Source organism: Rahnella inusitata, from assembly GCF_003263515.1.
Classification (GTDB): Bacteria; Pseudomonadota; Gammaproteobacteria; order Enterobacterales; family Enterobacteriaceae; genus Rahnella; species Rahnella inusitata.
In genome coordinates this window covers 172,619-260,788 of sequence record NZ_JYDE01000015.1, presented here as the reverse complement: position 1 = coordinate 260,788, position 88,170 = coordinate 172,619, and the positions used below count along the sequence as shown (strand labels likewise).

The window sequence follows — 88,170 nt, the reverse complement described above, 5'->3', positions numbered from 1 at the left end:
AGATAGAGCAGTACATAGTATTTAGATGGGCCGTTAGCTCAGTTGGTAGAGCAGTTGACTTTTAATCAATTGGTCGCTGGTTCGAATCCAGCACGGCCCACCACTTTCAAGTGGAATACATCTAAATCTAAGAATTCAGGAAAAAGCGCCTTTTGGCGCTTTTTTCGCATCTGAACCTCGAAACTTCATTTATCCCACCCGCGATTTACCTCGGTGCGGAATTAAAATCCATCACTTTTAAGTCCAGTAAACATTTTGAGCTTAACGGCTAAAATACCGACGACTTTTCTCCTTTTTTGCGTTATTTTGTTTAGCATACAAAACCACTCTGTTTCTGATTGAATCCAGGGGTGGCTTCCAGCCTTCAGGCATGACGCCTGACTGAATGAGATGATGAGTATGAGCGAAACATTGGATCTGAATGCGACGGTATACCCTTTCCCGCCTAAGCCCGCTGTTCTGAATGCAGATGAAAAGATTTTCTACAAAGAGAAGATTAAGAAACTGCTGAAGGAGCGTAATGCCGTGATGGTCGCGCATTACTATACCGATCCTGAAATTCAGGCGCTGGCAGAAGAAACTGGCGGTATCGTGGCAGACTCATTGGAGATGGCTCGTTTCGGCAGTCAGCATCCTGCGTCGACTTTGCTGGTGGCCGGTGTGCGCTTTATGGGAGAGACCTCTAAGATCCTCAGCCCGGAGAAAACCGTGCTGATGCCGACACTCCATGCGGAGTGCTCTCTGGATCTCGGTTGTCCTGAACAGGCATTTTCGGATTTCTGCGACAGTCACCCCGATCGTACCGTGGTGGTCTACGCTAATACCTCGGCAGCGGTTAAAGCGCGGGCAGACTGGGTAGTGACTTCCAGCATCGCCGTCGAATTGATCGAGCATCTGGATAGTCTGGGCGAAAAAATCATTTGGGCACCGGACCGTCATTTGGGCAATTACGTGCGTAAACAGACCGGTGCAGATGTGCTGTGCTGGCAGGGCGCCTGTATCGTCCATGACGAGTTTAAAACTCAGGCCCTGACCCGAATGAAAGGTTTGTACCCAAACGCCGCTGTGCTGGTGCATCCGGAGTCCCCACAGGCGATCGTCGACATGGCGGATGCGGTAGGGTCGACCAGCCAGCTGATTCAGGCGGCAAAAACATTGCCCAATAAACAGCTGATCGTGGCGACTGACCGGGGCATTTTCTACAAAATGCAGCAGGTGTGTCCGGATAAAGAATTATTCGAAGCGCCGACGGCGGGTGAAGGTGCCAGCTGTCGTACCTGCGCACATTGTCCGTGGATGGCGATGAACGGCCTGAAAGCCATTGCGGAAGGGCTTGAGCATGGCGGCGCGAAACATGCTATTGAAGTGGATGAAGCGCTGCGCGTGAAATCGTTGATCCCGCTTAACCGTATGCTGGCGTTCGCAGCTGAGCTCAAACTGCGTACTCAGTCTAAAACACTGTAAGCCTGTGCTTTGTAACTGACGAAAGGAAAGGATGAGATGATGGATTTTTTCAGTACCAGCAATATCCTGGTGCATATTCCGCTGGGGAAAGGCGGCTATGACCTGTCGTGGATCGAAGCCATAGGAACCATTTTTGGCCTGTTGTGTATCTGGTTCGCCAGCAAAGAAAAGCTGATCAACTATCCGTTTGGCCTGATCAACGTTACGCTGTTTGCGATCATTTTCTTTCAGATTCAACTTTATGCCAGCTTGCTGCTGCAAGTATTCTTCTTTGGTGCCAATATTTACGGCTGGTACGCATGGAGCCGCCAGACGGCAGATCAACAGGCTGAGCTGCAAATTCGCTGGTTACCGCGCGGAAAAGCGCTGCTTTGGGGCGCGATTTGTGTCGCTGGCATTCTGATGATGTCCTTCAATATAGACCGCGTGTTTGCCGCGCTCACGCTGCTGGCCGTTAATTTAATGCAGGCGCTTGGGCTGAATGTACAGATGCCGGAGCTGCAGCCTGATGCGTTCCCGTTCTGGGATTCATCAATGATGGTGCTGTCGATAGTGGCGATGCTGCTGATGACACGCAAATACGTCGAGAACTGGTTGCTGTGGGTGGTGATTGACGTCATCAGCGTGGCAATTTTTGCGTATCAGGGCGTCTACGCGATGGCGCTGGAATATCTATTGCTGACGCTTATCGCGCTGAACGGCTCCTGGCTGTGGATCAAAAGCGCGAAGCAAAACGGTTCGCTACCGCTGCACGCCGCCTGATGACCTGCCAACGCAAAACGCCTCCAACCGGAGGCGTTTTGCATTATGAAACATGTTAATCAATCAGTGATGATGCGCATGGCTATGGCCGTGATGATCGTGACCGCCGCTGGCGACAGGCACTTCATTAATCTCACAATCCGGCGTTTCACAATGACCGTATTCCATCTGGATCGTCGCATGACCGATGCGGAATTTCTCGAGCAAATGATGCTGAATGCGCCCGAGGAGCGCGTCGTGGTCATGCGGGGGTACCACCTGAACATGCAACGTCATCAGTCGCTGTTCACCTATCTGCCAGACGTGAACATGGTGCACGTTCCGCACTTCGGGAATACTGCGCGACAGATCCTTACGCAGCTCATCGATATCGATCTCCTCCGGCGTGCCCTCGAGTAATTCGTGGAAGCTCTCACGCAGCAACCGCCACGCATTATTCAGAACTAAACACGATACCAGCACCGACAAAATGGGGTCGATTGGCGTCCAGCCGGTATACATAATGATCAGCGCTGCGGCGACCGCACCAATCGAACCAAGCAAATCCCCGAGGACGTGAAGCGCTGCGGCCCGCACGTTGATATTGGCTTTCTCTTCTCCCTGATGCAGCAGCCAGAACGCCAGAATATTGGCGAACAGGCCGGCGATGGCGATCACCAGCATCGTGGTGCCCATGACCGGTTGCGGGTTGAAGAAGCGGGCGATAGCCTCCCACACAATCAGCACGACGATCACCAGCAATGCCGCCGCGTTCACGAAGGCCGCCATGGTGGTCAGGCGCAGATAGCCAAAGGTATGGCGTGAGTTGGGCTTACGTTTTGCGAAACGCACCGCCATCAGTGCGACAAGCAGCGCAGCGGCATCGGTAAGCATATGCCCGGCATCGGCCAGCAGAGCCAGCGAGCCGGAAATCAGACCACCGATCACTTCGGCGACCATAAAAGTGACGGTAATCAGGAACGCGAGCAGCAGTCGGCGACTGTTTTTGTCCTGAGGTAAAAATGATGATGCAGACATAATTGTATTCACAAAAATGATGAATAGAGGCAATTACAATAACGTAATCATGAAGTGTTGCAAGAAGGGGGCAGGGCGAAAAAAAGAGGAACCGAAGTTCCTCATGATTCTTTGCTGTGAAGGCGGGGTTTAATTGCCCGTCGCTTTAGACTGGTTAGTGCCTGGTACCTGATCCGGGCAGCGACCGTCCTTACACATTGCCTTTTTATGATCGACAGTTTTCTTACTCATATCGTGATGAGCTTTATCCGTCGTTTTGTGAGTCTTTTTATGGACTTCATTAACGGGTTTGTCGGTTTCATTGATTTTGTTGTTATCGACGCCGTTAGGCGCGATTTTCTGAATAGAGCCAGGGCTGTCGGACTGATTAGCTGCGCCGTTGTTAGAACCAGCATCGGTGCCTGCTGCAAGCGCGGCACCTGAAGTCAGGGCCAGAGCTGCGGTAAAGAATGCGATTGCGAACTTATTCATATTGTCATCTCCATTGTTACAGAAGGATCCGTCGTCGTTTTCGTATGGACAGTTAAAGGTTAGCTAATGAATTCATGTCCTGAATCAAAATGAGACTATTCGTAAGTGTAAAAGTAGATTTACACCGGCACCCAATACGGCTAGATTGAACGCGGTCAGCGTTTCGCTTTGTCTCTTATGAATACCCGAATGGAACAGTTATGAATTATCAAAACGACGATTTACGTATCAAAGAAATTAAGGAACTTTTGCCACCTGTCGCACTGCTGGAAAAATTTCCTGCGACCGACAAAGCGGCGAAAACAGTCTCTCAGGCACGCAATGCCATTCATAAGATTCTGAAAGGAAACGATGATCGTCTTCTGGTAGTGATCGGCCCTTGCTCTATCAATGATCCGAAAGCCGCAAAAGAGTACGCGGCGCGCCTGATGAAAATGCGTGAAGAACTGCAGGGCGAGCTGGAAGTGGTGATGCGCGTTTACTTTGAAAAACCGCGTACCACGGTGGGCTGGAAGGGGTTAATTAACGACCCGCATATGAATAACAGTTACCAGATTAACGACGGTTTACGCATCGCGCGCAAATTGTTACTGGATATTAATGATATTGGTCTGCCTGCGGCGGGCGAATTCCTGGACATGATCACGCCACAATATCTGGCGGATTTAATGAGCTGGGGCGCGATTGGCGCACGTACGACAGAATCTCAGGTTCACCGTGAGCTTTCCTCCGGTTTATCCTGCCCGGTCGGATTTAAGAATGGTACCGACGGCACCATCAAAGTGGCGATCGATGCGATCAACGCAGCCGGAGCGCCACACTGCTTCCTGTCGGTCACCAAATGGGGGCATTCCGCTATTGTGAATACCAGCGGTAACAACGATTGCCACATCATCCTGCGCGGCGGGAAAAAGCCAAACTACAGCGCGCAAGATGTGCAGGAAGTGAAAGAGGGCCTGAAAAAAGGCGGCCTGCCTGCACGTATCATGATCGACTTCAGCCATGCCAACAGCAGCAAACAATTCAAGAAACAGATGGAAGTTTGTGAAGACGTTTGCGCTCAGGTAGCGGGCGGTGAACAGGCGGTGATGGGCGTGATGGTAGAAAGTCATCTGGTGGAAGGTAACCAGAGCCTCGACAGCGGTGAGCCGCTGGTTTACGGCCAGAGCGTGACCGATGCCTGCATCGGCTGGGAAGATACTGAAGTGCTGCTGCGCAGCCTGGCGAACGCAGTAAAAGCGCGCCGCGGATAATCTCATCCCTCTATTTATCTGATATAAAGCCCCGTTAATTCGGGGCTTTTTCATTTTCGAATCAACATTATAATTCGCAGCGCATATCCATACAGCGCAGGTCAGCTTTTGCCATCCCGGAGCGATGCAGACTTTCCCTGACCAGACTGAACCCATTCTTTTGATAAAACGTAAAGGCGTTAGGCGTGGAGGATAAGGTCAGTGCAACCAGTCCTCGCTGTTTCGCTTCAGCTTTGATGGCGTCAAGGATCCGGCGGGCATAGCCTTTCCCGGTGAAATCAGGCAGCGTGAAAATGGCTTCCACGCTGTGATTTTGCAGATCAAGATAACCGGTCGCCACCGGGATTTTCCCCTCAGGCGAATCGACAACGAAAAAAGGATTACTGGCCACCGTTGTGCGGTATCCTGGCGGCATCAGGTCAGGCGTCCAGGCAAGGATAACCTGTTCATCATAGGTATTTTTGCATCCATGGCGGATGGCCTTATTCCTGATCTCCCAGAGTTTTTCTGCTTCATCCGGTGAGGCGAGTCTGACGGGCATGGGGTTCTCCTTTTTCGGGCTGCATTAAGCCATGCTCCGATATTAGGATTGCCATGTCTATGTTTTATCTCGAACGCCTGACGTCAAAGTTATCCCTGAGATTAAAACTGGGTCCAGCCGCCCTGATCGGTCACTAATGGTGGACTTTTGGCACGCATATCCGGCCTTTTAAGCATCGGGATGTCGGCGCGTTTCTCAGAGCCCCCAATTTTAAAGATGGAGACGATCTCAGTCAGGTGTCTGGCCTGCTCTTCCAGAGAGGCCGCTGCCGCTGCCGACTCCTGCACCAAAGCGGCATTTTGCTGAGTGACGCTGTCCATCTGTACCACTGCTGTACCAATCTGGCTGATCCCTTTACTTTGCTCTGTAGAAGCCGCAGCAATTTCGCTCATGATTTCACTGACGTGGCTGACAGAGCTGACTATTTTCTCCATCGCTTCACCCGCGCGCGTCACCTGATCTGACCCGGATTTAATATTTTCAACCGAGTCATTGATAAGGACGCCAATTTCTTTAGCGGCCTGCGCGCTGCGTTGAGCCAGATTACGCACTTCACTGGCGACGACGGCAAAGCCACGCCCTTGCTCTCCCGCACGGGCAGCTTCCACCGCCGCGTTCAGGGCAAGAATATTGGTCTGGAAGGCAATACTGTTGATGACGCTGATGATGTCGACAATCTTATGTGAGCTGCCGGTAATTTTGGTCATGGTGCTGATGACACCGCTGACAATATCGCCGCCGGTGTGTGCTTCCTGAGTCGCATGGCTCGCCAGTGTGCTTGCCTCTCCGGCGTTATCCGCATTTTGTCTGACGGTTGACCCCAACTGCTCCATGCTGGCGGCTGTCTCTTCCAGTGCGGAAGCCTGTTCTTCAGTCCGTGAAGACAGGTCGGTATTGCCGATGGAGATTTCGCTGGAACCTTTATAAATGGAATCTGCGCTGTTACGAATATCGCGTACGGTCTGCGCCCAGTTGCCCTGCATTTTATCGATGTAAGGGACTAACTGACCGATACAGTTTCTTCCCTGTTCGACAATTTTTTTGTCCAGTACACCAGTGGCCAGAGATTCCAGATGGGCTTTTATGATATTCAGGGGTTTAACGAGAAAATTAACTAAATAACGATCGCTCGCCATCATGATGAGTACGCTTATCATCAGTGCGCTAATGAGAATATACTGGCACCACGTTACCCAACGCGTAATCCTTGCATTTGCCTCAGCGTTTAAAGAGATTATTTTATTGTTGTATTTATCAATTGCCGCACTGAAGTTACGCCTAAGAGGAAGATACTTATCAGTTTTAATTTTCTCGAAGTCGCCGATTCTTTTATCTTTAGCAGATCCAAACAGGGGCAACACAGCGTCATTGTAAAGATTAAATGAACTGTTATAAATATCATCTATTGTTGGTGCATCAAGATTGCCATGATTAATCGCTTTAAATTGCATCAACCCTTTTTGCAGACTCTCTAATTCTATCGCCGTCGCCTTCATTTCGAGATCAAAAATGGCGTTATCGTTTTTGTCTATGCCTCCCATAGCACGTTCAAGCGAAGTGACAGCGCGATAGTACTGCGCGTTCGCGCCATTGATGATATCGCCATTATTTTGCTGAATAGTAGTCACACCCAGTTCGAGTTTTAACTCTTTAAGGGAATATAACGCAAATCCGGATGCTCCTGCCCAGAGCAATGAGAAAATGATGAGAATGAGTACGAGTGCCGTTCTTATTTTAATGTTTTTTAGAAAGCTCATGATATTTAACCCCGGTGGCACATGCTTCAAGGTCGTCTGATAACGGATTTTAATAAGGGTAAGTAATCAGTTAAAGGGCGATTCATACTATCAGGGATGTAATTTCCCCTTTCAGTATTATCGGGTGGATTTCTTTTATCTTTAGGTGTTTTGTCGGATTATCTTAATTTTAGAAAAAAACAAATTTTGAAAAGTTAAATGATTATTCAGATGAGGGGATAACCATAAATATATTTAATGCTATTTATTCTTAATTACAATGAATGGTAATGTTCATAACCGGTATTTCTGTGTTTTTTGGAATGGATATTTCTCGTCGCGATATCCACCCCAAATCGACGGTTCCGGGCCTGTCAGCCCTGCATCACCTCGTTGGCGATGCACGACGGATTGTATAAATGAACATACGGATCCAGCGCCTGGTCATTCATAAGCTGCCCCCTTAATAATTAACTGTCCGGTTTCATCAATCACTTTCTCACCGTCTTCCTTGGTGAAAGCGCCTTTCTGCGCATCCGGCAAAATATCCAGTACGATTTCGGAAGGGCGACAAAGCCGGGTTCCTTTCGGTGTCACGACGATCGGCCGGTTGATTAAAATCGGGTATGCCAACATGGCATCCAGCAGCGCGTCGTCAGAAAATTTATCGTCGCTCAGTCCGAGCTTTTCATAAGGCTCAACGTTTTTACGCACAAGTGCGCGTACGCAGATGCCCATACCGGCAATCATTGTGATCAGTTCATCACGTGATGGCGGGTTTTCCAGATACAAAATGATAGCGGGTTCAACGCCGCTGTTGCGGATAAGCGCCAGCGTGTTGCGCGACGTGCCGCAGGACGGATTGTGATAAATCGTGATATCGGTCATTGCGAGTTCTCTGTCAGGCGTGTGGTTCAGGCCACATGAAATGATAAGCGGACAGCCAGGGCTGCCAGCGTAACGAACAGTACCGGCAGGGTCATGACGATCCCGACGTAAAAGTAATAACCCCAGGTGATGGTGATATTTTTTTGTGCCAGAACGTGAAGCCACAACAACGTCGCCAGGCTGCCAATCGGCGTAATTTTCGGTCCGAGATCGCTGCCGATAATATTGGCGTAAATCATGGCCTCTTTGATGACGCCGGTTGCAGTGCTGCCCTCAATGGAAAGCGCGCCAATCAGCACCGTTGGCATATTGTTCATCAGTGAGGAGAGCAGGGCGCTCAGGAACCCGGTGCCCAGCGTGGCGACCCACAATCCGTGGACGGCGAAAGTATTCAGCACGCCGGACAACCACTCCGTCAGGCCAGCGTTGCGCAGGCCATACACCACCAGATACATCCCCAGTGAGAATATGACGATTTGCCACGGCGCTTCTTTCAGCACTTTACCGGTATCGATAATGTGACCGCGACGGGCGACCAGCCAGAGAATAAACGCTGCGACAGCAGCCACCGCACTGACGGGTATGCCCAGCGGCTCAAGGGCAAAGAAACCCACCAGCAACAGAATCAGGACCAGCCAGCCGGTTTTAAATGTGCGCATATCGCTAATCGCATCACGCGGGCGCCTGAGCCTGGCGACATCGTAGGTTTTCGGAATATCCTTGCGAAAGAACAGGTGCAGCGTGATGAGCGTCGCCACGATAGCGGCGATATCGACGGGCACCATGACCGAGGCGTAATCATTGAAGCCAAGCTTGAAAAAGTCGGCAGAGACAATATTGACCAGATTGGAGACGATCAGCGGCAGGCTGGCAGTATCAGCAATAAACCCGGCGGCCATGACAAAGGCCAGCGTCGCGCCCCGGCTGAAACCAAGCGCCAGAAGCATGGCGATGACAATGGGGGTCAGGATTAACGCCGCGCCGTCATTAGCGAACAGCGCAGCGACGCTTGCTCCGAGTAAAATAATGTAGGTGAACAACCAGCGGCCTTTGCCGTTTCCCCAGCGCGCGACGTGCAGCGCGGCCCACTCGAAGAATCCCGATTTATCCAGCAACAGGCTGATGATAATCACGGCGATGAATGTCGCCGTGGCGTTCCAGACAATTTCCCATACCACCGGAATATCACCGGGATGCACAACGCCGGTCGCCAGGGCCAGCACCGCGCCCAGGCTCGCGCTCCAGCCAATACCTAATCCACCGGGCTGCCAGATAATCAGTACCAGGGTAAAGATAAAAATCAGACCTGCGGGCCACATAGTGTTCTCCGATTTATATATGTTATTTCATATATGATTGAGTAAATTTTTAACGCATTATTGGCAAGCGACGCTGCCTTGTTGCAGCCGTTTGGTGAGCTGAGTGATTTGTACAAACTGGCATTGGGCGGTCTGCCTGATGATTTCGGCTGTCCACGCAGGAATGTGCGGTGAAAGGCGATAGTGGATCCATTTCCCTTCGCGTCGGTCTAATAACAGGCCGGTTTCGCGCAGCATCGCCAGATGACGCGAGGTCTTAGGTTGCGACTCTTCGATGGCGACGGTGATATCGCATACGCACAGTTCACCCATTTCATGCAGCAGCAGCGTGATCCCCAAACGGGTTTCATCCGAAAGGCATTTAAAGAGCTGAAGCGGGGTAAGCTCGGGCATAGACACTCCTGATGTGGTCGGGGAATATTACCCGCCAGAACGGGAGAGTCAATAACATATTCGAAAACATGAATATGTACTGGCGCGAAAAAACGTAAGTCATCCTGCCTTAAAAACAAAAAAGGCACGCTTGCGCATGCCTTTCATCCTTTACTGAACAGGTCAGTAAATATTAATTACTTCGCTTTACCCTGGTTTGCCACGGCCGCGGCTTTCGCTGCGATTTCGTCGGCATTGCCCAGATAGTAATGTTTTACAGGTTTGAAGTTTTCGTCGAATTCGTAAACCAGTGGAACACCGGTAGGGATGTTCAGTTCCAGAATTTCGTCTTCGCCCAGATTATCCAGGTATTTGACCAGCGCACGCAGGGAGTTGCCGTGTGCAGCGATGATCACGCGCTCGCCGCTTTCGATGCGAGGTTTGATAACTTCAGTCCAGTAAGGGATAACGCGTTCGATGGTCAGCGCCAGGCTTTCCGTCGTTGGCAGTTCTTCCTGAGACAGTTTTGCGTAACGCGGATCGTGGCCAGGGAAACGCTCGTCTGAACGGTCCAGCTCTGGCGGAGTCACGGCAAAGCCACGACGCCATTGTTTCACTTGCTCGTCACCGTATTTTTTTGCGGTTTCAGCTTTATCCAGACCCTGCAACGCGCCGTAATGACGTTCGTTCAGTTTCCAGGATTTTTCTACCGGCAGCCAAGGCTGATCCAGTTCGTCCAGAACGCTCCACAGAGTATGGATGGCACGTTTCAGCACGGAGGTGTAGGCGAAGTCAAAGTGGAAGCCTTCGTCTTTCAGCAGCTGACCGGCTGCTTTTGCTTCGGTACGGCCCTTTTCGGACAGTTCAACATCATGCCAGCCGGTAAAACGGTTTTCTTTGTTCCACTCACTTTCACCGTGTCGTACCAGCACCAGTTTGGTTACAGCCATAGCTAAACTCCTCAGTTAACTGAATTTTCAATGATAACAATTATCATTATAGGGTCTTGGCATCCTCATCGGCAATCGGTATGTACCCTGATCGCCGTTGTGTCACACCGTTTGAGGTTAAACATAACGAATTTGCTGCGGGGATGTAAAACAAAACGCGCAGACGGTCGCCCGAACCACGCGTTTTGTATAAAAGTGCAGCGTAATTAGCTGGCTTTTTTCAGGCAGGTGCTCATGAAAGTTTTACGTGCATCGCCTTTCAGCTCTTTCTTCGCCGCATCGGCATTACAGGTTTTCATTTTCTCCTGTTGCGGGCTCAGTTTTTCAGTGGCGTTACTTTCCGCTTTCAGGCAATTACTCATGAATTTTTTGCGGTCCTCGCCTTTGAGGGATTGCGTGGTGGCCTGCGAATTACAATCGGTCATTTTCTGTCGTTGCGCAGTCTGTGCCGCAGAAGGTGCTTTGACCGTATCAGCGGCCAGCGCAGAACCCGCCGCACACAAGGTGGCCAGCAGGGTTAATACAACGGGTAAACGCATAACGAACTCCTTATTAAACGTCCTTTTCGCAGGACACTCACTAAGCGTAGATGTGGCTGAACTCTTTAGCTGAAAATGTGCTGACGCAGATGCGGGGTAAGTCACAAAACAGGACAGGATCTGGCGATCCTGTCCATCAGGATCACAGCGCGAAGAACTGGTAGGTCGTGGCAGATTTATAGGTCTGGCCCGGTTTTATCCAGCAGCTGGGCTGCGGCCAGGTGGCGTGATTCGGGCTGTCGGGAAGGAATTCACTTTCCAGCGCCACGCCGCTGTAGCTGGCATATTCGCCGCCGGTGCGGTTCGGCGTACCACCGAGGAAATTGCCGCTGTAAAGCTGCAACGCTGGCGCAGAGGTGAAAACAGTCATCTGCACTTTACCGTCGGCAGACCACAAATGCGCCGCCGGGAATTCCCCGGAATTGCAGGTGCGGTTGAGCAGATAGGCATGGTCATAGCCCTTCACACGCTGCTGATCGCGATCGCTGAGGAAATCCTTCGCCAGCGTTTTCGGCGCGTTGAAGTTCATGCCGGTGTTTTCTACCGTGGTCGGATCGGCGCACGGAATACCGTCGCTGTCGACCGGCAGGAAGCGGTCGGCGAACAGTTGCAGCTTGTGCTGACGCGCATCGGTGCCTTCGCCATCAAGGTTGAAATAAGCGTGATTGGTCAGATTGACCGGGCACAGCTTATCGACCGTCGCGTCGTAACGGATTTCCAGACGATTATCGTCGGTCAGCTGGTAATGCACCGTGGCGGTCATATTGCCAGGAAAACCCTGATCGCCGTCGGCGGAGAACAGCTGGAAACTGACTTTCTGCGTACTTTGAGACAGGATCTTCCAGCGGCGCGCATGGAAACCTTCCGGCCCGCCGTGCAACTGGTGTACGCCCTGATTGGCGACCACCAGATGCGGTTTACCCTCGATCTCAAACTGCGCACGGGCAATGCGGTTGGCATAGCGCCCGACGGTCGCACCGAGATAGGCGCTCTGATTCATATAATCGTGCGGTGACTGGCAGCCAAGCAGCAGTTCGCGCGTGGTGCCATCGGCCAGCGGCAACGTGAAGGACAGCCAGGTCGCGCCCCAGTCCATGAACGTGGCGGTAGCGCCCGCCGCATTCTGTAGCGTCACCTGTTCAAACGGCTGGCCATCGGGCGCCAGCTGCGTATTTTCAGGTTTTAACATACGCCAGCTCCCTGTGATGCGGTGCAAACGTAGAAGGTTTCTTTCAGGCCGCTGTGCGCCTGATATTGTTCTTCCACTGCGTGACGCACTTTTTCCACCATGTCTTGCGGAACCAGTGCCACGATGCAGCCGCCGAAACCACCGCCGGTCATGCGCACGCCGCCTTTGTCGCCAATCACTTCTTTGACGATTTCAACCAGCTTGTCGATTTGCGGTACGGTGATTTCAAAATCATCGCGCATGGAGGCGTGAGATTCTGCCATCAGCTCGCCCATGCGTTTCAGGTCGCCGCTGGCCAGGGCGTCAGCCGCAGCCAGTGTACGGTCGTTTTCGGTGATGACGTGACGAGCACGGCGTGATACCACCGGATCCAGTTCATCCTCAATAGAGAAGAACAGGGCAGGATCTACGTCGCGCAATGCTTTCACGCCGAAGAAGCGGGCAGCCACTTCACACTGTTCGCGACGCGCGTTGTATTCACTGTCCACCAGACCGCGTTTGACGTTGGAGTTGATGATAACTACCGCGGCGTTTTTCGGCATGGAGACCGCGCGGGTTTCCAGTGAGCGGCAGTCGATCAGCAGGGAATGGTTTTCTTTGCCGAGTGCAGAAATCAGCTGATCCATAATGCCGCAGTTACAGCCGACAAACTGGTTCTCCGCTTCCTGACCGTTCAGCGCCAGGGCAACGCCGTCCAGCGGTAAATCATACAGAGATTTCAGCGCCTGACCGACGGCCACTTCCAGCGACGCCGAGGAGCTCAGACCCGCGCCCTGCGGCACATTGCCGCTTATCACCATGTCCGCGCCGGAGAAATCTTTGTTACGCAACATCAGATGTTTCACCACGCCGCGTACGTAGTTGGCCCACGGATGTGCGTCGCTGTGCAGGATGGGTTCGTCAAGTGAGAAGCTGTCTTCTTCGTTGTCGTAATCTGCGGCGATGACGCGGATCTGGCGATCGTTACGCTGGGCGCAGGCGATCACTGTTTCATAGTCGATGGCGCACGGCAGCACGAAACCGTCGTTGTAGTCGGTATGTTCACCGATCAGGTTCACACGGCCCGGCGCTTTGATGGTGATGGTCGCGGGGTAGCCGAATTTATCAGCAAAGATTTCAAGGACTTTAGTTTTCAGATTCATTATTTTTCTCCGGCCTCACGATAATGGACATCACTCACCGCGCGCAGACGCTCAGCGGCTTGTTCAGCCGTCAGGTCGCGTTGGGTTTCGGCCAGCAATTCATAGCCGACCATGAATTTACGCACCGTGGCTGAACGCAGCAACGGCGGATAGAAATGGGCATGCAGCTGCCAGTGTTCGTGGTCGCCCTCGGTAAATGGCGCGCCGTGCCAGCCCATCGAATATGGGAAAGAGCACTGGAACAGATTGTCGTAGCGGCTGGTCAGCTGTTTAAGCGCCAGCGCTAAATCACTGCGCTGTGCTTCGGACAAATCGGTGATGCGTTTGACGTGCGCTTTCGGTAGCAGCAACGTTTCGAACGGCCATGCCGCCCAGTAAGGCACCACCGCCAGCCAGTGTTCGGTTTCCACCACGGTACGGCTGCCGTCGGCCAGCTCGCGTTGCACGTAGTCCACCAGCATCGGCGAACCCTGCTGTTCAAGATATGTGCGTTGCAGACGGTCTTCGCGTTCCGCTTCATTCGGCAGGAAGCTGTTGGCCCAAATCTGGCCGTGCGGATGCGGATTGGAGCACCCCATCGCCGCGCCTTTGTTCTCGAAAACCTGCACCCACGGGTAGGTTTTACCTAAATCCGCAGTCTGTTCCTGCCAGGTTTTGACGATTTCGGTCAGTGCTTCTACCGACAGTTGCGGCAACGTTTTGCTGTGATCGGGCGAGAAACAAATGACACGGCTGGTGCCGCGCGCGCTTTCCAGACGCATCAGCGGATCGGTACTTTTCTGGGCAAACGGTGTATCAGGCATCAGCGCGGCAAAGTCATTGGTGAAGACGTGCGTGCCGCTATATTGCGGATTCACATCGCCGGTAACGCGGGTATTTCCCGGACACAGGAAGCAGTCCGGATCGTGCGCGGGCAGCACTTCATCGGAAACGGCTTCCTGCTGTCCCTGCCACGGGCGCTTGGCGCGGTGCGGGCTGACTAAAATCCACTGATCGGTCAGCGGATTGTAGCGGCGATGCGGATGTTCAATCGGGTCAAACGTGGTCATAAAGATTCCTTATCCGCCTTAGTTTGGGTAACCCTGCGGGTTTTTCGACTGCCAGAGCCAGGTGTCATTGGCCATATCTTCCAGCGTGCGGGTCACTTTCCAGTTCAGCTCTTTTTCCGCTTTGGTCGGATCCGCCCAGTAAGCCGGCAGGTCACCGTCACGGCGTGGCGCAAAGGTGTATTTCACCGGCTTGCCACAGGCTTTGCTGAAGGCATTGATGACTTCCAGTACGCTCTGGCCAAAGCCTGCGCCGAGGTTGTAAATGTGGACGCCTGGTTTGTTGTGCAGGGTTTTCATGGCGGCCAGATGGCCGTCGGCCAGATCGACAACGTGGATATAATCGCGCACGCCGGTGCCGTCTTTGGTTGGATAATCATTGCCAAACACCGCGACAGATTCACGACGGCCAACGGCAACCTGTGCGATGAACGGCATCAGGTTGTTAGGTACGCCCTGCGGATCTTCGCCCATCAGACCCGACGGATGTGCGCCGACCGGGTTGAAGTAGCGCAACAGCGTAATGCTCCAGTCTGGTTCCGCACGCTGTACATCCTCCAGGATCTGCTCGACCATCAGTTTGCTGCGGCCATACGGGCTGGAAGGGTTGCCGGTCGGGAAGTCTTCGACATAAGGCGTTTTAGGCTGATCGCCATACACGGTAGCCGATGAGCTGAAAATCAGGTTTTTGACGCCTGCTTCGCGCATCGCTTCTACCAGTACCAGCGTGCCGGTGACGTTGTTGTCGTAATACGCCAGCGGTTTCGCGACGGATTCACCCACGGCTTTCCAGCCTGCAAAGTGGATCACTGAGTGAATTTTGTGTTCGCTGAAAATTTTATCGAGGATCGCACGGTCACGAATATCGCCTTCGTAGAACAGCGGCGTTTTGCTGGTCAGCGTGTTAATACGCTCCAGCACGCTGACTTTACTGTTGTGAAGGTTATCCAGAATAATTGGCGTATAACCCGCATCAATCAATTGCACGCAAGTATGACTGCCGATGTAACCGCTACCACCTGTGACTAAGACGTACATAATCGCTCCCCGATGATTATCAATGCTGCAACGATATCACGCTGCAGGGCTGAAAAAGGTGATCCATCCCCAATAAAATGGAATCGCTTACACAAACAGTTTAGCACCTTTCTACCATGCTAAACAGCTGATACCAGCGGTAAGGAAAGCCAGAAGAATAACGCTACAGACCAGAAATGGCGCTTGGTGTAATCGCTTACACTTAAAGTTTCGCATTATCTGAAAACGGTTTTTCGGTGGTAAAGCGTCTGGCAGGGGAGGAAAGTGCGGGGAAAATGAGGAAAACAGGCCTTCCGCACCGGGAAGGCCGCTGTGTTTTTAACGTTGCTCGATCTGATACCGGTAGATATCGCCGTCCGGAATAAAGCTCAGACGATGCGTTATGCACTCCGGCGCGTCTTCTGCATGGTGAGATACGAACAACAGCTGGGTTTCCCCTTCGCCGATCAGGATATCGACAAAGCGGCGCACCAGCTGGCGGTTAATCGGATCCAGCCCCTGCAAAGGTTCGTCGAGAATCAGCAGCGCAGGGTGTTTGACCAGCGCGCGGGCGATCAGCGCCAGACGCTGTTGCCCCCATGACAGGCTGTGGAACGGCATCTCACCGGCTGCGCCACCGAGGCCGAGCAGGGCCAGCCACTGGCTGGTGAGTAAACGTTGCCGGTCAGAAACCGCCTGATAAATGCCGATGGAATCGAAGAAGCCGGAGGTAATCACGTTACGCACGCTGGTACTGACGCGGTAATCGAGATGCAGGCTGCTGCTGACGTAACCGATGTGGCGCTTGATATCCCAGATAGTTTCGCCGCTGCCGCGACGGCGGCCAAACAGTGTCAGATCGTTGCTGTAACCCTGCGCGTGATCGCCGGTGATCAAACTCAGCAGGGTCGATTTCCCTGCACCGTTTTGCCCGGTGATCTGCCAGTGTTGTCCGTGATCGACCTGCCAGCTCAGATTGTGCAGGATCGGTTTATCGTCGTACTGCACCACGCCGTTGCGCAGCACAATCAGCGGGCTGTCTGCCGGCGGACTGACGCGGGCAGTCGGATCCTCCGCTTCGGGCACCGCCATGCCGCTCAGGCTTTCGCTGTGGGCCAGCTGCGCCACCAGCGCATCGGCCATCACCTGTTCGCGCGGGCCGACGGAGGCCAGCGTGCAATCCGCCAGCACGCCGACGTTCTGCACAAATTCAGGAATATCATCAAAGCGGTTTAGTACCAGCACCATGGTCTGGCCCTGTCCGGCCAGCGTGGCCAGCAACGCTGCCAGCTGGGCGCGCGCATTGACGTCGAGGCCGTCGAAAGGCTCGTCAAGCACCAGCAAGTCAGGCTGTTGCATCAGCACCTGGCACAGCAGCGTTTTGCGCGTTTCACCGGTGGAAAGATATTTGAAACGGCGGTCGAGCAATTTCTCAATGCCAAACTGGGCGGCGAGGGCGGCACAGCGCGCCGGATCCTGCACCTCTTCCTGAATGATTTCGGCGGTTGTGCGGCCGGTGTCATCTTCACCTTCACTCAGCAAATCGGTGTTGTTACGCTGCCATTCATCGGCCACCAGTCTTTGCAGTTGCTCGAAGGAAAGCCGGACGATGTGGCCAAAGCCGTTTTCGCGGGTGCCTTTGAGCAATGTGAGGTCGCCTGCCAGGGCGCGGGCCAGTGCGGATTTTCCGCTGCCGTTGGAGCCAACGAACGCCCAGGTATCGGCCTGCTGAACAGTGAGATCGGGAAGTGCGAGGGTTCGGGTATCGCTCAGGCGGAAAATGCCTTGCGAAATATGTAACGACATTGTTATCCCTTAATTCGAAATAATGATGAATTAAGGGATAAGCGCTCAGGTTCTCTGAGTCAATTGACAATTCTGCAAAGTGTCAGCGCTGATTCTGCAAGATACTGATTATCAGTGTTTTTTCAGCACAGCGTGGCGATAATCACTTTGTCGTCATCAAACTGAGCAAATGCCCTCTGACCGGTTTCGAGCTTCAGCGTATCCATTTCCTCGTTCGGCACCGTGGCGCACAGCGTCTCGCCGCCGGGAAGTTTCAGCAGCACTTCGCTGTTCATGTCGCCGCGCTGAATATGGGTGATGTCGCCCGGCAACGCGTTGTGTGGATTTTCGGCATTGAAACCCAGAGTAATCCACGGCGCTTTGATGAGCACCAGCACTTCCTTGCCGGGCGTCAGCGCCAGGCGATCGGCGCTTTGCTCGGTAATGGCGGCGCGTATTTGTGTTTTCCCGTCGGCCAGCATCACATTGATATGCTGCTGGACGCTCTCATGGCTGCGTTCCACTACGTTGCCGAAGAACTGATTGCGCGCACTGGTCTGTAACGAGAAACGGGAAATGGCGGCCAGCAAACTGTCGAGGGGAAGGGAATCTTCTTTGAGTACATCAAACGCTTTTTGCTGGATCTGCGCCAGCAGCTCGTACAGCTGAATCAGACGTTCGCCGTAAGGCGTGAGGATTGCGCCGCCGCCGCCTTTGCCGCCGGTGCTGCGCTCTACCAGCGTTTCATCCGCCAGCTGATTCATCTCGTTGATGGCGTCCCACGCGCTTTTATAGCTGATCCCTGCCAGCTTTGCGCCCTGGCTGATCGAGCCGGTATAGCGCACCTGTCGCAGTAATTCGATACGGCGCGGGTCGGCGAATAGCCGCTCTTGTAGCCTGAGGGTTAACAGAATTTCAGCTTGCATGTCAGCTTCCTTAATAGACGAAGATGTATTGTCGCCGTTTAACCCGTCCGCAGGCAAGTTGGCGAAATGCTAAAGTAATTCCAGCCCCGTACTGCTATTATCTGTGACAGTCTGTCATACAGTTTATGAACATCGCCGTCGTTGTGCGATCCAGCCAGTCAAGTGAGGCTATCATGTTAGAATTAATCGAAAGTTTGGTATTTGCTGCCATCATGGTGCCGGTCTTCATCGCGGTGATCCTGGGTCTGATCTGGGGACTGGGTACCGTCTTCAACGTTATTTCCGTTATCGGCCACTCTAAAGAGTCCCGCAGTAAGCCTCATTACTAAGTTGTCGTGATGCAGTCTGAATCCGAAGAACCCGGCCATTGTGCCGGGTTTTCTTTTTTCTGCGAGCAGCACAAAGCTCCTGAAAAAAATATTCACCGCAGCCAGATCAACAAACTTCAAGTTCTGCCAGTTTCCGCCGATAAATCAGATGACAACCCATTTTCCTGCGCTATATTGTTGCCTACATAACGCATCACCTGATGTATGAATAACGGATAACAGGCGAGGAAAACGATGAAAGCTTCCTGGACAACATTATTTACGGCGACTGTGCTGGTGGCAGGGCTGAACGTGCAGGCGCAGGCCGCAGACAAAATTACGGTCTTTGCCGCGGCGTCGCTGACCAACGCGTTGCAGGACATCGCGACGCAGTATCAGAAAGAGAAAGGCGTGCAGGTGGTATCTTCCTTCGCCTCGTCTTCTACGCTGGCGCGCCAGATTGAGCAAGGCGCACCGGCGGATCTGTTTATTTCTGCCGATCAGCAGTGGATGGATTACGCCATCGGCAAACAGCAAATTGTCGATAACACCCGTTATACTCTGCTCGGCAATGAGCTGGTGCTGGTTTCTGCAAAAACCAGCAAAATCGACAAAGTCGATATCTCTGAAAAAACGCAGTGGCTTAAACTGATTGGTGACAGCCGCTTAGCCGTCGGAGATCCGGACCACGTCCCGGCGGGCATTTATGCCAAAGAAGCGCTGCAAAAACTGGGCGCCTGGACCACGCTGGAACCTAAACTGGCGCGTGCCAGCGACGTTCGTGGCGCTCTGGCGCTGGTCGAGCGTGAAGAAGCTCCGCTGGGTATCGTCTACGGTTCTGATGCCATTGCCAGCAAAAAAGTGAAGGTTGTCGGCATCTTCCCGGCTGCAAGCCATAAGCCGGTGGAATACCCGATGGCTATTGTTAAAGGCCACGAAAATCCGACGGTCAGCGCGTTTTATGATTATCTGAAAACACCCGCTGCCGCAGAGATCTTCAAACATTATGGATTTACGCCACGCTAATGATGTTGAGTGAATATGAGTGGCAGGCGGTATTTCTCAGTCTGAAAGTATCGAGCCTGTCCGTAGTTTGCAGTCTGCCACTTGGTATTCTGATGGCGTGGATCCTGGTCCGCTGCCGCTTTCTCGGCAAATCCCTGCTCGACAGTATTATCCATTTGCCGCTGGTGTTACCGCCAGTGGTGATTGGCTATTTGCTTCTGGTGGTGATGGGGCGGCGGGGCGTGGTGGGCCAGTGGTTATATGACTGGTTTGGGTTTAGCTTCAGTTTCAGCTGGCACGGCGCGGTGCTGGCTTCTGCCGTCGTGGCGTTTCCGCTGATGGTGCGCGCTATCCGCCAGTCCCTGGAAGCCGTGGATCCGAAACTGGAGCTCGCCGCCCGCACGCTCGGAGCGTCGCCGTGGCGGGTGTTTTTCACCATCACCTTGCCGCTTTCAGTTCCCGGTGTGATAGTCGGCGTGGTGCTGGCGTTCGCGCGTTCGCTGGGCGAATTTGGCGCGACCATTACCTTCGTCTCGAACATTCCCGGCGAAACCCGCACCATTCCGCTGGCCATGTACACCCTCATTGAAACTCCCGGCGCAGAAAGCGCAGCCGCACGTCTGTGCGTGCTGGCGATCCTGTTGTCTCTGGCGGCCTTACTGATTTCTGACTGGCTGGCGAAACGCAGCCGAACGCGGCTGGGAGGCTGATATGCTGGAACTGGATTTCAGTCAGCAACTGGGTGAGCTGAATTTGCAGGTCACACAAACCTTACCGGCACAGGGCATCACCGCGATTTTCGGTTTGTCCGGCGCGGGGAAAACGTCACTGATCAACGCCATCGGTGGTCTGACGAAACCCGACAGCGGACATATTTCGCTCAATGGCCGGGTGTTATCTGATGCCGATAACAAAATTTTCCTGCCGCCTGAAAAGCGCCGTGTGGGATATGTATTTCAGGACGCCCGTCTGTTCCCGCATTATCGCGTGAAAGGCAACTTGCAATATGGCATGGCGGCGTCGATGCGCGGCCAGTTCGACAGCATAGTACGGCTGCTCGGCATTGAATCTTTGCTCGATCGCTTTCCGTTGACGCTCTCCGGCGGTGAAAAACAGCGCGTGGCGATCGGACGTGCGCTACTGACGGCACCGGAAATTCTGCTGATGGATGAGCCGCTGGCAGCGCTGGATCTCCCGCGTAAACGCGAGCTGATGCCTTATCTCGAGCGGCTGGCGCAGGAAGTCAATATTCCGATTCTGTACGTCACGCACAGTCTGGATGAAATTTTGCGCCTGGCGGAAAAAGTGCTGGTGCTTGACGGTGGAAAAGTGCTGGCGATGGGCAATCTGGAGGACGTCTGGGCGAGCAACGTGATGCGCCCGTGGCTGCCAAAAGAAGAACAGAGCAGTGTGCTGAACGTCAGCGTACTGGAACATCATCCGCGCTACGAAATGACCGCGCTGGCCATTGGCGATCAGCGGCTGTGGATCAGTAAAGTTGACGAAGAACCGGGGACGCCTATGCGGGTGCGGGTTAATGCCACCGACGTTTCACTGGTGTTGCAGCCGACGGCCAATAACAGCAGCATCCGAAACGTCCTGCCTGCGCAGGTGCTGGAATGTCTTGACGTGGGCCACCAGATTGAAGTGAAACTCGCGATGGCCGGCCATATTATCTGGGCACGCATTACACCCTGGGCGCGCGATGAGCTGATGATCCGCGCAGGCCAGTGGCTGTATGCGCAGATCAAAAGCGTGTCATTAAACCGTTAAGCTTTTGGCGCGTTAAAGGTTTCATACAACGCCAACACCTGTTCGGCAAAGTCGTCGTCCAGAATATAGAAATAGCATTCCGGTACGTTCAGCACGCGGGCAAAATGACACATCGTGTCGAAGTTCGGGCTGTACGTGCCGCTCTCATATTGCGAAACCCTTGAGCGCGCCGTGCTCTCATCAATGCCACCCAACACACCGAGTTTTTCCTGCGTGAGGTCGGCTTTTTTTCGTGCTGATTTCAGTCTGTGCGGGATCATCTTCAATAACCATATAAACTGTATTGACGTCATGTTAAGCATCACTTAACATATTGTTGTTTAGAGTTACTGAACGATGTTACTGGAAAGAGTAGACCTCATTTCAAAGGCAGTACCGACAACAAAAGGAAGAACGATGAAAATGGAAAATGACTGGCATCCGGCGGACATCATTGCCGGGTTGCGCAAAAGGAAAACCACGCTGGCTGCAGTCTCACGTGAAGCCGGTTTAGGATCGTCAACGCTATCCAACGCACTGGCCCGCCCGTGGGCAAAGGGTGAGAAGATTATCGCCCAGGCGTTGGGTATGCCGCCTTCAGCGATCTGGCCAAGCCGTTATTTCGACGAAAATCACCGTTCAATTCCGCGATGCGTCAGGGCGGAAAAGAAAAAGGCGGAATGACGATACCTCTGGATTGTCCTACAAAACGCCTTCCTCAATGACAGAAGAGGGCGTTTTCTTTTATGACCTCATCAGCTCAGCACTTTACTGCGGATAACGTCCGCGATGCCCGGCGTTTCATGATCGCCAATCACCAGCGCGGCGCGCTCTTTAATGGCATCTACCGCATTGCCCATTGCCACGCCTAACCCGACGTTTTCCAGCATGCTCAGATCGTTGAAATTATCCCCAAAGGCGATCACGTCCTGCATACTCATACCCTGAGATTCGACCCACTCCTGTAAACGACGGCCTTTGCTGTTGCCACCCTTGGCGACGTCAACCTGATCGTGCCATGACCATTCGCAGGCCAGACCCAGTTCGTTTTCCACCTGCGCGGCAAAAGTATGCAGCGCATTGAGATCCTGATGCGACGTGGCAAATTTCCACACGGAGTGCGCATCGTCGGCCGCGTCACGCAGGCTGTTGACCTGCACGATGTTCGGGCGCTGGCCTTCCGGCAACGTTTCGCCCCAGGCGATTGAACGGCTGACATGGCCGCTCGGTTGCTGATAAAGCATCGCGTCATCGACATACAGCAGGCCATGAATGCCGTGATACTCGAGCAAATCGACCACTTTTTTGGCCTTCACTTTATCCATGGGATCGGACGTCAGTACCTTACGTGCCTGATAATCATAAAGATACGTTCCGTTACAACAGATAGCCGGTGTATCGAGCTGTAAGGCCTGATAAAACGGATGGATCGCCACGTGATGACGCCCGGTGACGATGACCACTTTGATACCCTGAGCACGGGCATCGGCCAGCGCGGACAGGGATTCAGGCAGGATACGTTTTTGACGGTCGAGCAGCGTACCGTCGAGATCGAGTGCGATAATGCGATAAGTCATGGTCAGTCCATCATAAAGTGAGAGGATCGAAGAAATTATCACCATGTTACCGTGTTAAGCCTGCTAATTAAACCTTCAAACCCGCCAGACGTGGTGCAGTGAATGCCTTGTCGGCTCCCCGGTTTATTTAGGGCGTGGAGGGTTTGGGGTTGTTGGGTTATCCTGAACTACGCTTTCAAATCTAATGAGATTTAATAAGGAGTTGTGATGAAGCAAGTTGTCTACGTTGCCAGCCCTGATAGCCAGCAAATCCACGCATTTCGTCTGGCGGACAATGGTGAACTGAGCCTGCTGCAAACCGTGGAAGTGCCGGGACAAGTTCAGCCGATGGTTATCCATCCTGACGGCCACCGTCTGTATGTGGGTGTGCGTCCTGCGTTCGGCGTTCTCACTTACCGTATCGATAACGAAGGTAAACTCGAAGAAGCGTCGATGGCTCCGCTGCCGGGCAGTCCGACGCATCTGGGGATCGATCTTCAGGGGCGCTTTGTTTTCTCGGCTTCCTACAGCTTCAATAACGTCAGCATTCATCCGCTGGACGAGCAGGGCCACGCACTTGCTCATACCCAGGTTCTGGAAAATATACAGGCACCGCACTCTGCCAATATCGATCCGACCAACCAGTTGCTGATGATCCCCGCGCTGAAAGAAGACCGTATTCGTCAGTTCGATTTCAGCGTCAACGGTGAAGCCACGCCGCATGATTCTGCCGAACTGCGCACTGTCGAAGGTGCCGGTCCGCGCCACATGGCCTTCCACCCAAATCATCATTTCGCTTACTGCGTAAATGAGCTGAACAGCAGCGTGGATGTGTATCAGAAAGACGTCACCAGCGGCGAATACCGTCAGGTGCAAACGCTGGGCATTATGCCTGCCGATTTTACTGGCACCTGTTGGGCAGCCGATCTGCACATCACGCCTGACGGCAAATTCCTGTATGCGTCTGATCGTACCGCCAGCCTGATCTCCGTGCTGACCGTGTCCGAAGATGGCAGTGTGCTTGAACTGGTGGGACATCACGCCACGCAAACGCAGCCGCGCGGGTTCAATATCGATCACACCGGCAAGTTTGTTATTACCGCCGGTCAGAAGTCTGACGCTATTGAAGTCGCGAAAATTAATCCTGAAAACGGTCAACTGACGACGCTTAACACCTACAACGTAGGTAAAGGTCCGATGTGGGTGAGCATTCTGGAAATTCGTGGATAACAGAATCATTAATTAACGAACTTAATGATTGGTTTGATATTAATGAATAATCCCACCCCGTAATAATGATCAAGCCCCTGTATTAGGGGCTTTTTTGTTTCCTGAGCATCCCGTGCCATTGTTAAGACTTATTTTCATTCCCCTCTAAATATTGTGCCTATCCGGTCGATAACTCTCCCGTTATTCACTCATTCTTAAGTGGCTTCGCCACTATCAGAGTCAGTCCATTTTGGAAATCAGGGAGAAGAAAATGAACGTACTTTCAGGGATCGCTGGCCAGGTTCGCCACGCCACTATCGCTAATAAACTCGGTGCCGGTTTTGCGCTGGTTCTGCTGCTGGGTTCACTCGTTGCCGTATCCGGCATTTACCATCTGACCAACATCAATGAGCGGGCAGAAAAAGTGACGCTGCTTAAAACCGTTAACGATCTGCTGAGCAGCGCGAAATTTTCCCGCCTGTCCTATATGGCGACCAAAGACCCTAAATTTGTGGAAGAGAACGCACAGGCGCTGGATAAGCTGGAAGCGAGGCTGACGGATGTCGCCGCCTATTCGTGGGATGCCCGTGATCTTCCACTGGAAGAAGCGATGCCGGAAAACATCCGCCGTTATCGCGAGAGCTGGCAGCAAACCTTGAATCCTCCGGTCGGAAGCGACCAGAAAGAGATTGCTGCCCAACTCGCCGCTGCCGGGCTGGCGCTGACCTCCGCCTCCAACACCATGCTTGATCACGAAATCGCCAACACTCATCGTGAAGTCAGTCAGACCATCAGGGAAATGGTAGGCATCGTTATCGCGACCATTATTGCCGGTGCTTTGATTTCATGGCGCATGACTCGTCAGCTGACCCTGCCGCTGCGCCGGACGTTAGCGACGGCAGAACGCATTGCCGCTGGTGATTTATCGATGCACGTCACCAGCCACAGTTTTGATGAGGTTGGCCAGTTAAGCCGCGCCATTGAAGGCATGAATAAAAATCTGCACGGCATCATTGGTAATATTCGCGAAGGGGTGACGCAGGTGACGCGTGCCTCCAGCGAGATTGCAGCGGGGAATATTGATCTCTCTGCGCGTACCGAAGAACAAGCGGCTGCGCTAGGCCAGACCGCTGCCAGCATGGAACAGCTGACTTCTACGGTTAAACAAAATGCGGACAATGCCACGCAGGCCAGCCAGCTGGCATCCGATGCCGCAAACACCGCCGCACGCGGAGGCAAACTGGTCAGCGACGTGGTGGGTGTGATGAAAGAAATTGCGGTGAGTTCGAAGCAGATTTCTGAAATCACAACCGTGATCAACGGTATCGCGTTTCAGACCAACATTCTGGCGCTGAATGCGGCCGTCGAAGCCGCCAGAGCGGGTGAGCAGGGGCGCGGATTTGCCGTTGTTGCCAGCGAAGTGCGCAGCCTGGCACAGCGCAGCGGGCAGGCGGCGAAAGAGATTGAAGGGCTGATCCAGAAATCAGTGGTCAATGTGAACAACGGCTCACAGCTGGTGGCCAAAGCCGGAGACACCATGGAAGACATCGTTGGTTCCGTGCGCCATGTCACCCAGATCATTCATGAAATCGCATCGGCATCGGACGAACAAAGCCGCGGGATTAGCCAGATTGCGCAGGCCGTAGCGGAAATGGATACCGTCACCCAGCAAAACTCGGCACTGGTGCAGCAATCGGCCAGTGCAGCGGCATCGCTTGACGAACAAGCGGTGAATCTGGAACGCACGGTATCGGTGTTCAGATTGGGGAACGAGGCAAGGTAATTAACCCGATATGTGACACGTATCAGGGTCTATATTATGCGTTGCAGTGTCGCTATAAATATCAGGGTTTCTGTTTGTTGAAAGAAACCCTTTATTAAGGAGGATAAAATTACAGTGTTTTAAATGACGCGAACATTTGATTGAAGCGCGTCACCGAATTGCCGGTAAATTGCCCGGGGAAATATAAGACACCAAAACCGTACAGTCTCCCTTTTGAATAGGTTAACCATATATGAGATGTATAAGCTCTGTTGCCTTTTGTTTTTCGTGTCACCACCGTTTTAATCGCATTATGTCCCGCGATAGAACCTTTTCGTACGGTATGAATAACAAAGTCAGTGTTTTTATCCGCCTGTAAAAATCCCTTCAAAAATTTATGAAATTCATTTTTCCAGGCCGGGCTCGTTATGTATGCAATGACTTCTTCATCCTTGTAATGAGACAGTTGCGGTTGTGGATCAGTACCCATAATTCTGACACGCATGAATTTCCCACAGTCCTGGCACTCGAACTCATCCATTTTAGAAGATCCACTATTAGCCGATAACAGAGACAGCCCCGTATTATTGACAGAATAAACCCCAGGTTTGGTATAAGCCAACGATTCATAAGATAAGCAAATGGAAAACAGCAATAACATATTTAATAGTAATTTCATGTTTAACAATCCTTGGTCAAAAACCTTCCTTTAATTATTCATTCAACAATAACATGATCAATGCTATTCCTGATATTCAAAATAGAAATAATGAGTTGATTTAGCGATTGCGCTCTTATGACTTCAGATAAGGGTTTATATTCACACAAATAAAAAACCGCCGTTTAACGGCGGTTTAACATTATTATTTATCTTTTCGTCATTACTTCGCTGGCTGAGTCAGCACGTTGTTGTACTGCCACAGGCGGTTGAAGTTAGGATCGTTCAGGTCGCGCTGCTGTTTTTCATCTTTCGGTACGTTGCCGGCGAACGGACGGCCTGAGAACGCCGCTGCGCCCCACGGGTTCATCTGGTCGTAGCTGTTATCGAAGTTGCTGTCGCGGATCACCAGTTGGCTGCTGGCACCCTCAATATCCCATGCGCGGCCCATTTTGGCTTTCGCGGCTTGCTCGAAACCACGGTCGCCGGTCAGATTGCTGTCGGTGACCAGGAAACCGTATGCTGCGTTCGCCGGAGTGTTCGGCGCAAAGATGGACGCTTCTTTCACGCCACGGCTGCTGACAGTGTGGAATTCAACATGGTCGAAGACCGCCACGGCACGGCCAAACACGTAATCCACATCGCCGACGATCAGGCTGTTGTGCACATAAGCGCGGCTATAGCGTTTGTTATCGGTTTCGTTATGGATGTTGGCCGTGTTGACCATAAAGGTATTCTGACGGCCAATCAGACGCACGTTGTCGATAACCACGTTATCGCCATCAGTACGCAGTGCCACGGCGGAGTGATCGCCCGCGTCAACGGTATCGAGCAGGGCGTTACCGATGGTCAGGTTTTGCAGTTGCAGGCCGTTGCTCTGTGACCAGACGGTAGCAGAACAACCGGTACCGATGGTTTCAGTGGTCTGCGTCGCACAGTTCCGGAACATATAGTTCGCGCGGTCGCCTGGCAGGAACTGGCCATTAGGGCTGACGGTAGAACGGTAGGTGGCTGGTGTGCTGGCCGCTTCCAGACCCTGAGACAGCGTCACGTCAGCGGAGCTGTTGCCCGCGCCAAATAAGGTCACTGGCGGAGAACCTGCAGGAATGTAAACCGCACCGGTGTAAGTCCCTGGCAGGATTTTGATGAAGATGCGTTCACCGTGGTTACGCACGGCCAGCGCCGCGTTGACCGCCAGTTGCACGCTGGAATAGGCTGCGCCGTCGGTGCCTAACTGCGGGCCGACCACGAAGTCAGTTTTCACACCGTCAGTGCTGACCAGTTTCGGGAACCAGCTCTGTTGCTGAACCTGCAAAGAAGGGCCGCCAAAGGCCAGATATTTTTTCGCTGTAAAGTTGGCCGCTTCGTCCGCAGTTAACACGGGCAAGGACGCGGTGCCGGGAGCAACCTGGCTCGATTTGCCTTCATGGCTGCTGCTACATGCCGCCAGAAACAGGCCGGCAGACAACACGGCGCACGCGCGCGACAGGGTGGAAATTTTCACTGTGACTGACTCCTAGATGAAGAACATTTATTCTTTTTTTCAATGTCGCGACGAAGGCCGCAATAAAAAAACGGTGGTCAGCAAAACTGACCACCTTTTCTGGTTCTTTTATACCACAGGAATCAGCTATATATCACTGTCAGTGATGCTTTGCCGAGCGTATGGAAATGCACATTGAAGCCGAGATAGGCACCGCTGGCTTCTTCATTGACTTCAAGCTGCTCAACATCAAGGGCATATACGGTGAAATGATAGTGGTGATGTTCGCCCTGCGGAGGTGCGGCACCGCCATATCCGGCTTTGCCAAAGTCAGTGCGGGTCTGCACTGCACCGGCAGGTAAACCGCCTTTACCCGAGCCCGCACCCTGCGGCAGTTCGGTCACATCAGCAGGAATATTGGCGACACCCCAGTGCCACCAGCCGGAGCCGGTAGGCGCATCCGGGTCATAGACGGTTATCACAAAACTTTTGGTGCCTTCCGGTGCGCCGGACCAGGCCAGATGTGGCGACAGATTCTCGCCGGTGTAGCCCATTCCGTTAAAGACCTGCGTTTCCGGCATTTTCTCGCCGTCGCGCAGATCGTTGCTGGTCAGTGTAAATGCCATAAAACCCTCATCTGATGGTGTGTTGTGATCAGCCAGATTACTTGGCGACTTCGCCTCCGCCCAGCATTTTCAGCAACGCTTTCGCGACGGCGGTGGAAGAGGCCGGATTCTGACCGGTGATAAGTTTGCCGTCGGTCACCGCATACGGATGCCAGTCGGCCGCTTTACTGTAATCGCCGCCATGTTTTTTCAGCTCATCTTCAACCAGGAACGGCACGATGTCGGTCAGACCTACGCCGTCTTCCTCGCTGTTGCTAAACCCGGTGACGCGTTTATCTTTCACCAGCGGCGTACCGTCTTCCAGCAGCACATTGCGCAAAACGCCCGGCGCATGGCAGACCGTTGATACCGGTTTGCCCGCTTTCCAGAAAGCCTGAATTAATGCGATAGAATGTGCATCTTCTGCCAGATCCCACAATGGACCGTGACCGCCCGGATAAAACACCGCATCGAAATCATCGGCTTTCACCTCTGCCAGTTTCAAGGTGTTTGCCAGCGCGTGCTGCGCGTCCTTATCTTTACGGAAACGGTCGGTGGTTTCGGTCTGTGCATCCGGTTCATCGCTTTTCGGATCCAGCGGCGGCTGACCGCCTTTCGGCGAAGCCAGCGTCAGGGTCGCGCCCGCATCCAGAAATTCGTAATAGGGTGCAGTGAATTCTTCCAGCCAGAAGCCGGTTTTCTTACCGGTTTCGCCGAGTTTATCGTGCGATGTCAATACAATCAGTAATTTCATGTTACCTCCTGTGGACGTGAACAAAGCGTCGTTATCAGCTGTCAATCCTGCCCGACACGGACAACCAGTTTGCCGAAGTTTTTCCCCTCAAGCAGTCCGAAGAATGCCTGCGGCGCGTTTTCCAGACCTTCAACCACATGTTCGCGGAACTTCACTTTTCCGTCTTCAAACCATTCACTCATCTGTTTGGCGAATTCGGGATAACGGTGACCATAATCATCAAAAATGATGAAGCCCTGCATACGCATTCGTTTCTTAAGGATAGTCCCGGTCAGCAGAGAAAGGCGATCCGGGCCGTCGTTCAGGCCGGTAGCGTTGTACTGCGAGACCAAACCGCACACCGGAATACGCGCTTTGGTATTGAGCAACGGCAGCACGGCGTCGAAGACCGCACCGCCGACGTTTTCAAAATACACGTCGATACCGTCCGGGCAGGCGTCTTTCAGGCGCTTATCCAGATCGGGGGCGCGGTGATCCAGACATTCGTCAAAACCAAAATGTTCGACTGCGTAACGGCATTTTTCTTCGCCCCCGGCAATACCCACAACGCGACAGCCTTTGATCTTACCTATCTGTCCGACCAGTGAACCGACCGGGCCGGTTGCGGCGGCCACGACCAGCGTTTCACCGGGTTTAGGTTCACCAATATCCAGCAGCCCCATAAAGGCGGTGAAGCCCGGCATTCCAAGCACGCCCAGCGCCAGTGAAGGTTGTTTGAGCGCTGCGCCTTCCAGCTTTTTCACGGTATTGGCATCGGCCACCGAGTATTCCTGCCAGCCGGTACTGCCGACCACCATATCGCCGGTTTTAAAGTCCGGGCTGTGAGATTCCACCACGCGGGACACCGCGCCGCCGGTCATCACATCATCAATTTGAACCGGCGCGGCGTAAGAGGGCGCATCGCTCATGCGACCGCGCATGTACGGGTCGAGTGAAAGCCATACGGTGCGCAGTAAAAGCTGGCCGTGTTTGGCCTGCGGTAAAGGGGCTTTTTCGAGACGGAAGTTATCGTCAACGGGCTTACCGTGAGGGCGTGACGCCAGTACGATGCGGCGGTTTTCGGATTGTAATTGAGGCATACCTGTTCCTTTCCGTTTGTATATAAGAGAGTTAAAACTCGAAACAATAGGGAATAAGTATAGGCCGCATAATCTTGTTTGAATGAAGCGTCTGATGCTCTGCGGCAATAAGTCAGACGATTCTCCCCTAAAGTGTGATCATCATCTTTTCCTATGACACCCGCCGAGAAAACCCTTTCACTCTGAAATATACGCAGGTATGTTCGGTAAGATTTTTGACCAGTTGCTCCACTTTATCTTCAAGATTAATAAGCATAAAAAAGGGATCATGATGCGTAAAACCACACTGGCACTGAGTGCCATTTGCCTGCTGCTCAGCCTCAATCACTCCGCTATGGCCAAAGAGTCCGCCCCTGCGCCGCTCTATCCTGGCGTCAACGTGGCGCAACTCGCGCAGCAGTCACCGGTTCACTGGGTGTCCGTCGCGCAGATCGAAAACAGCCTTAACGGGCGCGCGCCTGTTGCGGTAGGTTTTGATATCGATGACACCGTGCTGTTCTCCTCGCCGGGTTTCTACCGCGGCCAGCTGGAATTTTCGCCGGGCAAACAGGATTACCTGAAAAATCCGCAGTTCTGGGAAAAGATGAACAATGGCTGGGATGAGTTCAGCATGCCAAAAGAAGTGGCCAAAAGTCTGATTGCGATGCATCTCAAACGTGGTGACAGCATCTACTTCGTGACCGGACGCAGCGAAACGAAAACCGAAACGGTCACGAAAACCTTGCAGGAGGATTTCCAGATCCCACAAGACAAAGTGAATCCGGTGATTTTCGCGGGTGACAAAGCCGGGCAGAACACTAAAACGCAGTGGCTGAAAGACAAGCAAATCAAGATTTTCTACGGTGACTCCGACAATGACATCACCGCCGCGCAGGCTGCCGGCGCCAGAGGTATCCGCGTGCTGCGCGCCTCTAACTCCAGCTATAAACCTCTGCCGCAGGCAGGCGCCTATGGCGAAGAAGTCGTGGTAAATTCAGAGTATTGATAGTTTCTGATTCTGTAATTTTGCCCTTTAAAATCCTGTGAGGGTATGCAGTTCGGGTCACCCAGGGAGAAGGGACCGGCCAGCGAGGGAAGGCGTTTCCTCGCTGGCCGGAATGGCTTATCGTTTCTGAATGTAGGTCAGCGTCAGCGCCACCGCCAGCACCAATCCCTTAATGATATCCATCGCATAATACGGCACAGATAACATCACCAGCCCGTTAGACAGAACGCCCAAAATCACCGCGCCCAGCAACGTCCCCAGCGCATTAGGCTTGCCGGATCCTGCCAGCGAGAACCCGATATACGCGGCAGCCACCGCATCCATCAGATAACCGCCACCGGCGTTCACCTGGGATGAGCCAATGCGTGATGCCAGCAAAATGCCGCCAGCGCCCGCGAGGACCGAGGAAATCACGTAAGCGATGACGCGATAACGCGCCGTGCGGATCCCTGCCAGACGTGCCGCCAGCGGATTTCCGCCGATGGCGTACATGCGGCGCCCATGCTTGGTCAGCGACATAAACAGCTGGACGGCGACCGTCACGACGGCCATGACAATCACGATCACCGGTACCTGACCGAGCAGGCTGAACACCGCCGGCACTGCGCCTTCGGCCATGTCGCCACTTGGCAGCACCATGTTTTCGGTAATCGAACCGCCGTAGCTGTAGGTCATCGCCGCGCCCTGAATCACGAACAGGCTGGCGAGCGTGGCCAGCATGTCGGGAATTTTCAGAATAACGATCAGAAAAGCGTTGAACAGACCGACCAGCGTGCAGAGCGCCAGCGTGATCAGAATGGCTTCGGTGGTGCCAAAGCCGTGCCAGACGAACATCGAAATCACCAGCGCATTAGCCAGCGAGGCGGTCGAACCGACCGATAAATCAAACCCGCCGACCGAAAGCGAAATCGAGACGCCGATGGCAATCACCGTCACGATGGCGATAGAGCGCAGAATATTGATGATATTCGACGGTTCGAGGAAGTTGTCCGATGCCACGCCAAAACCGGCGATCAGCAATACCACGGTCAGCAACATGCCCCATTTATACAAAAACTCGAACAGCTGATGACGCCAGGGCTGACTGGCTTCGGGTACGCTTTCTTTACTCACCACGGCTTTGTTCACGCGGGTGTTCCTCCGGTTGAATAGACTAATAAGGTTTCTTCGTCGACGTCTGCGGCATCCAGTTCGGCCACGATACGGCCATCCCATAAGACCAGAATGCGGTCGCATAAACCGACCAGTTCGGCGAACTCACCGGAAGCATAAATAATGCCTTTTCCCTGTTGCGCCAGGCCGTCAATCAGCCTGAACACGTCCGTTTTGGCTTTGATGTCCACGCCTTTGGTCGGTTCGTCGAAGATCAACACCTGACTCTCACTGCGCAGCCATTTTCCGATGGCCACTTTTTGCTGATTACCGCCGGAAAGCCGCGCCAGCTTCTGCATCGGCCCGGAAGCGCGAATGCCTAAGCGGCTGATAATATCCTTCGCCCACGACAGCGACTGGCGGCGGTTAAAAATACTCCAGCGCGAGAAGGTGTCGTCGGCGGTGACGCTCAGGTTCATCGGGATATCCTCATCGATAAAAATCCCTTCCTTGCGTCGTTCTTCCGGCACTAACGCCAGACCCTGTTCCACCGAAAGGTGCGGTTCTTTCGGCTTCCACGGTTTGCCATTCAGTTCACCGCTTTCCACCTGACTCGGCGTCGCGCCAAACAGCGCTTTGCACAGTTCGGTTTTCCCCGCTCCGGCAAGCCCGGCGATCCCAAGGATTTCGCCCCGATGCAGCCGCAGGGATATATCGCGCAGTTTGTCTCTGTCGTGCATGCCTTGGATTTGCAGCAGCGTCTCACCGCTGTGCGCAGGGCGGCGCGGTGGATAAATATCATCGAGCTGATGGCCGATCATTTTCTCAATGATGTGTTCGTTGCTCAGGCCGTCCATGCTGTCATCGCTGACCAGACGCCCGTCGCGCAGCACGGTCATGCGGTCACAGATATCACGCAGTTCGTGGATTCGGTGGGAGATAAATACGACAGCCATACCTGCGGCTTTCAGCTTGCGCACCAGCGCGAACAGCCTCGCGCTTTCCGCCTGATCGAGCGGGGCGGTCGGTTCATCGAGGATCAGAAACCGGCACTTATGCGATAACGCCCGTGCCAGCAAAATCAGCTGTTTCTCCGCCAGCGTGCAGCTTTCAATCCGCGCGCGGAGATCGATATTCAGCCCGAGTTCTGCGGTCAGTCGCTGTGCCTGAAGATAAAGCTGCGACCAGTTATGCCAATGACCCGGCTCAGAAAGCCTGTCGAGCATAATGTTTTCAGCGACGTTCAGCGTCGGCACCAGTGCAACGTCCACTTCCTGCTGCACCAGGTGAATTCCGTGGTCACGGGCCTGATGCGGCAGCCTGATATTCACCGGGTGGCCGTCAATGGTGACCTGCCCGGTGTAATGGTCGTGGGTGCCAGACAGCACCGCCATTAACGTGGATTTACCCGCACCGTTCGCGCCGACTAACGCGTGGACAGAGCCGCCTTCCAGCGTGAAATCAACCTGGCGCAGGGCGGGAAAACCCGCAAATGAAATCGAGATATTGCGCATCTCAAGAAGGGAGGAACTCACGCTTGGATTAACCTTTTATATAGACGGATGGGGGGTTAGACGTTTAGCCGTCTGTAATCTGTTAATTGCAAATTTTTAACATATTCGCGGGATTAAGCAAGGGATTAAATGGGATAAGTAAGTTCAAAAAGATCTAAACTCAAAATCAAGGGTCAGGACCTCGTGCAGTTCCTTCTTTCCAAAGGGTGAGGAGCAAAATGCGCGGTCAGTTTTCAGGTGGATATTGCCGTAAATCCTCTTCCCGCTATCAAAATTTGCGATTAAAGATTAAAATACCCCTATTAAAGGATTTTAATCATGATTTAAATGGCTTTTTTAAAAGCATAATAGGAGCTTTTATTATGGAAACGTTACCAAATTGTCCAACTTGTAAGTCCGAATTCACATGGCAGGATGGCGATATGCTCAATTGTCCTGAATGTGGGCATGTCTGGCCTTTGGCGGGTGACGCAGCCGCAGAAGACGACGTGCTGAAAGTTATCGATGCTAACGGGAATCTCCTGGCTGATGGCGATTCCGTTACGGTCATCAAAGATCTCAAAGTGAAAGGCAGTTCTTCAATGCTGAAGATCGGCACCAAAGTTAAAGGCATTCGCCTTTGCGAAGGCGATCACAACATCGACTGCAAAATTGATGGTTTTGGCCAGATGAAACTCAAATCCGAGTTCGTTAAAAAGAACTGATCGGTTGCCACTGAAGCCTGATGGTTAAACGCGGTTTTGCCGTATCGACAGAACCGCCGCTTAAACATACACTCAATGCATAATCTCGTTAACTTTCAGCAGAGAAGATTGCATGAAACAGGCTCAGGACTACCTTAACGCCCTCAACCACGATTACCTTAAAGTTCATCAGGACAAAGAAAATTTGTTCTGGCAAAACTATATGGGCATCGGTGATGACAACGTCAGTGAAGCATTCTCCGCCGCCGAAACCGCCTACAAACGCTTTATCGCCGAACCTTCCCGCCCGGCGGAATTACGCACAGTCATCGCACAACTCGAAAGCCAACCGTCCGACAAAGAGGTTGAGGCGCTGCTTCATGGCCTGCGCGGCTGGCTGAGTTTCTTCGACTGCAATGTGATTGAAGACCCCAAAGCGCAGGCGTTGCTGGATGAAATTATTCAGGCCGAATCCGCGTTGTTTGCTAAGCGTAAGCAGTACCGCATGACGCATATCAACAGCAAAGGCGAGCGTGTTAGCGCTTCGCTTGGTGAGCTGCTGACCAATCAGGCGAACAACGAAAACGAAACTTACCGTCGCAGTTCGCAAAATGCGTTGCGTGAGCTGGAAGAGTGGCTGCTGCACAATGGCTTACCGCAGCTGATTGGTTTACGTAACCGTTTTGCGCGCCAGCTCGGTTACCGCAACTATTTCGACTATAAAGTGAATAAAACCGAGCGCATGACGCCGGAACAGTTATTCGCCATCCTCGATCGTTTCGAAGAGCAAACCCGCGAAAGTAATACGCGCAGCCTGAATGAGCTGGTCGCGCGCGAAGGCGATGCTGCGCTGCTGCCGTGGAACATCCGCTTTGCCAGCGCCGGTGACGTCACGCGTCAGCTCGATCCTTACTTCCCGTTTGCCGATTCCCTGCGTCGCTGGATTGACAGCTTCAAGCGCCTGAATATTGGTTTTAACGGGGCGGATATGCAGCTGGATCTGCTGGTGCGCGAAGGCAAATACGAAAATGGCTTCATGCATGGCCCGGTTCCACCGTTCTTTGATAACGGTAAGTGGGTGCCTGCGGTGATCAACTTTACCAGTCTGGCGAAACCTGACCAGATCGGCAGCGGTGCCAGTGGCCTGAATACGCTGTTCCATGAAGGCGGCCACGCGGCGCACTTCGCCAATATCCGCCAGAATGCGCCGTGCTTCTCGCAGGAATTCCCACCGACGTCGATGGCCTATGCCGAAACGCAGTCTATGTTTTGCGACAGTCTGCTTGATGATGCCGACTGGCTGAAGCGTTATGCGAAGAATGCCGCCGGTGAATCCGTGCCGGACGAACTGATCCGCGCCAGTATCGAAGCCCGCCAGCCGATGCGTTCGTTCAACGAACGTCACATTTTGCTGGTGCCGTATTTCGAATGGCAGCTGTATCAGTGGCCTGATGAAAAACGTACGCCGGAAGCGATGATCGCGCTGGCGCGTGACATTGAAACCCATATTCTCGGCGTGACCGGCAGCCCGCGTCCAACGCTGGCTATCCCGCATCTGCTGTCGATGGAATCGGCCTGCTCTTATCAGGGGTATCTGCTGGCGATGATGGCCGTCGAGCAAACTCGCGCGTTCTTCCTCAAACGCGACGGCTATCTCACCGATAATCCGGCGATCGGCCCCGATCTGGCGAAACATTACTGGACGCCGGGCAATAGCGTAAGTCACGACGATACGCTGCGCAGCCTGACCGGTGAAGGGTTCAATCCGGCGTATCTGGCGCAGGCGTGCAATCAGACTGTCGATGCGGCGTGGCAGGACGCGCAGCTGACCATCGGGGAAGCATCCAAACGCGAACAGCCGGAAGCGGATTTTGACCTCAACGTGCATATCCGGGTGATCGACGGCAAACGCATTCTGGCCGACAGCGCCGATGGCGACGAGGCGATGTGTCAGGATTTTGCGGACTTCGTTGAACAGAACTATCCGGCGAAGTAACCGCCTGAAAGCCTCAAAATAAACACCGCCGCCGGACTGAAATCCGGCGGCGGTTTTTTTATTGTCCCGGTGCGGTCAGCGGGCGTCGGGGCGGGTTAAATCAAAGCGTAGCTCTTCCGAAATCCCGTAATAGGCGGAAGGGCCACCGGCGCGTAAGACCGGTTCGGCGAGGGCGGTCTGATAGATGCCATCCACCAGTAAGTGCGGGGCGATATGCACGGCGACAACTTCACCGAGCACCAGCCAGGTATCAATATCGCCACCGGCCGCAGTTTTCAACTGAATGCACTGCGTCAGCTTACATTCGAAATTCACCGGGCTTTCCAGAACGCGATCGGCAGCGACGATTTTGCCCGGCTGCGGCGTCAGACCGGCGAAGTCGAATTCGTCGTTACCGCGTTCCAGCGAAGCCGAGCTTTCATTCATTTTCACCGCCAATGCCCGCGTCGTCAGGTTCCAGACGAATTCACCGGTTTCGACGATATTCGCCACGCTGTCTTTCCAGCCGCTGCTGGCGAAACCAATGATCGGTGGACGATAATTGAAACAGTTGAAGAAGCTGTAGGGCGCGAGATTACGCTGGCCTGCGGCATTGCGTGAGGAAATCCAGCCGATCGGGCGCGGACCCACTATGGCATTGAGCGGGTCGTGCGGCAGACCGTGACCGGCTGCGGGTTCGTAATAATAGCGATCATCAGTGTTCATGATTTTCCTCTGGCAATGTATTGATTTAGTTTCTGAATAGCAGATTACCCATTTTGAGCGTGGATTGGCGGTTTTTATGTGCCCCCGCCGGTGAGCATCCGGCAGGCGGCGACGGTTTGTGGTATCTTGTGCGGCAATAAATGAATATCCCACGCCCCATCGCATGTTTTATGCGTCGCGCACACCTTTTCGGAGAGTCACTCAGGTGGAAAAAAAGAAAGTCTTCCCTCAGGAAAAAAGCGGTCTTCACCCGCGAAATCGTCATCGCAGCCGCTATGATTTCCCGGCCCTGATTGCCAACAATCCCGACCTGGCGCCGTTCGTCACTGAAAACAAATGGGGCGATTTGTCGGTTGATTTCGCCAATGCGCAGGCAGTCAAAGCGCTGAACCGCGCATTGCTGCATGATTGCTATCAGATTGAAAACTGGGATATTCCGGCGGATTATTTGTGCCCGCCAATTCCGGGGCGTGCGGATTACGTACACCATCTGGCCGATTTGCTGGCGAGCAGCAACAACGGCAATATTCCGCAGGGTAAAGATATTTCCGTGCTGGATATCGGCGTTGGCGCGAACTGTATTTACCCGATTATCGGCCTGCGCGAATATGGCTGGCGCTTTACCGCCAGTGAGATCGACCCGGTTTCTATGGCTGCTGCCAAGAAAATCGTGGCGACCAACCCGCAGCTGACCAATCAGGTACGTTTCCGTTTGCAGGCTAAACCGCAGCGTATTCTCGATACCATTATCCGCCACGACGAGCGCTACGACGCCGTGTTGTGCAACCCGCCATTCCACTCTTCGGCAGCGGATGCGGCATCAGGCAGCCAGCGTAAGCGTCAGAATCTCGGTCTGGATCGCCGCGCCACGTCTGAACTGAACTTCGGTGGTCAGCACAACGAACTGTGGTGTGAAGGCGGCGAAGAAGCCTTTGTGGCGCGCATGGCGGAAGAGAGCGCGGGTAAAGCGCAGAACTGTTTCTGGTACACCGTGCTGGTTTCTAAAAAAACCACGCTGCCGTTGCTGTATGACGCGCTGAATGAAGAAGGCGTAACGGATATTCGGACCATCGAAATGGTCCACGGTAACAAAATCAGCCGCTTTGTCGCATGGACCTTCCTGACGCCATCGCAGCAAAAAAGTTGGGCAATTAAACGCTGGTCAGTCTGATCACGACGTGAAATGAAACATTCCAGCGTGTTCATCTGTTCATGAGCGCGCTGGAAAAATAGTCCGGTCGCCCCCTTTCTTTTTGAGTGGATTAAATTATGCTTAATTCACTATAAAAAAGCTTATTAGTTATCAAAGTAATGATTCTTTGCGTTATTTTATTATCACAGCATTGTTGATTGTGTTGGTACCTGCCTGAAACCCACCCAGGGGTCAGACTAATGTTTCGCTGCTTATTAGCAATATCACTAATAATCTGCGGACTTAGCGCGTGTTTATATTTCAATTAATGGCGTTTACGCATTAATTCACGTTATCAGCCACAGGGTGTCTGTCCTATGCAATTATTCTCTCATCAATTTAGTACGGCATGGCGTGAAAAATTCTCTGCAATTGAGCAGGCAGTACCTATGATCGCTTTCACGACAGACGGCGTAGTCCTTGAAGTCAACGATTTGTTCCTTAACGGCATGGGTTACAGCCGGGAGGAAGTCATCGGGCAGCCACACCGGATATTTTGCACCCCGGAGTTTGTCGCCAGTGATGCATACCGGCTGCACTGGGAAGGGCTTCGGCAGGGAAAGTCGGTCAGCGGGAATATTAAACGGGTGCATAAAAACGGCAACATCCTCTGGCTGGAAGCGACCTATATTCCGGTGAAAAATAAGCAAGGCAAAGTCACTGAAATAATTAAAATTGCCAGCGATGTTTCTGAAAGGGTTAATGAATCACACGAGCACAATGGAATTTATCAGGCACTTGAACGTTCCATGGCGCTCATTACCTTTACTCCAGATGGTCACATCATTTCCGCCAATAATAACTTCCTCAAAGTCATGGGTTATTCTCTGCAACAGATTAAAGGTCATTCCCATTCGATGTTTTGCATGCCGACATATCGTGATTCCCATGATTATCGTAATCACTGGCAACGTCTGAAGAACGGTGAGTTTATTCTGGGACGTTTCGAACGCATCAATGGCCGCGGGCAAAGCATCTGGCTGGAAGCAAGTTATAACCCGGTGATAGACGACGATGGCAAAGTACTGAAAGTGGTCAAAATCGCGCAGGACATCACCAGCCAGATGACTCAGCAGCGTCAGCAGGAAAGCATGATGACTCACGTTCACGAGCTTTCTCTCACCACAGATAAAACCGCTGCCGAAGGTGTCACCATCGTGCAAAAAGCGGTGGAAGATATGCAGGAAGTTGAGGCGTTAGCACGCCGCACGTCCGACATCATCGGCCAGCTCGGCCAGACATCCGAACGCATCGGCGAGATGGTGGATACCATCCGGCGCATTTCCTCACAAACCAATCTGCTGGCTATCAACGCCACCATTGAAGCTGCCCACGCCGGGGAGCAGGGCAGAGGTTTCGCCGTCGTCGCCGGGGAAGTCCGGTCACTGGCCGATCAGTCCCGAAAAGCCGCCGTTGAAATTGACCAGCTTACGCAGAACATCCGCGAGGGCGTAATGGCCGCGATTGACGGCATGGGCAACTGCGTTAACCGCGCTGGCGGCGGTGTTACGCTTAGCCGCAATGCAGGTGATGTCATTAATCAGGTGAATCTGGGGATGCAGGATCTGGTGCGGATGATGGCGGAGTTTTCGGTGATCGCGAGGGAGCAGGGGCAGACAAGGCACTAATTACGTTCTGCTCCTCCCCCTTCGCACGGGGAGGAGCAGAACGACATATCCTCATGCCTTACCGTTCAGGCCCAACAAGCGGAAAGGCTTCGCTGGCACCAGCACCTGCTTCATCTTTATAAATCTGAACTGCCTGCCTCGGCATCTCAATTCCCGCCTTCGCGAAGTGATTCTTCACCAACCGGTCAAGCGCATACTGCACCGTCCATTGCTCCAGCGCTTTGGTCCGCACCAGCACGCGCAGGGTGAAGAACTGATCGCCTAATCCCACGACGCCCTGATAGGTCGGTTCGCCGAGCAGCAGCGGTTTGATGTTTTCGTCCTGCTTCAGCGCTTCGACGGCCTCGCGCAGAACGGCGTTGGCGGCATCGACGTCTTCGTCGCGGCTGACGTTATAACTGGCGCGGTAAACGCCAAACTCACGTTCGTAGTTGGAGAGCGTGGTGATCGAAGAGTAAGGAACAATGTGATAGACGCCGTAAATGTCGCGCAGGCCAATTGAGCGGATGGTCATACGCTCGACGGTGCCGCTGATGCCCATCACCGTGACGTATTCGCCGGTATTCATGCCGTTTTCGAACTGGATGAAAATCCCGGTGATCACGTCTTTTACCAGCGTTTGCGCGCCGAAGCTGACTGCCAGACCGAGCGCACCGGCACCGGCCAGCAGCGGGGCGATATTGAGCCCGACCTGCGACAGCATGATCATAATGGTGATGGTACAAATCACGATCGCCAGCACGTTGCGAAACAGCGTCAGCAACGTGCGCTCGCGGGCGCTCGGGCGCGCGCCGTTACTGAGTTCCTGCGCCAGACGGTGTTCGATGACGCTGGCCAGCAGAGTCCAGGCAACAATCGCGAAGCACAGAATAAACAGCATATGCCCCAGACTGCTAATCACCTTCTCACCGGTTTCGGTCATGAACCACTTGTTGAGGTTAAAGATCTGCCATGCATCTAGCAGAGAAAGCGTCACGCTCAGCACTACCAGCACGCGGATGATTTTCAGACCCGCCGGAATGTAGGAATTAATGCGTTTTTGCAGCAACGGATAACGGCGGTTGACGTCGTCAGGCAGTGTGATACGGCGGCTGATCCAGCGCGAAAGCAGGCCGGAGATCAGCGCGCCGAGGCCGATAATCACCAGACTTTTAATGGTCGCAGCCATCATAAAGCGCAGGCTACCAGCGAAATCAAACTGCGAAAGGAAGAACAGCACCACGAAATAACTGACTGCCAGCAGGTGCCAGACGTGGCCGAGGGCGCGCAGGATCACGCTGAAAAACGCCATCGAGCGTTCGGCCAGCTGGTTAAATTCATGATGGATGGTGCGGCGGTTATGCAGGATCAGCCAGCTGGCGTAAATCGTCAGTGCCAGCATGACCACAAAATTCACCACGGCGGCGGTGGTGTAGTTGATTTGTGTGGCGACCACCGGCACGCCGACCATCAGCGCATAGCCGATCAGGCCGCTCACCCACGCCAGACGGGTATTCCAGTAGCGGGCGGTGACGTCAGCCAGCGGGAAAGGGCGTAGATAACCGAAGCTCGGTGAAAAGATCAGTCGCAGGACGGCTTTGAAGAATTCGATCACCGCGAAGGCACTGAGGAATAAGGCCTGCAACCGCGCAATCAGCGGGCTGCCGCCGTTGACGTATTGGGCAAATAAATTACCGGCGGCGACGGTCAGCAGCAAAATACCAAGATCGACTGCGAACGCACCGATGATGCTGGCGGGCAGTTTGTACCAGTGCGTCTCTTTCATCCGGGCATGATTTCCCCAGCGGCCAAGGCGCAGGTACAGCGGGCCGATTAACCGGCGGATCAGATGGAAAAATGCAAAGGTCACGGCGACGGTCAGCAGAAAATAGCCCAGCGCGGGGAAGAATCGCGCAGCATTAAAATGATGCTGAGGCCCGGAATTGATGGTGTTCTTCAATTCCTGCACGCGCTTCATGATCCCGGAGGCCGTCTGCTGAGTGGTATCCACCAGCTGGTCAATCAGCGATAGCTGTTCGGCCTGCGGTTCATTCATTTTGGTTTCTGCGTTTGCTGCTGCCGGTTCAGCGCGTGCGGCTTCACGCAGGTGCATAATCAGTTCAGCGCGGGCTTTGTCATCCTGAAGAATATCGGCCAGCGCGGCGTAAGAGGCTTTTTGCTGATCGCCCGCAACGGGTTTCTCCTCAGCCGCGTGGCTGAAGGCACTGAACATGGCGAGGGTGATAAACAGCAGAGCCGAAAATAGATGTGTATGGATGCGGTGAGCCAACGGAGTCCTGTCGTTATGCGGCATTGTTCCTCTCTCAAAATGACGGTTAATCGAAATCATGCAGCCCTAAGGGTAAAGCAAGAGTGACCGTATTGTAGATAATTTGTGGCAAAACGTTGTGGGGGGACGTGCCATAGGCGGGGGAGTGGGGATTAACAGTACAAATATAAAGGTCTCTGCAACAGCTCCCTCCCCTGCGAAGGGGAGGGTTGGGGTGGGGTTTTAAAGTCAAATCAAGAAGTTGATGTGTGCTTTGAACAAAGGTATTGCTTGCTATACCCCCACCCAGCCTCCCCCTTCGCAGGGGGAGGAGCTAAGATCCAGCGGCTTCTGCCTTAAGAAACGTGCTGCAAGAACTCGCGTAAACGCTCACTCGGTGGGTTATTCACCAGATCCGCCGGTTTGCCGTCTTCCGCAATGCGACCTTTGTCGATGAAGATCAACCGCGAGGCGACTTTCTCGGCGAAACCGACTTCGTGGGTCACGATAACCATCGTCATGCCTTCGTCAGCCAGTTGCTTCATTACGGTCAGCACCTCGTGACGCAGTTCCGGATCGAGCGCCGACGTGGGCTCATCAAACAGCATCAGTTTAGGTTTCACCGCCAGCGCGCGGGCAATCGCTACACGCTGTTGCTGACCACCGGAAAGCTCTGAAGGATAGTGATGCGCGCGTTCAGACAGACCGACTTTCGCCAGCAGTTCTTTTGCCAGTTTATTGGCTTCTTCTTTTGATGCACCACGGACGCGGATCGGGCCGAAGGCCACGTTTTCCAGTGCCGTCATGTGCGGGAAAAGGTAGAACTGTTGGAAAACCATACCGGCTTCCTGGCGGATCAGACGTTCGTCTACTTTCGGATCATTCACTTTCAGACCATCAACGATCAGATCGCCTGAGGTGATTTCTTCCAGCTTATTAATGCAACGCAGCAGTGTGGATTTACCGGAACCTGATGGACCGATAATAACCACGACTTCACCCTGAGAAATGTTCAGATCGATGTCGTGGAGCACCTGGGTTTTGCCAAAGTGTTTTGAGACGTTCTTGAATTCAATCATATAATTTTCAGTTTGCGTTCTAAGCGGCGCAGAACAAAGCTCAGAGCCAGCGTGATGATCAGATAGATAACGGCAACCGCACTCCAGATTTCCATGGCGCGGAAGTTACCGGCGATGATTTCCTGGCCCTGACGGGTCAGCTCGGCGACACCGATGACGATAAACAGCGAGGTATCTTTGATACTCACAATCCACTGGTTACCCAGCGGTGGCAGCATGCGGCGCAGCGCCAGCGGCATGATGATGTAACGCAGGGTCGCGCGGCGGGACAGACCCAGCGCCAGCCCGGCCTCACGGAAGCCATTGTGAATTGACAACACCGCGCCACGCGTAATTTCAGCGATGTACGCACCGGAGTTGATCATGATGGTAACCACTGCCGCGCTGAAGGGATCGATACGCAGATCGGGAACCATCATCGGCAGGGCGAAATAGATGAACATTACTTGTACGACAATTGGCGTACCGCGAATGAGCTCGATAAAGACCAGTGCGATATGGCTGCTAAACCAGCCACCAAACGCGCGGGCAAAACCCGCAATCACACCGATAATCAGACCGCCAACCAGACCGAGGACCGAGATCCACAATGTCATCTTGGCGCCTTCGAGCAGGATAGGCAGAGCGGGCCAAATTACGCTCCAGTCAAACTGCATGGATATTCTCCTGGTAAAACAAAACTGCGCCTGAACTGACGATGTCGTACAGGCGCTTTATCTCAAGTCATATATCTATAAAAGGAACGACTTAAATGAACGACGCTTATTTAGGTTCGGTATCGAACCATTTTTTATAGATTGCAGCGTAGGTACCATTCTCTTTGATGGTTTTCAGCGCGGCGTTGGCTTTCTCGCGCAGTTCGCTGCCCTGCGGGAATGCGATACCGTATTGCTGGCCAGCCAGTGAATCGCCAACCGCTTTGAACTGACCTTTACCGGCAGTTTTGATGAAGTAAAGGATGTTCGGGGTGTCATGCATCACCGCATCCGCACGGCCTGTGCCCAGCTCCATGTAGGCGCTGTCGATGTTCGGGAACTGACGCAGATCTTTGGTCTGCACGTTGGCTTTCATGTAGTCAACGGAGCTGGTGCCGCTTTTCACTGCAACCACTTTGCCTTTCAGATCATTCACGCTTTTGATGGCGTCGTTGTTGCTCTTAACCATCACCATCAGGCCGCTGTTGTAATAGCCGTCAGAGAAGTCGATCGCTTTTTTACGTTCAGGCGTAATGGTGATACCTGCCAGCGCCAGATCGATGTTGTGAGTTTGCAGGGCAGGGATGATGCCGCCAAAGTCCATTGGTTTCAGTTCATAAGAGACTTTCATCTCTTTAGCGACCGCGTCCCACAGGTCGATATCGAAGCCGACATACTTGTCGCCTTGTTTGAATTCAAACGGTACAAACGCAGTGTCGGTAGCTACGATCAGTTTTTTGTCTGCTGCGTGTGAGCTAACGGCAAAGGCCAGAGTTAACGCGGCCAGGGAAACTTTTAAGAGTGACTTCATCAGTGAATTTCCTTTGTACATATTATGGGAACGATCTTATGTTACGACGCTTTAATGCAAAATTTATGCCAAAATTGATGAATATTAAAATTCAATGGGTTAACGGCAAGCTGAACCGATAAAGCAGTAAATTGAGAGGGTAATGCACTGATGTGGTGCATTGTTACACTTTGCAATGTTCTCTTGTGGTGCAGCGCTTTATCATTAACCAGATGTTGTGTTTTAAACAATCATTAATTAACAACTACGCTGCGCAAATGATAACTCGCTCTAACTTTTTAAGAACGGGAGCAAAACCTGTGCTCAATTTTGAAGCAGATGTTAAGGCGGGGAACCGGATATTCACGGGGGAAATCACTTTGGTTGAACCATAATGGTGCAACCCTTGTTAAAGAACACAGGGAGGGAGATTAACGTAGCTGGCTGTCTTTGCTGCCGCGACGATTGTAACCCGCGTGATCTTGCTGTTTTTTGTCCAGCGCAGCCTGACAGGTCACACAATACTGCACGCCCCTGAGCGCCTTTCTGCGTGCTTCGGGAATAGGTTCACCACACTCGTGACAAAATTCCGCACTTTCGCCATGGCCTAATGCCTGACGTGCGCGATCGACTGCATCGTTTACCGTGGAATCAATCTGATCTTGAACTGCGCCATCTTGCGCCCATCCGCTTGCCATAATGACCTCACTTTTTATACGACTGATTTATTGAGAAAAATCCAATTCGTTTACAATTCGACCAGTGAAAAACTTTGTCATATACAAATAACTATTTGTTATATAACAAACTATTGAAATCTTCTGGCCACACAATAATCCTTAATTATAGTCGGTTTTCTCCTAAGAATACTCCGATAGAGTTTGTGTTATATCGTGCTCTATGTTAAAAAATGCATCGATTGAGTGAATGTGTTTCTATTGTTTATCACACGCGTGAATTTGTGTGTTTTTTCGCTAATCTGTAACTTTTTTAGTCAGCAGAAAATTTTTTAGTCAGCAGAAAATACACAGCTTTGCGGATGTGCATCCTTCGACCCTCATTCAATTTCTCATACTGCATCGCAGTAGCGACCGGCCAGACCATGAAATGGACTTCTTCAGGGCACATTTTACTTGATCGGCTAACCATAATGAGTAACCACTCGGGCAGTAGCTTTTGAGTGTGTTTTACCCAATCAGGGCATTAACGTGGCAGATAATCAGGTAGTTGGCGGCATAACGGGCGCTTCTATACAACCCGGTCTGATTGAATCAGTACGCAGTACGCTTTCTGAACAGGCCGGAGCACTGCATCGCCTTTCTACGCAGCTCGACAGCCAGCAATATCAGCAAGCGCTTAAGCTGATCATCGAATGCAAAGGTCATGTCATTCTTTCGGGTATGGGTAAATCCGGCCATGTGGGACGAAAAATTTCCGCGACGCTGGCGTCTACCGGTACTCCAAGTTTCTTTATTCATCCCGCTGAAGCCTTCCACGGCGATTTGGGCATGATCACCCCGTACGATTTGCTGATTCTCATTTCAGCCAGCGGGGAAACCGATGAAATTCTTAAATTAATCCCGTCACTGCGCCAGTTTGGTAACCGCATTATTGCGATTACCAATCACAGCGACTCGACGCTGGCGAAGCACGCCGACGCCACGCTTGAGCTGATGATGGAAAGTGAAAGCTGCCCGAATAATCTGGCACCGACGACGTCGACCACGCTGACCATGGCAATTGGCGATGCGCTGGCCGTCGCGTTGATCCGTCAGCGTAAATTCCTGCCCACTGATTTCGCCCGTTATCATCCTGGTGGTTCTCTCGGACGCCGTTTGCTAACCCGTGTTTCGGACGTCATGCAAACTCATGTTCCCACGATTGGGGAGGAAACCGGTTTTCGTCAGGTGATTTCAGCCATTACCTGTGGCTGTCAGGGAATGGTGGCGGTCAATAATGCACAGCAGCAGCTGGTCGGGATTATTACCGACGGCGACTTACGCCGCTATATGGAAAAAAGTGCACAGCTCGACAATGCCTGTGCTGCAGACATGATGACCCGCTCGCCGCTGACTTTGCCGGTGGACATGATGATCACCGACGCAGAAACACTGATGCAAAAGCACCGCGTCTCGGTGCTGCTGGTGACCGATAACGAGAATAACGTCGCCGGGCTGGTTCGAATCTTCGACTAAAAAACATTGCGCACCGTGATCCATTTGCAAGGGATACATGAGCAGGTTCACGGTACTTTTAATAAAGCACGATGTTAAAAACGTGCTATTTGTCATGATGATAAGAAATGTTTATTGAAAAATTGAAGTCCGCATGGCCCGGTGAACACATTGCCAGGGTTCGTCGATCTCCTCTCCTGAGTTTGGCTACGCTCAACCAGAATTTGGGTAAAATCATCATCGGCTTGCCGATGGCGTTGCTGATCGTCTATTTGCTGATTTTCAGTCATCCGCGTTATCTCAGTGAATCCACCGTTGCTATCAAAAGTTCTAATGACATCAGCGGCAGCAGCCTGAATGTCGGTTTGCTGCTCGGTGCCGCGAACCCGAGTACGGCTGAAGACGCAATGTATTTAAAAGAGTATATCAACTCTCCGGATATGCTCGCGGTGCTGGATAAACAACTTAATTTCCATGAAGTCTTTGGTCAGAGCGGCCTGGATTTCTTCTATCACCTGCCAAAAGATTCCACCCGTGAACAGTTCCTCAATTATTACCGCGACCGTATCTCTGTCACTTACGATGACAAAACCGGCCTGCTGACGATTGGTACACAGGGTTTTACCCCTGAATTTGCCGAGCAGTTCAACAAAGCGGTGTTGAAAGAGTCAGAACGTTTCATCAACGAAATCTCGCATAAAATCGCCCGCGACCAGCAGGCGTTTGCTGAAAATGAAATGCTGCAAGCGCGTGCGCGTCTGAATACCAGCAAAACGCAGTTACTCGCCTACCAGAACCAGAACAACATTCTCGATCCTGAAGCGCAGGCTATCGCGGCCACCACGCTGGTGAATACGCTGGTTGGCCAGAAAATTCAGATGGAGGCGGAGTTACGTAATCTGCTGACCTATCTGCGTGAAGATGCACCGCAGGTCATCAGCGCCCAGAATGCGATTACGTCACTGGGCAAACAGATCGATCAGGAAAAAAGCAAAATCACCGCGCCGGACGGCCACAAGCTCAACAGCATGGCGGTGGATTTTGAAGAGATTAAAGCCAAAGTTCAGTTCGATACCGATCTCTACAAACTCACGCTGACGTCAATTGAAAAGACCCGCGTTGAAGCGGCGCGCAAACTGAAAGTGCTGTCGGTGATCAGTTCACCGCAACTGCCGCAGGAATCCAAATTCCCGAATACGCCTTACATGATCGCCAGCTGGCTGCTGATCTGCTGCCTGCTGTTCGGAACGATCAAATTATTGCTGGCGGTCATCGATGACCACAAAGATTAACGCGGTTTGTTCCGCTATCCCTTTTAGCCTGAAGAATCGCACACAGAGCTTGTTATGAAATTATTGAAGTCCATTTTGATTTTACTTGCCTGCCAGTTAACACAGGCCCATGCCGTCGGGATTAATGCCGATCCGAATATGACCGGCGCTGCGCCGTTGCCGGGATTCCTGTCGGGACAATCTCAGCAGACCACGTCTGACAGCGGTTTTGATGATTCGCCGCGTCCGGTGGCCTCGGCGGTGATGAGCCGCATGTTTGGCGCACAGCTGTTTAACGGCAGCGCCGCGTCAGACAACGGCGCAAGCATCGGCTTTAACCCGAACTACATCATCGGGCTGGGCGATCAGGTGCAGATCCGCCTGTGGGGCGCGTTCAATTTCGACGGTGCGCTGACCGTTGACCCGAAAGGGAACATCTTCCTGCCAAACGTCGGCCCGCTGAAAGTGGCCGGGATTTCCAACAGCCAGCTGAACAGCGTGATCACCACTAAGGTGAAACAGGTGTATCAGGCGAACGTGAATGTGTACGCCTCACTGCTTCAGGCGCAGCCGGTAAAAGTGTTTGTGACCGGTTATGTCACTAATCCTGGCTTGTACGGCGGCGTGGCCTCTGACTCCTTGCTTTCGTATCTGAGCAAAGCGGGCGGGGTGGATACCGAGCGCGGCAGCTACGTGGATATTGTGGTCAAGCACAACGACCGCGTCCGTTCCCGTATCAATCTTTATGATTTCCTGCTTAACGGCGATCTGCGTCTTTCGCAGTTCTCCGACGGCGACACCATTGTGGTCGGCCCGCGTCAGCATACGTTCAGCGTAGAGGGCGACGTGTTCAACAGCTACGACTTCGAATTTCGCGACAGCACCATTCCGGTCAGCGAAGCGCTGAGCTGGGCACGTCCGAAGCCGGGCGCAACCCACATGACCATCATTCGCCAGCAGGGCAGCATGAAGCGCAGCGAGTATTACCCTCTGAGTTCTGCACCTGGCCGCTCATTACAGGATGGCGACAAACTGATCGTCAGCTCTGACCGCTATGCGGGAACCATTCAGGTGCGTATCGAAGGCGCTCATTCCGGCGAACACGCCGTGGTACTGCCTTACGGCGCGACCATGAGCCAGCTGTTACCAAAAATTCGCACTAACAGCATGTCGCAGATTAACGCTATCCAGCTTTATCGCCGCTCGGTTGCCCTGCGCCAGAAAGAGATGCTGGATGTGACGCTGCAAAAACTCGAAGAAGCCTCGCTGTCTGCCCAGTCTTCCACTCAGGAAGAAGGCCGTCTGCGTATGCAGGAAGCCCAGCTGGTCAGCCGCTTTGTTAACAAAGCGCGTCAGGTGGTACCGAAAGGTGAAGTGGTACTGAGCGAAGACAACCTGAATCAGGTGATTCTGGAAGATGGCGACGTCATCAACATTCCTGAGAAAACCTCGCTGGTTATGATCCACGGCGAAGTGCTGTTCCCGAACGCGGTGAGCTGGCAGAAAGGTCTCAGCCCGGAAGATTACATCGAGAAAGTCGGTGGATTCACCCAGAAAGCGGGTAACTCCAAAGTCATCCTGATCAAGCAGAACGGCGAAGCGCTGAATGCGGAAGATGTGAAAACGCTGCAACCGGGCGACGAGCTGATGGTTCTGCCGAAGTACGAATCGAAGAACATCGAAGTCACGCGTGGCATCTCGACCATTCTTTACCAGCTGGCCGTGGCCGCGAAAGTGGTTCTGACCCTGTAATGATTGGGATTTTTTCTGGCGGGATCGCACGTATCCCGCATCTTGAGCAGTTCCTCGGTGAGCCTTTCTGCAAGGTGTCGCTGGTGCGGCCGCTGCCGGAAGATATCACGCAGGTTGCCGTGTGGGGCTATCGCCCGACCGGCGCCAAAGCGGTTGTGCTGGCGGAGAAAAAGCGACTGCCGGTGCTGCGCCTCGAAGACGGGTTTATCCGTTCTCTCGGGCTGGGAGTGACCGGTTCGCCGCCACTCTCGATGGTGCTGGATACGCAGGGGATGTATTACGACGCCTCGCGCCCAAGCTCGCTGGAGACGTTGATTCACCAGCGGGAACAGAACCAGTTATTGCATGAAGATGCACGTCAGGCGATGCAGATGATCGTCGGCGGGGATTTATCCAAATACAACCAGGCACCGGCGTGCACATTCACGCAGCCGCCGCAGGGCGCGGTGCTGGTGGTCGATCAGACCTTTGGTGATATGGCCGTGGTTTACGGCAACGCCGGAGCAGAACAGTTCGACAGCATGTTGCAGGCCGCAATAGCGGAGAACCCCGGAGCCGAGATTTGGGTGAAGATTCACCCGGACGTACTTCAGGGTAAAAAAGCGGGATATTTCAGTCAGATTGCGCAACTTGCGAAACAGCAACCGCGCATCAGATTGCTGGCGACGGATGTCAGCCCGCAGTCGCTGCTGCGTCTGGTCAGCCGCGTGTACGTGGTGACCTCTAATTACGGCTTTGAGGCGCTGATCGCCGGCAAACCGGTCAGCGTATTTGGCCAGCCGTGGTATGCCGGCTGGGGATTGACGGACGATCGCCACGCGCAATCGGCAACGCTGAATGCGCGACGCGGCGCAGCCACTCTCGAAGAGTTGTTCAGTGCGGCGTGTTTGCGTTACTCGCGTTATATCAACCCGGTGAACGGTCAGCGTGGCATAATTTTTGATGTCCTGAACTGGCTGCTGATGCAACGCCAGCATCACCAGCAGCGGGCAGGGCGCCTGTGGTCACCCGGCCTGACGCTATGGAAGCGCAGTATTCTGGCACCGTTTCTGCGCACCCAAAGCAACAAAGTGAATTTCAGTAAACGCTTTGCCGGTGAGTCCGCCTGCGTCGTGTGGGGCATAAAAGGTGAGGCGAAGTGGTCTGCCAACGCAGAGCAACACCAGTTACCGCAATGGCGTATGGAAGACGGTTTTCTGCGCTCGGCCGGTCTGGGCTCTGACCTGCATCCGCCGCTTTCGCTGGTGCTGGATAAAACCGGTATTTATTACGATGCCACACGCCCAAGCGATCTCGAGCTGCTGCTCGGTAACAGCGACCTGACGGCGTATCAGCAGCAACGCGCTGCCGCGCTGCGCGAGACGCTGGTTGCCAGCAAAGTCAGTAAATATAACCTCGGTGCGGCGTTCACGTTACCCGCCGGGGCTTCTGGCAAGACCGTGATTCTGGTACCAGGGCAGGTCGAGGACGATGCGTCGATCCTGACCGGTACGATATCTGTGAATACCAATGGCGGGCTTTTGCGCACCGTGCGCGAGCGTAATCCGGATGCCTACATCATTTATAAACCGCACCCGGACGTTCTGGTGGGGAACCGGCAGGGGCAGATTCCAGAGGAGGATGTCCGCCGCTGGGCAGACAGTCAGGCGTTAGATGCAGACATTATTCAGTGTATTCAGGCCGCCGACGAGCTGCACACGCTGACCTCACTGTCAGGATTTGAAGCCTTATTGCACGGTAAAAAAGTGGTGTGTTACGGCATGCCATTTTATGCCGGATGGGGGCTGACGCAGGATGAACATTCATGTTCACGCCGTACGCGCCGCCTCCGGTTAGACGATGTGGTTTATCAGGCGCTGATTGCCTACCCGTCGTATATCAACCCGCAAAGTCGGGAGCCCATTTTAGCGGAGCAGGCGGTTGAATTACTTGCTGCAACGCCACGGGCTGAATTGCAGTTCACAAGAATTAAAGCGGGCAGGATAGTCCGCTATTACAGAAAATTGCTCATGCTGATTCGGGTTACATTTATTAAGTGAATCAGTTCATTACTCTGTATTTATGGTGTGGATGAAAATGGACAGTAAGGCGCTGACGACATTACTTTCTGGAAAAAAATATCTGCTGTTGCAGGGCCCGATGGGACCCTTTTTCAGCGATTTAGCACAGTGGCTTGAGTCTCTGGGGCGGGAAGCGGTGAACGTCGTCTTTAACGGCGGCGACAGGCGGTATTCGCGCAATCGTGAATACCGCTTGTACCAGCAGACCCCGAATGAGTTTCCGACCTGGCTGAAAGAGACCTGGCAGGAATACGACTTCGATACCATCGTGTGTTTCGGGGATTGTCGTCCTTTACATCAGGCCGCTAAACGCTGGGCGCAAGCCAAAGGCATCCGGTTCCTGGCGTTCGAAGAAGGCTACCTGCGTCCGCACTACATCACGCTGGAACAGAACGGTGTGAATGCTTACTCCGGCCTGCCGCGCGATGCCGAGTTTTATCGTCGTCTGCCAGAGATGACCATGCCGGAGATCGAACATCTCAAGCCAAGCGCGGCTTCACGCTACTGGCATGCGACCGCTTACTATCTGGCGGGCTGGCGTCACCGAAACGAGTTCCCAAAATACCGCCACCATAAATCCTTTTCGCCGTGGTACGAGGCCCGCTGCTGGATCCGCGCAGCCTGGCGTAAGAAGCTGTATGCTTTTGACCAGCGCAATGTCCTCAAACAGTTACAGACCGGGCTGGATCAGCGTTACTTCCTGGCGATTTTGCAGGTGTACAACGACAGCCAGATCCGCAACCACAGCCCGTATAAAGATGTGCGCGATTACATTAATGAAGTGATGCATTCCTTCGCTAAGAAAGCGGCCTCAACCGAGTTTCTGGTGATTAAGCATCACCCGATGGATCGCGGACATCGGTTATACGCGCCGCTGATCCGCCAGTTGGGCAAAAAATACGGCATCGCCAATCGGGTGATCTACGTGCATGACCTGCCGATGCCGGAGCTGCTCACACATGCAAAAGCGGTGGTTACCATCAACAGCACGGCGGGGATCTCAGCACTGATCCACAACAAGCCGCTGAAGGTGATGGGCAACGCACTGTATGACATCAAAGGCATTACCTATCAGGGACATCTGAACCAGTTCTGGTGCTCAGGATTCGCGCCTGATATGAAGTTGTTCAAACAATTCCGGCTATACTTGCTGAAGAATACGCAGATTAATGCGGTGTTTTATGGCGGGTATAAGAAGGACAAAGCGGCCATTGCCGACTCCCAATACAAGCCGGTATTTATCAGTGAGAAACTGGTAATTAACTACATTAAGCGACAGCTTTCCTGACAGACAAGAGGACTATGCACAGATGCGAGAAACCCTGAAGTTTACACCCTGTGCATTTTTCTCTCTGATGGTTGTTCTGCCTTTATCCCTCTCAGCCTGCGCCGACCGCGCTTCTGCCTCTGATTCACGTGAATGCAAAGTGCCGGTGATTAACGGCCACGTCTCGTTACAGCCATCCTGCGTTTATCATCAGGAGATAATGATAACGCGTAGCCATACGACCCTGGATTGCCGTGGCGCAATCCTTGATGGCCGTAACGAAAAGTCATTTGGTATTGTTGTTAACAGCAAAGGCAAACCGCTGTCTGATGTCACCATCAAAAACTGCAAAATTCAAAACTATACGCACAGCGGTATCTGCATCACCTCCGACATCGCCGCCAACAAACTGAGCCCCAACCACGCTGAGAACTACCGGCGCACGCCGACCCGTGTGAACCTCGAGAACGTTGAAGTCACCGGCAGTGGCCGCGTAGGGATTTATTTTGATGATTACGTCACCCATTCCACGCTAAAGAACTCAGTCGTTCGCGACTCCTATATGTCCGGCATCTATCTGGAACATTCATCGCGCAACAACGCCATTGTCGGTAACCAAATCATCAATAACGGACACAAGAGTTTCGGCAAGGGTAAACGCGAAGGGCTGGCCGTGGATTCATCGGCCTATAACCTTATCGAAGGCAACCGTTTCGAATCCAACGGGGCAGGGGGCGTGTTTTTGTATAAGAACTGCGGCGAGCATTTCAGCACCGGCAAATCGGTGATCCGCTGGCAGCATAGCGACCATAACGTCATCCGCAATAATACGTTTGTGAATGAGCCCGTAGGCATCTGGCTGGCATCCCGGCAGAACCGGGACTTATCAGGATTTGATTGTGGAGATAAGCCGAGAGATGGAAGCAGGAAGTATTTTAACGATTATGCGGATGATAATTTGGTGGAGGGGAATAGGTTTGTGGCAGGAGGAAAATTAATATCAGATAACGGGAATGATAATAAAATTAGTAACTAAAAAAGTAGCGTTCGTGTAATATTACTTGCGGGAATATAAAAAATAAATTTTATGATAGTTATACGTTGTTTAATTTTAAAATCTAAAAATCTTAGAAAAGATACTCTTTTTTTTGATAACTACAGGTTCCTCCTCACAGGTTAAATCCCAATATTGTGATTTAGTAATAAATGAGGAGTCAGGTTTTATAAAAGGTTTAACCAAAGTTAGATGCGGTCTCTCCCAAGCGATATTTTTTTTGATTGTTTTAGCAGGTACTCCAACTGCAATGCTATTATTTGGAATAGCACTTTTGACGATACTTCCCAAACCAATAACACTACCCCTGCCAATTGATGATCCACTGAGAACAATTGATTTAGCTGCAAGCCAGACATGATCTCCAATTGTTATTGAACGCGATAGATTTATTCTCCTACCAGAGATTATATCAAAAATCGGATGTCCATCATCTGTACGTATTTCATTGGCCGATGCTATCATACAATCATTACCTATAGTAACACTTGTATTCTCTGCTGTGGAAATATAGCATCCGTTGGTGCATGTGACTTGGTCACCTATAGTTACGGAGCATCCCTGTCCAATACGAATGAATCCGTTGAAACTATTATTTCCAATAGTACAAACACCATCATCACAATCAAACCGGATGGTAGTGCCTGCTATTTTAGCCTCGGGATGGACAGTTAATTTATTATTTTTCCCAAAAAAAAGAACTTTAATTTTATCATTTTCTTTGTCTGAATAATTAATAATATTATTTGCAATATCAGAATGATTTTTTAGATACATAATAATGACCCTGGTCTAATTAAATAATGCGTTATAAACATATTTCTCAAATATTAGAGAATACATATCAATGAAATATTACTTGATTGCATAATTATTATTTTTGATCTCAAGAAGATCGCCAGTGTCTTCCTCGAAAATCAAACCTTGCTTGTTCAAGATTATTTTTATTTTATATATACCATCAGGTAGGTCATTAATATAAATACCTTCATTCCCAATAGTAGAATAGTAAGCCTTAGAATAAAGCCCGAAATGATCAGAGAAACATTTATTTAAAGATTCACGATGTGACAAACCTATTTTTTTTATTATTGTACATCCATCAGAAATGAATTTTATATAATAACCAGCATCACCCCAATTATTTATCTCCACTCCTTTGATTACATACACCCCTTCATAGTGAAGTTTCCCATCACGGAGCCATTTCTGTTCTACAGAAAATACTTTCGGTTCATTTATTTTATCTAGATTATTAACACTAATAAAAATTTTCCCAGTTTTACTAAATATACTTATTATTTTATTATCGTAAGTACTTTGAACGTTAGAGTTATTTGCAAACTCAAAATTTTCGATAATAGATAACTTATTAACTTCAATTAGGCACTTAACCTCATAGACTCCTTCAGATAAAGCAGATATATCAATCCCTTTCTGACCTATAGAGGTGACTTGTGCCGCAGTATAGTCGCAAAATACACTTTCAAAAAACTGATAAGATAAATCTTCATTCAGGATTTTACCAAGAGGATATTCATAAGATTTAGTATCTGAGGAAAATATCACTTTATGTTTTATTTTCTCATACGAATTACACTCGTAGCCTTTAATTAATCCTATTCCATCGAGGTGAAATATACTTGAGTCGAGCTTAACTTTATTTATTTTTGCGACAACTTCTTTCCTACTTTGAAGGGTTTTTAATTCTTCTTGATACGTTATGTCATTATACTCGGGGATTCCATTTGAAACATATCCAAAATGAGGAAAAACTCCCTCTCCGTGAGCGTAAATTATGGATAAGATAATAGGTATATTATATTTAGTAATCTTATTATGTTGCCAGGCTAACGTTGAATTAGTATCTATTATATTGAAATTATTACATTTGATATAGTATGACAAAAAAGGTTTTATTTGGTCAGGATACTGCTCATCTTTGATTGAGGTAATAAAATATATGTTTTTTTGTGAAATATCTTTAGTTTCTAATAATTTTGGTATTAACGAATCAAAGAAATCTACCGTTTCATTTGTAGAATGCTTTCCGAAGATGTGTTCAACTTTAGATGGCCAGTTATTTTTTAGATAACTCCCAATTTTAATTTGAGGGCATGAAGTCAGAATGTTTGAGAAGTTATACTTTAGACCATAATATAAAGCAGCACTGCCTCCCTTTGAAAAACCCGATAAAGTACATTGTTTTTCAGTAAGAAGTAATTTTTCCAACGTTGTATTTATCAGGTCTATAACAGCTTCTTCTATTGTGAAATCTTGGTTAACACATAAGTAATATGTGTTACCTCCTTTGAATTCATCTTTGATCCAGAGGATATTAGATCTGCAACCATCTAAAGTAGCCCCGTAAAAATCATAATCAAGGCCAAAACCAGAAAATACAACCAATAGATGTTTTCTATCTTGTTTTGCAGGGGAAAACACATATTGTACATGGTAATCTTTGAAATAATGTTTGTTTTCTATTTTCGACATTTTATTTATCTAATTCATTGGTTGCTAGGACTGTCACATGCGATTTACATTGTTGTTATCACGGTTAGAAATTGAACCTGATAATAAACTCATATTACTTAAGATCCTTGAGTTACTAAGTCTTTCCCAGCAATAGTTTGGTGCATTCTCTGAATGATAGCGTAGGATCGATGACCAACTGTGTGTCGCCTCATCCCATTCCCCTACTAATTCAGCGAGCTCAGCACGTAATATCCATTCTTCGAGCATTATAGGTGAACGGAGTCCTTTCTTCAGTAATAAACTCAGGCCTTCTTCAATCATACCTAATCTGCGATAAATAAATGCTAATTTGTAATATGAGAGGTCACACTCTTGAGTTAATTTCATCCAAACATCTGCCGAGAGATTCCAGTTCTTAAGTTCAAAATGCAATTCAGCTATTTCAATTAGAAGTTCACTATTTATAGGAGCTGTTTTTGGTAATGAATCAATAATTTGAAGAGCTTCCAGTTGTTTACCTTGGAAACGTAAGGCGCGAATATAAATTGTCAGTAAATCTAGCGGGATAATATCTAAAGAAATATTAGTAGCTAATATTTGGGATGTAACCTTATTCCATTGTTTACGTTTATTGGCCAATCTTGCAATTTGATAGCGAAGTAATATATTACCTTTATCAAATGACTCCTGCTGCTGGAGACAAATATTAGCTTGGTCTAAATCACCAATCTCCTGATAGGCACGAGATAATAATAAATAGGGTTTGAATTCGATGTGTTCACTTTCCTTGAATAAATAGATATTAGCAGATAGATACTCTGCTAACTCTATCCATTCTTTTAGGCATAGATATTTTAACGAAGTACATAATACTTCAGACTCATCCTGTATTTTATTCTCATGCTTGCCTAAAATAGCCTCGAATGAATTTATATCGTTTAGTTCTGCTAGGCATTGCAAAATTAAAATCTCTTCACTTCTAGAAAGAATTAACTTAGATTCTAATATTGAAACAGCATCTGACCAATTATAATTAATCATCTTAATTTTTGCTAAAATTATAATTAGTTCTGGTGTCAATTCATCGATGTTTTCGCCAAAAAATTCTGGGAATAAATTAATAGCTTCAGCGAATTTATTTAGCTTAAGAAGAAGGTTAATAATATTAGTTTTTGCTTCTGTGTGATAGACCTCATGTGGCTCAGTAATAAGCATAAACCATCTGCTAAGTGCTAGTTCCCAGTTTTCATTTGCCATAGCCATATTTGCATATTCATAGATGACAGATGATTTATCAGTAACTTGTTCCGGTGAAATTATTTTTGAAATCGCGGATACGACTCTTTCACAGTTATTTTCATCAATGAAGGAAAAAACACTATTTGGGGCGGTAAAAGAAGATTTCAACTTTCCATTTAAAATAGCTGTGATTTGATCAAAAAGGTCAACTTCATTATAGACCACAGGGCCAAAACCATCATTTTTATAACTATAGTAGCCCCGAGAGTATGTATGCATTCCTGAAAACACTTGATTTTCATCAAACTGATAGTAGATACATTCGCCACCAGATAATGCGACATCGAATGCTATTGAAGAGTAGTCTGTTAATAATAGTTTTGTTTTAGAAATCAAATCCTGCACAGAAGTTTCATTGCATTTAATGATCTCGATGTAACTTGGGATTGAAAAGTCATTGATGTAAGGGACTAAGTTAGGGTGAGGCATAAATACAACATTCAATTTCCCTTCTGATGCGATTTTTCTTAGCGCATTTGAAGATAATACATTTTGCCAATATATAAAGTAATCAGAGTTTTTCAATTCTGGGTTATAACTTCTTCCAGATGTTTGTTTTAAAGTCTTACCAACTAGATCTCTGCGCCATGTAGGCATTATAAGAATATTTGTTTTACTACTAGTCTTACTAATTGAAACCAAATTGTCATAACGTGGCATGCCAGTTAACGCTACACATCTTGGATCAAAATTATATGGGGAATGTGGATTACTTAATGAAGCGTACTCTTGATAAGTAGAAGTTAAAATACCATCTATTCGAGATGTGTTATTAAGCCATGAAGAAATATCATCTTTGGTAACGCCATGTTGAAGAAAAATAAATTTCTTCTTTGCTAATGAATATTTACCTTTGTACTGAGTAAAACACTTATCGATATGTGAACTTAAAAGGACACCAGCTTTTTCGTAATAACTCTGGAAGGCCGGTGTATCAAATTCTACTAGATTGAATCCTTCATTTACTAATCTACCCCAGTCTTCTGAACTTTTTCTCAACACAAAAGCTGAATCTATTTCCGGATGATATTTTCTAACATAACGATAGAGATGTTCTGCATTATCATCGGCTCTAGTGTCGGAATCCATAAAGAGCCAAGTATTCCTATCTTCATGTTTAGTTGGTGATTTAGAGAAAAATATATTTTTGACTTTTTCTAAAGATACAGAGCCTTTGAAGTTTTGCCCAATTACAGATATATCGGTATTTTTGTGAAGTTTAATAGACAATTTTTGTTTTGTATCGCTGAAATTAACCCATATTAACCGCTCAATAAACACTCTTCCCAAAAAAGTATGTTTAATTGTTTTTATATTGTTTGGTATAATTTGCTGACCATCTATTTTAATTTCTTCTATATTTGGGCTGCTACAAAAATATGAAATTAGTACTTCTTTTTTAAATGTATCAAAGTTTTTAATGTATGCAATTTGGAAGTTATATCCAGCACCAGATTTGAACAGCGCTTGCATGCCAACTTTATGAAAGAACCAAGCCCCAAGTAAATTAAATTTTAAAATCTCATTGTCATCAATATAATTAAAGATATTATCAAGATGCGTAAGGAGTGACTTTTTCTGTACATCGTTTAAAAAACTTATTGATGATTCATTGTTAAGAATTCTATTATAGTACTGTATTAAAAAGTATAATGCTGTGCGTTGAGCGAATCTTGGAACCTTACCATTATTTTTTTGATGGTAGTCCTTGAGCATCGCGAGTAATCCGTATTCAAGAACATTACTATATTTTTCAACTTTTTCCCACTGTGTATTAGTCGTTGAACTGTTGTCCTCACGAACTCTATAAAAGTAATTGGCCTGATTTATAAATGCTATTTTCCCACCACAATTACTCATGTAATCAATTACAAACTTACCATCTTCAAAGTTTGGTTTAATTTCATGATTAAATGTTATTTCATTTTCTTTAATTATTTTAGTTTTAAACAAAGCTGAACTAGCAGATAGTTGAATAAGTTCTTCAAGATCATTACAATTTTTTAAGGTTTCTTTTTTATCGAAACAGAATTTCAGAGGTTGAGTATCAGCAAAGCTTTTGCTCTCTTCTTTATAAACAATCATTTTGCAGGCTACTATATCAATAGTTTTATTATTTTCAATATGAGAGTTTATAGTTGCAAAATATTCTTTGTTAACGAAGTCATCTGGGTCTATAAAACCTACCCACTCAGTTTCAACTTTTGTTAAACCTAAGTTTCTCGCGGACGCCTGTCCACCATTTTCTTTCTGCATCCCGAAGATATTATTTGGGTATTTGCGGCACCACTTTTCTATTACTTTGTAAGAATTATCTTGCGAACCGTCATCAACAACAATTATTTTAATGTGTTTTTTGAAACATAAAGATTGAGATGTCAGAGATTTGAAAAATTCATCTAAATAATTTTCCGCATTATATACAGCTGATACTACTGTGTATTTATAACCGCCTTTAATTTGGATTTTTTTCAGTGTTTTAATTCTTTTCTCGTGTTTCTTTATCAGATCATGAAAAAACAATTTAGGATCGCGAATTAATTTTTTCAGTTTTCTATTAAACATTTTCATTCTCAGATTCAAAGTGATATTTAAGTGCTGTACTTAAGACGAGTTGATATTTTTCTAGCGAAGCTTTCTGCGTGTTGAAATCATTAGCACAAAAAGAGTGGGGGAGAACACCGTCTTTGCGTGCCTGTTTTAACGCTTTAAAGTAACTTCTCGCTGCGGTAGATCTGATATTGAAGTAATAACAAATGTCTCTCGCCGGTGTGGCCTTACCGGTAATATAGCTAAGCCAGGGCACAAAAAACGTTGCTAAGTTCAAGTCGTGGTTTGTTCTAAATTTATTTGATAAGAAGCCATTGATTTTCGTCTCATACAGACGCCATGCTTCCTCAAAGATACTTTTCCGAAGGGGGACATACGTATGAACTAAAGGCGTATCGATTAAGATTTTGAAATCTCTCTCAAAAGTATCTGAAGCTTGCAAGGATGCTGACAAGGTTGGTGTATTCGTTCCCCGTTCCTGCATAGATCTCAGGCTTTTTTGTGATAAAAATAGAGATGATATTCCTCTGTTTTTGAAGAAATGCCCTGGAGGAAGAGGTCTTGCTACAAATACATCATCATTGAAATAGATAAAATGTTCAGCGAGATCCGGAATTTTGTGAAGATGAGCTTCTATTACATGAGAATTGAAAGTGGGTAAGTATTTTTTATCAATAATATCTTTATGATCAATAACTCTGATCTTATCATCAGATTTAAGCCACGCAGGTCTTTGGTCGTCAGTGATTATAAAAATATTTCTTACCCAGGGAATATTCTTCTCAATGCTTTTAATTGAATACCTGATCTCATCATGATTGCTGAATCTTGCGGTATCTGTAGCAAAGTTACCTAGTGATCCCGCTTCCGCAACTGATTTAAAGTGCTGATATTTCTTTTTCCATATAGGGTCTGAATCATCAACCCATGTAAAAACAACGTCTATCGGGAAGTTGATATGGATGAGTTCTTCCATCGCCAGATCGTGACGAAGTAGAATATTCTCCTCTAACTCAGGGCACAATATTTCATTTCTTATGATTGGATATTTTTTGTTAAAGTAGTCCCGAAAAAATACACCGGGGCTTTTTATGAACTTTCTAATTTTTTTCATACAGAGCGACAATCCTGAAAGGATTTTATGTTTATCAATAGCACCGTTGACTTATATATTGAGGATGCATGTTTCATTGTTTTCGGCTATTGCAAGTTTTTATATGCCCTCGTCAGTCTTATACGTTTCGATGGCATCTGCTACTGATTCAAAATATTTAACTTTATTATCTCTGCCAATAAACAACGCCACATCACAAAACTCCTTCAGTGATCCCAGACTATGAGAAACCATCAGAAAACTGGCTTCCTTATGGCGGGCTTTAAAGAGGTCTGCGCATTTCTGCTTAAACCTCGCATCGCCAACCGCTGTGACTTCGTCTACCAGATAATAATCAAATTTAAACGCCATGCTCAGGCCGAAACCAAGTCGTGATTTCATGCCGGAAGAATAGGTTTTAATAGGCATATCAAAGTATTTACCCAGTTCTGCAAACTCTTCGACAAAGGCGACTTTGTCCTTGAGTTCTTCAGGTCTGGCATAGAGACGTGCGACAAATTTGACGTTCTCTCGCCCGGTCAGGCTGCCCTGAAACCCACCGGCAAGTCCGACAGGCCATGAAATGGTTTTATCGGTATGAATGCAGCCTGAATCAGCGCGGTCGATACCGCCAATAACACGTAGCAGAGTCGATTTACCTGCCCCGTTACGGCCAATTAAGGCGACGCTTTTACCCGAGGGGAGTTCGACATTAAGATCCTTAAAGACGTAATGTCTGCCTTTAGGCGTACGGTAAGATTTAGTCAGATTCTCAATTTTTATCATGATGTCAGCATCGCCTCTTCACGATTGCGGTAAAGGGCCAGGCCGATGAATAAGACCACCAACGTACAGCCAGCCAGATAATTTAAACTGACGCCTTCGCTGATATAACCGGGAACAACTGCCTCACGGCTGAGTTCCACGACGTGAACAATCGGATTCCACAATAAATAAGGCCAGTATTCTTTCGGGATATTGTGGAGCGAAAACATGATGCATGAGATGAAATAGAGTGGCTTGACGAGAATGGGCAGGAATTTCTCAGTCTCAGGATAGGTTTTGCCGACAACCATAAAAATAAGGCCAATGCCGCAGGAGAATAAAACCAGCAGCACCCATACCATAACAAGTGTAATGAGTTTAGTGACTTCAAATTCTTCACCGAGCAACCCGACAATGGCCATCAGCAATACATAGACAACTGCATAAATCACGGTCTCTAATATCGCTCTGGCGAGAATTGTATCAATGGGTTTAACAGGACGATAATTGAATAATCCCTGATTGGCCTCTATTGCCCCAATTGACCGGTTGGTGATATTGCTAAAGACGAAGTAGGGAATAATACCGTTGATCAAAAATACCGGAAAAGAAATATCTGGCATGGTGCGGTGCATGATATAGCCAAAAATAGCCAACAAAATCAGCATATGCGCCATAGGCTCTAATGCTGCCCACAGGTAGCCAAGTCTGAACTTACCAAAACGGGTTTTGATTTCCCTTAAAAAGAGCGCTTTAATCGCCGCTTTTTGTACTTCCAAGCCACTACGTGCCATCGATTTATTCCAGTTTTTTTACGATTTTCCACGCTACCGCCCCTGGCTTACTGCTACCAATGTGCTGAGATCGGGGTCAGATTGTGGGAAGCGGCTTAGCATTTCACTGCTGTCATGCCGCCGGGGAGGGGAGTCACTTATCCATAAGTCGCTTTCTGAGGATTAATGCCGGTGTGAACGTCCCTTGTCTGAATTTCTTTTACTTTCATTGATTTAGTGAAATGTTTAAATTCACAAAAAAGTAAAGGTTACGACCAAATATTTCAGCAAGTTACAGGTCATCTCACAAACTTGTAAAATTGCTTTGGTCTATTAATTTGCCTTAAACCATTCATCTGGCCTATGGGTCTAAGATGTTTCTTAGGACGATAATAAAAGTCCTAATAATCAGTCGCATAGTGGTACCGGTTTCACGACGCAATAGTCATCAATTAGTTTATGGTGAAACTATTCATAATGGTTATTATTCAGATTGGTATGCAAATGTACGTTGAAGGGTAAATTCAGAGGCAAAAAGAGGATTGCAGAGAGGGATGAGGCATGGAAACAAAAAAGGCCAGTCGCTTTCGCCACTGACCTTCTTTTTAGCATTGATCCGTTATTATGCCGCAGCTTTCAACTGCGGTAATCGAGTCCTGATTACTCGATGTTGGATTCGATGAACCACAGGAATTTATCCAGGTCGCGGGACGCGGCGGTGAATATATCTGCGGTGTCTTCATCTTCCACTTCACCGATCGCTTTACGCGTATCATTCGCGACCACGGCGTAACGTTCTGCCAGTGCTTTCAGGTGTTCCTGCACGGTATGAATGTTGGTCGGGTAGCTTTTCAGTGGCGTTTTATCGTTAACTACCTGTACGGTACCCAGCGCCACGCCACCTAACTGCACGACACGTTCTGCGATGGTGTCCTGATGCTCGGTGATTGCAGTACGGAATCCATCCAGCATTTCATGTACGCCGATGAAGTTAGCGCCACGCATATTCCAGTGCGCCTGCTTGGTGATCAGCGACAGATCGATAAACTCAGTTACCAGACGGTTCAACACTTTGATCGTATCCAGTTTTACACTTTCATCTACATCGTTGCGTGTATAAATGAGTTCAGAAGATTTCGTTTTGACCAGTTTGGCTGTACTCATAATAGATATCCTCTTCATTGAGTTGTTATAAATGACTTTGTTTCGTAACTGGATTCAGTATAGCAATAAATCTCAGTTTTGCTGGAAAGTCCTTCCTATCGTTCTGATAGCGTGTGCCAAATAATGCATCACGAACAGTTGTAATTAACTTATCATGCTGATTTTAAAGGTGGATAGGAATGTTCCTGAACGGAGGAAAATAATCGCGTACGGTAAGTGTTAAATATTTAAGAATGTTACATGACGTGTGGGGATATATATTCCCAATGCGCTGGCACGAGAATGAGAAATATTAACGCTTGCGAATGATTATTTACTCCATAATATCCAGCCTTATCAATAATCAACGGCGTAAATATTTCCCGCCGTTGATTATTGATGAAAATGACTGTCGGAAATTTGTACTCTCAGAGTGCCAGAGCCCCGCTGTAGAGTACCGCGCCAGTCGGCTGGCCGGTCGGAGAGCCACCGTGCGGTTCAATACTGATCGCCAGCGTAAAGCCCGGATCCGGCATTTTGGCGGCCAGTGTAAGCTGTGTCGGTTGTTGGGTATTGAGTAACCCAAGCGATTGCGGTTTGCCCCCCGGCGCAATAGCCCAGAGTTCGAGGCTGCGGTCTGCCGCCACGCGTTGGGCATTCAGCGGCGTCAGCATCAGGCTGCGCGTGCTCATGTCAGCGCTTACCACCCATTGCCCGCCCTGAGCACCGGTGCTGCTGGCAAGTATGGCTACCGGCAGTGGCGCGGCAGGTTGCACCAGCAGACGCGGGATCAGCAGCAATGCTGCAAGACCTGCGGCCAGCGCCCAGCCGAGATAACCGCGAACGGGCGTTTTCGGCGTTACCGTGCGTTTAACCGGTTGTAGATCCAGATTATGTCGGATGCGTTTCCACACCGAGGCAGGGGGGATCACCGGCATAATGTGGTTATCCAGCTGCGTGAAGGCTTCCTGCCAGCGGGCCACTTCGGCCACCAGTTCAGGGTCGTCACGCATTTTTTGCTCGAACTGAATTTTTGCTGCGCCGCGCAAGGTGCCGAGCGCATATTCAGCCGCGAGTGCAGCATGATAATGGCTTCTGCTTTTCATAGTCCGACGCAGCTCTTTAAGTGTTCCAGGGCGCGACGGATCCAGCTTTTAATCGTCCCCAGCGGTTGTTGTAAATGAGATGAAACCTCGCCATGAGACAGACCCTGATAATAGGCCAGGATCAGACTTTGTCTTTGCTCTGCGGGAAGGTGCGCCAGACAGTTGGCCAGAATTTTGGCATCGCTGTCCTGCTGCAAACGTTGCAGGGGCTCATCACTTTGTTCGACGTAAAGGTCCGCCACGCTGTCGTCAAGTTCGTCTGTCTGGTTGTCGCGCCCGCGCATCCAGTCGATGGCGCGGTTGCGGACAATGTGGGTAAGCCAGGTCATCGGGGAACTGAGGGCGGGGTTGTAAGACGCCGCCCGGTTCCACGCGGTGATGTAGCTGTCGTGCAAGACTTCTTCCGCCCAGGCGTGCCGCCGCAGCATACGTAATGCGACGGCGAAAAGCCTCGGGGAGGTCAGACGGTAAAGCTGTTCAAATGCCTGACGGTCGCCAACGGCCATGGCGCTCATCAGCTCACGCTGTACTTCCAGCGCTTTCTCTGGTGTTGGCGTATTTAACAAAGGGTCATGCATTCGCCCGTCCTGACTGTCTGAGATGCTGTTTTATAAGGGGATCCAGCTCTCAGTATAGTCGGTATTATTTAGGCATCAGGACGGTATCGATAACATCAATCACCCCGTTCTTCTGCTGGACGTCATAGGTGCTGATGTTGGCAATATTACCTTTGCCATCTTTAAGCTGAATATTGTGCGGGCCGTTGTTCAGGATCCACAGTGGCTGGCCGTTCACGGTTTTGAGTTCCGCGGTGCCGTTGCCTTTTTTCAGCAGTTTTTCCAGATCTTTCATTTCATATTTACCCGCCACCACGTGGTAGGTCAGGATGCTGGTCAGCGTGGCTTTGTTTTCTGGTTTCACCAGATTATCGACGGTGCCTGCTGGCAGTTTGGCAAACGCGGCGTTGGTGGGTGCAAACACGGTGAACGGGCCTTTGCCCTGCAAGGTATCCACCAGACCGGCGGCTTTCACGGCGGCGACCAGCGTGGTGTGGTCTTTAGAATTCAGGGCATTTTCTACGATATTTTTGGACGGATACATTTCAGCGCCACCGACCATGGTGGTGTTTTGAGACATTGCAGCCATTGACGCGGTGCTCAGCAGAAGAGATGCACAGATAGCGGTACGGAGTAATGTTTTCATGATGATGTCCTTCGTATGTTGAGTAGGTAAGGTCTTGCCTCACATCACTACATACGAATGAGCCCCTGCTTTTGGATGCAGGAAATGATGAAAATAAGTGAAATAACCGAAAGTAATTTTTAGTGTCTTGATTAAAGAGAAAAAAACCACGCGATGAGACGTGGTTTTTTTTTCGTGAAGGGTGATGAATGTTATTTACCCGAGGGAGTATTTCCCGGCACGTCCACCGTTTCGATTTTGGTTTTACGCTGGATGGTCAGCGTGGAACCTGCCGACGCCGCAATAATTGCCGCCAGACCGAGCCACTGAGAAGCCGTCAGAAACTCCCCTAAAAAGATAATCCCTGAGAGCGCGGCCATTGCCGGTTCCATGCTCATCAGCGTACCGAAGGTTTTGGCGGGCAGTTTGGTCAGCGCCATCATCTCCAGTGAATAAGGAATGGCGGAAGTGAGCAGGGCGATCAGCAATCCCAGCGGCAGGATTTCCCAGGTAAAGATAGAGGTATGCGCCTGCGCGACGCCAATCGGGAAGAAGATAATCGCAGCGATAACCGAGCCCATGGCCGCCGTGCCAGGTCCGTAGCTGCTGCCTGCACGCTGTCCGGCAAGAATATAGACGGCCCAGCAGGCACCGGCGATCAGCGCAAAGCAGGCACCTTTCAGATCCACACCGCCAGCGCTTTGGCCAAGCGGCAGCAGGAACAGTAAACCAGCCACAGCCAGCGCCACCCAGACGAAATCCACAGGACGGCGGGATGAGAACATCGCGACCGCCAGCGGCCCGGTAAACTCCAGTGCAACGGCAATGCCCAGCGGCACGGTGCGCAGTGCCAGATAGAAGCTATAGTTCATACAACCGAGCGCCAGCCCGTACATCAGCAGGGCGCGAAAATTGCCGCCGCGCATTTTAAAGCGCCACGGACGGAAATAAAGCAGCAACAAAATGGAGCCAAGGCCCAGACGCAGCGCCGTAACGCCCTGAGGCCCGACGACCGGAAACAAGGTTTTCGCAAGGGAAGCGCCGCCCTGCAGTGAGAGCATGGCGATGAGGAGCAACAGAATCGCAACCAGAGGAGAGGCTTTTTTAGGTAAAGCCGGTAACGGCGGGCTGTTGTTGTGTTCATCAGCGGGCAGAGTAGTCTGCGATTTTTTTTCTGACTGTGTCATCCATTGCGCCTTTTGAGGTGATCCGATTCATCCAGAATGTTCAGATTTATAGTTTTGAAAAGAAAGGTAAAGCGCAGTCAGTGTAGAGGGAAATGAGGGAAGAAAAAATCAGTGAAAAAAGTTTTTTTCGGAGTGAGATTTTCCGAAAAAAATCCTAAATTTTTGGAAATGTTGCAAAAAAATGTCGATTTTTTGCCCAAAACTTTAGGAATTATCTGCTAATCTCAAAAAGTTCAATAAGTTTTTCTTATAGTTTTGGTGACGAAAATCACAATAAAATTAATAAGATATACCCTGTTGGAAACTTTATGTTACACGATAGAGTGCTTTGGACATCTATATTCAGGCAGAGTTTCACGCTGGTTTTTGTTATATTTTCAAACGTGAAGGTTACTTTGGTTTCCCATTTTGAGGTGGTTTATGAAAAAAATTGCATGTCTTTCCGCATTAGCTTGCGTAGTAGCACTGGGCGTTTCAACAAGCGCATTCGCTGACACCAGCACCGTAACCGCTGGTTACGCTCAGGGTGATATGCAAGGCGTTGCTAACAAAGCAAACGGCTTCAACTTGAAATACCGTTGGGAACAAGATAACAACCCACTGGGTGTTATCGGTTCATTCACCTACATCGAAGACGACAGCACTCCGTCTTCTGGTGACTACCGTAAAGCACAATACTACGGTCTGACTGCAGGTCCTGCTTACCGTCTGGCTGACTGGGTTTCCATCTACGGTGTTGTAGGTGTGGGCTACGGTAAATTCCAGCAGAACGATAATGCTGCATCTACTGCAAACCGTCAGAAATTTGACAACAGCGACTACGGCGTATCTTACGGCGCTGGTCTGCAGTTCAACCCAATCCAGAACGTTGCTCTGGACGTTTCCTACGAACAGTCCCGTATCCGCAGTGTTGATGTTGGCACCTGGATCGCTGGCGTTGGTTACAGCTTCTAATTCTTCGAGATTGAGTAACGTTTAACGTTACGCCAATTCGAAAATGAAAAACCGCTCACTTGAGCGGTTTTTTTATGTCTGGGATTTGGCGAGTGTTTAGCGCTAACCCCCTGTAAATGGGGAGGCCGGGAGGAGTGGAAGTTCGCAATAGACTTGTTAAAGCACACTTTTACGTTTCGATTTTACTTTAATACCCCACCCCAACCCTCCCCTTCGCAGGGGGAGGGGCCGTTCTGAGCATATCGGTGGATAGGGGGGGAATAAAATCGGAAAGGGATTTATGCGGCAAAGCTTCAGGCTTTGTTATTCACTGCGAAATTATGCACTTACCGTGGTAGCTATCAAATCCCGCTAAACCAGTTATACCCCTGATCTTCCCAGTAACCGCCAGGGTTCTCATTGGTGACGAAAATTGCGCCGATATGTTTGGCGTTTTTGAAGCCGAGTTTGGTCGGCATACGCAGACGTAGCGGATAGCCAAAGTCCGGTGGCAGCGGTTTGCCACCAAAATCTAGTGCCAGTATGGTTTGCGGATGCAAGGCCGTGGCCATATCGATGCTGGAATAGTAGCGGTCGTCGCATTTGAACCCGACGTATTTTGCCGTGAGGTCTGCGCCGACGTGTTGCAAGAAGGTTTTCAGCGGGACGCCCTTCCACTGGCCGATGGCGCTCCAGCCTTCGATGCAAATCAGGCGGGTGATTTGGCTCTCCTGCGGCAGGCGCTGCAACTGTTCCAGTGTCCACGAGGCTTTTTTCTGCACCAGACCGGAAACTTCCAGCCGGTAATTGGGAATGTCGATCTCCGGCACATTGTATTCCGGGTAGAACGCATTGAAGCGGAACGGCGTGGTTATCTGATCTTCACGATAGGTTTGTGCCAACTTTTGGCCGCTGAACAGCCAGCCCTGCACGCGGTCATTCCAGCGGGACATCGCCCACAAAACTTTGTCGACCTGATCGCCATCCTGCAAATTACAGCCAGTCAGCATCGATACTGCACCCAGCGTCAGACCTGAGCGCAGCAGCAAACGGCGCTGTATATTCACCAGTTGTTTGCGCTGATCGGGTTCGATAATGATTTTGGGCCGGTCTGATTTATCACTCATCAGCGCTTTCCTCCGTACTGATTTTTTTACCGCCGGTAATCATGGCGACAAAGGTTTTCGGCACCAGCAACACCATGAGAACGTGAACCACCACGAACAACATCACGCCGCTCATGGCAAAGAAATGGACATAGCGGGCGATATCAAAACCGCCAAACAGCCACACCAGGCCGCTGAACTGCACCGGTTTCCAGATGGATAACCCCGAGAGCACCAGCAATACGCCCAGCAGCAGCACGCCGACGTACATCAGTTTCTGCACCGCGTTGTACTGGCCGAGTTTATGTGGAAGATGGAACGTCAGGGCGCGGACGGTATCCCGCCAGACGGTACGCGGCGTAAACGGAAAAAAGTCACGCCTGAAGTGGCCGGTAAAAATCCCCCACACCACATAAAACAGGCCGTTAGCGGCCATCAGCCACATCACGGCCAGATGCCAGGCAATGTTGCCGCCCAGCCAGCCGCCGAGCGTGGTGCTTTGCGGAAAGGTGAACGGGAAAATCGGATCGGCGTTATAAATTCCCCAGCCGCTCATCACCATGCCAATCATCGCCAGCAGGTTGATCCAATGGCAAATGCGAACCGGCCAGGAATGGATGCGCTTTTTTTTCGACAGAGGAATATTTGAATTTGACGTACGCAGCGGGGAGGGTTGAGATTTCACGGATAAGCTCCTGCGTAATGAGAAACTGCGCAAAGTGAAAGAGGGAGGTTTCACCCTGCGCAGTTCTTCAAAAACAACTTACTCCGGCTGACAGACACGGCCCGCCGGCGTAAGCGCTAAGGGTTACATCGGTGGCGCGACGCCATCTTTACCGGCGGCGATACCACGGGCAACCAGTGCACCTTTGTCGTCTTTCATCGCGAACAGCACGATTTTAGTGCCCGGTTTCAGCAGGCTGCGATCGCCCGGCGCCAGCAGAACCACCGGCACATCGTCAGGAACGACAACTGTTTTTTCTGCGTCGTGATATTTCACGGTCAGCGTACGGCCATTGGCGTTAACCAGTTTGCCGACGGTGCCGTTGGTCATGGTGTTGATTTTGCCATCGGCGGATTCAAACGGGTTGAAACCTTCACCGCTGCCGCGCAGGCTTGGCGCAAATACATGAACTTCCAGTGCTTTCAGCGTGCCGTTGGCCTGTGGCACCGCCGCAGTACCGATGAAGCTGTCGGCCTTGATATCGCTGATCTGGCCTTTGGTTACGGCGTTGATTTTGGTCTGATCAGTCAGCTTAACGTCCAGCTTCTCGCCCTGGCGGGTAGTGACTTGCATCGAAGAATCATTTACGGATTCAATGGTTCCGCGCGTTGGCTTGATGACGTTGTCAGCCGCAAAAGCGGATGTCATCCCACTGCACATCAGCAGTGAACCGAGTAAAAGACCTGCAAGGCGTGTTGGTGTATTCATGTTTATCTCTCCAGTTTCTTACGTATTTTCATTCGGGTAGAGGAATCACTGAGGGTGCCAGTGATGAATGACTTCATTAAGAGTGGACGATAAACCGGGATTGGCAGATGACAAGTTGATGACAAAATTGTCATCAAAGGTGTCTGACGAAACTGATAAACTTCTCTGGAATCATTCTTTGGGTGAATGGTCGTGCGGCGCTGAGGGCCTGAATGCGGATACTGGTGATAGAAGATGATGTCAGCACGGGCGATTATCTGAAAAAAGGGCTGACCGAAGCGGGTTACAGCGTAGATCTGGCGCGTAACGGTGCCGACGGTCTGTTTCTGGCGCTCGAAGACGGGTATGACGCGGTGATCCTCGACGTCATGCTGCCGGGGCTCGACGGCTGGCAAGTGATGGAAGTGCTGCGCAAGAAAAGCGACGTGCCGGTGCTGTTCCTGACCGCACGCGACGAAGTACAGGATCGCATTCACGGCCTGGAGCTGGGCGCGGACGATTACCTCATCAAACCTTTTTCCTTCACCGAACTGGTGCTGCGCATTCGCACGCTGCTGCGTCGTCCCGCCGCCCGTGAGCCGGATATCTATAGCGTCGCCGATCTCAATCTCGATCTGCTGCGCCGCCGCGTAACCCGTCAGGATCAGACCATTGCGCTGACCAATAAGGAATTTATGCTTTTGCATTTACTGATGCGCCGGGAGGGCGAAGTGCTTTCGCGCACCATGATTGCCTCGCAGGTGTGGGACATGAATTTTGACAGCGATACCAACGTGGTGGATGTGGCAATCAAACGCCTGCGCGCCAAAATCGACCGTGCTTTTGACGTCAAACTGATTCATACCGTGCGTGGGATCGGCTACGTATGCGAAGTGCGTCATGACTGAGCAGAAAAAACCGCAACGCGCGATGTCTCTGACGCTGCGCGCCACGCTGCTGTTTGCGCTGCTGGCCTCACTGGTGGTGAGCGCCGTGGGCGTTTATCTCTATTACTCGCTGGAAAAAGAACTGGTCCGCCGCGCCGATTATCAGGTGAGCGGGCGCGTTCAGTATTTTCGTCATCTGCTGGCCAGTGAGTTTCCGCTTTCTCAACTCAGCCATAATCCGGGTCTGTTCGAAAACATGCTCGGCAACGAGCGGGATATCCTGACTTTCCGTCTGAGCGATGAACCGCCGATTATCAACGTCAATCCGTCGCGCCTTGCGCTGCCTCCGGTCGCGCCGGTACCCGACGGCCAGCCGTTAACGCTGAGCACCGTTCACACGCTTTCCGCCCCCGACGACACGCCGGTTCGCTTCGCCCGCGCCGCCGTAAAAATTCAGGATGGCCGCACGGTGGAGATTACCGCCGCGCACTTCATGACCGGCGAAGCGCGGATGTTGCAGACGTTCCGCTGGGAAATCACCGGCGCGGTGCTGTTCGCCTATCTGCTGATTGCCGCGCTCGGTTATGTGGTGATCCGCCGTGGATTGCGGCCACTGCGGCACATGGCGCTGGAGGCGACGAAAATCCATCCAGCCAGCCTGTCCACGCGTCTTAGCAGTGATAATGCGCCGCAGGAATTGCAGCAGTTAATCTATTCATTTAACGACATGCTCGAACGACTGGCAGAAGGATATCAGCGCCTGACGCAGTTCTCTGCCGATTTGGCGCACGAGATCCGCACGCCGGTGGGGGCGTTGATGGGGCATTGTCAGGTGGCGCTTTATCAGCCGCGCAGCACAGAGGAATATGAAACGCTGCTGGCCAATAATATGGAGGAGCTGGAGCGTATTTCACGCATGGTCGAAAACATTCTGTTCCTGGCGCGGGCGACCGATGCGCGTTCGGTTCTGACCATCACCAGTATTGATGTTTCGGCGGAAATGACGCGGATTCAGGAATACTTTGAAGGTCTGGCGGAAGAGCGGGAAATGACGCTGCACAGCGCGGGGGAGGGGATTTTGTACGCCGATGCCATTTTGTTCCAGCGCGCGCTGAGCAATCTGGTCGCCAACGCCGTGCGATATGCGCATGAAGGCACACCCATCGTCGTTCGTGCCGAACCGCACGCCAGTGGAATGGATATCCATGTGATTAGCCAGGGCGACCCGATCCCGCCAGAAAAGCTCGGCAAACTGTTCGATCGCTTCTATCGCGCCGATGCTTCACGCAGCGAAGGTGGCAGCTCCAGCGGCCTGGGATTGTCCATCGTTCAGGCCATTATGGCGCTGCATCAGGGCAGCGTCCGGGTGGTGAGTTCGGCGGAGGGCGAAACACGATTTACGCTGACTTTCCCACGTGAGGATCACAAGTTTTCTCAATAGTTTCTCAATAAACCTAAAAAAGGGGCATGACGCGTAAGAAAATTATCTGGTTTATATAACTGAAAGATAAAGGTTTCGTTAATTCTGTTACATTATCACATTGGAAGATACCAATCACTTTGAACGAAAATACGCGGCCCGGAGTCTGAATAGTCCTAAGGAGTAAGTTCAATCCTCCGGCACGAGCGGTCAATACGACGTAAACAGACTCACCAAAGAGCCATTTATTACCAATGCAAAAATTACGATTACTTTCGCAACAGAGCATTTTTCTGTTCATTGCGCTTTATCTTGGGATCCTGCTTAACCTTCCGATTTTCTTCCGACGTTACTCTCAGTTGCACTATGACAACGCGTTGTCGATTGCCGTTGAAATGCTGGCGGCCTTCGCGCTGGTGTATTTCCTCTGTGTGCTGCTGTCATTTACCGGGAAAACGGTGTTCCGCGTGCTGATGAGCGTGGTGGTGATTTCCTCCGCCGCGGCCAGCTACTACATGATCCTGTTCAACGTCGATATCGGTTACGGTATTTTGGCGGCCGCGCTGGCCTCCGACTCCATCGATTTATCGAAAGAATCCATCGGTACCCATTTTATCGCCTGGACTGTCCTGGTCAGCCTGATCCCCGTCCTGTTGCTATGGCTGAGTAAAATGCCCGGTGCGTCTCTCAAACAAACCACCCCGAAAACGCTGGCGGTGAAAGTTGTTCTGCTGATCGTCTCCGGACTGTTGTGCTATTTGCCGTTGCAGATGATGGGTAAAGTGCAGGACCGTCATGACGTGGTAAATAATCGCATGATGGCCAGCTACGGCGGCGTGGTGGCCGGGACTTACTCTCCGTCTAACTGGCTCTCGGCGCTCGGGCTGTACGTTTACAGCAGCTACAGTCAGGCCGAAGACACCAAAAACCTGTTCGATCCGGCCAAACATTTCACCTATACCGAACCGGCGGATGCCAAAGATATGTACGTGGTCTTTGTGATTGGCGAAAGTGCGCGTCGCGACCATATGGGTCTGTACGGCTACGAGCGCGATAACACGCCGCACCTCGATAAAGAGAAAAACCTCGCCGCGCTTGAGGGTTATTCCTGCGATACCGCCACCAAGCTTTCACTACGCTGCATGTTTGTGCGTGAAGGCGGGGCATCCGAAGCGCCACAGCGTACGCTGAAAGAAGCCAATGTGTTCTCAGTGCTCAAAAGCAAAGGCTGGAGCTCGGAGCTGTATTCGATGCAGAGCGAAGCCTGGTTCTATAACAAAACCCGCGCTGATGATTATTCCCTGCGTGAAAACATAGCGTCCGAGAAGCGTAACGCCGGTAAACCGGTGGATGACATGCTGCTGGTGGATGAGATGAAAGATTCGATGGCCAACCATCCAAATGGTAAACATCTGATCATCCTGCACACCAAAGGCTCACACTATCTTTACTCCGACCGGTATCCGCGTTCTTTCGCCAAGTATCAGCCGGAATGTATGGGGATTGATGATTCCTGTTCCACTGCGGAAATGATCAACGCTTACGATAACTCGTTGCTGTACACCGACTATTTCCTGTCAAAGGTCTTTGATCAGCTGCGCAACAAGAATGCCATCGTGTTTTATGCGTCCGATCACGGCGAATCCATTTCTAAAAGCATGCATTTCCACGGTACACCGCGCGATCACGCACCGATTGAGCAGCGCACTGTGCCGATCATGGTCTGGGCGTCGGATAAATTCCTCGCTAACGATCAGAACAAGGCGAGCTTCGAACAGCTGCAAAAGATGGCCGCTGAGAAGAAACCCGCTTTCCATGAAAAACTGTACGACACCATCCTTGGCTGCATAGGCTATACCTCGCCGGACGGTGGGATTGTCCAGCAGCATAACTGGTGCCATGTATCCGATCCGGCTGCACCGGCGAAATAAAACCGCGTCGCCTCGCCACCTCTTTCTAATCTCAGGAAAAGGTGGCGATATCCTTCTGGTTGTTCCCTATCTTTTAAGTCACAATCTGCCAACAACTAAAATTGATGATTCTTTTATCAGGGCCGATTACCCATGGAAGCACTTCGCATTACAGTCTGCGCACTGACGGTCATTATGACCTTTTTGACGCTGCTGCCTCTTTCCAAAAATCAACGCTGGTGGGTGCGGGTGTGGGATTTCCCCCGTCTGCAAATGGCGTCTTTATGTTTACTTTTTCTGCTGACTGAGCTCTTTATTCTGCCCTTTGGTGGCCCGATTGCGACCATCACCGTCGTGTTGACGGTAGCCTGCATGCTCTATCAGAGCTGGTGGATTTTGCCGTACACGCGCTTGTATCCGTTTCAGGTCAAAAAGACACCGCCGAACGGACATTCCCGTATCAAAATCATCAACAGCAACGTGCTGACCACCAACCGCAAGGCCGATAAATTACTCAGCCTGATCCAGAAAAATAAGCCTGATATTGTCGTGCTGCTGGAAACCGATCAGTGGTGGGAAGACCAGATGTCGCCGCTGGAGCCGGATTACCCACACAGCCTGCGCTGCCCGCTGGATAATCTTTACGGAATGCACGTTTACTCGCGCCTGCCGCTGCACGATGCGCAGATCCAGTTTCTGGTAGCGGATGATATTCCTTCGATGCATTTTCGTGCTGAACTGGCGTCCGGTGAACAGGTGGTGATGCACTGTCTGCACCCGATGCCACCCAGCCCGACGGAAGCGGATGAATCCACTGACCGCGATGGCGAACTGATTGCCGTCGGGCATACCGCAGCGAAAGCCACTTATCCGACGATTGTGACCGGCGACCTCAATGACGTCGCATGGTCGCGCACCACGCGTCTGTTTATGAAAGTCAGCGGCCTGCTGGATCCGCGTCGTGGCCGTGGCATGTACAACACATTCCACGCCAGCTATCCATTCCTGCGCTGGCCGCTGGATCACGTTTTCCACAGTAAACATTTCACTCTCATTGACCTGCACCGTCTGGAATTTATGGGCTCGGATCACTTCCCGATTATGGTCGAACTGGCGCTGACGCCGCAGGAAGGCAACGATCAGGAGTCGCTGGAAATTGATGAAGAGGACATCGAGGAAGCGCAGGAAAAAATGGATACTGCGGGCGTGAAAAGCACCGATGTTCACCGGGCGGAAAGATTTAACGAAAGTGCCTTCGGATTCTGACCATGAACAGTGAACGGGATCGTTTACCGCTGGCGGAGGACTTACGGGTCTTTCTGGCGGTGGTGAACAAGCAAAGTTTTGCGGCGGCGGCGACTGAGCTGGGGCAATCTCCGGCCTATGTCAGCAAGCGGATTCAGATCCTGGAAGAAACGCTGAACGCCCGGCTGCTGCACCGTTCCACCCGTGGTGTCCGTCTGACGGAAGACGGCGAACGCGCCCGTCGCTGGGCGCTGCAAATTCTCGATACGTTCGACCAGTTTATCGGCGATCTGTCCGACTCCCGTAGCGAACCGCGCGGCAACGTGCACATTTGCAGCTCTTTCGGTTTTGGCCGCTGCCATGTTGCACCGGCTATCGCGGAGCTGGCGCGGCGTTATCCGCAACTTAACCTGCGTCTGGATTTGTTTGACCGGGTGGTGGATTTGGTCGCTGAAGGCATCGATCTGGAAATTCTGGTGGGCGATGACATTCCCGAACAGCACATCGGTAAAAAACTGGCGCAACATCAACGGGTCTTGTGTGCATCACCGGCCTATCTGGCGGCGCATGGCGAGCCTGAATCGCTGAACGCGCTGGCGCAGCATCAGTGTCTGGTGCTCAAAGAGCGGGATAATCCCTTTGGCATCTGGCTGCTGACCGAAGGCCATGAAGCGCAGCGCATCAGAGTGAAAGGGGCGCTTTCCTCCAACAGCGGCGAAGTGGTGTTGCAGTGGGCGCTGGAGCATCAGGGCATCATTTTGCGCTCGGAGTGGGATGTCCGGCCTTACATCGAAAAGGGCGAACTGGTGCAGATATTGCCGCAGTTTTCCCAGCCCGCCAGCGTCTGGGCGGTATATCCCACACGGCTGGCGGAATCGGCAAAACTGCGGGTCTGCGTCGAATTCCTGCATCAGCGTTTCAGCCGTTTACTCGGCTAAAACCTATGTTACCTCACCCCAGCCACGGATTACGTTGCAGGTGTGACCGCTGAAACTCACGAATTTCCTCGCTGTAACGCAGCGTGTTCCCCACCGCATCCAGACCGTTAAGCAGCGATGTTTTGCTCAGCTCATCAATGTTAAACGCGATTTCTTTACCATCATGCAGGCTGATGGTCTGCGCCGGTAAATCCACGGTAATGTCGTTTTTGTCCGCCTGAGCCACCTCTTTTGCAATCTGCCCCCATTGTTCCGGGCTCAGTTGCACCGTCAGCACGCCGTTGCGCTGGCAGTTATCGAAGAAAATTCCGGCAAAGGTGGTGCCAATCAGCGCCCGAATGCCCAGCTGTTTCAGCCCCCAGACGGCGTGTTCGCGGCTGGAACCGCAGCCAAAGTTCGGCCCGACCAGCAAGAATTTTGCCTGCTGCCAGTCAGGCTGATTGAGGATAAACGCCGGATCCGGCGAGCCATCGGCCAGAAAGCGCAGATCGAAAAATACGCCGCGATCCAGCCCGTTACGGTCGATGCCTTTCAGAAACTGTTTCGGCATGATCACATCGGTATCAACGTTGGCCGCAGGGAAGGGCGCAGCCACACCGGTCAGTATATTAAACGCTTGCATGGTGCTCTCCTTTTACCTCACGCACATCGGTCAGGTGACCACAAATGGCGGCCGCCGCCACCATTGCCGGGCTCATCAGGTGGGTGCGTGCGCCCGCGCCCTGACGCCCTTCAAAATTACGGTTGGTGCTGGATGCGCAGCGATCGCCGGGCGCGAGTACGTCATCATTCATTGCCAGACACATCGAGCAGCCCGACTGCCGCCATTCAAAACCGGCCTCAATGAAGACCTCTGCCAGACCTTCCTCTTCCGCTTGTGCGCGTACCTGACTTGAGCCCGGAACGATCATCGCCCGTACGGTAGGGGCGACTTTTTTACCGCGCACCACAACAGCGGCGGCGCGTAAATCTTCGATGCGCGCATTTGTGCAGGAGCCGATAAATGCATGGCTGATTTCGATGCTGTTAAGCGCCTGACCAGCGCGCAGGCCCATATAGTTGAGCGCGCGTTGCAAATCTTTGCGGCGCGAGGCGTCGGGCTCGGTTAACGGGTCGGGAACCTGACCGCTTATCGCCAGCGCCTGATCCGGGCTGGTACCCCAGCTGACCATCGGCGCGATGTCCTGTGCGTCGAGGCTGACCTCGCAGTCAAACACCGCATCTGCGTCGCTGTGTAAATGACGCCATGCGTCTGCCGCCTCCTGCCACTGCTGGCCTTTTGGCGCGCGGGGTTTGTCTTTCAGGTAAGCAAACACTTTGTCATCAGGAGCCATAAAGGCACCGCGCGCCCCGGCTTCAACCGCCATGTTGCAGATAGTCATGCGGCCTTCAACGCTGAGCATATCGATGCCCGGACCGCAGAATTCGATGGCGTAACCTGTCGCGCCCGCCGCACCGATTTTCGCCACCATAGCCATCACCACGTCTTTGGCGGTAATGCCCTGATTAAGTTCGCCATTCACGGTCACCCGCATTGTTTTCAGACGTTTATACACCAGCGTCTGCGTCGCCAGCAGATGTTCAATTTCGGATGTGCCAATACCAAATCCGAACGCGCCTAACGCGCCGTAAGTGGTGGTGTGGCTGTCACCCGCGGCAATCACCATGCCGGGCAGAATAAAACCCTGCTCAGGCGCGACGACGTGTTCGATCCCCTGGCGTTTATCCAAAATATCGAACAGCTCAATGCCAAACTCTGCGCAGTTTTCGGCCAGATAGGAAACCTGACGAGCGCCACCGGCATCCGGCATCTGACGCGTGCGCAGCGGCGCCGTAGGGTTAACGTGATCGACCACCGCCAGCGACGTTTCTGGCCGCCACACGCGACGACCTGCATCGCGCAGTCCGCTGAATGCCTGCGGGCTGGTGTATTCGTTAATGACCTGCCGGTCGATGTACAGCAGCACGTGGCCTTTGTCATCCAGCGTGCGGACGGTATGGCTGTCGATGTGTTTTTCATACAGCGTTTTTGGCTTCATTTCATTGCCCTGATGAACCGAATGGATAATGCCAGCGTCGCAAACTTAGTGGTTATCAGGCAACGGGCTGAGTGTGGTGACTCAAAACACGGATCGTGAACCGGCGATCTTCATTTGTAGCCTTGTTGCCGGACCGTCATCCACTAAGATGGATGAAAAAGGAGAAAACCCATGTTTGAACATTTTACCCAAGGCCGGATGACGGTCAGCGGCACCGAAATTGCCCACCGTATCGCCGGGCAGGGCGAGCCTCTTTTATTGCTGCACGGACACCCGCAAACTCAGGCGATCTGGCATAAGGTCGCGCCTTACCTCACGTCACAATTCACCGTGGTGCTTGCCGATTTGCGCGGCTATGGCGACAGCGGCAAGCCTGAGCCAGACGCAGACCATCTTCGCTACAGCAAACGCGAAATGGCGCAAGACCAGCTGGAACTCATGGCGGCGCTGGGTTTCAGTCAGTTCAGCGTTATCGCCCATGACCGCGGTGCCCGCGTGGCGCACCGTCTGGCGCTGGATCATCCGCAGGCGGTGAAACAACTGGTGCTGATGGATATTGCCCCGACGCTTTCCATGTACCGGCAAACCAACGAAGCCTTCGCCCGCGCCTACTGGCACTGGTTCTTCCTCATCCGTCCGGCACCTTTCCCGGAGACGCTGATCACCGCCGATCCGGCGCAATACTTGCGCAGCGTGATGGGCAGTCGCAGTGCCGGAATGCAGCCTTTCACTGACGAAGCTTACGCAGATTATCTGCGTTGTCTGCAACTTGATGGAACGGCGCGTGGAATTTGCGAGGACTACCGCGCCTCGGCAAGTATCGACCTGCAACACGACGAGGAAGACCTGAATGCGGGCCGCAAAATCAGTTGCCCGCTGCTGGTGCTGTGGGGCGAAAAGGGCACCGTCGGCCAGTGTTTTAAGCCGCTGGAGGAGTGGCGAAAAGTGGCGAAAAACGTGCAGGGCGAAGCATTACCCTGTGGCCATTATATTGCCGAAGAGCAACCGGAACTCCTGCTGGAGAAGGTGCTGACGTTTTTGAGATAGTCTGTATAAAAATACAAAAACCCGCATTTCGCGGGTTTTGTATTTTACCTAACTGATCAAACTTACTCCGGGAACGTCAGCGTGTTCCCTGGCGCTTCGCGGTTGATGTGCAGGAAGTTCAGGTGACGTTCGTACTGATCGAGAATGTCGTTGATCACCTGATGTTTGGTGAAGTCCATCAGGTCATTGCCCTGCGTCCCTTCCAGCAGGAACGTCTCCAGACGGTAATAATTGGATTTACCCGCCCGTGCACGATAGGTAAACGCAGGGACGGCGTAACGCACCGGCCAGATTTGATAGATAAAGTTCTGTTCTTCGCCGAGTGCCACCTGTAATTCCAGATGATTGATCTTCTCGTCTTCTTCCGGTTCGTGCTCGGTAAAGGTCACCTTCGCGCCGCGCAGTTCCAGTTCCTGCGCCACTTCCTGCATCGCAGGGCGGCACACGGTATCCATCATTTTCTGCGTATGCGTGGTGCCCGGATAATTCATCACCCGCGTCAGGCGCTGCTTCCAGTTAAGCGCCGCATCGCTGGTCGCCGGCAGCGGTGCGAGCGACTGCTGATTGCTGGCGCGACGATAATCTTCCAGCCGCAGCGATTTATACAGTCCGGCCATGATGAAGAAAATCACAAAGCTGAACGGCAGCCCCATAATCACCGTGGTGTTTTGCAGCGCCGATACCCCGTCGGTCATCAGCATCCCCAGCGTCAGCACACCGATGGTGACCGACCAGAAGATCCGCAGCCAGTTTGGCGCATCGTTATTGATGTCCGCCAGCTTCGACGTGAAGTTACCCAGTACCAGTGAACCGGAATCTGCCGAGGTGACGTAAAACAGCAGGCCGGTGATAGTTGCCACTGAAGCACTCAGCGTAAAGCCCGGATACTGTGCCAGCAGGCTGTACACGCCGCGTTCCGGGTGGGAAATCACTTCGTTAGCGAAATCCAGATTGCCGTGCAGAATCTGATACAACGCGCTGTTTCCGAAGATAGATAACCACAGCAGGGTGAAGACGAACGGAATGATAAGCGTACCCAGCACGAACTGACGGATGGTACGTCCACGGGAAATACGTGCCAGGAACAGGCCGACAAACGGCGACCATGCGACCCACCATGCCCAGAAGAACAGAGTCCAGCTGTTCATCCACTCGGTCGGGCGGTCAAACGCAAAGGTGTTGAGCGTCATCCCCATAAACCGGTTGATGTAATCGCCGATGTTCAGCACCAGCGCATTGAGCAGGAATTCGGTATTACCGAAGAACAGCAGGAACAGGATCAGCCCCAGCGCCAGAAGCACGTTGAGCTCCGACAAAATACGGATACCTTTATTCACGCCGGAAGTCACCGAGACCGTCGCCATAACGACCGACAGCAGGATCAGCGCCGCCTGCACCGTCAGGTTTTCCGGAATGTGGAACAGCACTTTCAGTCCGTAATTGAGCTGCACGACGCCAATCCCAAGCGTGGTCGCGATCCCAAAAATCGTACCGACCACCGCCGCAATATCCACACTGTGACCTATGGGGCCGTTAATGCGTTTGCCGAAAATCGGGTACAGCGCCGAGCGGATTGTCAGCGGCAGGTTGTAGCGGTAGCTGAAATAGCCGAGCGCAATCCCCATCAGCGCGTACATCGCCCAGCCGGTCAGGCCGTAGTGGAACAGCGTCCAGGTCATCGCCTGTCGCGCCGCTTCCAGCGTCTGGCCGTTGCCTTCCGGCGGCAACATGTATTGCGTCACCGGTTCGGCGACCGAGAAGAACATCAGATCGATACCGATCCCGGCGGCAAACAGCATTGCCGCCCAGCTCATCATGCTGAATTCGGGTTTGGATTGTTCAGGACCGAGTTTGATCGAGCCGAAGCGCGAGCAGGCAATGAACACTACAAACACGATGTACAGCGTCGCCGCCAGCATGTAATACCAGCCGAACGTGGCGGACACCCAGTTAAGGGTCAGACTTATCCATTTTCCCGATAAATCGGTGAAGAAAATGGTCATCAATGTGAAGGCTAAAATCAGACCCGCTGAGGTGAAGAAAACCACCTTGTTCAGCTGATCGCGAGGTTTCTCAGAATGTTTTTCTGTCGTATCGGCAGTCGCCATCTTTTCCCCTGATTTGTTAATTACTCTCTAATTTTCAATAAAATGGGTTCTAATTCATCTCAAAATTCATACAAATTACTAACGTATTGGTAATAAAATATATGCATTTTTAATTGAACGTTCAATCAAAAAAAAGTTAAATAGGTGACGTCAGAGCGTTAACAAGGTTGAACGAAAGCGTAAAAAAGTGGTTTTTTTCGTACGTTTCAGCCCGCTCATTTTCAGGAGTCGGACCCATGCCCAAAGTAGGAATGCAGCCCATCAGACGGCAGCAATTGATTGAGGCAACACTGGCCGCGGTGAACGAAGTCGGGATGCATGATGCGTCGATTTCGCAGATCGCACGCCGTGCCGGCGTTTCCAACGGCATCATCAGTCATTACTTTCGTGACAAGAATGGGCTGCTGGAAGCGACCATGCGTTATTTGCTCAGTCATTTGGGAGAAGGGGTGCAGCTGCGGTTATCGCAGCTGACGGATACCGCACCGACGGCGCGGCTGCATGCGATTGCAGAAGCCAATTTTGACGACAGTCAGACCAACAGTGCGGCGATGAAAACCTGGCTGGCCTTCTGGGCGAGCAGTATGCATCACCCGCAGCTGTACCGTTTGCAACAGGTCAACAGCCGCCGGCTCTATTCAAATTTATGTTCTGAATTCAGACGTTTTCTGCCTAAGGCTGAGGCCCGTCTGGCGGCGCAAAGTACCGCTGCTCTGATTGACGGCCTGTGGCTGCGCGGGGCGCTCAGCGGGAAAGAGTTTAACCGCGCTGAGGCGATGAAAATCACCCGCCGCCACATCGAAGCACAACTCATTCAGGTTCAGCAGTAATACCGCAGAAAACCTTCAGACCGCACAGACCGAGGAGAGAATTATGTCCCGCTACGGCAAACAAAAACTTTATATCAACGGACGTTTTCAGGACAGCACCGGTGATGACACCTTTGACGCGATTAACCCGGCCAATGGCGAAGTGATTGCACAGCTGTCCGCCGCGACGCAGGCGGATGTCAGTCTGGCGGTGAAAGCCGCGCACAAAGGCCAGAAAGTCTGGGCCGCGATGACCGCCATGAGCCGCTCGCGTATTCTGCGCCGCGCGGTGGATATTCTGCGCGAACGCAACGATGAACTGGCCGCGATCGAAACCGCTGATACCGGCAAAGCGCTGTCTGAAACGCTGGCGGTGGATATCGTCACCGGCGCTGACGTGCTGGAGTACTACGCAGGACTGATCCCGGCGATTGAAGGCCAGCAAATCCCGCTGCGCGATTCTTCTTTCGTCTACACCCGTCGTGAACCGCTGGGCGTGGTAGCCGGTATCGGCGCGTGGAACTACCCGATTCAGATTGCCCTGTGGAAATCTGCCCCGGCGCTGGCCGCGGGTAATGCGATGGTCTTCAAGCCGAGTGAAAACACCTCGCTGACCGCGCTGAAACTGGCCGAAATCTACACCGAAGCCGGCGTGCCGGACGGCGTGTTCAGCGTCGTCACCGGTGGGGCGAGTGTCGGTCAGGCGTTAACCGATCACCCGGATATCGCCAAAGTCTCTTTCACCGGCGGCGTCAAAACCGGCAAGAAAGTGATGGCCAGCGCATCGGCCTCCACGCTGAAAGAAGTCACCATGGAGCTGGGCGGCAAGTCTCCGCTGATCGTCTTTGAGGATGCCGATCTGGATAAAGCGGCGGATATCGCGATGATGGCCAACTTCTACAGCTCCGGTCAGGTCTGCACCAACGGCACCCGCGTGTTCATCCCGAAAGCATTGCAAAAAGCGTTCGAAGCCAAAGTGGTGGAGCGCGTGAAGCGTATTCGCATGGGCGATCCGACGGATGAAAACGTCAACTTTGGCCCGCTGGTTAGCTTCGCGCACATGGAGTCTGTGCTGCGGTATATCGAAAGCGGCAAGCGCGAGGGCGCGACCCTGCTGACCGGCGGTGAACGCGTGACCACGGGTGAATTCGCCAAAGGCGCTTACGTTGCGCCGACGGTCTTCTCCGATTGTCGCGATGACATGCTGATCGTCCGCGAAGAAATCTTCGGGCCGGTGATGAGCATTCTGACCTACGAAAGTGAAGAGGAAGTGATCCGCCGCGCCAACGATACTGAATACGGTCTGGCGGCCGGTCTGGTGACGCAGGATCTCAACCGTGCGCACCGCGTGATCCACAAACTCGAAGCCGGGATTTGCTGGGTCAACACCTGGGGCGAATCTGCCGCCGAAATGCCGGTCGGTGGTTATAAACATTCCGGCGTGGGGCGCGAAAACGGCGTCACGACGCTTGAGCATTACACCCAAATCAAATCCGTGCAGGTCGAACTGGGCGAATTCAGCTCAGTCTTTTAATCCGCCGCAACAGAGGAGATTTCAATGGATTACGATTACATCATCATCGGTGCTGGCTCTGCCGGCAACGTACTCGCCACCCGCCTGACCGAAGACAGCAGCGTCAGCGTGCTGTTACTCGAAGCCGGTGGCCCGGATTACCGTCTGGATTTCCGCACGCAGATGCCTGCGGCGCTGGCGTTCCCGTTGCAGGGGCGTCGTTACAACTGGGCGTATGAAACCGATCCGGAACCGCACATGAATAACCGCCGCATGGAGTGCGGGCGCGGTAAAGGTCTGGGCGGATCGTCACTTATCAACGGGATGTGTTACATCCGGGGTAACGCGATGGATTTCGACAACTGGGCGACAGCGCCGGGTCTGGAAGACTGGAGTTATCTCGACTGTCTGCCGTATTTCCGTAAAGCTGAAACCCGCGATATCGGCCCGAACGACTTCCACGGCGGCGACGGTCCGGTCAGCGTCGCCACACCGAAAAACGGCAATAACCCGTTGTTTGAAGCCATGATTGAAGCGGGCGCGCAGGCTGGATATTCCCGGACTGACGATCTCAACGGTTACAAACAGGAAGGTTTTGGGCCGATGGACAGAACCGTGACGCCCAAAGGCCGTCGCGCCAGTACCGCCCGAGGCTATCTGGATCAGGCCAAACCGCGCGCCAACCTGACTATTGTCACGCACGCACTGACTGACCGGATCCTGTTTGAAGGCAAGCGCGCCGTGGGCGTCAGCTATTTCAAAGGCGACGACTACAATGCCAAAACGGCTAACGCCAAACGCGAAGTTCTGCTGTGCAGCGGGGCGATTGCCTCTCCGCAGATCCTGCAACGCTCTGGCGTCGGTGCGGCAGAGTTGCTTAAGCGTCTGGAGATCCCGGTAGTGCATGACCTGCCGGGGGTGGGCGAGAACTTGCAGGATCATCTGGAAATGTACCTGCAATACAGCTGCACGCAGCCGGTGTCGCTTTATCCGGCGCTGCAGATGCACAACCAGCCCGCGATTGGCGCCGAGTGGCTGTTCAAAGGCACCGGCGTGGGCGCAAGCAACCAGTTTGAAGCGGGCGGGTTTATCCGCAGCCGTGAAGAGTTTGCCTGGCCGAACATTCAGTATCACTTCCTGCCGGTGGCGATTAACTACAACGGCAGTAATGCGGTGAAAGAGCACGGTTTCCAGGCACATGTCGGTTCGATGCGCTCACCAAGCCGCGGTCGGGTGCAGGTGAAATCGAAAGATCCGCGTCAGCATCCAAGTATTTTGTTCAACTATATGGCGACCGAGCAGGACTGGCATGAGTTCCGTGATGCAATCCGTATCACCCGTGAAATCATGGCACAACCGGCGCTGGACCCTTACCGTGGCCGCGAAATCAGCCCTGGTGAACACGTCCAGACCGATGAAGAGCTGGATGCGTTTATTCGCGAACATGCGGAAACCGCGTTCCATCCGTCGTGCACCTGTAAAATGGGCACGGATGACATGGCGGTGGTCGACGGCGAGGGGCGCGTTCATGGTATTGACGCCCTGCGTGTGGTGGACGCTTCGATCATGCCGCAAATCATCACTGGTAATCTGAACGCCACGACGATCATGATCGCCGAAAAAATTGCCGATAAAATCCGTGGTCGCCAGCCGCTACCGCGCAGCACGACGGAATACTTCACCGCAGGCGATTTGCCCGTGCGCACTGAGCCGATGAAGAAAACCGCCTGAAGCCATTCATAAGGCATGATAAAAAGAGATATCCTTCGGGGTATCTCTTTTTTTTTGCAGCCAGCAAGCTGCGTTTTCAGGCAAAGGCGGGGCAGGCATTCATGACCGAATCTTCATCTATCGACTGGCAGGACTATCACCATAGCGAACTGACCGTGCAGCAGCTTTACGCCATTCTGGCATTGCGCAGTGAAGTGTTTGTCGTGGAACAGACCTGTGCGTATCAGGACATCGACGGTCAGGATCTGACCGGTGAAAACCGCCATATCGTTGCGTGGCTCGACGGTAAACCGGCGGCCTATGCGCGAATTTTGCGCCATGAAGACGGCGTGGCTATCGGGCGGGTGATTGTGGCACCTTCGGCACGGGGTCTGAAACTCGGCTATCAGCTGATGGAGCGGGCACTGGTTTCGTGCCAGAAAAACTGGCCAGATATTCGCGTGGCGATTTCTGCGCAGGCACATTTAGAAGGGTTTTACGGGAAGCTGGGGTTTGCAGTGTACACCGGAGTGTATGAGGAGGATGGGATACCGCATGTGGGGATGGAGTTGATTGTTTAATATCAACGTTAACGTCAAGAGCCTGGGCTCGCCGCCCCCTTAAGAATCCAGGGACAGCTCCCTCCCTTGCGAAGGGGAGGGTTGGGGTGGGGTATTAAGGTCAAATCTAAAAGTTGAAATGTGTCAAAAAAGGTATCGCTTGCAATACCCCCTCCCGTCCTCCC

General features: G+C 51.4%; 79 protein-coding genes and 1 tRNA gene. 33 read left to right on the top strand and 47 right to left on the bottom strand.

Annotated elements, in window-relative coordinates; genetic code table 11:
• Positions 1-27: 27 nt before the first annotated feature.
• From TU92_RS09805 to pnuC, 3 genes are all read left to right on the top strand, one after another.
• Positions 28-103, top strand: a tRNA-Lys gene (locus TU92_RS09805).
• Positions 104-399: 296 nt separating this feature from the next.
• On the top strand, positions 400-1,464 hold the full coding sequence (gene nadA, locus TU92_RS09800) for a quinolinate synthase NadA (RefSeq protein WP_112166651.1): 1,065 nt from the start codon (positions 400-402) through the stop codon (positions 1,462-1,464).
• 39 nt (positions 1,465-1,503) lie between these two features.
• Positions 1,504-2,226: a nicotinamide riboside transporter PnuC gene (pnuC, locus tag TU92_RS09795; RefSeq protein ID WP_112166682.1), complete on the top strand. Its 723-nt coding sequence runs from the start codon at positions 1,504-1,506 to the stop codon at positions 2,224-2,226.
• Between the two features lie 63 nt (positions 2,227-2,289).
• On the opposite strand, the gene zitB is transcribed toward pnuC, so the two are convergent.
• Positions 2,290-3,243, bottom strand: a complete 954-nt coding sequence (zitB, locus tag TU92_RS09790) for a CDF family zinc transporter ZitB (protein ID WP_112166649.1) — start codon at positions 3,241-3,243, stop codon at positions 2,290-2,292.
• 129 nt (positions 3,244-3,372) lie between these two features.
• Positions 3,373-3,714: a protein YbgS gene (locus tag TU92_RS09785; RefSeq protein ID WP_112166647.1), complete on the bottom strand. Its 342-nt coding sequence runs from the start codon at positions 3,712-3,714 to the stop codon at positions 3,373-3,375.
• Between the two features lie 200 nt (positions 3,715-3,914).
• Between TU92_RS09785 and aroG the strand changes: the two genes are divergently transcribed.
• A complete protein-coding gene (aroG, locus tag TU92_RS09780) occupies positions 3,915-4,967 on the top strand; it encodes a 3-deoxy-7-phosphoheptulonate synthase AroG (RefSeq protein WP_112166644.1) in 1,053 nt (350 codons plus the stop codon).
• Between the two features lie 67 nt (positions 4,968-5,034).
• On the opposite strand, the gene TU92_RS09775 is transcribed toward aroG, so the two are convergent.
• From TU92_RS09775 to modE, 13 genes are all read right to left on the bottom strand, one after another.
• The gene (locus TU92_RS09775; protein ID WP_112166642.1) at positions 5,035-5,508 is read right to left on the bottom strand and encodes a GNAT family N-acetyltransferase; all 474 of its coding nucleotides are present in this window, start codon (positions 5,506-5,508) and stop codon (positions 5,035-5,037) included.
• Between the two features lie 101 nt (positions 5,509-5,609).
• Positions 5,610-7,265 (bottom strand): methyl-accepting chemotaxis protein, encoded by a 1,656-nt coding sequence (locus tag TU92_RS09770; RefSeq protein ID WP_112166640.1) that lies wholly within the window; start codon positions 7,263-7,265, stop codon positions 5,610-5,612.
• 423 nt (positions 7,266-7,688) lie between these two features.
• Positions 7,689-8,132 (bottom strand): glutaredoxin-dependent arsenate reductase, encoded by a 444-nt coding sequence (gene arsC / locus TU92_RS09765; RefSeq protein WP_112166638.1) that lies wholly within the window; start codon positions 8,130-8,132, stop codon positions 7,689-7,691.
• 26 nt (positions 8,133-8,158) lie between these two features.
• The gene (locus tag TU92_RS09760) at positions 8,159-9,451 is read right to left on the bottom strand and encodes an arsenic transporter (protein ID WP_112166636.1); all 1,293 of its coding nucleotides are present in this window, start codon (positions 9,449-9,451) and stop codon (positions 8,159-8,161) included.
• 57 nt (positions 9,452-9,508) lie between these two features.
• Entirely contained in the window at positions 9,509-9,844 is a 336-nt protein-coding gene (locus TU92_RS09755; RefSeq protein WP_112166634.1) for a metalloregulator ArsR/SmtB family transcription factor, read from the bottom strand.
• A gap of 176 nt (positions 9,845-10,020) precedes the next feature.
• Positions 10,021-10,773, bottom strand: coding sequence for a 2,3-diphosphoglycerate-dependent phosphoglycerate mutase (gene gpmA / locus TU92_RS09750; protein WP_112166632.1), 753 nt, complete (start codon positions 10,771-10,773; stop codon positions 10,021-10,023).
• Positions 10,774-10,979: 206 nt separating this feature from the next.
• Positions 10,980-11,312, bottom strand: coding sequence for a PsiF family protein (locus TU92_RS09745; protein ID WP_112166630.1), 333 nt, complete (start codon positions 11,310-11,312; stop codon positions 10,980-10,982).
• A 142-nt stretch (positions 11,313-11,454) separates the two neighbouring features.
• The gene (galM, locus tag TU92_RS09740) at positions 11,455-12,501 is read right to left on the bottom strand and encodes a galactose-1-epimerase (RefSeq protein WP_112166628.1); all 1,047 of its coding nucleotides are present in this window, start codon (positions 12,499-12,501) and stop codon (positions 11,455-11,457) included.
• Positions 12,495-13,643 carry a galactokinase gene (gene galK, locus TU92_RS09735; protein WP_112166626.1) on the bottom strand — a complete coding sequence of 383 codons (1,149 nt, stop codon included), beginning with the start codon at positions 13,641-13,643 and terminating at the stop codon, positions 12,495-12,497. Before galK ends, galM begins: the two co-directional genes overlap by 7 nt.
• Positions 13,643-14,692, bottom strand: coding sequence for a galactose-1-phosphate uridylyltransferase (galT, locus tag TU92_RS09730; protein ID WP_112166624.1), 1,050 nt, complete (start codon positions 14,690-14,692; stop codon positions 13,643-13,645). The genes galK and galT overlap by 1 nt, the downstream gene beginning before the upstream one ends.
• A gap of 18 nt (positions 14,693-14,710) precedes the next feature.
• Positions 14,711-15,727 carry a UDP-glucose 4-epimerase GalE gene (gene galE, locus TU92_RS09725; RefSeq protein ID WP_112166623.1) on the bottom strand — a complete coding sequence of 339 codons (1,017 nt, stop codon included), beginning with the start codon at positions 15,725-15,727 and terminating at the stop codon, positions 14,711-14,713.
• Between the two features lie 318 nt (positions 15,728-16,045).
• Positions 16,046-17,512 (bottom strand): molybdate ABC transporter ATP-binding protein ModF, encoded by a 1,467-nt coding sequence (gene modF / locus TU92_RS09720; protein WP_112166621.1) that lies wholly within the window; start codon positions 17,510-17,512, stop codon positions 16,046-16,048.
• A 122-nt stretch (positions 17,513-17,634) separates the two neighbouring features.
• Positions 17,635-18,417: a molybdenum-dependent transcriptional regulator gene (modE, locus tag TU92_RS09715; protein WP_112166618.1), complete on the bottom strand. Its 783-nt coding sequence runs from the start codon at positions 18,415-18,417 to the stop codon at positions 17,635-17,637.
• A 173-nt stretch (positions 18,418-18,590) separates the two neighbouring features.
• Here modE and TU92_RS09710 point away from each other — a divergent pair, with 173 nt between their 5' ends.
• The 4 genes from TU92_RS09710 to modC all read left to right on the top strand — a co-directional run bounded on the left by TU92_RS09710 (position 18,591) and on the right by modC (position 21,503).
• Positions 18,591-18,746 (top strand): AcrZ family multidrug efflux pump-associated protein, encoded by a 156-nt coding sequence (locus TU92_RS09710; RefSeq protein WP_112166616.1) that lies wholly within the window; start codon positions 18,591-18,593, stop codon positions 18,744-18,746.
• Positions 18,747-18,980: 234 nt separating this feature from the next.
• Entirely contained in the window at positions 18,981-19,751 is a 771-nt protein-coding gene (gene modA, locus TU92_RS09705) for a molybdate ABC transporter substrate-binding protein (RefSeq protein WP_112166614.1), read from the top strand.
• Positions 19,751-20,440: a molybdate ABC transporter permease subunit gene (gene modB / locus TU92_RS09700; RefSeq protein ID WP_112166611.1), complete on the top strand. Its 690-nt coding sequence runs from the start codon at positions 19,751-19,753 to the stop codon at positions 20,438-20,440. Before modA ends, modB begins: the two co-directional genes overlap by 1 nt.
• A 1-nt stretch (position 20,441) precedes the next feature.
• Complete coding sequence (gene modC / locus TU92_RS09695; RefSeq protein WP_112166609.1) at positions 20,442-21,503, top strand: molybdenum ABC transporter ATP-binding protein ModC; 1,062 nt, start codon at positions 20,442-20,444, stop codon at positions 21,501-21,503.
• Here the strand turns inward: modC and TU92_RS09690 are convergent.
• Positions 21,500-21,763 (bottom strand): helix-turn-helix transcriptional regulator, encoded by a 264-nt coding sequence (locus TU92_RS09690; protein ID WP_112166607.1) that lies wholly within the window; start codon positions 21,761-21,763, stop codon positions 21,500-21,502. The genes modC and TU92_RS09690 overlap by 4 nt on opposite strands.
• A gap of 142 nt (positions 21,764-21,905) precedes the next feature.
• Here TU92_RS09690 and TU92_RS09685 point away from each other — a divergent pair, with 142 nt between their 5' ends.
• Positions 21,906-22,166 carry a helix-turn-helix domain-containing protein gene (locus TU92_RS09685; protein WP_112166679.1) on the top strand — a complete coding sequence of 87 codons (261 nt, stop codon included), beginning with the start codon at positions 21,906-21,908 and terminating at the stop codon, positions 22,164-22,166.
• Positions 22,167-22,237: 71 nt separating this feature from the next.
• Here the strand turns inward: TU92_RS09685 and TU92_RS09680 are convergent, their stop codons facing one another.
• Positions 22,238-23,059: a pyridoxal phosphatase gene (locus TU92_RS09680; RefSeq protein WP_112166605.1), complete on the bottom strand. Its 822-nt coding sequence runs from the start codon at positions 23,057-23,059 to the stop codon at positions 22,238-22,240.
• Between the two features lie 207 nt (positions 23,060-23,266).
• On the opposite strand from TU92_RS09680, the gene pgl reads away from it, so the two are divergent.
• Positions 23,267-24,268, top strand: a complete 1,002-nt coding sequence (pgl, locus tag TU92_RS09675) for a 6-phosphogluconolactonase (protein WP_112166603.1) — start codon at positions 23,267-23,269, stop codon at positions 24,266-24,268.
• A 250-nt stretch (positions 24,269-24,518) separates the two neighbouring features.
• Entirely contained in the window at positions 24,519-26,030 is a 1,512-nt protein-coding gene (locus TU92_RS09670) for a methyl-accepting chemotaxis protein (protein WP_112166601.1), read from the top strand.
• Positions 26,031-26,139: 109 nt separating this feature from the next.
• Here TU92_RS09670 and TU92_RS09665 read toward each other — a convergent pair whose 3' ends face one another.
• The 5 genes from TU92_RS09665 to TU92_RS09645 form a co-directional block, all read right to left on the bottom strand.
• On the bottom strand, positions 26,140-26,688 hold the full coding sequence (locus TU92_RS09665) for a hypothetical protein (RefSeq protein WP_112166599.1): 549 nt from the start codon (positions 26,686-26,688) through the stop codon (positions 26,140-26,142).
• A 202-nt stretch (positions 26,689-26,890) separates the two neighbouring features.
• Positions 26,891-28,171, bottom strand: a complete 1,281-nt coding sequence (locus TU92_RS09660) for a putative acyl-CoA thioester hydrolase (protein WP_112166597.1) — start codon at positions 28,169-28,171, stop codon at positions 26,891-26,893.
• Between the two features lie 122 nt (positions 28,172-28,293).
• Complete coding sequence (locus TU92_RS09655; RefSeq protein ID WP_112166595.1) at positions 28,294-28,776, bottom strand: kinase inhibitor; 483 nt, start codon at positions 28,774-28,776, stop codon at positions 28,294-28,296.
• A 37-nt stretch (positions 28,777-28,813) separates the two neighbouring features.
• A complete protein-coding gene (locus TU92_RS09650; protein WP_112166592.1) occupies positions 28,814-29,509 on the bottom strand; it encodes a type 1 glutamine amidotransferase domain-containing protein in 696 nt (231 codons plus the stop codon).
• Positions 29,510-29,550: 41 nt separating this feature from the next.
• The gene (locus tag TU92_RS09645; RefSeq protein ID WP_112166590.1) at positions 29,551-30,588 is read right to left on the bottom strand and encodes an NADP-dependent oxidoreductase; all 1,038 of its coding nucleotides are present in this window, start codon (positions 30,586-30,588) and stop codon (positions 29,551-29,553) included.
• A gap of 271 nt (positions 30,589-30,859) precedes the next feature.
• On the opposite strand from TU92_RS09645, the gene aphA reads away from it, so the two are divergent.
• Positions 30,860-31,573 (top strand): acid phosphatase AphA, encoded by a 714-nt coding sequence (aphA, locus tag TU92_RS09640; RefSeq protein WP_112166677.1) that lies wholly within the window; start codon positions 30,860-30,862, stop codon positions 31,571-31,573.
• A gap of 117 nt (positions 31,574-31,690) precedes the next feature.
• Here aphA and TU92_RS09635 read toward each other — a convergent pair whose 3' ends face one another.
• Both TU92_RS09635 and TU92_RS09630 read right to left on the bottom strand, forming a co-directional pair.
• Positions 31,691-32,689, bottom strand: a complete 999-nt coding sequence (locus tag TU92_RS09635) for an ABC transporter permease (protein ID WP_425272535.1) — start codon at positions 32,687-32,689, stop codon at positions 31,691-31,693.
• A gap of 8 nt (positions 32,690-32,697) precedes the next feature.
• Complete coding sequence (locus tag TU92_RS09630) at positions 32,698-34,179, bottom strand: sugar ABC transporter ATP-binding protein (RefSeq protein WP_112166588.1); 1,482 nt, start codon at positions 34,177-34,179, stop codon at positions 32,698-32,700.
• Between the two features lie 362 nt (positions 34,180-34,541).
• On the opposite strand from TU92_RS09630, the gene TU92_RS09625 reads away from it, so the two are divergent.
• The gene (locus TU92_RS09625; protein WP_112166586.1) at positions 34,542-34,883 is read left to right on the top strand and encodes a zinc ribbon domain-containing protein YjdM; all 342 of its coding nucleotides are present in this window, start codon (positions 34,542-34,544) and stop codon (positions 34,881-34,883) included.
• A gap of 112 nt (positions 34,884-34,995) precedes the next feature.
• Complete coding sequence (locus TU92_RS09620; RefSeq protein ID WP_112166584.1) at positions 34,996-36,858, top strand: M3 family metallopeptidase; 1,863 nt, start codon at positions 34,996-34,998, stop codon at positions 36,856-36,858.
• 75 nt (positions 36,859-36,933) lie between these two features.
• Here TU92_RS09620 and TU92_RS09615 read toward each other — a convergent pair whose 3' ends face one another.
• A complete protein-coding gene (locus TU92_RS09615) occupies positions 36,934-37,563 on the bottom strand; it encodes a flavin reductase family protein (protein ID WP_112166582.1) in 630 nt (209 codons plus the stop codon).
• Between the two features lie 205 nt (positions 37,564-37,768).
• Here TU92_RS09615 and rlmF point away from each other — a divergent pair, with 205 nt between their 5' ends.
• On the top strand, positions 37,769-38,734 hold the full coding sequence (gene rlmF / locus TU92_RS09610) for a 23S rRNA (adenine(1618)-N(6))-methyltransferase RlmF (RefSeq protein WP_112166580.1): 966 nt from the start codon (positions 37,769-37,771) through the stop codon (positions 38,732-38,734).
• Between the two features lie 338 nt (positions 38,735-39,072).
• Positions 39,073-40,383 carry a methyl-accepting chemotaxis protein gene (locus TU92_RS09605; RefSeq protein WP_112166578.1) on the top strand — a complete coding sequence of 437 codons (1,311 nt, stop codon included), beginning with the start codon at positions 39,073-39,075 and terminating at the stop codon, positions 40,381-40,383.
• Positions 40,384-40,441: 58 nt separating this feature from the next.
• Here the strand turns inward: TU92_RS09605 and ybiO are convergent, their stop codons facing one another.
• The 5 genes from ybiO to TU92_RS09580 form a co-directional block, all read right to left on the bottom strand.
• Positions 40,442-42,652, bottom strand: a complete 2,211-nt coding sequence (gene ybiO, locus TU92_RS09600; protein ID WP_244207741.1) for a mechanosensitive channel protein — start codon at positions 42,650-42,652, stop codon at positions 40,442-40,444.
• A gap of 335 nt (positions 42,653-42,987) precedes the next feature.
• The gene (gene glnQ, locus TU92_RS09595; protein ID WP_056782351.1) at positions 42,988-43,710 is read right to left on the bottom strand and encodes a glutamine ABC transporter ATP-binding protein GlnQ; all 723 of its coding nucleotides are present in this window, start codon (positions 43,708-43,710) and stop codon (positions 42,988-42,990) included.
• Positions 43,707-44,366, bottom strand: a complete 660-nt coding sequence (glnP, locus tag TU92_RS09590; RefSeq protein WP_112166574.1) for a glutamine ABC transporter permease GlnP — start codon at positions 44,364-44,366, stop codon at positions 43,707-43,709. The genes glnQ and glnP overlap by 4 nt, the downstream gene beginning before the upstream one ends.
• A gap of 106 nt (positions 44,367-44,472) precedes the next feature.
• Positions 44,473-45,216, bottom strand: coding sequence for a glutamine ABC transporter substrate-binding protein GlnH (gene glnH, locus TU92_RS09585; RefSeq protein WP_112166572.1), 744 nt, complete (start codon positions 45,214-45,216; stop codon positions 44,473-44,475).
• A 410-nt stretch (positions 45,217-45,626) separates the two neighbouring features.
• Positions 45,627-45,893 (bottom strand): DksA/TraR family C4-type zinc finger protein, encoded by a 267-nt coding sequence (locus tag TU92_RS09580; RefSeq protein WP_112166570.1) that lies wholly within the window; start codon positions 45,891-45,893, stop codon positions 45,627-45,629.
• Between the two features lie 510 nt (positions 45,894-46,403).
• On the opposite strand from TU92_RS09580, the gene TU92_RS09575 reads away from it, so the two are divergent.
• From TU92_RS09575 to TU92_RS09550, 6 genes are all read left to right on the top strand, one after another.
• A complete protein-coding gene (locus tag TU92_RS09575; RefSeq protein ID WP_244207740.1) occupies positions 46,404-47,390 on the top strand; it encodes a KpsF/GutQ family sugar-phosphate isomerase in 987 nt (328 codons plus the stop codon).
• Between the two features lie 107 nt (positions 47,391-47,497).
• Complete coding sequence (locus tag TU92_RS09570; RefSeq protein ID WP_244207739.1) at positions 47,498-48,661, top strand: capsule biosynthesis protein; 1,164 nt, start codon at positions 47,498-47,500, stop codon at positions 48,659-48,661.
• A gap of 54 nt (positions 48,662-48,715) precedes the next feature.
• Positions 48,716-50,392: a polysaccharide biosynthesis/export family protein gene (locus TU92_RS09565; protein WP_112166566.1), complete on the top strand. Its 1,677-nt coding sequence runs from the start codon at positions 48,716-48,718 to the stop codon at positions 50,390-50,392.
• Positions 50,392-52,431 carry a capsular polysaccharide biosynthesis protein gene (locus tag TU92_RS09560; protein ID WP_112166563.1) on the top strand — a complete coding sequence of 680 codons (2,040 nt, stop codon included), beginning with the start codon at positions 50,392-50,394 and terminating at the stop codon, positions 52,429-52,431. The genes TU92_RS09565 and TU92_RS09560 overlap by 1 nt, the downstream gene beginning before the upstream one ends.
• A 37-nt stretch (positions 52,432-52,468) precedes the next feature.
• Positions 52,469-53,740, top strand: coding sequence for a capsule biosynthesis protein (locus TU92_RS09555; protein ID WP_112166671.1), 1,272 nt, complete (start codon positions 52,469-52,471; stop codon positions 53,738-53,740).
• A gap of 22 nt (positions 53,741-53,762) precedes the next feature.
• Positions 53,763-54,755: a NosD domain-containing protein gene (locus tag TU92_RS09550; protein WP_112166561.1), complete on the top strand. Its 993-nt coding sequence runs from the start codon at positions 53,763-53,765 to the stop codon at positions 54,753-54,755.
• Positions 54,756-54,830: 75 nt separating this feature from the next.
• On the opposite strand, the gene TU92_RS09545 is transcribed toward TU92_RS09550, so the two are convergent.
• From TU92_RS09545 to rhtA, 11 genes are all read right to left on the bottom strand, one after another.
• The gene (locus TU92_RS09545; RefSeq protein ID WP_112166559.1) at positions 54,831-55,550 is read right to left on the bottom strand and encodes an acyltransferase; all 720 of its coding nucleotides are present in this window, start codon (positions 55,548-55,550) and stop codon (positions 54,831-54,833) included.
• Between the two features lie 78 nt (positions 55,551-55,628).
• On the bottom strand, positions 55,629-57,269 hold the full coding sequence (locus TU92_RS09540; protein ID WP_112166557.1) for an accessory Sec system protein Asp2: 1,641 nt from the start codon (positions 57,267-57,269) through the stop codon (positions 55,629-55,631).
• A 33-nt stretch (positions 57,270-57,302) separates the two neighbouring features.
• On the bottom strand, positions 57,303-61,115 hold the full coding sequence (locus TU92_RS09535; protein WP_167457469.1) for a CDP-glycerol glycerophosphotransferase family protein: 3,813 nt from the start codon (positions 61,113-61,115) through the stop codon (positions 57,303-57,305).
• Entirely contained in the window at positions 61,108-62,214 is a 1,107-nt protein-coding gene (locus tag TU92_RS09530) for a stealth family protein (RefSeq protein ID WP_112166552.1), read from the bottom strand. The genes TU92_RS09535 and TU92_RS09530 overlap by 8 nt, the downstream gene beginning before the upstream one ends.
• Before the next feature lie 99 nt (positions 62,215-62,313).
• Positions 62,314-62,979, bottom strand: a complete 666-nt coding sequence (locus tag TU92_RS09525; RefSeq protein ID WP_112166550.1) for an ABC transporter ATP-binding protein — start codon at positions 62,977-62,979, stop codon at positions 62,314-62,316.
• A complete protein-coding gene (locus TU92_RS09520; protein ID WP_112166548.1) occupies positions 62,976-63,752 on the bottom strand; it encodes an ABC transporter permease in 777 nt (258 codons plus the stop codon). Before TU92_RS09520 ends, TU92_RS09525 begins: the two co-directional genes overlap by 4 nt.
• A gap of 639 nt (positions 63,753-64,391) precedes the next feature.
• On the bottom strand, positions 64,392-64,895 hold the full coding sequence (gene dps, locus TU92_RS09515; RefSeq protein WP_112166546.1) for a DNA starvation/stationary phase protection protein Dps: 504 nt from the start codon (positions 64,893-64,895) through the stop codon (positions 64,392-64,394).
• A 407-nt stretch (positions 64,896-65,302) separates the two neighbouring features.
• Positions 65,303-65,980 (bottom strand): anti-sigma factor, encoded by a 678-nt coding sequence (locus TU92_RS09510; protein WP_112166544.1) that lies wholly within the window; start codon positions 65,978-65,980, stop codon positions 65,303-65,305.
• Entirely contained in the window at positions 65,977-66,558 is a 582-nt protein-coding gene (locus TU92_RS09505; protein WP_112166542.1) for an RNA polymerase sigma factor, read from the bottom strand. Before TU92_RS09505 ends, TU92_RS09510 begins: the two co-directional genes overlap by 4 nt.
• A gap of 64 nt (positions 66,559-66,622) precedes the next feature.
• Positions 66,623-67,183, bottom strand: a complete 561-nt coding sequence (locus TU92_RS09500; protein ID WP_112166540.1) for a fasciclin domain-containing protein — start codon at positions 67,181-67,183, stop codon at positions 66,623-66,625.
• A 191-nt stretch (positions 67,184-67,374) separates the two neighbouring features.
• On the bottom strand, positions 67,375-68,349 hold the full coding sequence (gene rhtA / locus TU92_RS09495) for a threonine/homoserine exporter RhtA (protein WP_112166538.1): 975 nt from the start codon (positions 68,347-68,349) through the stop codon (positions 67,375-67,377).
• Between the two features lie 420 nt (positions 68,350-68,769).
• On the opposite strand from rhtA, the gene ompX reads away from it, so the two are divergent.
• Positions 68,770-69,303: an outer membrane protein OmpX gene (ompX, locus tag TU92_RS09490; protein WP_056769121.1), complete on the top strand. Its 534-nt coding sequence runs from the start codon at positions 68,770-68,772 to the stop codon at positions 69,301-69,303.
• A 341-nt stretch (positions 69,304-69,644) separates the two neighbouring features.
• On the opposite strand, the gene TU92_RS09485 is transcribed toward ompX, so the two are convergent.
• From TU92_RS09485 to TU92_RS09475, 3 genes are all read right to left on the bottom strand, one after another.
• On the bottom strand, positions 69,645-70,409 hold the full coding sequence (locus tag TU92_RS09485) for a molybdopterin-dependent oxidoreductase (RefSeq protein ID WP_112166536.1): 765 nt from the start codon (positions 70,407-70,409) through the stop codon (positions 69,645-69,647).
• On the bottom strand, positions 70,402-71,031 hold the full coding sequence (locus TU92_RS09480) for a cytochrome b/b6 domain-containing protein (protein ID WP_112166669.1): 630 nt from the start codon (positions 71,029-71,031) through the stop codon (positions 70,402-70,404). The genes TU92_RS09485 and TU92_RS09480 overlap by 8 nt, the downstream gene beginning before the upstream one ends.
• A 165-nt stretch (positions 71,032-71,196) precedes the next feature.
• Positions 71,197-71,820, bottom strand: a complete 624-nt coding sequence (locus TU92_RS09475) for a hypothetical protein (RefSeq protein WP_112166534.1) — start codon at positions 71,818-71,820, stop codon at positions 71,197-71,199.
• Positions 71,821-72,032: 212 nt separating this feature from the next.
• On the opposite strand from TU92_RS09475, the gene TU92_RS09470 reads away from it, so the two are divergent.
• From TU92_RS09470 to TU92_RS09450, 5 genes are all read left to right on the top strand, one after another.
• Positions 72,033-72,707 carry a heavy metal response regulator transcription factor gene (locus TU92_RS09470; protein WP_112166533.1) on the top strand — a complete coding sequence of 225 codons (675 nt, stop codon included), beginning with the start codon at positions 72,033-72,035 and terminating at the stop codon, positions 72,705-72,707.
• A complete protein-coding gene (locus TU92_RS09465) occupies positions 72,700-74,127 on the top strand; it encodes a heavy metal sensor histidine kinase (RefSeq protein ID WP_112166531.1) in 1,428 nt (475 codons plus the stop codon). Before TU92_RS09470 ends, TU92_RS09465 begins: the two co-directional genes overlap by 8 nt.
• 233 nt (positions 74,128-74,360) lie before the next feature.
• The gene (gene eptB, locus TU92_RS09460) at positions 74,361-76,037 is read left to right on the top strand and encodes a kdo(2)-lipid A phosphoethanolamine 7''-transferase (RefSeq protein WP_112166529.1); all 1,677 of its coding nucleotides are present in this window, start codon (positions 74,361-74,363) and stop codon (positions 76,035-76,037) included.
• A gap of 132 nt (positions 76,038-76,169) precedes the next feature.
• Positions 76,170-77,282, top strand: coding sequence for an endonuclease/exonuclease/phosphatase family protein (locus tag TU92_RS09455; RefSeq protein WP_112166526.1), 1,113 nt, complete (start codon positions 76,170-76,172; stop codon positions 77,280-77,282).
• 2 nt (positions 77,283-77,284) lie between these two features.
• On the top strand, positions 77,285-78,199 hold the full coding sequence (locus TU92_RS09450) for a LysR substrate-binding domain-containing protein (protein WP_112166524.1): 915 nt from the start codon (positions 77,285-77,287) through the stop codon (positions 78,197-78,199).
• Between the two features lie 13 nt (positions 78,200-78,212).
• Here TU92_RS09450 and leuD read toward each other — a convergent pair whose 3' ends face one another.
• Positions 78,213-78,821 (bottom strand): 3-isopropylmalate dehydratase small subunit, encoded by a 609-nt coding sequence (leuD, locus tag TU92_RS09445; protein ID WP_112166522.1) that lies wholly within the window; start codon positions 78,819-78,821, stop codon positions 78,213-78,215.
• Positions 78,808-80,238, bottom strand: coding sequence for a 3-isopropylmalate dehydratase large subunit (gene leuC / locus TU92_RS09440; protein WP_112166519.1), 1,431 nt, complete (start codon positions 80,236-80,238; stop codon positions 78,808-78,810). Before leuC ends, leuD begins: the two co-directional genes overlap by 14 nt.
• Before the next feature lie 171 nt (positions 80,239-80,409).
• Between leuC and TU92_RS09435 the strand changes: the two genes are divergently transcribed.
• Positions 80,410-81,285, top strand: coding sequence for an alpha/beta fold hydrolase (locus TU92_RS09435; protein ID WP_112166517.1), 876 nt, complete (start codon positions 80,410-80,412; stop codon positions 81,283-81,285).
• Positions 81,286-81,347: 62 nt separating this feature from the next.
• Here TU92_RS09435 and TU92_RS09430 read toward each other — a convergent pair whose 3' ends face one another.
• On the bottom strand, positions 81,348-83,393 hold the full coding sequence (locus TU92_RS09430; RefSeq protein WP_112166515.1) for a choline transporter: 2,046 nt from the start codon (positions 83,391-83,393) through the stop codon (positions 81,348-81,350).
• Between the two features lie 236 nt (positions 83,394-83,629).
• Between TU92_RS09430 and betI the strand changes: the two genes are divergently transcribed.
• The 4 genes from betI to TU92_RS09410 all read left to right on the top strand — a co-directional run bounded on the left by betI (position 83,630) and on the right by TU92_RS09410 (position 88,006).
• Positions 83,630-84,223: a transcriptional regulator BetI gene (gene betI / locus TU92_RS09425; RefSeq protein WP_112166513.1), complete on the top strand. Its 594-nt coding sequence runs from the start codon at positions 83,630-83,632 to the stop codon at positions 84,221-84,223.
• Between the two features lie 43 nt (positions 84,224-84,266).
• On the top strand, positions 84,267-85,736 hold the full coding sequence (betB, locus tag TU92_RS09420; RefSeq protein ID WP_112166511.1) for a betaine-aldehyde dehydrogenase: 1,470 nt from the start codon (positions 84,267-84,269) through the stop codon (positions 85,734-85,736).
• Positions 85,737-85,760: 24 nt separating this feature from the next.
• Positions 85,761-87,446: a choline dehydrogenase gene (gene betA, locus TU92_RS09415; protein ID WP_112166509.1), complete on the top strand. Its 1,686-nt coding sequence runs from the start codon at positions 85,761-85,763 to the stop codon at positions 87,444-87,446.
• A gap of 101 nt (positions 87,447-87,547) precedes the next feature.
• On the top strand, positions 87,548-88,006 hold the full coding sequence (locus TU92_RS09410) for a GNAT family N-acetyltransferase (RefSeq protein WP_112166507.1): 459 nt from the start codon (positions 87,548-87,550) through the stop codon (positions 88,004-88,006).
• Positions 88,007-88,170: the final 164 nt, after the last annotated feature.

Excerpts from the sequence above, each read along its gene's own strand:
- nadA (WP_112166651.1), top strand. The coding sequence starts at position 400 with ATGAGCGAAACATTGGATCTGAATGCGACGGTATACCCTTTCCCGCCT.
- pnuC (WP_112166682.1), top strand. The coding sequence starts at position 1,504 with ATGGATTTTTTCAGTACCAGCAATATCCTGGTGCATATTCCGCTGGGG.
- zitB (WP_112166649.1), bottom strand. The coding sequence starts at position 3,243 with ATGTCTGCATCATCATTTTTACCTCAGGACAAAAACAGTCGCCGACTG.
- TU92_RS09785 (WP_112166647.1), bottom strand. The coding sequence starts at position 3,714 with ATGAATAAGTTCGCAATCGCATTCTTTACCGCAGCTCTGGCCCTGACT.
- aroG (WP_112166644.1), top strand. The coding sequence starts at position 3,915 with ATGAATTATCAAAACGACGATTTACGTATCAAAGAAATTAAGGAACTT.
- TU92_RS09775 (WP_112166642.1), bottom strand. The coding sequence starts at position 5,508 with ATGCCCGTCAGACTCGCCTCACCGGATGAAGCAGAAAAACTCTGGGAG.
- TU92_RS09770 (WP_112166640.1), bottom strand. The coding sequence starts at position 7,265 with ATGAGCTTTCTAAAAAACATTAAAATAAGAACGGCACTCGTACTCATT.
- arsC (WP_112166638.1), bottom strand. The coding sequence starts at position 8,132 with ATGACCGATATCACGATTTATCACAATCCGTCCTGCGGCACGTCGCGC.
- TU92_RS09760 (WP_112166636.1), bottom strand. The coding sequence starts at position 9,451 with ATGTGGCCCGCAGGTCTGATTTTTATCTTTACCCTGGTACTGATTATC.
- TU92_RS09755 (WP_112166634.1), bottom strand. The coding sequence starts at position 9,844 with ATGCCCGAGCTTACCCCGCTTCAGCTCTTTAAATGCCTTTCGGATGAA.
- gpmA (WP_112166632.1), bottom strand. The coding sequence starts at position 10,773 with ATGGCTGTAACCAAACTGGTGCTGGTACGACACGGTGAAAGTGAGTGG.
- TU92_RS09745 (WP_112166630.1), bottom strand. The coding sequence starts at position 11,312 with ATGCGTTTACCCGTTGTATTAACCCTGCTGGCCACCTTGTGTGCGGCG.
- galM (WP_112166628.1), bottom strand. The coding sequence starts at position 12,501 with ATGTTAAAACCTGAAAATACGCAGCTGGCGCCCGATGGCCAGCCGTTT.
- galK (WP_112166626.1), bottom strand. The coding sequence starts at position 13,643 with ATGAATCTGAAAACTAAAGTCCTTGAAATCTTTGCTGATAAATTCGGC.
- galT (WP_112166624.1), bottom strand. The coding sequence starts at position 14,692 with ATGACCACGTTTGACCCGATTGAACATCCGCATCGCCGCTACAATCCG.
- galE (WP_112166623.1), bottom strand. The coding sequence starts at position 15,727 with ATGTACGTCTTAGTCACAGGTGGTAGCGGTTACATCGGCAGTCATACT.
- modF (WP_112166621.1), bottom strand. The coding sequence starts at position 17,512 with ATGTCGTTACATATTTCGCAAGGCATTTTCCGCCTGAGCGATACCCGA.
- modE (WP_112166618.1), bottom strand. The coding sequence starts at position 18,417 with ATGCAAGCTGAAATTCTGTTAACCCTCAGGCTACAAGAGCGGCTATTC.
- TU92_RS09710 (WP_112166616.1), top strand. The coding sequence starts at position 18,591 with ATGTTAGAATTAATCGAAAGTTTGGTATTTGCTGCCATCATGGTGCCG.
- modA (WP_112166614.1), top strand. The coding sequence starts at position 18,981 with ATGAAAGCTTCCTGGACAACATTATTTACGGCGACTGTGCTGGTGGCA.
- modB (WP_112166611.1), top strand. The coding sequence starts at position 19,751 with ATGATGTTGAGTGAATATGAGTGGCAGGCGGTATTTCTCAGTCTGAAA.
- modC (WP_112166609.1), top strand. The coding sequence starts at position 20,442 with ATGCTGGAACTGGATTTCAGTCAGCAACTGGGTGAGCTGAATTTGCAG.
- TU92_RS09690 (WP_112166607.1), bottom strand. The coding sequence starts at position 21,763 with ATGATCCCGCACAGACTGAAATCAGCACGAAAAAAAGCCGACCTCACG.
- TU92_RS09685 (WP_112166679.1), top strand. The coding sequence starts at position 21,906 with ATGGAAAATGACTGGCATCCGGCGGACATCATTGCCGGGTTGCGCAAA.
- TU92_RS09680 (WP_112166605.1), bottom strand. The coding sequence starts at position 23,059 with ATGACTTATCGCATTATCGCACTCGATCTCGACGGTACGCTGCTCGAC.
- pgl (WP_112166603.1), top strand. The coding sequence starts at position 23,267 with ATGAAGCAAGTTGTCTACGTTGCCAGCCCTGATAGCCAGCAAATCCAC.
- TU92_RS09670 (WP_112166601.1), top strand. The coding sequence starts at position 24,519 with ATGAACGTACTTTCAGGGATCGCTGGCCAGGTTCGCCACGCCACTATC.
- TU92_RS09665 (WP_112166599.1), bottom strand. The coding sequence starts at position 26,688 with ATGAAATTACTATTAAATATGTTATTGCTGTTTTCCATTTGCTTATCT.
- TU92_RS09655 (WP_112166595.1), bottom strand. The coding sequence starts at position 28,776 with ATGGCATTTACACTGACCAGCAACGATCTGCGCGACGGCGAGAAAATG.
- TU92_RS09650 (WP_112166592.1), bottom strand. The coding sequence starts at position 29,509 with ATGAAATTACTGATTGTATTGACATCGCACGATAAACTCGGCGAAACC.
- TU92_RS09645 (WP_112166590.1), bottom strand. The coding sequence starts at position 30,588 with ATGCCTCAATTACAATCCGAAAACCGCCGCATCGTACTGGCGTCACGC.
- aphA (WP_112166677.1), top strand. The coding sequence starts at position 30,860 with ATGCGTAAAACCACACTGGCACTGAGTGCCATTTGCCTGCTGCTCAGC.
- TU92_RS09630 (WP_112166588.1), bottom strand. The coding sequence starts at position 34,179 with ATGCGCAATATCTCGATTTCATTTGCGGGTTTTCCCGCCCTGCGCCAG.
- TU92_RS09625 (WP_112166586.1), top strand. The coding sequence starts at position 34,542 with ATGGAAACGTTACCAAATTGTCCAACTTGTAAGTCCGAATTCACATGG.
- TU92_RS09620 (WP_112166584.1), top strand. The coding sequence starts at position 34,996 with ATGAAACAGGCTCAGGACTACCTTAACGCCCTCAACCACGATTACCTT.
- TU92_RS09615 (WP_112166582.1), bottom strand. The coding sequence starts at position 37,563 with ATGAACACTGATGATCGCTATTATTACGAACCCGCAGCCGGTCACGGT.
- TU92_RS09605 (WP_112166578.1), top strand. The coding sequence starts at position 39,073 with ATGCAATTATTCTCTCATCAATTTAGTACGGCATGGCGTGAAAAATTC.
- glnQ (WP_056782351.1), bottom strand. The coding sequence starts at position 43,710 with ATGATTGAATTCAAGAACGTCTCAAAACACTTTGGCAAAACCCAGGTG.
- glnP (WP_112166574.1), bottom strand. The coding sequence starts at position 44,366 with ATGCAGTTTGACTGGAGCGTAATTTGGCCCGCTCTGCCTATCCTGCTC.
- glnH (WP_112166572.1), bottom strand. The coding sequence starts at position 45,216 with ATGAAGTCACTCTTAAAAGTTTCCCTGGCCGCGTTAACTCTGGCCTTT.
- TU92_RS09580 (WP_112166570.1), bottom strand. The coding sequence starts at position 45,893 with ATGGCAAGCGGATGGGCGCAAGATGGCGCAGTTCAAGATCAGATTGAT.
- TU92_RS09570 (WP_244207739.1), top strand. The coding sequence starts at position 47,498 with ATGTTTATTGAAAAATTGAAGTCCGCATGGCCCGGTGAACACATTGCC.
- TU92_RS09565 (WP_112166566.1), top strand. The coding sequence starts at position 48,716 with ATGAAATTATTGAAGTCCATTTTGATTTTACTTGCCTGCCAGTTAACA.
- TU92_RS09560 (WP_112166563.1), top strand. The coding sequence starts at position 50,392 with ATGATTGGGATTTTTTCTGGCGGGATCGCACGTATCCCGCATCTTGAG.
- TU92_RS09555 (WP_112166671.1), top strand. The coding sequence starts at position 52,469 with ATGGACAGTAAGGCGCTGACGACATTACTTTCTGGAAAAAAATATCTG.
- TU92_RS09550 (WP_112166561.1), top strand. The coding sequence starts at position 53,763 with ATGCGAGAAACCCTGAAGTTTACACCCTGTGCATTTTTCTCTCTGATG.
- TU92_RS09545 (WP_112166559.1), bottom strand. The coding sequence starts at position 55,550 with ATGTATCTAAAAAATCATTCTGATATTGCAAATAATATTATTAATTAT.
- TU92_RS09540 (WP_112166557.1), bottom strand. The coding sequence starts at position 57,269 with ATGTCGAAAATAGAAAACAAACATTATTTCAAAGATTACCATGTACAA.
- TU92_RS09535 (WP_167457469.1), bottom strand. The coding sequence starts at position 61,115 with ATGTTTAATAGAAAACTGAAAAAATTAATTCGCGATCCTAAATTGTTT.
- TU92_RS09530 (WP_112166552.1), bottom strand. The coding sequence starts at position 62,214 with ATGAAAAAAATTAGAAAGTTCATAAAAAGCCCCGGTGTATTTTTTCGG.
- TU92_RS09525 (WP_112166550.1), bottom strand. The coding sequence starts at position 62,979 with ATGATAAAAATTGAGAATCTGACTAAATCTTACCGTACGCCTAAAGGC.
- TU92_RS09520 (WP_112166548.1), bottom strand. The coding sequence starts at position 63,752 with ATGGCACGTAGTGGCTTGGAAGTACAAAAAGCGGCGATTAAAGCGCTC.
- dps (WP_112166546.1), bottom strand. The coding sequence starts at position 64,895 with ATGAGTACAGCCAAACTGGTCAAAACGAAATCTTCTGAACTCATTTAT.
- TU92_RS09510 (WP_112166544.1), bottom strand. The coding sequence starts at position 65,980 with ATGAAAAGCAGAAGCCATTATCATGCTGCACTCGCGGCTGAATATGCG.
- TU92_RS09505 (WP_112166542.1), bottom strand. The coding sequence starts at position 66,558 with ATGCATGACCCTTTGTTAAATACGCCAACACCAGAGAAAGCGCTGGAA.
- TU92_RS09500 (WP_112166540.1), bottom strand. The coding sequence starts at position 67,183 with ATGAAAACATTACTCCGTACCGCTATCTGTGCATCTCTTCTGCTGAGC.
- rhtA (WP_112166538.1), bottom strand. The coding sequence starts at position 68,349 with ATGACACAGTCAGAAAAAAAATCGCAGACTACTCTGCCCGCTGATGAA.
- ompX (WP_056769121.1), top strand. The coding sequence starts at position 68,770 with ATGAAAAAAATTGCATGTCTTTCCGCATTAGCTTGCGTAGTAGCACTG.
- TU92_RS09485 (WP_112166536.1), bottom strand. The coding sequence starts at position 70,409 with ATGAGTGATAAATCAGACCGGCCCAAAATCATTATCGAACCCGATCAG.
- TU92_RS09475 (WP_112166534.1), bottom strand. The coding sequence starts at position 71,820 with ATGAATACACCAACACGCCTTGCAGGTCTTTTACTCGGTTCACTGCTG.
- TU92_RS09470 (WP_112166533.1), top strand. The coding sequence starts at position 72,033 with ATGCGGATACTGGTGATAGAAGATGATGTCAGCACGGGCGATTATCTG.
- TU92_RS09465 (WP_112166531.1), top strand. The coding sequence starts at position 72,700 with ATGACTGAGCAGAAAAAACCGCAACGCGCGATGTCTCTGACGCTGCGC.
- eptB (WP_112166529.1), top strand. The coding sequence starts at position 74,361 with ATGCAAAAATTACGATTACTTTCGCAACAGAGCATTTTTCTGTTCATT.
- TU92_RS09455 (WP_112166526.1), top strand. The coding sequence starts at position 76,170 with ATGGAAGCACTTCGCATTACAGTCTGCGCACTGACGGTCATTATGACC.
- TU92_RS09450 (WP_112166524.1), top strand. The coding sequence starts at position 77,285 with ATGAACAGTGAACGGGATCGTTTACCGCTGGCGGAGGACTTACGGGTC.
- leuD (WP_112166522.1), bottom strand. The coding sequence starts at position 78,821 with ATGCAAGCGTTTAATATACTGACCGGTGTGGCTGCGCCCTTCCCTGCG.
- leuC (WP_112166519.1), bottom strand. The coding sequence starts at position 80,238 with ATGAAGCCAAAAACGCTGTATGAAAAACACATCGACAGCCATACCGTC.
- TU92_RS09435 (WP_112166517.1), top strand. The coding sequence starts at position 80,410 with ATGTTTGAACATTTTACCCAAGGCCGGATGACGGTCAGCGGCACCGAA.
- TU92_RS09430 (WP_112166515.1), bottom strand. The coding sequence starts at position 83,393 with ATGGCGACTGCCGATACGACAGAAAAACATTCTGAGAAACCTCGCGAT.
- betI (WP_112166513.1), top strand. The coding sequence starts at position 83,630 with ATGCCCAAAGTAGGAATGCAGCCCATCAGACGGCAGCAATTGATTGAG.
- betB (WP_112166511.1), top strand. The coding sequence starts at position 84,267 with ATGTCCCGCTACGGCAAACAAAAACTTTATATCAACGGACGTTTTCAG.
- betA (WP_112166509.1), top strand. The coding sequence starts at position 85,761 with ATGGATTACGATTACATCATCATCGGTGCTGGCTCTGCCGGCAACGTA.
- TU92_RS09410 (WP_112166507.1), top strand. The coding sequence starts at position 87,548 with ATGACCGAATCTTCATCTATCGACTGGCAGGACTATCACCATAGCGAA.